Raw genomic sequence first — 110,791 nt, 5'->3', positions numbered from 1 at the left:
ACCTGCTGCTGACGCAGTGCCGCCACGGCCTCGGGCGCCATGCCCAGCAGCTCGTGCAGCACCTCGTGGGTGTGCTGCCCCAGATGGGGCGGCGGGCGGCGCACAGGCAGGCGCTGGCCGTCCATGGCGTAGGGCGGGGCCAGCACCGCTTGGGGGCCTGCCTCGCTGTCGTCAAAGTGGTGCAGCAGGCCGGCTTCGTGCGTGCGCTCGGACTGCAGCGCCTCCAGCAGGCCACACACTTCACCGCAGGGGATGTGCGCGGTGCGCAGCTTGTGCAGCAACTCGGCGCGGGTAAAGCGCTGCAGCGCGGCTTCAATCATCGGCATCAGCGTGGCGCGGTGCGCGGAGCGGGCCACGTTCGTGGCAAAGCGCTCGTCCGTGGCCCAATCGGGCTGGTCGATCACCTCGGTGCAAAAGCGCACAAACTGGCCGTTGTTGCCCACGGTGATCACCAGCGGGCCATCGGCCGCTTCAAACACGCCATAGGGCACGATGGAGGGGTGGGCGTTGCCGAACTTGGGTGGGTCGCCCGCCTGCAGCAGCGCTTCCATGCCGTAGTAGCTGGTAATCATCAGCCCGCAGTCGTACAGCGCCATCTGCACGTGGCGGCCCGTGCCGGTGCGCCCGCGCTCCAGCAGCGCAGCCAAAATGGCCTGGGCGGCATACATGCCGGTGAACATGTCCACGGCGGCCACGCCAAACTTGAGCGGGCCCTGGCCCGCCTCGCCGTTCATGGCCATGATGCCGCTTTCGCCTTGCACCACCAGGTCGTAGCCGGGGCGCTGGGCCTCGCTGCCGCTGCGGCTGTAGCCCGAGATGGAGCAGTAGACCAGGCGCGGGTTCAGGGCTGTGAGCTGTTCGTAGCCCAGGCCCAGCTTCTCGGCGCCGCCCACTTTGAAGTTCTGCACCACCACGTCGCACTGTGCGGCCAGCGCGCGCGCCACCTGCAGGCCCGCTTCGGACTGCAAATCCAGCGTGATCGAGCGCTTGTTGCGGTTGGCGCTGTTGAAGTAGGAGGTGTTGCGCGTGCCCACGCGCACGCCCCAGTCGCGGGTGTCGTCGCCGCGTGCCGGGTGCTCGACCTTGATCACATCGGCGCCAAAGTCAGCCAGTGCCATGGCGCACATCGGGCCCGCCAGCACGCGGGAAAGATCCAGCACGCGAATGCCGGCCAGGGGTTGGAGAGAGGAAGAAGATGTCATGCCTGTGGTTCTCATCACCTGCGGGGCAGGCGACTGGGGTAAGGCATGGATTCTGGATATGTTTAATTATTTTGACAATTGTGCTGATAATTGAAATATATGTTGATTGAAAGTTGACAATGGATGTGAATGCTTTGGGCCTGCTGGTGGAGATCATTGACGCGGGCAATCTGAGCCGCGCTGCGGCCCGCCTGGGCATGAGCCGTGCGAATGTGAGCCACCGGCTGGCGCAGTTTGAGCGTGATTTGGGCCAGCAGCTGCTGCGCCGCACCACGCGCCAGATTGAGCCCACCGAACTGGGGCGCCGTCTGTATGAGCATGGCCGCAGCATTCGCCATGAGCTGGCCGCCGCCGATGAATCGGTGGCCGCGCTTGGCCAGGCGCTGCAAGGCCGGGTGCGCCTGAGCGTGCCCAGCGGCTATGGCCAGCTCGCCATGGCGGGCTGGCTGACGGACTTCATGCGCAGCTACCCCGGCATTGCGCTGGAGGTGATTTTTGACAACGCCATCGAAGACCTGATGGATGGCCGCGTGGACTGCGCGGTGCGCGTGATGAACGACCCGCCGGAGCACCTGGTGGCACGCCATCTGGGGCCCGTGGCCTACGTGGCCTGCGCCACCCCGGCCTGCCTGGCCGAGTGGGGCCAGCCGCAAACCCTGCAAGAGTTGCTGCACCTGCCGCTGATTACCTCGGCCCTGACCGAGCGCACCTTGCGCATGGCTGGGCTGCAGACCTTGGGTCAGGGCGATGCAGCGCTGCGCATGCGACTGGTGTCGCCCAACTTTTACTTTTTGCGCGAAGCCTTGCTGCAAGGGCTGGGTGTGGGCATCGTACCCGACTACATGGTGCGCGAATCGGTGGCCCAAGGGGCGCTGCAGGTGCTGCCCCTGCCTGCGGGCAGCCTCGACTTTTTGCGCACGCACAAATACCTGCTGTACATGCCCACGCGCTTTCAGACCCGGGCCATCCAGACCCTGACCGAGTTTGTGCACGAACGTGCGCTGGCCGAGGCGGTGTGAGCGGTGCTGGCGGATCGGGACATGCCCGCAGGTGTCCGCTGCGGCACAGACAGCGCCCATGGCGCTGCCTAGAGTGGTGCGCACGACCACCAGGAGACATCCCATGAGCCAAGCCCTTCCCGCATCCCCGGACATTCCCAGCGTGCAGCACCTGGTCAGCCCCGAAGAGTGGCAGTTGCGCGTCGATCTGGCCGCCTGCTACCGGCTGGTGGCGCTGTATGGCTGGAGCGATCTGGTCTTCACCCACATCAGCGCGCGCCTGCCGGGACCGGAGCACCACTTTCTGATCAACCCCTACGGGCTGATGTTCGACGAGATCACGGCATCCTCGCTGGTGAAGGTGGACATGCAGTGCAACAAGCTGATGGATTCACCGTTCCCGGTGAACCCGGCCGGCTTTGTGATCCACAGCGCCGTGCATGCCGCGCGCGACGACGTGCAGTGCGTGCTGCACACCCACACACGGGCGGGCGTGGCGGTGAGTGCGCAGCAGCATGGCGTGCTGCCTATCAGCCAGCAAAGCACGTTTGTGCTGGCCTCGCTGGCCTACCACGACTACGAAGGTGTGGCCTTCCGTGACGATGAGAAGCCGCGGCTGCAGGCCGATATGGGGCGCGCCAATTTTCTGATGCTGCGCAACCATGGCCTGCTGACCTGTGGGCGCAGCATTGCCGATGCGTTTTTGTCGATGTACACCTTTGAAGCGGCGTGCAAGATCCAGGTCGATGCCCTGGCTGGCGGCACCGAGCTGACGCAGGTGAACCCCGCCATCGTGCAGGGTGTGGCCCACGCCTCCAGGGTGCAGACCGGAGGCATGGGCGGGGCGTTTGTCTGGCCATCGCTGCTGCGCAAGCTGGACCGTGAATCGCCGGGCTACTGCCACTGAAAAAACGCAAAAAAATTCGCCACCCCACCGGATGGCGAGTTCAAGCAAAAAGAGCTTGTCACGCGCTCTGCGAGCGCACGACAAGCTCTTGGTTTGAGAGCGAAACGCTGAGGCCAGCGGCTTTTACAGCGTGAAGATCTTGCCCGGGTTCAGGATGTTCTTGGGGTCCAGCGCCTGCTTGATGGCGCGCATCATCGCAATCGCGCCGTCGCCGCATTCCTCGCGCAGGAAGTCCTGCTTGTGGATGCCGATGCCGTGCTCGCCGGTGCAGGTGCCTTCCATGGCGATGGCGCGGCGCACCAGGCGGTGGTTCAGGTCTTCGGCGCGGGCGCGCTCGTCGGCGCTGTCGGGGTCGATCAGGTAGCCGAAGTGGAAGTTGCCGTCGCCCACGTGGCCGACCAGGAAATAGGGCAGGCCGCTGGCATTCACCTCGTCGATGGACTCCAGCAGACAGTCCGCCAGGCGGCTGATGGGCACGCAGGTGTCGGTGGTGATGGAGCGGCAGCCGGGGCGGCTCTGGATGCCGGCAAAGTAGGCGTTGTGGCGCGCGGTGAACAGGCGCGTGCGCTCCTCGGGGGTGTCGGCCCATTCAAAGCCCTGGGCGTTGAATTCGGACGCAATGTCCTGCACCAGCTCGGCCTGCTCCTTCACGCCGTTGGGCGAGCCGTGGAACTCCATCAGCAGCATCGGTTCCTCGCGCAGGGTGAGGTTGCTGTGCTTGTTGACCATGGCCACGGTGGCGGCGTCCACCAGCTCCACACGCGCGATCGGCACGCCCATCTGGATGGTCTGGATCACGGTGTGCACGGCGTCGGCCATCGTGGGGAAGGAGCACACGGCGGCGCTCACCGCCTCGGGCAGCGGGAACAGGCGCAGCGTGATCTCGGTGAAGATGCCCAGCGTCCCTTCGCTGCCCACCATCAGGCGCGTCAGGTCGTAGCCCGCCGCGCTTTTCTTGGCGCGGTTGCCGGTGCGGATGACCTCGCCGCTGGCGGTCACCACCTCTAGCGCCAGTACGTTCTCGCGCATGGTGCCGTAGCGCACGGCATTCGTGCCGCTGGCGCGCGTGGCGGTCATGCCGCCGATCGACGCATCAGCCCCGGGGTCGATGGGGAAAAACAGGCCCTGGTCCTTGATGGCATCGTTGAGCTGCTTGCGCAGGATGCCGGGCTGCACGGTGACTGTCATGTCCTCGGCGTTGACGCGCAGCACCCGGTTCATGCGGCTGACGTCGATGCTGATGCCGCCTTGCACGGCCAGCAAATGCCCTTCCAGCGAGGAGCCGGCGCCGTAGGCGATCACGGGCACGGTGTACTGGTCGGCCAGCTGCACGGCATCGGCCACGTCCTGTGTGCTTTCGGCATAGACCACGGCCACGGGCGGCGGGGCCTGAATGGAGCCTTCGTCACGGCCGTGCTGCTCGCACACGGCCTGGGCGGTGGAGCACTGCTGGCCAAAACGGGACTTCAGCGCCTGCAAAAAAGCGGGGGAAATAGCACGGGGCTGCAAGTGCAGGGAAGAGGTGGGGGCGTTCATCATGGACTCCAAAAACACCCAAAAAGAATACCACCGGCATTTGCGGCGCAGCGCCCGTAAAAGGGCGCTGCGGCATTCGTCAAGCGGGGATGCGGCTGCCAAGGCGTATGACCTTGGTGCGTTGAGTGGGCGCGCTCAGAGGCGTCCAAAAGATCCTGCTATGTATGCCTTTCATACGTGCTGCCTGCGGCTTCACGCCCCGTCTTGGGCGCCCAACCTGGATGGGCGGAGTGGAGTGTCCGGCGCTTATTCGTGGCGCTGGGCGTTGAGCAAGAACTCTTCCAGCGAAATCTGGCCGTTGCCATCGCGGTCCCACTGCTCAAACTGTTCCGACACACTGGGCAGGTTTTTGGCTTCCGCGCGGGAGAGCTGTCCATCGCGGTTCACATCGCTGCGCATGAACACTTCCGAAGGCGTCAGTGCCTTGGCGGTGAGGGTGGGCTGCGCGCTGGCGTCGGGGGTGGAGGGCGGTGCCGCTTGCGCGAAGACTGCGGTGGTGCCGCCCAAGGTCAGGCTGGTAAACAGCACCACGCTGCGCAGGTCAAAAGCATGGAGGTGGCGGTTATTGCTTGGCATCTGTGTGCTCCTTGGCAAGTTCAACATGCGGCCATTGCACCGAACCCGGCCCACTATGTCCATGATTTTTGCGGGCTGTTTCCTGCACCAACATTCGCCTGCACCATGTAACGCACAATGGCCGCTACGGCCCGCTGGCGGGCATTCAATGAGGAGTTTTTGATGGGCAATCGCCTTACACAAATTGCCACGCGCACCGGGGACGACGGCACCACGGGCCTGGGCGACAACACCCGTGTTTCCAAAAACAGCGGCCGCCCGCATGCCATGGGCGATGTGGACGAGCTGAACAGCCACATCGGTCTGCTGCTGTGCGAGCCCTTGCCTGCGGAGGTGCGCGAGGTGCTGGTGCAGGTGCAGCACCAGCTGTTCAACCTGGGCGGTGAGATTGCGATGCCCGGCTATGAGTTGCTCAAAGACGATGCGCTGCTGCAGCTGGATGAAGCCTTGGCGCACTACAACGCCCAGCTGCCGCGCTTGCTGGAATTCATCCTGCCTGCGGGCACCCGCGCTGCGTCGCAGGCCCATGTCTGCCGCACCGTGGCGCGCCGCGCCGAGCGCAGCGTGGTGGCGCTGCAAGAGCAGGAGGCGATGCGCCCCGCACCGCGCCAGTATTTGAATCGCTTGTCGGATTTGCTGTTTGTGCTGGCCCGCGTGCTCAACCGCATGGATGGCGGCGACGATGTGTACTGGAAGAGCGAGCGCCTGGCGCAGATGCAAAGCACTGACTGAGGCAGACACTCTGCGACATATGTAAAAAAAGGAGCTGCCTGCGCGCTTGCAAGCTGGTTTTTCAGGGCGTTTAATCCTTAAAACCAAGCCAGATGAGCGCGGGCAGCTGCAAGCGGCGGGTTTGTCAACTGGCCTTGGTGGCCGGCGATTGCTGTCTCCGCGTGCATCCCGTGGTGGTAGCGCGGCAGGCCGCGCGCTACGTATTTAAGCCTTGGGTGGCAGGATGGCCATGGTGATGCGGGAGACGCAGGTGGGCTTGCCGTCATCGCCCACCATGTCGATTTGCCAGACTTGCGTGGTCTTGCCAATGTGCACGGCTTTGGCGGTGCCGGTAACCCAGCCGCTGCGCGCGGAACGCAGGTGGTTGGCGTTGATATCCAGGCCCACGGCCAAGTGACCTTCGGGTGCCGCGTGGTAGGCGGCGATGGAGCCCAGGGTTTCAGCCAGCACCACGCTGACACCGCCATGCAGCAAGCCAAACGGCTGCTTGGTGCGGTGGTCCACCGGCACGCGGCCTACCAGGTAGTCATCGCCCACCTCGGTGATTTCAATGCCCAAATGCTCGACCGCTGTGTGGGCGTTGCGAGCGTTGATGTCGGCCAATTGCGTGGGTTTGAGCCAGATCGACATGTCGGTGTTCTCCAAAGCAATAAGGCCACATGATGTGGCCTTGTGCGGGGTCGGCGTGTGTACTTGGTGACAGCGTTTTAGAAAGCGTGTGCGTAGCGCAGCTGTACAAAATTGATGCCGGGGTTGGGGTTTTGGATGCCCGCGTTGGAGGCATGCTGCAGCCGCAGCGACAGCTCGTGCGCACGCTGGTGCCCAAAGTTCATACCGACCCCCACATGGCTGGCGAAGTTAAAGCGGGTGCCCATGCGCTGGCCGTCGTTATACAGCCGCTTGCCTGTGGCCATGATGCTGGTGCCAGCCTCCACAAACCAGGGCGATGTACCTTGTGCCCCACGCCAGCGCAGGCTGGGGCCGATCCCCAGCGCAGCGGTGGTGAAGCGGTGGTTGTTGAGGTCTTTGTTGGACCAGCCGCCAAGCCAGATGTCCCAGTGGCCGCGTACTTGGCCGCTGCCTAAAGACCATGCCCCGTTTTTCCAGGGCAGCGTCGTACCGAGGACGGCGGCATGGCTGCTTTCCTCGCCTTGGGCGATTTGCAGATACCACGTGGGGCGTGCGTCCAGATCCTGTGCGTACACCGTGTGGGATGTGATGCAGATGGCCAGTGCCAAGCCGGCATATATCTTGGGTTGCATAAAGTCTCCGAAAACCGACAGGGAGCACCCTCAGTGCCCAGTGGACTTGTGTGTTGTATGGCAAAAATTGTGCGCACCCCTGTAAAACAGAGTTGTCCGCAGGGGGCTTGTCGTGGTGTGAGCCAGCAGGCACTGGCGCAGCGCACAATACGCGGTTTCCCCGCGTCTGATAGAGGAATTTGCCTTGTCCCCCGCCCACACCGTTTTGCAAGATGTCTTTGGCTACGAAGCCTTTCGCGGCCCGCAGCAAGCCATCGTTGAGCATGTGGTGGCAGGGGGTGATGCGCTGGTGCTCATGCCCACGGGCGGCGGTAAAAGCCTGTGCTACCAAATCCCCGCCATCGTGCGCCAGCAGCAAGGGCAGGGCGTGGCGATTGTGGTATCGCCCCTGATTGCGCTGATGCACGACCAGGTCGGGGCGCTGCATGAAGCGGGCGTGAAGGCGGCATTTCTCAATTCTTCGCTGGACTGGCAGCAGGCGCAGGATGTGGAATGGCAGATGCAAAGCGGCCAGCTCACGCTGCTGTATGTGGCACCAGAGCGCCTGGTCACGCCGCGTTTTTTGGGGCTGCTGGATGACCTGTACGCCAACGGCCAGTTGGGCCTGTTTGCGATCGACGAAGCGCATTGCGTGAGCCAGTGGGGGCATGACTTTCGCCCTGAATACCGGGCGCTTTCCGTGCTGCATGAGCGCTATGCGGGTGTGCCGCGCATTGCGCTCACAGCCACGGCCGATGCACTGACCCGCGCCGATATCGTCGAGCGCCTGCACCTGGAGCAGGCGCAGCAGTTTGTCAGCAGCTTTGACCGCCCCAATATCCGCTACACGATTGTCGAGAAAAAAGACGTCACCAACCAGCTGGTACGCTGGATCAAGCACGAGCACGAGGGCGAAGCCGGCGTGGTGTACTGCCTCTCGCGCCGCCGCGTGGAAGAGCTGGCGCAAACGCTGCAGGACCACGGTATCAACGCCTTGCCCTACCACGCTGGGTTGCCCGGCGATATGCGCCAGCTGCACCAGAACCGCTTCTTGCGCGAAGACGGGATTGTGGTGGTGGCCACGATTGCGTTTGGCATGGGCATCGACAAGCCCGATGTGCGCTTTGTGGCGCACGTGGACATGCCGCGCAACATCGAAGGCTACTATCAGGAAACCGGCCGCGCGGGCCGCGATGGCCTGCCTGCGCAGGCGTGGATGGCCTATGGCATCTCCGATGTGGTGAACCAGCGCCGCATGATTGACGAGGGCAATGCCGAAGAGGTGTTCAAGGACGTGCTGCGCGGCAAGCTCGATGCCTTGCTGACGCTGGCCGAAGCCACCGACTGCCGCCGGGTGCGCCTGCTGCAGTACTTTGGCGAGCAGTCCGAGCCCTGCGGCAACTGCGACAACTGCCTGCACCCCCCCGCCATCTGGGACGGCACCGATGCCGCGCGCAAGTTGCTGTCCACCATTTACCGCGTGCACGAGATGAGCCAGCTGACGTTTGGCGCGGGCCACATCATGGACGTGGTGCGCGGCAAAACCACCGAGAAAGTCACGCAGTATCTGCACGACAAAGTCTCGGCCTTTGGCGTGGGCAAAGAGTATTCGGAGCAGCAGTTGCGCGGCGTGATGCGCCAGTTGCTGGCCACGGGCGCGCTGGGCCTGCACAAGGTCACCAGCGAGAACAGTGGCCATGTATTTGACACGCTCACGCTCACGCCGCAGTCGCGCGCCGTGCTGCGCGGCGAGGTGAAAGTTTTGCTGCGCGAATCGGTGGCAGCCCAGCGCACGCGCAGCAACAAGCGCACCACACCAACGAGTGCAGCGGCCATCAACCTGGGGCCTGATGCGCAGGTGCGCTTTATCAACCTCAAGGCCTGGCGGGCCGAGGTGGCCAAAGCGCACGATTTGCCGGCCTATGTCATCTTCAACGATGCCACCCTGGTGGGCATTGCCGAGCGCAATCCGCAGACCTTGGCAGACTTGCAAGGCATCAGCGGCATTGGTGCCAAAAAGCTCGAAGCCTATGGCGCCGAGGTGCTGCGCGTGGTGAGCATCAGCGGCTAGCGTTGACCCTGTAGCTGCGCCTCCCCCACGCTTTTAGACTGCGTGTTCCGTCTGGGAGGTGTGCCATGAACCCTTGGGAAACGCACGAAGTCCACAACCAGTTTGATGAGCTGAGGGACGTGAACTTGCTGGGCGCTGACCCAGCCTTGCAGGAGGCATTGGCCCGTGCGGGGGCGCAGGCCTGGGTGCCGCAGTTGCACCGGTATGCCCACGATCTCGGGTCTTCAGCCGTGTGGGAACTGGCGCATTGGGCCAATACTGCGGGCCCGCAATTGCAGCGCTTTGATGCACGCGGGCGCTTGCGCGAAACGGTGGAGTTTCATCCCGCATGGCATGCCCTGCTGGGCATGTACCGCGCGCAAGGCTTGGTCAGCCTGCCGTTTGACAACGCGCAGCCGGGCCGCTTCAGTGCCTGGGCCGCGGGCTTTTACCTGCACGGGCAGGTGGAGCAGGGCACGCTGTGCCCCGCCACCATGACCACGGCGGCGATTGGGCTGCTGCGCCAAGAGCCTGCGTTGTGGGCGCAGCTCAAGCCTGGTTTGTTCAGCCCCAGTTATGACAGCCGTGACCTGCCTTGCAGCCAGAAAACATCGCTGTGGATCGGGATGGGCATGACGGAAAAGCAAGGCGGCTCGGATGTGCGTGCCAACACCACCACGGCCACGCCTGTGGCAGCGGGTGGGCGCGGTGGTACATACCTGCTGCGCGGTCACAAATGGTTTTTCTCGGCCCCCACCAGCGATGCGCATCTGGTCGTGGCGCAGCTGGCCGATGGCAGCGGCCCTGCTTGTTTGTGGGTGCCGCGCTGGCGCCCGGATGGCACGCGCAACAGCATTCGCATTCAGCAGTTGAAAGACAAGCTGGGCAACCGCAGCAATGCCAGCAGCGAGGTGGAGTTTCAAGACGCCTGGGGCGTGCTGGTGGGTGAGGAAGGGCGTGGCATTCCCACCATCATCGAGATGGCGGCCATGACGCGCCTGAACTGCGTGCTCGGCAGTGCCGCCATCTTGCGCACGGCCACCGTGCAGGCGCTGGCCTATGCGCGCCAGCGTCAGGCCTTTGGCAAGGCGCTGGTGCAGCAACCGTTGATGCGCAATGTGCTGGTGGATCTGGCGCTGGAAAGCGAAGCCGCCATGACGCTGGGCATGCGCCTGGCACAGGCCTTTGAGCACGCGGCCTCCCCGCTGGAGCAGGCCTGGAAGCGCATTCTCACTCCCGCAGCGAAATTCTGGATCTGCAAGCGCGCAACGGCGCTGGTGGCCGAGGCCATGGAAGTCATGGGTGGCAACGGCTATGTGGAGTGCAGCGTCATGGCGCGCCTGCTGCGCGAGGCGCCGGTCAATTCCATCTGGGAAGGCTCGGGCAACATCATGTGCCTGGATGTGCTGCGCGCGCTGGCGCGTGACCCTGAAGGCGCTGCCTGCTTGTTGCACGATCTGCAGCAGCACTCCGAGGGTGTGCCGGTGCTGCACAACACTTTGCAGGCGCTGGCAGCGGCGCTGCGCCAGCCCGCCGCACAGCTCGAGGCCCAGGCGCGCCACTGGGTGCAGCAACTGGTGCTGGTGGCACAAGCGGGCTTGTTGCTGCGGCACGCGCCCCAGGCCGTGGCGCAGGCCTTTGTGCGCTCCAGGCTGGGCTCCAGCAGCTGTGGCTGGGTGGTGGGGGCTCTGGATGTGCAGGGCGGTGATGTCGAGGCCATTTTGCAGCGCGCATTGCCGCAATGAAAAGAACGTAGCAGCTTGCGCACATCTAAAGCCAGTTTGCGATTGCTTTCATGCTGAAAGTAAGGCGATGCATGCGCTGGCTGCTTCAATATTTGAAAAGAATTTTGCAACCACACGGGCTTCACCAGCGCACACATTGCGCCAGAATGTGCAGACCATGCTGAGTTATTCCGATATCCAAGCCGCTGCCGTTCGTTTGCGCGACCACATCTTGCGCACGCCCTGTGTGGAGTCAAAAACCCTCTCGCACATCGTCGGTGCGCAGGTGTTTTTGAAATTTGAAAACCTGCAGTTCACCGCCTCGTTCAAAGAGCGTGGCGCGTGCAACCGCCTGCAGCTGCTGAGCGCGGAAGAAAAAGCGCGCGGCGTGATCGCCATGAGTGCGGGCAACCACGCCCAGGGCCTGGCCTACCACGCCCAGCGCACGGGGGTGCATGCCGTCATCGTGATGCCGCGCTTTACACCCGGCGTGAAGGTGGAGCGCACGCGCGGCTTTGGCGCAGAAGTGGTGTTGCATGGCGACACGCTGGAAGCCGCACGCCAGCATGCCTACCAGCTGGCAGCGCAGCGCCAGCTGACCTTTGTGCACCCGTTCGATGACGAAGCGGTGGCCGCTGGCCAGGGCACGCTGGCGCTGGAGATGCTGGCCGATCAGCCTGACCTGGATACGCTGGTGGTGGCGATTGGCGGAGGCGGCCTGATTGCAGGCGTTGCCACCGCAGCCAAGGCCCTCAAGCCCGAGATACGGGTGGTGGGGGTGCAGACCGAGCGCTTTCCCTCCATGCTCAACGCGGTGCAAGGCAGCCACCTGCCCATGGGCACATCCACCATTGCCGAAGGCATTGCGGTGGCCACGGCCGGCACTATCACCCAGGCGGTAGTGCGTGAGCGCGTGGACGAGTTGCTGCTGGTGGACGAAGGCGATATTGAGCAGGCGGTACTCATGCTGCTGGAGATTGAGAAAACCCTGGTCGAAGGCGCAGGCGCAGCAGGGCTGGCAGCGCTGATTCGCCACCGTGAGAAGTTCCAGGGTCAGAAAGTGGGCTTGGTGTTGTCAGGGGGCAATATCGACCCGCTGCTGCTGGCGGCCATCATTGAGCGCGGTATGGCGCGCTCTGGGCGGCTGGCGCGCATCCGCGTGAGCGCACGCGATGTGCCCGGCGTGCTGGCCAAAATCACTGCCACGGTTGCCGAGGCTGGCGCCAACATCGAAGAGGTGCACCACCAGCGCGCCTTCACCTTGCTGGCGGCGCAAAACGTCGATATTGATCTGGTGCTGCAAACGCGCAATGTGCAGCACATTGAAGACGTGTTGCAGGCACTGCGCGCCGGCGGCATGGAGGCCACGCGGCTGTAAAGCCTTTTGCAGTCCGGGCCCCGGCCTCAGGGTTAGCCAGTGCGCGCGGGCCGGGCTGCCTGCCTAGAATGAACCGCAACTGGCCGTCGGCCCGGCGCCGGTTCTTGTTCAACGCTTTGCAGTGAGGAGGTTGCGCCCATGAATGATTCCCATGATCCTGCCACACCCCAGCCGCCCGAAGATGCGGTCGAAGCGGTCGTGCCCCTGATCCCCGTGGTCCTGCCCCTGGTGGGCGCGGCCATGATGTTTTTACTGGCCTTTATTGCGGTCACCATGGCCTAGGCTGAAAAGCGCTTTTCAGCGGTGCACATCCATAAAAAAACCAGCTGCAAGGCAGCTGGTTTTTTTGTGGGTGCAGCGTGGCTTAGATGCGCATGTCGCCGGTATCCATGAAGCGCTGGTGCCAGCTCAGCGCCTCGGTCAGGATGTGCGGCGTGTGCTGTGCGCCTTGGTGGCGGGCGCGGTCAAAGTAGTCCTGCAACTGGTCGCGGTAGTCCGGGTGTGCACACTTTTCAATGATGACTTTGGCGCGCTGCTTGGGCGACAGCCCGCGCAAATCGGCCAGACCTTGTTCGGTGACGATGATCTGCGTGTCGTGCTCGGTGTGATCCACGTGCGAGCACATGGGCACGATGCAGCTGATCTTGCCGTCCTTGGCCACCGAGGGCGTGACAAAGAACGACAGGTAGCCGTTGCGCGCAAAGTCGCCCGAGCCGCCGATGCCGTTCATCATGCCCGTGCCCATGACGTGGGTGGAGTTGATGTTGCCGTAGATGTCGGCCTCGATCATCGAGTTCATGGCGATGATGCCCAGACGGCGCACCAGCTCAGGGTGGTTCGAGATTTCCTGCGGGCGCAAGATGATGCGCTCGCGGTAGAAGTCGATGTTGTCCTCAAAGTCCTTGTAGGCCGCTGCAGACAGCGAGATGGACGTGGCCGAGGCCTTGGTCATCTTGCCTGCGCGCAGCAGGTCCAGCATGCCGTCTTGCAGCACTTCGGTGAAGCCCAGCAGGTTCTCGAACGGGCCGGTCAGCAAACCGGCCAGCACGGCATTGGCCACATTGCCCACGCCCGACTGGATGGGCAGCATTTCCTTGGGCAGGCGGCCCATCTTCATCTCGTGCGAGAGGAAATCGATGATGGAGGCCGCGATGGTGTTGGACTGCGCATCGGGCGCTGCAAACACGTTGTCACGGTCGCCCTTGTGGGTTTCCACCACGGCAATCACCTTGGCGGGGTCGACACGCAGGTACTGCTCACCAATGCGGTCATCGGCATGCGTCATGCTGATGGGCATGCGGCGCGGTGGAATGGCGGTGCCGTAGTAGATGTCGTGCATGCCTTCCATCTTCGAGGGTGGCTTGGTGTTCACTTCCAGGATCACCTTGTCCGCAATTTCCAGCCAGGTCTTGTTGTTGCCCACGGCGGTTGACGGAATCAGCAGACCATCGGCGGTCACGCCCAGCACTTCCACAACCGCAATGTGCATGTGGCCCAGGAAGCCAAACCAGGCGTGCTGGGCCACGTGCGACAGGTGCATGTCGATGAAGTCGATCTCGCCGCTGTTGATGGCCTTGCGCGCGATCGGGTCGGTGTTAAAGGGCAGGCGCTGGCCGAGGGCGTGTGCTTCGGCCATCACGCCATCGCATTCAGCAGCGGTGGAAGCGCCGGTCCATACATTGATCTTGTAGGGATTGCCTGCGGCATGCTCAGCCTTGGCGCGGGCTGCAATCGCCTGGGGCAGCGCCTTGGGGTAGCCCGCACCGGTAAAGCCGCTCATGCCCACGTTCACGCCGTGTGGAATCAGGGCTGCGGCCGCTTCGGCCGACATGAGAAGGTTATTAAATTGTGGGTAGCGCACGCGCTCTGCCAGGCTCATCGAGGTTTCTCCAACTTTGCAAAAACAAGCCGCCTGTGGCGGCGGCTTTGTAGGGGCTGTGCAACTGCAATAGCAAGGTTTTTTCTCATCGCGGGCACCACGCGGTGCGCTGCGCAGGGTCTTGCGTGCAGCAGTTCTACAGGCTCCAATCTCCGGGGGTGATGGTATCAGTGTTAACCCTCTGCTACAGAATAGCGGGTATGGCTGGGTGTGTATCTAACCTATTGTTATTACGTGCGATACCAGGCAGCGATCGCTTACTTTACAGCGCAATGGCTTGCTCTTGGGAATGCTGCGGTGCAGCATGAGTGGGCAAAAAAAACCGACCTGCATGCAGGTCGGTGGTGCGCATCAGCCGCAGGGCGCGGCATGCGGTGCGCTTAGTTCGTCTTGGCGCGGTTCAGTAGTGCGTACAGCAAGATGGCGCCAAACGTGGCGCAACCAATACCGCCCAGGGCGAAGTCGCCAAATTTCAGCGTGAACTCGCCAGTGCCCAAAATCAGGGTGATAGCCGCCACGATCAGGTTTTTGGTGTCCGAGAAGTCCACCTTGTTGTCCACCCAGATCTTGGCACCCGCAATCGCGATCAGACCGAACACCACGATGGACACACCGCCCATCACGGGCAGCGGAATCGCCTGAATCAGTGCGCCAAACTTGGGGCTAAAGCCCAGGAGCACCGCCAAGATGGCAGCCACCATGAACACGGCGGTCGAGTAGATGCGGGTAGCGGCCATGACGCCGATGTTCTCCGCATAGGTGGTCACGCCCGTGCCGCCGGCTGCGCCCGAGACCATGGTGGCCACGCCGTCACCGATGAAGGCCCGGCCCATGTACTGGTCCAGGTTCTTGCCGGTCATGGCGGTCACGGCCTTGATGTGGCCCAGGTTCTCGGCCACCAGGATAATGACCACGGGAACGATCAGCAGCATGGCGTTGGCTTCAAACACGGGCGAGTGGAAGGCGGGCAGGCCAAACCATGCCGCATTCGCCACACCGCTCAGGTCCACCGGCTTGCCCAAGCCCATGCCGTTGGTCAGCACGGCGTAGATGATGCTGGCCACAATCAGGCCAATCAAAATCAGCAGGCGCTGCAGCATGCCCTTGGTGAACACGGCCACCAGTGCCACGGACACAAAGGTCACCGCCTGCATCCAGGCTTCAAAGTTGTTGGCCGCCATGTTCTTGACGGGAATGGCCGCCAGATTCAGGCCAATCACCGCCACCACGGCACCGGTCACGACCGGGGGCATGAAGCGTTCAATCCAGCCCGTGCCCACCAGGTGCACTACGACACCAATCAAGGTGTAGACCAAGCCGCACATGATGATGCCGCCCAGTGCCACGCCAATGTTGCCGTTGGCGCCCTGGCCTGCAAAGCCGGTGGCGGCAATCACCACGCCGATGAAGGCAAACGACGAGCCCAGGTAGCTGGGCACTTTGCCGCCGGTGATGAGAAAGAAGATAAGCGTGCCAATACCGCTCATCAGCACGGCCACGTTGGGGTCAAAGCCCATGAGGATGGGGGCCAGCACGGTCGAGCCAAACATGGCGATCACGTGCTGAATGCCCATCAGGCCGGTTTGTGTCCAGGGCAGGCGCTCATCAGGCCCAATGACGCCGCCGCCTTGCAGCACGGCTGGGGACTTTTCAGTCCAGGAAAACATTCCCATTTGTATGGCTCCGTAAAAATTGCTGGCGCGATGTTAGAGGCTTTCGCGCGCGCGCGACACCGCCGGGCAGCGCACACGTGTTGCCATGTCAGATAAGTGGAAGCAGAGAGCGTGCCAGCGTGGTTTTTGCTTGGCTTTGTTTTTAGGAGCATGTGGCGCAAGTGTTTGCTCGCATTGAGGCGCCTAGGGCTTCAAAAGCAAGCAAACACCAGCGCTAGGCACTCCTATTTTTGCGTGCGCTGTGGTCAGCGGCTGTTGCGCGGAAAAAACGGTGGGCGCGGCAATTGGCGGCCTATCAGCGTCCAGGCGCTGCGACCGGTGAGCTGGGCCACGATGGCGGCCTTGAGGGGCGGAATGCGGCGCGAGGCCTCAATGATGGCTGTGCGCACCAGGCGGGGCACGGGGCGCGCATCGGTAAACAGCTTCACCACCGTGTTGGTGCCCTGGAAGATGGGCCATGCATGGCGGTGGTGGCCCTGTGCGTAGGGTGCCAGCACGGCGGCCTTGCCCCAGTCTTGACCGGCAGCGCGGGCAGAGACGATGCAGGCGGTCAGGCGTTCCACGCCGGACAGGCCCAGGTTGTAGCCATGGGCCGTGACCGGGTGCATGCCGACCGCGGCGTCGCCCAGCAAGGCAAAACGCTCACCACTGAAACGGTGGGCATAGGTGGCCACCAGGGGGTAAATGTGGCGCTCGCCCACCAGTTGCATATCGCCCAGACGGCTTTGGAAGTGGTTTTGCACATGGGCGGCAAAGTCTTCGGGCGACAGCTGCATCAGTTGCTGCGCATCGGCCGAATCGGTGGTGACCACGGCCGAGCACAGCAGCTCGCCGGTGTCCGGGTCGGGCTGCACGGGCAAGATGGCCAGGGTGCGGTCATAGCCAAAGCACTCATGGGCCTTGTCTTCGTGCGAGACGCTGGTGCGCATGCGGCAGACGATCACGCTGCGGCCAAAGTCGGTCATTTGCGTGCCCACACCCAGCATGCGCCGCACCGCAGAAAAACGGCTGTCTGCGGCCACGACCAGCGGCGCTTTGAGTGGGGCCGCATCCACGCGCACCCCCTTGTCGTCCTGCGTGTAATGCACTTCGGCGTGGCTGTCACTGGTGGTGACTTGCGTCACCCGTGCGCCGGTGATGATGTGCACGCCCTGGGTGGTGCTGGCCACTTCCCAGGCGGTGCGGCGCAGCGCAAAGTTGGGCACGATGCGGCCCAGATAGTCTGCACCGCTGCCCTCCGCGACGATGTCGAGCGTGGAGCGCACACCCACCGGGCCATCATGCACGATGGCGTCCCGGATCGTGCCAATCTCGTGATCCTGCAGGCGCGCCCAGGTGCCCAGGCGCTGCAAGGTCTGCACGCTGGGGTGGGTCAGCGCAATCTCGCGGCCATCGGGCGCGGGGCTGGCCAGTTGGGATTCGTCCTGCAGTTCCAGCACCGTGGCTTGCAAGCCCGCGTGGGCCAAAGAGATGGCGAGCGACAGGCCGGCAGGACCTGCGCCCACGATAAGGACATCGGTGTTCATGGACATGTGTGCAATCACTGTGAAAGTGGGCCCCTATTGTGGCCCGGTCTGTAGGCGGTCTTTGTCAGTGCTGAAGGCGCATTGTGCGTCGGTTTGCGCGCTGGATGGCTTGCACTGTATCAAGGGCACGGTGTGGGGGCGCCTTCTATCGCCGCCGACCAACGGTTGAAAACTTGCGGCTTGTCAATTCGGGACGCTGGCATGGCGGCGGGCGCCGGTCAGCGCTAGGGTGGTGCCCATGCCTGCAACTACCATGCCCCACACCCGCCGTACCCCTTTGATGCGCCGCTACCAAAACTGGCTGGCGCAAACCCGAGGGCTGCATTTTGAGAGCTACGACGCGCTGTGGCGCTGGTCTGTCACTGATCTGGATGGCTTTTGGCAAAGCATCTGGGATTATTTTGAGATGCAGTCCCCCACGCCGCACAGCGCAGCGCTGGGCCGCAACGTGATGCCCGGCGCCCAGTGGTTCCCGGGCGCACAGGTCAACTACGCCCAGCAGGTGCTGCGCCATGCGGATGCCGCCCACGCGGCGGGCATGCCTGCCGTGATTGCGGAGAACGAGCGCGGTGAGGTGACCGAGTTGAGCTGGCCCGAATTGCGCCGCCAAGTTGCCTCTCTGGCCCTGCATTTGCAGGCGCAGGGTGTGCAGCCCGGTGACCGCGTGGCGGCATACCTGCCCAACATTCCGCAGGCGATCGTGGCTTTTCTGGCCGTGGCCAGCGTGGGCGGTGTGTGGAGTGTGTGCTCGCCCGACATGGGAACGGCGGCGGTGCTCGACCGCTTCAAGCAGATCGAACCCAAAGTATTGATTGCCGTGGATGGCGTGTACTACGCCGGCAAGGCCATGGACCGGGGGCAGATCGCCAGCGAACTGCGTGCGCAACTGCCCAGCGTGCAGCACATGCTGGTGCTGCGCACCCCGTTTGCCACGCAGCAGGTGCCGGACAGCGCCAACTGGAGCGATGCCGTGGCGCGCGACGATGCGGCGGTGGCCGCGTTTGCGCCGCAGTGGCTGCCGTTTGACCACCCGCTGTGGATTGTGTATTCCAGTGGCACCACGGGCTTACCCAAGCCCATCGTGCACGGGCATGGCGGCATCGTGATTGTGGCGCTGGCCATGAAAGCCTTGCATAACGATGTGGGCTGCAGCTACGACCCCGAGAGCTGGGGCGAGCGCTTTCACTGGTACAGCTCTACCGGCTGGGTGATGTGGAACTCGCAGGTTGCGGGCCTGCTGGGCGGCACCACCTGCGTGATCTTCGACGGCAGCCCCGGTGGTAGCAAAGACCAGCCCGACTGGGGTGTGCTGTGGCGCTTTGCGGCGCGCCACCAGGTCTCCAGCTTTGGCGCGGGTGCGGCGTTTTATGCCAACTGCATGAAGGCCGGCTTGGATTTGGCGCAATGCGGGGATTTGTCACGCATCACTTCGCTGGGCAGCACCGGCTCTCCCCTGCCGCCCGATGTGCAAGCCTGGGGCACACAGCAATTTGCGCAGATGGGCACACCCCATATCTGGTGGAACAATTTGTCGGGCGGCACAGACTTTTGTGGCGCTTTTATTGGCGGCAATCGCGAGCTGCCCCAGCAACCGGGCGAAATGCAATGCCGCATGCTGGGCGCGGCCGTGGAAGCTTGGAGCGAGGCGGGCGAGCCCGTGACCGACGCCGTGGGAGAGCTGGTGTGCACCCAGCCCATCCCGTCCATGCCGCTGTATTTCTGGGGTGATGCAGGCAACCAGCGCTATCTTGGCAGCTACTTTGACATGTACCCCGCAGGCCATGGGCGCCAGCCTGGTGGCGGCGATGGGGCGGCAGCGATGGGCGGTGTGTGGCGCCACGGGGACTGGCTCAAGGTATCGCCGCACGGCGGCTGCACCATCTATGGCCGCAGCGATGCCACCATCAACCGCCATGGGCTGCGTATGGGCACCAGCGAAATCTACAGCGCAGTGGAAGCGTTGCCCGAGGTGCTGGACAGCATGGTGGTGGATTTGGAATACCTGGGCCGCGAGAGCTTTATGCCCATGTTTGTGGTGCTGCGCGATGGGCTGCAGTTGGATGCTGCACTGCAGGCCAAGCTGGCAGCCGCCATCCGTCAGGCCCTTTCCCCGCGCTTTGTGCCGGATGAAATCGTGCAGGTCGCAGAGATTCCCCGCACCCTGACGGGCAAAAAGCAGGAGCTGCCCATCAAAAAGCTGTTGCTGGGCCAGCCTTTGCAGAAAGTGGTCAACCCGGACACCATGGCCAACCCCGCCAGTTTGGACTGGTTTGTAGGCTATGCGCAGCGCAAGCAAGCGCTGGTTGCATAGGCGCTGTGATGCCTGCGCTGGATACAGGGTGTTGCGCCGAGCCCCCAGTGCTGCATGGGTGGCGCAGGCTTGCGGGGTACACTTAGCGCGTTTTGAGTTCGCGTCCCCTTCTTTTTTCGCACTCCACACCATGGCCGTTGACTCGCAGGGCCCCGCCCGATCCAGCTTTGACCTTAAAAGCGCCCAGTTGCCGGTGATGGCGGTGGCATTGCGCGACACCCAGGTCGCTGTCCTGGCCAAAGATTTGGCCCAGCGCCTGGCGGACGACCCCGATTTTTTTGATAACGACCCGGTGCTGGTGGACTTGCAGCATGTACGTGACAGCACCGAGGCGATTGACTTTCCCAAGCTCATCAAGCTGTTGAAAAAACACCGCACCTTGCCGGTGGCCGTGTGCAATGGCTCGGCGCAGCAGATGGCCGCGGCGCATGACGCGGGGCTGATGCCCGCCCCGGATGCACACCCCGTGCGCACCAAAGAAGTGGTGCGCGAGGTGGAAATCATCCGTGAAGTGCCCGTGGAGGTGGTGCGCGAAGTGCCTGTACCTGCTGCCAACGCCATGATCATTGACAAGCCCTTGCGCTCCGGCCAGCAGGTTTATGCCAAGGGTTGTGATCTGGTGGTGATGGCCGTGGTCAGTTATGGTGCGGAAGTGATCGCCGATGGCAACGTCCATGTCTACGCACCCTTGCGGGGTCGTGCCGTGGCCGGGGCGCGCGGCAATACCGAAGCGCGCATTTTCAGCACCTGCATGGAGCCGCAGCTGCTGTCGATTGCGGGCAACTACCGGGCGCTGGAAGCGGACCTGCCCCAAGACATCGCAGGCAAGCCTGCCCAAGCCCGTTTAGAGGGTGAAAAACTGGTGATTGAGCCCATGCGTTTAGCATGAGCACCTGCAACCGCACTCTCCACACACCCATTTTCTACAAGATTCTTCGCTAAGGAACCCAGCAAACATGGCCAAAATTGTCGTAGTGACCTCTGGTAAAGGTGGCGTGGGTAAGACCACCACCAGCGCAAGTTTTGCATCTGGCTTGGCCCTGCGCGGCCACAAAACCGCAGTGATCGACTTTGACGTCGGTCTGCGCAATCTGGATCTGATCATGGGCTGCGAGCGCCGTGTGGTGTATGACCTGATCAATGTGATCCAAGGTGAAGCCAACCTCAATCAGGCGCTGATCAAAGACAAGCAGTGCGACAACCTGTTTGTGCTGGCCGCCTCGCAAACCCGCGACAAGGAAGCATTGACGCAAGAAGGCGTCAAAAAGGTGCTGGACGACCTGTCTGCGATGGGGTTTGATTTCATCATCTGCGACTCCCCTGCGGGCATTGAAAGCGGCGCACTGATGGCCATGCACTTTGCCGATGAGGCGCTGGTGACCACCAACCCGGAAGTCTCTTCGGTGCGCGACTCGGACCGCATCTTGGGCATGCTGGGCTCCAAGACCGACAAGGCAGCCAAGGGCCAGAGCGTGAAAGAGCACTTGCTGATCACGCGCTACAACCCCAACCGCGTGGAAGACGGCCAGATGCTGTCCATTCAGGACATTGAAGACATTCTGCGCATTCCCCTGATTGGCGTGATCCCCGAGTCTGAGACCGTGCTGCAAGCCTCGAACCAGGGCGTGCCCGCGGTGCACATGGAAGGCTCGGACGTTTCCGAGGCTTACAAGGACGTGATTGCCCGTTTTCTGGGCGAAGAAAAGCCAATGCGTTTTACCGAGGCGAGCAAGCCCGGCTTCTTCAAGCGCATGTTTGGCGGGAGGTAAGCAGCCATGTCCATTATTTCTATGCTGTTGGGTGAGAAGAAAAAATCGGCTTCGGTGGCCAAAGAGCGTTTGCAAATCATCCTCGCGCGTGAACGCGTGGGGGGCGCTTCGGGCCAGCCCGACTACCTGCCCGCGCTACAGCGCGAGCTGATGGCGGTGATCTCCAAGTACGTGTCGATCAACCCCGAAGACATCAAGGTGCAACTGGAGCGCCAAGACAACCTGGAAGTGCTGGAAGTGAAGATCGAGCTGCCAGAGTCTTCGCGCTAAGCCTGGAGCCAGGCGCAAAAAAACCGCAGGCCCGATAGGGTGCTGCGGTTTTTTTATGGGTGCCGTGCGCTACGGCACGCCGCTCTAGCGCATCTGGCCTGCGTGGTAGAGCAAAGGTGCTGCGTTGGCGCTATGGCTGCAGGCCAGCACTTCGCCCACCATGATCAGGTGGTCGCCTTCCGGGTACTGGCTGCGGGCGCGGCACTCAAAGGTGGCCAGCGCATCGGCCAGCAGCGGCACGCCTTGCGCGTTGGCCGACCACTCCACGCCAGCAAAGCGGTCGATACCGCGCTGCGCAAACTGAAATGCCAGTGCCTTGTGGTGGCTGGCCAGCACATGGATGGCGTAGTGGCTGCTTTGCGCAAAAGCCGGGAAGCTGCCCGAGCTGCGCGCAATGCTCCACAGCACCAGTGCAGGATCGAGCGAGACGGAGTTGAACGAGCTCACCGTCATGCCCACGGGATTGCCTTGCGCATCGGCCGTGGTGACCACCGTCACACCGGTGGCGAATTGCCCCAGCGCATTGCGGAAGTCGCGTTCAGAAAAAGAAGCTTGGCACACAGGTGCAGCAACAGCAGAGGTATTCACAAGAGCGCAAGTCAAAGTAGATCGCAAATTATGCAAAGCGCCGTCTGGCCATGTGTGGGTGGGGCTAATACCGGCGCGCATGCGATGCGCGATCAAGGGGGAGGCGGCGGGCCTGCCGCTGCGTGCGTCATCGGGCGTGATCGTCGCCGCAGGCAGAGCGGTAGGGGTAGGAAGTTTTTTAAGAGCGCTTAGCGCTGGTAATTCTTAGCTTTCAGATAAAAAACTATTGGAAATTCAATGAAATCAAGCGTAAGCAGCTATTTAAAGCGAAGCGGTTGTCGCATTCGTGCCGAACGGCGTTTGATGCGAGTCAAAAAAATCATAGCGAAATAAAAACTTCTGCACCACGTAGCGGTGAAAAGCCGACCTTTTGTAGAGATTTGTTTCAGAATGTCTGCGGATTGCAGTGTTTTGGCGCTGCAGCTTGCTCTTTTAACCCGTGCAAAGGATGTTGACCGTGAAGAAGACCTGGATAACGCTGGCCGTGATGGCTGCAGGTGTGATGGCTGCCCCCGCGATGGCTGCAGATTGCACCATCACCATTGAAGGCAATGACCAGATGCAGTTCAACATCAAGCAGGTCGAAGTGCCCAAGTCTTGCACCAAATACACCATGACCTTGAAGCACACTGGCAAGATGCCCAAGTCGTCGATGGGCCACAACATCGTGCTGACCACCACGGCAGACGCCAACGCGGCCGCGGCCGATGGCATGAAAGCCGGCATGGCGGCGGACTACGTCAAGCCCGGCGATAGCCGCGTGATTGGCTATTCCAAGATGATTGGCGGCGGTGAAACCACCACCTTTGACTTTGAAGTGGCCAAGCTCAAGCCGGGCACCGAGTACACCTATCTGTGCTCCTTCCCCGGGCACTCCTTCATCATGCGCGGTGTGCTCAAGCTGGGCAGCTAAGTTCGCCAGCGGCACTGCTGCAAAGCCTTGTGTGCCGTGGGCCCACAAGGCTTTTTTCTTGTGCATGCCTTCGGCCACAATGCGCGCATTCCCCCACTCCTTTGCTTTCACCATCGCCCATGCTGCACTACCACACCATCCCCGTCACCGCCTTTCAACAAAACTGCTCTTTGGTGTGGTGCGACCAGACCAAAGAGGCCGCCGTTGTGGACCCCGGAGGGGATCTGGAGACGATTGAATGGGAGCTCGAGCGCCTGGGGCTGCAGCCCAAAGCCATTTGGTTGACGCACGCCCACATCGACCATGCAGGCGGTGTGGCCGAGCTGGCCGACAAGTTCAAGCTGGACATCGTGGGGCCGCACGAAGGCGACCGTTTCTGGATTGCCGGGCTGCCGCAGCAAGGGGCGATGTTTGGCTTTCCCCCGGCAGAGCCGTTTGAGCCCACGCGCTGGCTGCAAGATGGCGACACCGTGCGCATCGGGTTCGAGACGCTGAACGTGCGCCACACGCCGGGCCACACGCCGGGGCATGTGGTGTTTCATGCACCGCAAATTGACCGTTGTTTTGTGGGCGATGTGCTGTTTGCCGGCAGCATTGGCCGCACCGATTTTCCCCAGGGCAACCACCAGCAGCTGCTTGATTCCATCGTGCAGCGCCTGTGGCCCATGGGCGATCAGACGGTGTTTATTCCCGGCCACGGGCCAGAGAGCAGCTTTGGCCGCGAGCGCAAGACGAATCCCTATGTGGGCAATACCTGAAGCTGCATGCAGCAACTGAAAAGCGCTTTTCTCCTGCCCGCCCCGCCAACGCGCAGCGCTGCAGTACCCGGCCGCTACGGCGCGAAAAAGCGCAAAGTCCTTTTCAATATTGATGCGCGTCAATCAATCGGGAGCGGAATCTCTCGGGTAAACCCTTGATCTCCTAGCATGCGGGCATTGCCAGCAAACAAAGGACAGAGATGGGCGCGCGAATTGGAATTATTGGGGCCGGTCAGGTGGGCGCTGCAGCGGGGTATTTGCTCTCTGCGATGCCGGGCATCAGCGACATTGTGCTGGTGGACACCAACCCCGCACGTGCTGCGGGCGAGGCCGCAGACATTGCCCATGCCGCCGCATTTGGCACCTCAGCGCGTGTGGTGGAAGGCAGCTATGCCGATTTGGCGGGCGCGGCCGTGGTGGTGATTACGGCGGGGGCCAGCCTGCAGCCTGGCCAAACCCGGCTGCAGCTGCTGCACCAGAATCTGCACATCATGGACGGCATCTTGGCCCAGGTGCTCAAGGCCGCGCCCGACACTGTGCTGCTGTTTGCTACCAACCCGGTGGATGTCATGCCTGCTATAGCGGTGCAGCGCTTTGGCGTGGCGCCGGGCCGCGCGATTGGTACGGGCTGCACGCTCGACTCCATCCGTTTCCGTGATCGTCTGGCGCAGCACCTGGATGTGGCGCCCGCTTCCATCCACGCCTATGTGCTGGGTGAGCACGGCGACTCGTCCGTGGTGCATTGGTCCAACGCCTTGATCGCCGGCATGCCGGTGCTGGAGTTTGCCGTGCAGCGGGGCCGCCCCATTGATGCGGCCTTGCAGCAGCACATGGAGCACGATGTGCGCACGGCGGCTTACCGCATCAAGGCGGGCAAGGGGGTGTCGAACTTCGGGATTGGTGGCTGCATTGCGCGCCTGGTCAAAGCGATGGTCGAAGATGAAAGCAGCATCCACCCGGTCTCCACCTTCATGCCCCAGCTGCTGGGGGTGGCCAACACCTGCGTGTCGCTGCCGCATGTGATCAGCAGCCGGGGGGCTTCTGCGCCGTTGATGCCGCAGCTGGATGCTGCTGAAACGGTAGCGCTTCGCGCAAGTGCTGCAACGCTTGCAACCGCTATTGATGATGGATTGAAAGCGCTGGGCTAAGACCGGTGCACTGCGCGCTCGCCCGCGTGGCCTAGCGCGAACGGCGCGCCGCTTGGTACAAGCCCTGCACGCTGGGCACGTTGCGCTGCAGCTCACGAATGCGCTCAGGCCCGCTGGGGTGGGTGGAGAGGAAAGACAGCCCGTTGGCATTGTTGCCTGTGGCGTTGCCCATCTTCTCCCACAGCGCCACAGCCGCCTGGGGGTTGTAGCCTGCGCGTGCGGCAATCTCCAGCCCCACCAGATCGGCATCGCTTTCATCGTTGCGGCTAAAGCGCAGGCTCAGCAGCTGGCCGCCCAGCCGTGCGGCGTAGTTGCCCACATCGCCCAGGCCCAGCAACTGGGCACCCAGCGAGATGCCGAGGCTGGTGGCCGAGTTTTTGGCCAGTTGCTCGCGCGAATGCTCGCGCAGGGCGTGGGCCATTTCGTGGCCCATGACCATGGCGATCTCGTCGTCCGTGAGCTGCAGCTTTTGGATGATGCCGGTGAAAAACGCAATCTTGCCCCCGGGCATGCAAAACGCATTCACATCATCGCTGCGAATCAAGGCCACGGCCCACTGCCAGTTGCGGGCCCGCTCGTTCCACGCATAGGTGTGGGGAATCAAGGCCTTGGCAATCCGGTGCAGGCGCTGGGTTTGCGGGTCGTTGGGGGCCACCAGGGCACCTTTGGACTGGGCTTGCTGAATCAGCTGCGCATATTGCTGGTTGGCGGCTTGCTCCAAGTCTTCGGCGGGCACCAGATGGCGCAGGCGCGAGGCTTCGCCCACTTGCACCTGCGCCCAAGCGGGCACGGCTGCCGCAGCCACGGCGCTGCCCCCCAGCTGCAAAAAAGCGCGCCGCGCCTGCCACAGGCTGTGCCTTGCACCCGCATGCGCGCTGCCGCACCAGCAGGTGGTGGCGCAAGAGTCGGACATAGGTGGGGGCAGGAATTCAACAGGGGACATGCGTGGCTCCATCTTCAAACGCCTCCAGTGTAAAAGCGGGGGCACGGCTAGGTCTGTCGGTTTTGACGCATTTCGCTGTGCACCACCAGCCACAAGCCCAGCAATACCAGCGCCAAGCCACACCATGCCAGCCAGCCGGGGCGCTCGCCCACCACCACCATCGCCAAGACAAAGGCGGTGATGGGCTCAAACTTGCTCAAGGCCACGCTGGTGGCCGCAGAAATGCTGCGCAGGCCGATGGAAAACAGCAAATACGCCACACCCGTGGCCACCACCCCCAGATACACCACCACGGCCCAGCCTTGTGCGTTGGTGTGGGGCATGCCGCCCAGCAGCGCAGCGATGGGCACTGCAATCAGCGCGGCGCTGAAAAATACCCAGGCATTCACGCGAGTCACGCCTGACTGCACGATCAGCGGCTGGCTGATAACGGCATAGGCACCATAGGCCAAGCCCGCCAGCAGGCACAGCAGCAAGCCGGTGGCTGAAGCGCTCATGTCGCCCCCTTTGCCTTGGGTCATCACAAAGCCGCCGATCACGCCCACCGTGGTGCCCAACCACCACAGCCCGCCGGGCCAGCGGCGCAGCATGAGCGCTTGCAGCAGACCGGCCCATACGGGGCTGGAGCCAATCGCCACCGCGGTGCCCAGGCCAATACCGGTGGTTTGCAGGCCTGCAAAAAATGCCAGGTTGTAGGTGACCATGCACAGCGCACACAGCAGCATGCGCCCCCAGTGCAGCGGCGCTTGGCGGGTGGTGGCGCTGCCCTTGAGCACACTGCCCAGCAGCACAAAGAATGCACCAGCCATGACCAGTCGCAGCGCGCCCACCCAGAACGGCGGCATGCCCTCGGGGGCAAAACTGTTGGCAGTGCCCGTGGTGCCCCACAGCACCGCGGCCAAAAGTACGAGCACGACACCGTGCAGGGAGGAAGAAAATTGCGGCATGCAGCGATGCTGCCACCAAAGGCCGCCGCGAATGTCGAGCAACGCGCATAGTGCGCGGCCTGCCGTCAGTCGGCCGTGCGGGTTGTGCCTGGCACTTGGCTGCGCACGTGCCGCGCGCCGGTCTGGCGGTCGCGCCGCAGCGCATAGGCCAAAGCGCTGGCTGTGGCATAGCCGCAGCTGCGGGCACAGGCCTCTAGGCTGCGGCCACGCGCTAGCAGGCGCTCGGCCTCATCGAGCCGTATCTGGCGCAGCCATTGCTGCGGGGTCTGCCCCGTCAGCTCCTGCCAGCGTGCATGAAAGCGCTGGGGGCTGAGATGGGCCAAGGCCGCCAGGCGGGCCGTGGGCCAGTCGCTGTGCAAGCGGGCGCGCACCTGCGCTTCGATGGCAGCCACATCCACCGCACGTCGCGGCAGCAGCGCCGGGGATTGCAGCAGCAGTTGCAAGCGCTGTGCAGCGGGCATGAGCTGCGGTGCGCAGCGTGCAGCGGCGGGCACTTGAAACCGGCGCACCTTGTCCAGCGCGGTGTGGGCGATGCCCGCCACATCCAGCACCAGCATTTGTGCCCCCGGCGGGGCCAGATAGCCGTGGCGGCTGCCCGCAGGAATCAGCAGCCCGCAAGCGGTGTCGACAAAATTGCTGCGGCCATCGACTTCCAGCTCCATGCGCCCCGCCAGCGCATACAGCAGTTGGGCGTGACCCTCGTGCACATGCGCCGCATGCTCGCCGCAGTAATGGCGAATGCTGCAATCAACGGTAACAGGGGGTGCGGCGCAGGTCATGTGGGCTGTCATGGTAGCGGTGCTGGCGATAATGGGGCAACGCTTTTTGCACCGCACCATGTCCGACGCTTCCCAACCTACCCCCGCTACCACCAGCCCGCCTCGCCGCTCTTGGCGTGCCACGTTGAAGGTGTACGCAGAGCCGGCCAGCCTGCGTATGCTGGCGCTGGGCTTTTCTGCCGGTCTGCCCTTGCTGCTGGTGCTGGGGACGCTCTCATTTTGGTTGCGCGAAGCGGGCATCAACCGCACCACGATTGGCTATCTGAGCTGGGTGGCGCTGGCCTATGCCTTCAAATGGATGTGGTCGCCGTTGGTCGACCGCATGCCGATCCCGTGGCTTACGCGGGCACTGGGGCGGCGGCGCAGCTGGCTGCTGCTATCGCAGGCGATGATTGTGGCGGGCTTGGTGGGCATGGCGTTCAGCGACCCGATCCAGGCCCTGGACCCGATTGTCTGGTGCGCGCTGGCGGTGGCCTTTGGCTCGGCCACGCAAGACATTGCGCTGGATGCCTTCCGCATTGAGTCGGCCGACACCGACCACCAGGCCGCCTTGGCCGCCACCTACCAGACGGGCTATCGGCTGGCCATGATCTGGGCGGGCGCGGGCGCGCTGTGGTTGGCGGCGCGTGCGCAGGGCGATGTGACGGGCTATGTGCACGGCGCCTGGCAGGTTGCGTATCTGGTCATGGCGGCCAGCATGCTGGTGGGGGTGGTGACGGTGCTTTGCTCGAAAGAGCCCAACCCCCAGCCGCTGCCAGCGTCCAAAAATATCGCGCAATGGCTGCAAGGTGCGCTGGTGGCACCGTTTGCCGACTTTATCCAGCGCTACCGCTGGCAAGCGGCCCTGGTGCTGGCACTGATTGCGGTCTACCGCATCAGCGATGTGGTGATGGGCATCATGGCCAACCCGTTTTATGTGGACATGGGCTTTAGCAAGGATGAGGTGGCCGCCGTCACCAAGGTGTTTGGTGTGGTCATGACGCTGCTGGGCGCCTTCATTGGGGGCGTGATGTCCATGCGCTGGGGCGTGATGCGGGTGCTGATGCTGGGCGCCGTGTTATCAGCCGCCAGCAATTTGCTGTTTGCCTGGCTGTCCACGCGCGGCCATGACCTGACCGGGCTGACGCTGGTGGTCAGTGCCGACAATTTGGCCGGTGGCATTGCCTCGGCGGCTTTTATTGCCTATCTCTCCAGCCTGACGAATGTGCAGTACTCGGCCACGCAGTACGCGCTGTTCAGCTCCATGATGCTGCTGGCCCCCAAGTGGCTGGCGGGCTTTTCTGGCCAGTTTGTGGATGCGTATGGCTACGAGACCTTTTTTGTGGGCACGGCCTGTTTGGGTGTGCCGGTGCTGCTGCTGGTGGCGCTGGCGGCGCGGGTGCGGCTGCGCTAAGTGGTAAAAAAGGAGCTGCCAGCGCTTGTGAAATAAGGATTTCACATAGAAAAGCTGCTGAAACCCAGGTTTAACCAGCGCTGACAGCTCCGTTTTTATCTTTTTACCTGTGCTTTACGCAACAGACAAACAGCTTCTCTACACTGGGGCGTTATGAGCACCCATACCCTGTTGATGATTGAAGACGATGTGCGTTTGGCCGATATGGTCAGCGACTATCTCGGGCAAAACAGTTTGGCCGTTGTGCATTGCGCGGATGCAACCAGTGGGCTGGCCCATCTGCAGGGCAGCGGCAAATTGCCCGATTTGCTCATCCTGGACTTGATGCTGCCCGATATGGACGGGCTGGAAGTGTGCCGCCGCCTGCGCGCCATGCCCGGCCCGGTGGCCAAAGTGCCGGTGCTCATGCTCACCGCCAAGGGTGACCCCATGGACCGCGTGATTGGGCTGGAGCTGGGGGCCGACGACTATCTGCCCAAACCCTTTGAGCCGCGCGAGTTGCTGGCACGCATTCGTGCCATCTTGCGCCGCCGGGGCGACGATGGCCTGAGCACCGCGCCCCAGGCGGCTGCCCATGTGCTGCGTTTTGGCTCGCTGGAAATTGACCGCGATGCCCGCACCGTGCAGGTGGCCGGCCAAGCCGCTGAGCTGACCAGCTACCAGTTTGATTTGCTGGTGGCGCTGGCCGAACGTGCGGGCCGCGTGCTTACGCGCGACCAGATCATGGAAGCCGTGCGGGGTCGTGAGCTGGAGGCGTTTGACCGCTCCATCGACGTGCACATGGGCCGCATTCGCGCCGCGATTGAGGTCGATCCCAAAGCGCCCAAGCGCATCTTGACGGTGCGTGGCGTGGGCTATGTGTTTGCCAAGCAGCAAGACTAAGGCGGCGCATGTTCAAAGTTTTCTCTCAGCGGCTGTATCTGCGCATCTGGCTGGCTGTGGTGGGCGGTGTGGCGGTGCTCACCTTGGTGGTGGGCTGGGCCTGGCAGCAGGCCGAAGCGCACAACGCACGCAACAACGCATCCCCCACCTCGCTGGCGCGCGAGATGACCGTGACCGATGCTACGGGCCGCGTGCTGGTGCAAGGGCCGTTTGAGCGCATCCGCCGCGGCGAGGGCGATGCCCCGCGCTTTAGCATCGACGGCGCCGACGGCCAGACCTATTTTCTGGAAATGACGCCGCGCGTCGGGGGCGCAGGGGCCAGCAACGGCCGCCATGGGCCGCCCGGCCATGACTGGGCGTTTTGGCTGCGCCCGCCGTTTGGCTTTTTGTGGCTGCTGGGCTTGATTGGCCTGGTCGTGGTGGTGGGCGTGTTCCCCATCATTCGCCGCTTGCTCAAGCGCCTGGAGAACTTGCAGCGCGGGGTGCAACGCTTTGGCGAAGGTGATTTGACGGTGCGTGTGGCCACCGAAGGCACGGACGAAGTGGCCGATCTGGCGCGCCAGTTCAATGCCGCTGCCAGCCGCATTGAAGAGCTGGTGCAGTCGCACAAATCGCTGCTGGCCAATGCCTCGCACGAGTTGCGCTCGCCCCTGGCGCGCATTCGCATGGGGCTGGAGTTGATGGGCGGCGATGCCTCGGTGGCCAAAGCCAAGCGCGAGATTCAGCGCAACATCAACGAGCTGGACCAGCTGGTCGATGAAATCTTGCTGGCCAGCCGCCTGGAGCAGCCCGGCGTGGATGTGGGCACAGTGGAGAGCGTGGACTTGATTGGCCTGGCGGCCGAAGAGTGTGCCCGTGTGGACGCGGATCTGGAGGTGCAGGCCACCGAAGGCGTGGAGGTGCCCGCGATTGCCAAGCTGGTGCGCCGCGCCGTGCGCAATCTGCTGGAAAACGCGCGCCGCTACAGCCACGGAGAAGTCAGTTTGCTGCTGTCGCGCGAGGGCGATATGGCGGTGATCCGCGTGCAAGACATTGGCCCCGGCGTGCCACCCGATCAGCGCGAGCGTATTTTTGAAAAGTTCTACCGCCTGCCAGGGGCAAGCGAGCGCTCGGGCGGCGTGGGGTTGGGGCTGTCGCTGGTGCGCAGCATTGCACTGCACCATGGCGGCAGCGTGGCCTGCGAGGGCCGTCTGGACGGCCAGCCGGGCGCCAGCTTTGTGCTGCGTTTGCCGGTGCAACCGGGTGCCGCGCATTGAGCGGCGAGGGGGCGTAAAAAAAGGGCTGCAGATGCAGCCCTTTTTTGTGCGAGAAGCGCTGAATCAGCGAATCAGCATCACAGGCACGGAGCAGTTGGCCAGCACCTGGGTGGAGACCGAGCCCATCACCAGCTTGCCCAGCGAGCCGTGGCCGTGGGTGCCCATGATGATCAGGTCAAACTTGCCTTCTTCGGCCATCTTGGCGATGACTTCACCGGCGGGGCCAACTTCGGCGCGGGCATGCACGGTGATGCCGCTTTGTGCCAAGAACTTGGACACGGGCTCGAGCACCTTGGCGGATTCTTCGGCGTAGTACTCATCCACCATGTCTTTGCTCAGGGCTGCGCGTGCACGGGGAGGCAGGGCGGCTTGTACCGTCAGCGCGGTGTAGTCGTGGCGGCCTGCGGCCACCAGTTCTTCGTGCGCGGCCAAGTACGCCAGCATTTTTTTGGTGAAGGGGCTACCGTCGACAGCGAGCAAGATTTTCATGAGACATATCTCCAAATTGATAGAACCAAGGGTAATCACTGGGGCTCATGTTGTCTTGACGTAAGTCATGTTTCTGGGAGCGCAACCAAGTGAAAGCAAAGAAATCATAAGGTGATGCACGCCGCAGGCTGGAAGTGCAGCTGTTCTCCTTTACGGGCATAGCCTAAGGGATTGGCGACGACACGGCAATTCCACGCACTGCCATCAGGGTGTAGGCCTGAAGCGGTGTAGTCACTGGGGGCGTGCAGATGGCCGTGCAGCCAAAGGTGGGCATGGGGCAGCAAGTCGTCCAGGGCATTGCAAAAGCCAGCGCTGCCGGGCACCAGGCCGTAACGCGGGTCGCAGCTGTGCAAGCTGGGTGCAAAGTGGGTGACGGTCACGGTCTTGCCGGCGAAGGGCTGCGCCAGGGTCTCGCGCAACCAGGCTTGGCATACCAAGGCTTGCTCGCGCATGGGTTCGGCCAGAAACGGCTGCCCGTGGCGCGTGCCGCCCGTTTTGCGCAGGTAAAAGTTGGCGGCGCGGAACGATTTTTCGCGCAGCTTGAGCAGGCGGCCCATATCGCCCGCTTGCACCTTGTCATCCAGCAGCGCGATGGCGTCATAGTCGGTCCACAGCGTGGTGCCGACAAAGCGCACCGCATTCAGCACCACGCTTTCGCGCTCCAGCCAGATGATGCCCAGCGTGTCGCACACGCGGCGCAGGCGGGCGTGGGCGGCGTCCCAGTCCTGCAGGTCGTACTCATGGTTGCCCGGCACAAAGATGACCGGGCAGGGCCAGCCCGCAAATTGCGGCAGGGGGGAAAAACGCTCCAGCCCAAAGTATTCGCCCTGCAGCAAGCTGCCCTCTTGGTAGGAGCCGATATCTCCGGCCAGCACCAGCACCTCGGCATCCGCTGCGGGCGTGGCTTGGTAGTGGGGGTGAACTTCCAGGTGAAGGTCAGACAGCAGTTGAATTTTCATAGCAGCGCATGATTGGCACAAAACGAATTCTCTTGCATGCACGCATTTGGTGCAGGCTTTCTAGAATCGCTCCCCTTGGCGATTTTGCTTGCCCCTGACGGGGCAGGTCTTCAATGATGAGAACACATATACATGTACGAGCCAGCAGCTGGATTTTGCTGTTGGGCTTGTGTCTGGGTTATATCTTGGCTGCCGGGGTGCCGGCGTCCTGGGGCAAGCACGATGGGGTGCTGGAGGGCGTACAAGCGGTGACGCTGCTGGCGGGCGGGCTTGTGGCCGTGCTGGCCGCCTACCAGCAACGCGGCATGGCGGTGGGCAAGATCTGGTGGGTGGCTGCGATGGGCTGGCTGGGTCTGCTCAGCCATGAGCTGGCAGGGCACGCCGGGCTGGTGCTGCCGCAGGCCCAGGTCTGGCTGGATGCGGGGCCGCGCCTGCCCAGCGGCGGGTTGCCGTGGCCAGCGCTGGCTGCAGCGGGGGCGTATGCGGCCTTGCTGCTGGCTGGGGTGTACTGGGTGTTGCGCTACCGTTTGCTCAGCCGTGTGGTGGCGCGCTGGTGGCATGAAGCGGCCATGCCCTGGGGCTGTGTGCTGGTGGGCATGCTGGCGCTGTTGCTGGCCGCAGTGGCCCAAGGCCAGGTGGGCCTGCCCATGCCCCAGATGCCCGACGCCACCCGTTCTGTGATGGTGGCGATGACCGAGTTCTGGGTCTATGCCGCACTGTGGTGGGCGCAGTGGCTGCTGTTGCACCACATGCAGGACTGGCGCTTGTCCAGCTATTTGCAGACCATGCATTTCTCCCGCAGCTCACTGGGAGAACGCTTTGAGCGTCGCTCGATTTAAGGCCTGCAGCAGCCACTCATAGGCGGCCCGATTGGGGCCGCGCTTGTGCCACAGCGCATCGACGTGCACGGCTTGTACCTCCAGGGGCAGGGGGTGCACTTGCAACTGGTGCTGAATGCCGGTGATAGGCACAAAGTGGCGCGGCAGTACCGTCACCAGATCGGACTGGCTGACCACCCGGGCGGCGGTGGTGTACTGGTTGACGGTCAGCACAATGCGGCGCTCACGCCCCAGCGCCGCCAGCGCCTCATCAATAAATCCATAGGCACGGCCCGAAAAACTCACCAGTAAATGTTTAGCGGCGCAGTAGTGCTCCAGCGTCAGCGGCATCCAGGCCAGGGGGTGGTCTTTGCGCATGACGGCCACGTACTCCCCGTCGTAGAGGCGGCGGTGCTCATGGGGCACCAGGGTGCCTGCCTGGGCGCGGGCCGTCAGGTCGGCCAGCACGGCGGGAAAGTGGCCCACGGCCATGTCGGCGGCTTCGGCATCCAGCAGGCCGCGCGGGTCGCGGGTGGTCAGCGGCACGATGCGGATGGACAGGTGCGGCGCTTCGCGCTCCACTATCGGCACCAGATTGGGCACCAGCGTGCTGGCCGTGGCATCGGCCATTGCCAGCACCACCGTGAGGGTGGCGGTGGCGGGGTCAAACTTTTCAGGCGCCAGGCTTTGCTGCAGGTTGCCCAGGGCCTCGCGCACCACCGGCCACAGGGTGAGGGCGCGGGGCGTGGGCTGTACCCCATGCCCTTGGCGCACCAGCAACTCATCGCCCAGGGCGTCGCGCAGCCTGCGCATGGCGTTGCTGACCGCAGGTTGAGTGATGGCTAACTTATCTGCAGCGCGCGTCAAACTGCCCTCTGCCATCACAGTGTCAAACACGCGCAACAGGTTCAGGTCGAGGGAGCGAAAGTCGTGGGGCGTCATGCCTCAGGATTTAAACATCACCACTGTGAATGATCTAGATTCAAAATATAAATTTGAAAGGTTTTAGGGATAACCCTAATATTACGGTATTGCCTCCACGGACAGCCACAAGCCCGCTGCTGGATGGCTTGAAAGGCCTTACCCCCCATGACCACCTCGACCGCTACGTATTCTGCTGCGCGCCCCCAATCCAAAGCCCTGTTGCCTTGGCTGTTTGCGATGGCCGCCCAGCAATGGAAGGCATGGCAGGCAGCACGCCGCGCCGTGCGTGCCGATGAACTGACCTGGAACATGGCGCTGCAAGATGCACGCATGATGGCCGACCTCTCGCGCGCCATGTCGGCCGCTGCGGCCAAGCGCTAAAACCTGGGCGGGGCCTGCGTCGGCCCTAGGTTGACCCGTTGCCCCCAAGCCACTGCGCCTGCAGTGGCTTTTTTGTAGGCTGCACCCAGAGACACAATAAAAAAAGGAGCTTGCAGCGCAAGCTCCTTTTGCTTTTCAACGCACTTTGTATCTGAGGTCTTTCAAATACAAGCGCTGGCAGCTCTCCTTTTTATGCCGCCAAACGCGCTTCCAGCGCCTTCTTGGTGTCCAGCAGGGCCTGGGGCATGCCGTAGGCCAACTGGTCAAAGTGGGCGGTATGTAGCTGCATCTCTTCGGCCCAGGCGGTTTTGTCGATGTTGGTGACGGTGGCGAACTGCTCGGCGCTGAAGTTCAGGCCATTCCAGTTGATTTCGCTGTACGCAGGTGCTGTGCCCAAAGCCGTTTCTTGGCCTTGTGCTTGGCCTTCAATGCGGTCAATCATCCACTTGAGCACGCGCATGTTTTCGCCGTAGCCGGGCCAGACAAACTTGCCATCGGCATCCTTGCGGAACCAGTTGGTGGTGTAGATCTTGGGCAGGGCCGCGCCAGTGGCTTCGATCTTCTTGCCCAGATCCAGCCAGTGCTGGAAGTAGTGGCTCATGTTGTAGCCCGCGAATGGCAGCATGGCAAACGGATCGCGGCGCACCACGCCCTGTGCACCAAACGCAGCGGCGGTGGTTTCCGAGCCCATGGTGGCTGCCATGTACACGCCTTCGGTCCAGTTGCGCGCTTCGGTCACCAGTGGCACGGTGGTGGAGCGGCGGCCGCCGAAGATGAAGGCATCAATCTTCACGCCCTTGGGGTCATCCCAAGCGTCGTCCAGCGCGGGGTTGTTGGTGGCAGCAACCGTAAAGCGTGCGTTGGGGTGGGCGGCCTTAGCGCCGGTTTCCTTGGCAATCGCGGGTGTCCAGTCGTTGCCCTTCCAGTCGATCAGGTGGTCAGGGATGAAGCCGGTGTCTTTTTCCATGCCTTCCCACCACACATCGCCATCGTCGGTCAGCGCAACGTTGGTGAAGATCACGTCCTTGTCCAGGCTCTTCATGCAGTTGGGGTTGGTCAGCATATTGGTGCCGGGGGCTACGCCAAAGTAACCCGCTTCGGGGTTGATGGCGCGCAGGCTACCGTCGGCTTGGGGCTTGATCCAGGCGATGTCGTCACCAATCGTGGTGACCTTCCAGCCTTCAAACGCGGCAGGGGGCACCAGCATGGAGAAGTTGGTCTTGCCGCAGGCCGAGGGGAAGGCCGCTGCCACGTGGTACTTCTTACCTTGGGGGTTGGTCACGCCCAAGATCAGCATGTGCTCGGCCAACCAGCCCTGGTCGCGACCCATGGTGGAGGCAATGCGCAGCGCAAAGCACTTCTTGCCCAGCAGCGCATTGCCGCCGTAGCCCGAGCCGTAGGACCAGATTTCGCGCGTTTCGGGGTAGTGCACGATGTACTTGGTCGTGGGGTTGCACGGCCAGCTGGTGGTGTCCTTTTCGCCGTCTTTCAACGGTGCGCCCACGGTGTGTACGCAAGGCACAAAGTCGCCATCGGTGCCGATCACGTCATACACGGCCTGGCCCATGCGCGTCATGATCTTCATGTTCACAGCCACATAAGCGCTGTCCGACAGCTCAATGCCGATGTGCGCAATAGGTGAGCCCAGTGGCCCCATGCTGAAAGGCACCACGTACATGGTGCGGCCGGCCATGCAGCCGTCAAACAGTGGGTTCAGCGTGGCACGCATTTCGGCCGGTGCCATCCAGTTGTTGGTCGGGCCAGCGTCTTCTTGCTTTTCGGAGCAGATGTAGGTGCGGTCTTCCACGCGGGCCACGTCCGAAGGGTCCGAGCAGGCCAGGTAGCTGTTGGCACGCTTAGCAGGGTTCAGGCGCTTGAAGGTGCCGGCATCCACCAGTTGCTGGCACAGTGCGTCGTACTCAGCTTGCGAGCCGTCGCACCAATGCACCTTGGCGGGCTTGCACAGCGCCACCATTTCGCTGACCCAGGCGATCAGCTGGGGGTTCTTCACATAGTCAGGGGCCTGCACTTGCAGAGCCTGGGGCGCGGCTGCGTTCATCGAGATCTCCGAGATAGTTAAAAGCGGTCATGTCAGCCCACATCCCGGTTGTCGAAGAGGGCTGGCATTACCGTTTTCTGGTGTTGATGGCTCGCCTTGGCTGCCTGTTTTGCGGGCAGCAGGCGGCCATTCTAGGGAGCTGTCATAAAAAAGCCATCCGTGTTACATCGAAAACTATGTGTTTGAGGCATGACTTTATGCACATCAATAGCTGCACGCGCTGTACCTGTGGGGCACAGAGATGTGGCAAGTCCCAACCCAGCGCCTGCGCACCGGGATGACAATGGAGGCTGTGAAAGGTTGAGTCATGTCCCAAGAACAATTTGTCAAAGATTTGCAGCAAGCACTGGGTGCTGAAGTGGTGTTGGTGGGTGATGTGGTCGAGGCCCGCTACCACACTGACTGGAGCGGCACGCCCCCCGTGGCGCCTTGGGCCTTGGTGCGCCCGCGCAGCACCGAAGAAGTCAGCACTGCGTTGCGCCTGTGCCACGCGCACCGCGTGCCCGTGGTGCCCCAGGGCGGCCTGACCGGCTTGGCCGGTGGTGCCGTACCAGTGGAAGGCGGCGTAGCCATTTCGCTGGAGCGCATGAGCGCGATCGAAGACATCAACGCCCGCTCCGCCGTGATGCAGGTGCAAGCCGGGGCCACCCTGCAAGCTGTGCAGGAGGCCGCCGTCGAGGCAGGCTTGGTGTTTGGCGTGGACTTGGGCGCGCGCGGCAGCTGCCAGATTGGTGGTAATGTGGCCACCAACGCGGGTGGCAACGGCGTGCTGCAGCACGGCATGATGCGTGAGCAGGTGCTGGGGCTGGAAGTGGTGCTGGCCGACGGCACGGTGCTCCCCATGCTGCGCCCAATGATCAAGAACAACACGGGCTACGACCTCAAGCAATTCTTTATCGGTGCGGAAGGCACGCTGGGCGTGATCACGCGCGTGCTGCTGCGCCTGCGCCCCATGCCCCAGGCCAAGGCGACTGCTTTGGTGGCCATGCCCAGTTTTGACCAGGCCTTGGCGGTGCTGCAGCGCATGCAGCGCCGCTTTGGCAACAGCGTGGCCGCGTTTGAGCTGATGTGGGACAACTTTGTGCAAGCCTCTGTGCAATGGCAGCACCTGCAGGCGCCGTTTGCAGAGCGCCACCCTTTCCTGGCGCTGATCGATGTGGATGGCAAAGACGAAGCCAGTCTGCGCGAAGCCGTGGAAGAGGCCTTGGGGGAAGCCATGGAGGCGGGTGACGTGGTCGATGCAGTGATCGCGCAGTCGCAAACCCAGGCCAAAACGCTGTGGAAGCTGCGCGAAGCACCGGCCGAGCTGAACACCCAGATGCACCCGCCGATCAACTTTGACGTGAGCTTGCCCCAGTCCGAGATTGGCAAGTTTGCCGACGCCATTCAGGCAGCATTTGATGCGCGCTGGCCCGGTCACTTCACGCTGTTTTTCGGCCATGTGGGCGATGGCAATTTGCACGTCTCCACCGATGGCGCATCGGTTCGCGGGGAATGCGAGGCCGTAGAAGCCGAGCTGTACCGCGTGGTGGGGGCGTTCCAAGGCTCCGTGTCTGCGGAACACGGCATCGGGCTGCACAAAAAGCCCTTCTTGGCGATGAGCCGCACCCCTGCCGAGCTGGCTGCCATGCGCGCCATCAAGGCCGCGCTCGACCCCTTGGGCCTGATGAATCCCGGCAAGATGTTCTAACGTCGGCCCGCCCGCGCCGCCCAGCGCTGGCGGGCCGCGGGGGTGCAAGACCTGGGCGCACCTTTGCGCAGGGATGTATTTTTTGATAGCTGCTCGCGTATGACACAAGCCAACTCCCCGTTTGTTTTGCACCAAGGCACGGCGCCGCTGCTGATCTCCATGCCGCACGCGGGCACCGCATTGCCTGCAGAGATGGCCCAGGCCCTGACGGATGAGGCCCGCCAGGTGCCCGACACCGACTGGCACCTGCCGCGCTTGTATGAGGGGGCGCAGTCGCTGGGGGCTTCGGTGCTGGTGGCCACCTATTCCCGCTATGTGGTCGACTTGAACCGGCCCCCCAATGGCGAGAGCCTGTACCCCGGCCAGAGCGTGACCGGGCTGTGTCCGATGGACAGCTTTGCCGACACGCCGCTGTACCGCGACGGCCGCACGGCGGTCGAGCCTGCTGAGGTGGAGCGCCGCCGCACCGCCTACTGGCAGCCCTACCACGCACAGCTGCGCGCCGAGCTGGAGCGGCTGCTGGCCCTGCATGGCAAGGTGGTGCTGTGGGATGCACATTCCATCCGCTCGGTGCTGCCCCGCTTTTTTGCAGGCAAGCTGCCAGACCTGAACCTGGGTACGGCAGATGGTGCCAGCTGCGATCCCGTCTGGGCGCAGCAATTGCTGCAGCTTGCCCAGCAAGCGCCCGGCCACACGGCGGTGCTCAATGGTCGCTTCAAAGGCGGCTATATCACGCGCCACTACGGCGAGCCTGCACGCGGCATTCATGCCGTGCAGCTGGAGATGACGCAGTGCAGCTACATGCAAGAGGCCTTGCCGTTTGACTATCTGCCCGAGCGTGCGGCCCGCATTCAGCCCACCGTGCAGCAACTGTTGCAATCGGCCCTGGACCTTGCCCGCACATGAGCCTGCCGCTGTTCGCCACTGAAGCATTGCCACCGCAGGTGCTGGATGCGGGGGCGGTGCTGCTGCGCGGCTTTGCCGCAGCGCGAGAGCAGGAATGGCTGCAAGCGGTGGGCAGCGTGACGGCGCAGGCGCCATTTCGGGTCATGACGCGCCCGGGTGGGGCGCCGCTGTCGGTGGCCATGACCAATTGCGGTGACTGGGGCTGGGTGTCCGATGCGCAGCGCTATCGCTATAGCAGCACAGATCCCGCAACCGGCTTGCCCTGGCCTGCGATGCCTGCCTTCATGCAAGCGCAAGCCGTGGCGGCCGCGGCGGCGGCGGGCTACCCCGGCTATGCCCCGGATGCGTGTTTGATGAACCGCTACCAGCCCGGCGCCAAGATGACTTTGCACCGCGACGAAGATGAGATGGACTGGAGCGCGCCCATCGTCTCGGTCTCGCTGGGCCTGCCCTGCACGTTTTTGTGGGGAGGGCCCACGCGCCAAGACCCGGTGCGCCGCGTGCCGCTGACGCACGGCGATGTGCTGGTGTGGGGCGGCCCCACGCGCATGGCCTACCACGGGGTCAATCCGCTCAAGGCCGGGCAGCACCATCTGCTGGGGGCGCAGCGCTGGAACCTGACCTTCCGCATGGCCAAGCGCTACTACGCGGCATAGGGCCTTACGCGCAGCAAGCACTGCTCGCTGCTGGCGGGGATGGCATACGCCACACACGCAGGCGGACAACAGCATGTGCTGCCACAGGGCATGCACAGCTTCCTACAATCGGAGGCTATGAGTCTGCCCAATTACACCCGCGCCCAAGAACTGCCCGCCCTGCTGCAACAGCGTATTGCCATCCTGGATGGCGCGATGGGCACCATGATCCAACGCTTCAAGCTGGGCGAGGCCCAGTACCGGGGCGAAGGCTATACCGGCGCGGATGGCGCTGGCGACCGTTTCAAAGATTTCGCCCGTGATGTCAAAGGCAACAACGAGTTGCTGTCCATCACCCGGCCTGACGTGATCCGCGACATTCACGAGAAATACCTGGCCGCCGGGGCTGATCTGATCGAAACCAACACCTTCGGCGCCACCACCGTGGCGCAAGACGACTACCACATGGCCGATCTGGCCCGCGAGATGAACCTCAAGAGCGCCCAACTGGCCCGCGCAGCTTGCGACAAGTACAGCGTCAACGGCCGCAAGTGCTATGTGGCCGGCGCCCTGGGCCCTACGCCCAAGACGGCGTCCATCAGCCCCGACGTGAACGACCCCGGTGCGCGCAATGTGGACTTTGAAACCTTGCGCAAAGCCTATTTCGAGCAAACCGTGGCGCTGATCGAAGGCGGCGCCGACGTGATCCTGGTGGAAACCATTTTCGACACGCTCAACGCCAAGGCCGCGCTGTTTGCCGTGGAAGAAGCGTTTGAGGCCACGGGCGAGGTGCTGCCCATCATGATCAGCGGCACCGTGACCGATGCCTCGGGCCGCATTCTGTCGGGCCAGACCGTGACGGCGTTTTGGCACAGTGTGCGCCACAGCAATCCGCTGTCAGTCGGCCTGAACTGCGCCCTGGGCGCGACGCTGATGCGCCCCTACATCCAGGAGCTGGCCAAGGCCGCGCCGGACACCTTCATCAGCTGCTACCCGAATGCCGGTCTGCCCAACCCGATGAGCGACACCGGCTTTGACGAAACGCCGGACGTGACCAGCCGGCTGGTGCATGAGTTCGCCGCCGAAGGCCTGGTCAACATCGTCGGTGGCTGCTGCGGCACCACGCCCGACCACATTGGCGCCATTGCCAAGGCCGTGTCGGCCGACAAGGGCCGCAAGCTGTTTTACCCCGCAGAGGCTTGATCGCTCCATCAAAAGATAAAAAAGAGAGTTGCCAGCGCTATTGAATACTGGGTTTCAGACAGGAAAGCATCTGAAGCTCAATGTTCGCATGCGCTAGCAGCTCTCTTTTTGTTTATAAGGACTGCGCCAGCTTGCGCAAAAAGTCCTCGCAGCGCTGCAACTGCGCCAGCTCCACATATTCATTGGCCTTGTGCGCATCGGCAATCGCGCCGGGGCCGCAGACCACGGTGGGGATGCCCGCTTGCTGGAACAGGCCCGCTTCGGTGGCGTAAGCTACTTTGCGCTTGGTGCGGTCTCCCGTGAGGGCTTGCACCAGCTGGTTGATGGCCTCGGTTTCGGCGCTGTCAAAAGCGGGGGCGCCTGCCAGCGAATCAAACTCAATGCGTGCCTCGGCAAACTCTTGGCGCATGCGCGGCAGCAGCTCTTGCTGCACATAGGCCTCGACCTGCGCCTGAATGCCTGCCGGGTCCATGCCAGGGAGGTTGCGAAATTCATAGGCAAATTCGCAGCGCTCGGGAATCGTGTTCACCGCAATGCCACCGCTGATCTGGTTGGTGGTCATGGTGGTGTAGGGCACATCAAAGAACTGGTCGTAAGGCCCGTTGGCCCGGTAGCTGTCGGCCATATCGCGGATGCGGCAGATCAGGCGCGCTGCGTATTCAATCGCGTTGCTGCCGCGTGGCGTCAGTGAGGAGTGCGCCGCCTTGCCGTGCAAGGTGCAACGCCACACATTGATGCCCTTGTGCGCCACCACGGGCTGCATGCTGGTGGGCTCGCCCACGATGCAGCCATCCAGGCGCTGGCCTTGCAGCCGCAGCTGGTGGAGCATGACGGGGGCACCCAAACAGCCTACTTCTTCGTCATACGACAGGGCAAAGTGCAGCGGCTTGCTGCGCGGCATCGCCAAAAATTCCGGCACCAGGGCCAAGCCTGCGGCGATGAAGCCTTTCATGTCGCAGGTGCCACGGCCATACAGCTTGCCGTCGATTTCGGTCAGCGCAAACGGGTCGGTGTCCCACTGCTGGCCATCGACGGGCACCACATCGGTGTGGCCAGACAGCGCAATCCCGCCCTGGGTGCTGCCATCGCTGGCGGGCAGGGTGGCGAACAGATTGGATTTGGCGCCATCGGGCGAGCGAATCAACTGCACCGGCACGCCTTGCGCTGCCAGCGCGTCGCGCACGTGTTCGATCAAATGCAGGTTGGAGTGACGGCTGGTGGTGTCAAACCCCACCAGGGTTTGCAGCCAGCTGCGGGTATTGGGAGTAGACATGGGATGTGCTCTTGGGGCTTGAAGGGCGCTTGGTGAACAAAACCAAGGCTTGATCGCAGTGTACGGCGCAGGCAAGGGGCCAGGCCGTGCATATTCCCACAGCGCCAAAACCTTCGTGACGGTGACCGTATGGCCGCAATCCCGTGTTGCCGCCTGTGCTTTCGGCCAGAGACCTCTTTCACAGTTGTAGCGAGCCTGCTATTCTTTGGCCCGCTTGCTGCCCATGGAGTGATGGCGGCGAGCATCAGGCGGTGCAATTGCTTCGTGCCAAGCATTGCCCAGCAGCATGACTCCACATTTTTTACAGGCCCTAGATAACAAGCCAGCAGTCCGCGCACGTGGGCTCGGTTTGGAAAGTCACCCATGACCAACATTCACATGCTGCACTGCGTGGATGGGCCGCTGCTTCGGCTGCGCACCTAAGCCTGCGGGTCAGCGATTTCTCTCGCACACCCCTCTGAACACCCACTTTCATTGCACCCGTTCCTACACCGCCGTGCGGCGGTGTGTTGCGCTGTGGCAGCTTGCGGTTTGTCGCCTGCTGTTTGGTGCTGTCACCACCACCCTTGAATCCAAGGAGGCTCGCGTATGCGCGTCCTCAGCACCCCCGAATCTGATTGCACTGACAAAACGTTGAACTGCCAGCAAGCCCACGTCCTGCGTACCCGCCACTGGACAGGCAACAACCTGTGGAGCCCCCATCCTGTGCTGGAAGCGCAGCTGCTGGACATGGATGCGCGGCAGTGGCCGCAGCTGGAAGAGCTGCTGCATGCCTTGCTCAAGGCCGTGGCTTTGCCGGATCGCTTTTGCCAGTGTTTGCCCGGCATCAATGGCCGTGGCACGGTGGTGGTGGAAGCCAGTGAAGCCGCTTTGGGCCGCAGCCTGCTGCAGCATGCGCTGGAGCTGCTGGTGCTGGAGCCGATTGAGCGCGCCAAGCAATGGGCCGGTGCTTTGGGGCGCATTCGCCACGTGATCGACGAAGAATGCTTGGGCCCCAGTACCGCGTGCATTGCCAATGCGGCTTTGCAGCGCCATCTGCCCGCCTACCGCCTGTTTCCCAAGGGCAATCTGGTGCAGCTGGGCATGGGCGCTGCCCAGCAGCGTATCTGGACAGCGGAAAGCGATATGACGGGTGCGATTGCCCAAGACATTGCGTCCAACAAAGCCTTGACCAAGCGCTTGCTGGCCAATGCAGGCATTCCCACCCCGCAGGGGGATTTCGCAACCTCGCCGGCGCAGGCCTGGCATATCGCGCAAGGCCTGGGTCTGCCCGTGGTGGTCAAGCCGCTGGACGGCAACCGCGCCCGTGGCGTGAGTCTGGACTTGATGGACCAGGCTTCGGTAGAGACCGCCTGGCAGCTGGCCAAGCGCGAAGGCACCCAGGTGCTGGTGGAGCGCTGCATTCGCGGCTATGAACACCGGGTGCTGGTGGTGGGCGATTTTGTGGTGGCAGCCACCCGGGGCGAAACCCTGGGCGTGGTGGGCGATGGCCAATCCACCGTGGCACAACTGGTGGAAGCGCAGATCAACCAGCACCCCCGTTGCCTGATTGACAACACGCTGGAGCGGATTGAGCTGTCTACCGACGCCAAGGTGCAAGGCGAGTTGCTGCGCCAGCAGCTGGATGCGCAGTCCATTCCTGCCCAAGGGCAGCAAGTGGTGCTGCTGCGCACTGGCAACTTGACGGTCGATTGCACCGATGAAGTACACCCCGACATTGCGCGCAACGCGGTCATGGCGGCGCGCACCATTGGGCTGGATATCGCAGGCATCGACATGGTGGTGCAAGACATTCGCCGCCCCTTGCTGGAGCAGGGCGGGGCGATTGTGGAAGTCAATGCGGGCCCCAGCTTGCTGATGCACCTGTACCCCGTGCACGGCAAGCCCCGTGCGGTGGGTGAGGCGATTTGCTCCCACCTCTTTCCGCATCCGGACAATGGACAGATCCCCTTGGTGGGCGTGCTGGCCGGCCAAGCCTCCGGGCAGCGCATGGCGCAAACCTTGGGGCTGTGGCTGCAGTCGCAGGCTTTTTACACGGGGGTAGCCAGTGGCGCGGACATGTATTTGCAAGGCACCCACATGCCCCAGCCGGTGAGCCAAGCGCCTTCGGCGGGCCAGCGCGTGCTGATGCACCGTGCAGTCACCGCAGCGGTGATTGCCCAAAACATGGCCACGGCAGTGCAGGCAGGGTGGGCCTATGCGCACTGTGATGTGGCCATCATTTGCCCCGACGACACGGACTTGGACAGCTCCATGCAGCAGCGGGTGTTGGCCGCGCAGCTGCGTGCGGTGCGCCCCGGTGGCATGGCGGTGCTGGGCACTGGCTGCCACCAGCTGGAGAGCCTGGCGCTGACCTGTCTGGGCCAGATCACCTGGGTGGATGCCGATGAAAACCACCCCTTGCTGCAATCGCACCGGCGCGTGAATGGCCGCGTGGCTTTTGTGCGCGATGGCCGGGTGGTGTGCGCGCAAGGCGCGCAAGAAACCTATTTGCCCCTGCCCCAGCGCATGGGCGAGTGGGCGGTGCACGAGTGGTTGGCCGTGGCGGCGGCGGGCTGGGCCATGCAGTGGCCGCTGTCCGTGCTGGATGTCATGGCCCAGCAAATCGTGGCGCCCAACCGCAAAGACTGAAAAGCGCTTTTCAACTTTGTGAGCTGACAGCGCTTGCTGCACCTGCCTTAGAGGCCTAAAAAGCCTTGAAGGCAGGCGCGGCTCGCAAAGCCTTTTTCAGGCGGCGCTCTTGAGGCTTTGCATATCGATCACAAAGCGGTACTTCACATCGCTGCGCAGCATGCGCTCGTACGCGGTGTTGATGTCTTGCATGGCCAGCATTTCGACATCGGCGGTAATGCCGTGCTGGCCGCAAAAGTCCAGCATCTCTTGGGTCTCGGTAATGCCGCCGATGACTGAACCTGCCACCGACTTGCGCCCTAGTACCAAGGACGTGGTGTTGACTGCTGGCTCTTGCATGCCCAGAAACCCGACCAGCACCAGCGTGCCGCCGGTGGCCAAGGTGGCGGTGTAGGGGTTCAGATCATGGGCGTAGGGCACGGTGTCAATGATCAGGTCAAACTGGCCCCTCACCGCTTTCATCTGGGCCTTGTCGGTGCTGATGACCACACGGTCTGCCCCCAAGCGCTGGGCGTCCGCTTCTTTGCCCGCTGAGCGGCTAAACAAGGTCACTTGCGCGCCCAGCGCCTTGGCCAGTTTGAGTGCCATATGCCCCAGGCCCCCCAGCCCTACGACGGCCACTTTGCTGCCCGGGCCGACCTTCCAGTGGCGCAGCGGCGACCAGGTGGTAATGCCTGCGCACAGCAGCGGGGCTGCGGCCTTCAAATCGAGCGTCTGCGGAATTTTTAATACAAATTCCTGGCGCACCACAATGTGCTCGGAGTAGCCGCCTTGCGTGGCGCTGCCATCCACGCGGTCGGTGCTGTTGTAGGTGCCCGTCATACCTTTTTCGCAGTATTGCTCCCAGCCTTTGGCGCACGCTGCGCAGTGCTGGCAGCTGTCGACCATGCAGCCCACGCCCACGGTGTCGCCCACTTGAAAGCGCGTGACCGCACTGCCGACGGCCGTGACGCGGCCCACAATTTCATGGCCGGGGACGGTGGGGTAAACGGTGCCGCCCCAGTCGTTGCGCACGGTGTGCAAATCGGAGTGGCATACGCCGCTGTAGAGCACATCGATCACCACATCGTTGTCACGTGGATCGCGGCGCACAAAGTGAAACAAGCCCAGCGGGCTGGTGGGTGAAGTGGCGGCATAGCCGCGTGTTGCTTGAGGCATGGTCAAAAGTCTTTCAACACAGTTTGTAGGAGATGGCTTACATGCATTCGCTGCCCTGGGGGATTGGCAGGCAGTGCACACGCTCTAGCATCCATCGTGAATTGATTGACGCTATCCAGCCAGCTATTTATGCAAAAAACAGTCTACAACCATCGTTCTCTGGGGCCTTGCCTGCTTACCCTGTGTGCCAGTTTCTGGCTACTGGGCTGTGTCAGCAAACCCGTGACGGCGGATGCTCCTCCACCACGTATGCATGAGCAGGGCCAGCAAGCGCTGCAGGGCGATACCCCCGAGACCATGCTGGACTGGCATGGCACCTACCAGGCGCTGCTGCCCTGCGATGGCTGTGATGGCGGTGGAATCGCCATCAGCGTGCAATTGCGCGATGACAAAACCGCCGTGGTGCGCGAGCGCCGCGTGGGCGGTGACCTCAGTCGCACGGTGGTGCCCTCCTATACGGGCCCTTTCAGCTTTGACCCTGTCGGCGGCAGCTTGATCAGCCTGCGCCGCTCCGCCCAAGAGCCTGTGGCCTATAAATTTTTTGTTGCCGAAGGCTGGATCGAAATGCGCGAGCGCGCCACAGGCGCTGCCTTGAAGCCCAGCCACATGTATCGCCTGCGCAAAACCAGCGAGCCTGTGAACTAGGGGTTGTGCCCAGTCTGGCAAGAGGTGGCGACTTGCATCAAAGCAGAGGCGAAAAACTTTTTCGCACATTAAATATCAATTGGTAACAATTGATAAACTGTGGAGCTTCTGCGTGCGCTGTCACGCCCCATCGGGTACCCACCTGCCTTGCCGCAGGTGTACCCGGCTTGCCCAGAGAAGAAGCTCATGCGATTTCCCTACTTGGCGGCTTTGGCCGCTACAGTTGTTTTGACAGGCTGTTTTGATGAGTCTCCGCTGGACGACACGCTCATGTTCCCGCCAGGCATTGATATCAACTATCTGGGCAAGCCCGCCAAGCTCTATGGCACCTCGCAATGTGCACAAGGCCAGCTCTCGGGCCACACCTGCTTGATTTTTCCGCCGCACCAGCCCGAGGCCAGCGGCGTCATCATCAGTGGCAAGCGCATGTATGAAGTACAGCTCAAGGTGCGCAAAGACCCGCAAAACCCGGTGTACTACCTGATTGAAGACCAGCACGGCGACCATGTGCTGGCCAGCACCGGGCGCCACGATGAATACGGCAATATCGATATCCGCCCGGTCGAGCTGTCCAATTAAGAGTAAAAAATGGCCGTTAGCGCTTATGTATCAAGCGCTGGTAGCTCTTTTTTTTTAAGCGCACGCCTTCACCTTGTGGGCAGATGCGTGAAGACCGCGCAGGGGCGCTTGGGGTCGCCCCATGCACAGGCGCTGAAAACCTGGGCAACCGCGCATCCCATGGCAAGCTCCGGCGCCGTGTCCCGCTTGCTGCCGCACCCGTGGCTTGGAGTAGCTGCTAGGTGCTTTCCGCAGGTGAATGCAGGCGCTCAAGAACCAAGGTGCGCGAAGTCATTGCACGCCCACACCATCTGCCTCTAAGCTCCCACCAGTTCATAAGAAGCTGGGGGAGACAGATGCAGGCCATTCACGCCGAACTCAAAAAACGCCACCGTGCCACACGCGAAGGCATGCCTGATGCGCTGAACCTGCGCATTCACCGCGCACTCAGTTGGCTGCAGCGCGCCAGCGTGTGCGAGCCCGATCACGATCCGGACGCGCGCTTTATCTTTTTGTGGATTGCGTTCAACGCCGCCTATGCGCAAGAAATTCCCGCCACTCTGCGCCTGAGTGAACAAGAGAGCTTCACCGCGTTCTTGCGCAAGTTACACGGCTTAGACAGCGCCAAGCAACTGGATGATTTGGTGTGGAACACTTTTAGCGGCCCCATCCGTGTGCTGCTCGACAACCCCTACGTCTTTGAATCGTTCTGGAGCTTCCAGCGCGGCGAGATCGACGAAGCCACGTGGCAAACCCGCCAAGCCGCTGGCAAGCGCAAAGCCGCCATCTTGCTGGCACAAGGTCACACGCCCGAGCTGCTGGCGCTGGTGTTTCAGCGCATCTACACCTTGCGCAACCAACTGATGCACGGCGGCGCCACTTGGAACGGCAAGGTCAACCGTGCCCAAGTGCAGGACTGCGCCACGCTGATGGCGCACATCGTGCCCGTGGTGATTGCAATCATGATGGCCCATCCGGAAGCGGTATGGGGTGAGGCTTGTTATCCGGTGATATCTTAAAAAAGGAAATAATTAAATGGCAAATTACATTGAAAAGTCAGATCAAGAGAATAAATATGATTTGCTTTGTGAAGCATATTCCCATTTAGATATAGAGTTTATTAAAGGATCATCGTCAGAATTAGAAATAAAAGAGAAAATACGTTTATTTGTTGAACCAAGAGCCAAATTCTTATTTGGTGAAGATATAAAAATAGATATAGAATTAGATGAAGGTAGCTTTATATCGAAAATAAGTATTCTTGGATTTATTGGCGGAATAATAATGGGATACCCTCAATTTAAGGAGGGAATAAGAGAGTTACAAAATGATGCTGTTTTAATTACACAAGCAGCTAACATGGAAACTATATTTATCACAGAAACAAAATCATGTGATAGATTAAGGCTTGAAAAAGAAAAGGTATTCCAGGTAGAACGCAAGAGATAATAAATAAAATAGAAACAATCAGAATTGCCGCAGAAAATACAGGGCTCCCAGATACTAAAGAAAAGTCTGAATTAATTACTCAGCTCATTACAAAAATGAGTAATATTAGAAATGAAATTAATATTTTATCTGAGAAGGTTTCGGACAGTCAAACAATGATATGTATTGCAGAGGGACTTAAAGTTGAGTTCGGGAAAACTCCAAAAGAATTTCATTGGGATAAACTTTTAAAATCTAAAAATAAAAATCTACAATCTTTATTGATTGAGCAAGATTTCGAAAAATATATAGCTTATGTTAATCATTCTGAATCATATAAAAGTATCAGAAGACTGATTCTTGAAGACATTTCTGTTCTTATAGAATTAAATTCTTCACAAATTGCAGAAAAATAAAAAAGGCCGCTTACGCGGCCTTTTTGACATCTGAGCAAATCACCCCAAATTCGGCGCCAAGAAGCGGCGCAGTTCTTCCACATCCATGCCTCGGCGCTGGGCCATATCAGCCAATTGGTCTTCCCCAATCTGGCCCACGTTGAAGTACACGGCCTCTGGGTTGCCGATGTAGTAGCCGCTGACGCTGGACGCGGGGTTCATGGCCAAACTCTCGGTCAAGGTCATGCCGATTTCGTCGGCGGCCAGCGCCTTGAACAGATCGATCTTGGCGGTGTGGTCGGGGCAGGCAGGGTAGCCTGGGGCAGGGCGAATACCTTGGTACTTTTCTTTGATGAGTTCTTCATTGCTGAGGTTCTCATCGGCAGCGTAGCCCCACAGGTCTTTGCGTACGCGCTGGTGCAGGCATTCGGCAAAGGCTTCGGCCAGGCGGTCGGCCAGGGCCTTGAACATGATGCCGCTGTAGTCGTCCAGCGCGGCTTCAAATTCTTTGTCTTTCTTCTCGGCGCCAATACCGGCGGTCACGGCAAACAGACCGGCGTAGTCGTTGATGCCCGATTCCTTTTGGGCCACAAAGTCCGACAAGCAACGGCTGGGGCGCATCACGCCATCTACCGCCTGCTTTTCGGTTTGCTGGCGCATGCCGTACCAGGTGGTCAGCACTTCGGTGCGCGATTCGTCGGTGTAGAACACGATGTCGTCGCCCACGCGGTTGGCGGGGAAGATGCCCATCACGCCGTTGGCTTGCAGCCAGCGGCCTTCGATGATTTTCTTGAGCATGGCCTGCGCATCGGCCAGCACCTTGCGCGCTTCCACGCCCACGATTTCATCGTCGAGGATGGCGGGGTAAGGGCCGGCCAAGTCCCAGGTCTGGAAGAACGGGCCCCAGTCGATGTATTGGGCAATTTCGGCCAGGTCAAAGTTCTTGAACACACGGCGGCCCAGCACGCGCGGCGTGACGGGGGCATGGTGCACCACGGCTGCATTGGCGCGGGCCTGGCTGAGTGACCACAGTGGGGTTTTCTTCTTGTTGGCGTGCTGGGTGCGCACCTTGTCGTAGTCGGCGTTCAACTCGGTCACGTAGTGGTCTTTGCCTTCACCCAGCAAGCTTTGCGCCACGCTGACCGAGCGCGAGGCATCGGGCACGTAGACCACGGGGCCTTCGTATTTGGGCGCAATCTTCACGGCGGTGTGCACGCGCGAGCAGGTAGCGCCGCCAATCAGCAGCGGAATCTTTTTGACGCGGAAGTAGTCGTCCTTGTGCATTTCGCCAGCGACGTACTGCATCTCTTCCAGGCTGGGCGTAATCAGGCCCGACAGGCCGATGATGTCGGCCCCTTCGGCCTTGGCGCGCGCCAGAATTTCATGGCAGGGCACCATCACGCCCATGTTGATGACTTCAAAGTTGTTGCACTGCAAGACCACGGTGACGATGTTCTTGCCAATGTCGTGCACGTCGCCCTTGACGGTGGCGATGACGATCTTGCCCTTGCTGGTCACATCCAGACCGGCGGCTTCCTGCTGGCGCTTTTCTTCTTCAATGTAGGGCACCAGGTGGGCCACGGCCTGCTTCATCACGCGGGCGGATTTCACCACCTGGGGCAGGAACATCTTGCCCGCGCCAAACAGGTCGCCCACCACGTTCATGCCGTCCATCAACGGGCCTTCGATCACGTGCAGCGGGCGGCCGCCACCCTTGACCACGATGGCCTGGTAGGCCTCCTCCGTGTCTTCGGTGATGAAGTCGGTGATGCCGTGCACCAGCGCGTGCGACAGGCGCTCGTTGACGGTCTTGGGGTGCTCGGGCGTGCCGCGCCACTCCAGCTTTTTGCTGTCGTCCTTGGCGTTGCCCTTGGCCTGGTCGGCAATTTCCAGCAGGCGCTCAGCGGCGTCGGGGCGGCGGTTGAGCACCACGTCTTCCACGCGCTCGCGCAGCGTGGGCTCCAGGTCGTCGTACACGCCCACCATGCCCGCGTTGACGATGCCCATGTCCATGCCCGCGGCAATCGCGTGGTAGAGGAACACGGTGTGAATCGCTTCGCGCACGGGGTCGTTGCCACGGAAGGAGAAGCTCACGTTGGAGACGCCGCCCGAGACCTTGGCGCCGGGCAGGTTCTGCTTGATCCAGCGCACGGCGTTGATGAAATCGACGCCGTAGTTGTTGTGCTCTTCAATGCCGGTGGCCACGGCGAAGATGTTGGGGTCGAAGATGATGTCTTCAGGGGGGAAGCCCACTTCATCCACCAAGATGCGGTAGGCGCGCTCGCAGATCTCAATCTTGCGCTCAAACGTGTCGGCCTGGCCTTTTTCGTCAAACGCCATCACCACCGCAGCTGCGCCATAGCGCTTGACGAGTTTGGCGTGGGCCTTGAACTCTTCCACGCCTTCTTTCATGGAGATGGAGTTCACGATGCCCTTGCCTTGCAGGCAGCGCAGACCGGCTTCGATCACCTCCCACTTGGAGCTGTCCACCATCACCGGTACGCGGGCGATATCGGGCTCCGAAGCCATCAGGTTCAGGAACTTCACCATCGCGGCCTTGCTGTCCAGCATGGCCTCGTCCATGTTCACGTCAATGATCTGCGCGCCGTTTTCCACCTGCTGGCGCGCCACGGCCAGGGCTTCTTCGTATTGCTCGTTCAGGATCAGGCGCGCAAAGGCTTTGGAGCCGGTGACGTTGGTGCGCTCGCCCACGTTGACGAACAGCGTGTCTTTGCCAATGAACACGGGCTCCAGGCCCGACAGGCGCATGGGGGGAATCGAATGGGGGGCTGCAGCAACGGTCATCGCACTCACCTGTGTGAAAAAACTCAATCAATCGTGGGAACAGGTGAACGCCGTTGCAGGGGCGGCTGCTGCACAACAGCCGCTGGCCCCAAGCCTGACAGCGCGGTCCATGCGACGCGCGCGCTGCTGCAGCGCTCCTTGGGGCGAAACCCGCAATTCTAAAGCGCCTGCCCCCGCGTCGCAGCCTGCATGGGTGATGCCGGTACACGGCAGGGGCGCAGGCCGAGGAATTGTTGCCAAATTGGCCGCTAGCGCATAGCTGGCAAGCGCTGGCAGCTATGGTTTTAAGCTGCTGCAGTGGTGGGCAGGGCCTGCGCAGAGGCAGGCAGACCAAAGAAACGGTCAAAACACCAGTTGAAAACAAAGGTGTAGAGAAAGAAAAACACCAGCAAACCCGCCTCCATCACCGTGGCTTCCCACAGCGAAATGCCGAACCACCAGGCCATCAGCGGGATCAGCATGGCGGCAATACCGCCTTCAAAGCCGATGGCGTGCGCGATGCGGCGCAGCAGCGAGCGACCTTTTCGGGTCTGGCGCAGCTCCCACTTTTCAAACAGCCAGTTGAAAGTAATGTTCCAGCAAATCGCGATGGTGGAGGCCGCCACGGCCATCACCCCGGAGGAGCCCGCCTCTTGCCCCACCGCCATAAAAATCAGGCTGGAGACGACGATGGCGATGAATTCATACAGGCCGACAAAAACGACGCGGCGCAGGGGGCCTTGCAGGCCGACGGCTTGGGGTGTTGCTGCTGACATAAGTGGCCGCAGTTTATGTGTGAAAAATTGACGGTGAAAGTTAGGTTCTTTCAGTTTTTTTGATAGATTGAGCGCCATGCCCTTTCCTTTGGAACAAGTCCCGCTGTTTTTGGCCGTGCTCGATACCGGCTCTTTTTCTGCCGCTGCGCGCAAGCTGGGCAAGGTGCCTTCGGCCGTCAGCATGGCGATTGGGCAACTGGAGGCGGAGCTGGGCCTGCAGCTGTTTGACCGCACCGGGCGCGAGCCCACGCCGACGGCGGCGGCCCAGGCGCTGGAGCCGCAAGCCCGCCTGCTGGCGCAGCAGCTGCAGCTGCTCAACCAGCAGGCGCTGGCACTGCACGCCGGACTGGAGCAACGCCTGACGTTGGCGATTGCCCCTGAGCTGCTGGCCAGCGACTGGGCCGAAGCCTTGCGCCCCGTGGTGGCGCAATTTCCTGCCTTGGTGGTGGAGGTGCTGGCCGCCCCGCAAGACGATGCCCTGAAGTTGCTGCACGCGGGCCGTGCCCAGCTGGCGCTGGTGTTTGAGCGCCCCAGCATCGACGCCCGCGAAGATTTTCAGGAGCAGGGCCATGAAACGCTGGTGGCCGTGATGTCGCCGCGCCACCCGTTGTGCGCGCACTGGGAGGCGGGCGTGGCCCACACCATCGATATGGCCCAACTGGCCGCGGTGCGGCAGGTGCTGGTGGCCAGCCGTGACCCGGCCTTGACCGACACCCGCTTTGTCTTCTCGCACCACCTGTGGCGCGCAGACAGCCACGGCGCAGCGCGGGCTTTGATTGCCGCCGGGCTGTGCTGGGGCTGGTTGCCGCTCAGTCTGGTGGAACCCCACATCCTCAGCGGTGAGTTGCTGCGCATTCCGTTCAACAACCTCAGCAATGGCAGCAAACTGTTTGTGGACTGGGTCTGGTCCAAGGAGCGGCCGCTGGGGCTGGCGGCTGGGTTGTTTGTGCAGCAACTGCGGGCCCGCGCATAAAGCCGCAAGAAAATTTGCAATAAATAGCGCTGTAACGCTTGCGTGACAAGCGCAGGCAGCTATCAAAACACGTAAGCTTGGGCCGTGGTGAGGCTGGCGTGCGGCGCTGTTTTTGCTCTACAGTCGGCACGTGACTTCTGCCATCCCGCCTTCTTCTGCCCTGCCGATTACACCCGCCGTGCCCAGCGCCCCGGAGGGTGCAACTGTGCATGCAGGCAGCAACCCGCAGGCACAGAGCCCCAGCTTTGCGGCAGCGGCCCAGACGGCCAGCCAAGGCAACGGCACGCCGGCAGCATCCTCCGCCCCCACGCCGGTGCCCACGCCACCCAGCAGCAGTGCCCGTACCGCCAGCGAACCCAACCCGCCAAGCACCAGCAGTGCAGCTGCGCAGTCCGCTGCACCGGTGCCCGCGACTGCGCAAGTGGCGCCCACCAGCGGCACGACCAGCGCCGCGCAGGTGGCCCAGATTGTGGCGGCGGCGCAGGCGGCACTGTCCAGCAGCGTGAACCTGTCGCCGCAAGCCCAGCAGGTGGTGAAGATGGAGGCGTTCAACCAGCTGGTGGCCAATTTGGTCAACCACATCCAATCGGGCAATGCCACCTTGCCTGCCAACTGGCCCACGGCGGGTGTCAGCCCGCAGTTGCAAGCTTTTTTAAGCCATTTGCTGCAGCAGGCCACCGCGGCCCAGCCCCTGCCGCAGCAATTGGTCAGCGCCCAGGCGTGGCCCACGGCCTTGACGAATGCCGTCTTGCAGCTGGCAGGCCAAGCGGCCGCCGCCGGTGATTTGCCACCGGCCCTGGTGGCCAGCACCCCGCAAGCTGCCCTGGCCGCAGCGGCAGACAAGGCCAGCATCACCTTGCCCACGCTGCAAAACTGGCTGGTGCAGCAGGGCGTGGTGCAGGGCAGTGATGGTGAGCGCAGCTTTACCTTGACCTTGCGCGTGCCGGTGGCCTGGGCGCAGGCCCAATCGGCATTGGGTGCGGCGCTGCCTGCAGGGGCGGGCGCTGCGCAGGCCAGCCCGCTGGGTTTTGTCGCTACGCCAGGGCCGTTTGCCACGGGCTTTGCCAGCGGCAGCCCCGGTGGCATGCTGCAACTGCCGTTTGCAGGCAGCGTGCAGCAGCTGCAAAACGGCAGCATCGGGTTGGTGATGCAGCCCCAGGTGCTGCCGGGTTCGCTCGCTGCCGCCGCGGCCCAGGCCATGCGCACCAGCGCGGTGCTGGCGCTGGAGTTTCAGCCCCTGGCGCAGGCGGTGCAAAGCGCACAGGCCGCCTCGGTCTACCTGCCTGCCCACATGCTGCCGCAGGAGGTGCAAGCCATGCTGCACAACAAGGCCACCGATCCGTGGCTGATGATGGCGCAGGCGCAGGCCGACGCAAACGGCAAAAAACAGTCCAAGAATGCCAACGAGCACAACCAGAATTTCTGCAACCGCGCGGGCTGCCAGTACCAGGGCCGCGCCATTTGTGCCCAGCCGTTTTGTGCAGAGATGAACTACCTGTGGTCGGTAGACCGCGCCCAGCGCGCTGGCCGCTTGTGAGTCGGTGAGACTGCAACGCGGCGGCGCGCACCTCAGCGCTGGTGGTAGCGCTGCACGGCCTGCATCAAGGCCTGCACATGGCTGGCCAAGGGCGCCGCTTCGCGCACTAGCATGTAGCGCGGGCGCACGGCCCAGGCATCGCTGAGTGCAATCTGGCGCAGCTGCGCCAAGCTGCTGCTGCGCTGTGCCGCGCTTTCAGGCACCACGGCAATGCCCACGCCTGCGGCCACCATGCGGCACATGGCATCGTAGTTCGACACCTGAATACGCAGCTTCAGCGTGTGCCCCAGTTGCAGGGCAATCTGGCTCAGAAAAGTTTGCAAGGTGCTGTCGCGGTGCATGCCGACAAAGCGCTCGTGCAGCACGTGCGCAAAGTTCAGGGAAGCCACGGACTGCCAGCGCGCCTCATTGGGGGTGACCAGCACCAGGCGGTCGGTGCTGAAGTGCACGCTGGTGAGGCTGTGCGTATCCACCTCGCCCGCGATGATGCCCAGATCGGCCCGGCCTTCGCGGATGTCCGAAGCAATCACCGCGTTCGGGCGCTCTTGCAAATCCACGCTGATGTGCGGGTGCTCCATCAGGTAGGCCGCCAGAATGTCCGGCAAAAACTCGGTCACCGCCGTGGTGTTGGCAAACACGCGCACGTGGCCGCGCAGGCCTGCGCCGTACTCCTGCAAATCGGCCTCTAGCTGCTGCGCCTGTTGCAGCATGGCCCGGGCGTGGAACAGAAAAGCCTCGCCCGGTGGCGTCAGGCGCACGCCCCGAGCCTCTCGAATCAGCAAAGGCATGCCTGCTTCCTCTTCCATGGCCTTGATGCGGGCGCTGGTGGCTGCCAGCGACAGAAAGCATTGCTCTGCAGCCCGCGTCAAACTGCCGGTTTTGGCGACCTGGACAAAGAGCAAAAAGTCTTTCAATTCGAGTTTCATGGGGCGTTCGGGTTTCTACGGAGGTGGGTAAGCCTTTTGAAAAACCGAAGGCTTGCTTGCAAAAGCTGTGATTGTAGAAAGCTTTTTCGAGCGCCAAGATGCATTGCAACTGATCGCCAGAAGCCACGGGCGACACCTCAAGCAAAGCATGGATTGGTTATGACCGAGAGCACGATTCCCCAAATTGATGCCACCCAACTGGCACACCTGCAAACATGGCAAGGCCGCAGCGAGACCACGCCCGACACCATCACGGCGGCGCCCCTGCATGCACTGTCTGCCACCTTAGACCGCGATGACGCCCCCGTGGCGGCGGGCAGTACCGTGCCGCCGCTGTGGCACTGGCTGTACTTTTTGCCGCATGCCCGCCAAAGCGAGCTGGGCCCGGACGGCCACCCCCAGCGCGGCGGTTTTCTGCCGCCCGTGCCCCTGCCGCGCCGCATGTGGGCTGGTGGCCGCCTGCGCTGGGAATGGAACAACCCGCTGCAAGTCGGCCAGGATGTGGAGCGCGTCTCCACCATCCAGTCCGTCACGCACAAGGTGGGGCGCACGGGAGAGTTGCTGTTTGTGCAGGTGGAGCACCGCTTTGGCAATGCCGATGGCCTGTGCCTGACGGAAGAGCACGACATCGTCTACCGCGCTGCGGCCCAGCCCGGTGAGGCAGCGCCGGCCCCCCAAACCCCGCCGCTGGCCGGTCAGCAGCAATGGTCGCGGGTCATTACGCCGGACGATGTGCTGCTGTTTCGCTACTCAGCCCTCACGTTCAACGGCCACCGCATCCACTACGACCGCAAATACGTGACCGAGGTGGAAGGCTACCCGGGCCTGATCGTGCACGGCCCCTTGATTGCCACGCTGCTGGTGGATCTGGTGCGCCGCAACCTGCCCCATGCGCAGTTGCACAGCTTTGCCTTCAAGGCCGTGCGGCCCACTTTTGACCTGCACAGCTTCAGCGTGCATGGCAAGCCATCGGTCGATGGCAAAACCATTGAGCTGTGGGCGCAAGACCATGAAGGCTGGCTGACCATGCAGGCCACTGCCACGCTGGCGTAAACCACAAAAAACAAGAGCTGCTAGCGCTTGCTGCATGAGCACTAGAGGCTAAAAAAGCCATAAAGAGACACACCATGATCGAGTTGACCCAATCGAACAATCACCACGAAATCCGCGACGCGATCCGTGACCTGTGCGCGGCGTTTCCGGACGAGTACTTCCGCAAGGTGGACGAGGCGCGCGCCTACCCCGAACAGTTTGTTAATGCGCTGACCGAAGCGGGCTGGATGGCGGCGCTGATTCCGCAGGAATACGGTGGTTCGGGCCTGGGGCTGACCGAGGCCAGCGTGATCATGGAGGAGATCAACCGCTGCGGCGGCAACTCCGGCGCTTGCCACGGCCAGATGTACAACATGGGCACGCTGCTGCGCCACGGCTCCAAGGCGCAAAAGGAAAAATACCTGCCCAAAATTGCCTCGGGCGAATGGCGCCTGCAGTCCATGGGTGTGACCGAGCCCACTACGGGCACCGACACCACCAAGATCAAGACCAGCGCCGTCAAGAAGGGCGACAAGTACGTCATCAACGGCCAAAAAGTCTGGATCAGCCGCATCCAGCACAGCGACTTCATGATTCTCTTGGCGCGCACCACGCCGCTGGCCGAGGTGAGCAAGAAGAGCGAAGGCATGTCGATTTTCATGGTCGATTTGCGCGAAGCGGAGCAAAAGGGCATGACCGTGCGCCCCATCCCCAATATGGTCAACCATGAGACCAACGAGCTGTTCTTTGAAGACCTAGAAATCCCCGCCGAGAACCTGATTGGCGAAGAGGGTAAGGGATTCAAGTACATCCTGGACGGCCTGAATGCCGAGCGCACGCTGATTGCCGCCGAGTGCATTGGCGATGGCTACTGGTTCATCGACCGCGTGACCAAGTACGTCAAAGACCGCACGGTGTTTGGCCGCCCGATTGGGCAGAACCAGGGTGTGCAGTTCCCGATTGCCGAGACCTTTATCGAGCTGGAAGCCGCCAACCTGATGCGCTGGAAGGCGTGCGAGCTGTACGACAAGCACGAGCACATGGGCGCACAGGCCAACATGGCCAAGTATTTGGCCGCCAAGGCCAGCTGGGAGGCAGCGAATGCCTGCCTGCAATTCCACGGCGGTTTTGGCTTTGCCTGCGAGTACGACGTGGAGCGCAAATTCCGCGAAACCCGCCTGTACCAGGTGGCGCCGATTTCGACCAACCTGATCTATTCCTACGTGGCCGAGCACCTGCTGGGTCTGCCACGTTCGTTCTAAAGGACGGGGGAGTTTGACATGGCAGTCTCTGAACGCCCCCGTCCGCTAGATGGCATCACTGTCATCTCGCTGGAACACGCAGTCGCCGCACCGTTTTGCACGCGCCAGCTGGCCGATTTAGGGGCGCGCGTCATCAAGGTGGAGCGCCCCGGCAGCGGCGACTTTGCGCGCGGCTACGACCAGCGGGTGAAGGGCCAGTCCTCGCACTTCACCTGGATCAACCGCAGCAAAGAAAGCCTGGCGCTGGATGTGAAGCAGCCCCAGGCCAAGCAGGCGCTGCTGGAGCTGCTGAAGACCGCCGACGTGCTGGTGCAAAACCTGGCGCCCGGTGCTGCTGCGCGCATGGGGCTGTCGTACGAAGCCCTCAAGGACGTGAACCCCAAGCTCATCGTCTGTGACATCAGCGGCTATGGCGCCGATGGGCCGTACCGCGACAAGAAGGCGTATGACCTGCTGATTCAGAGCGAAGCCGGTTTTTTATCCGTCACCGGTACGCCCGACACGCCCAGCAAATCGGGCATCTCCGTGGCCGATATTGCGGCGGGCATGTACGCCTATACCAACATCCTCTCGGCCCTGCTGCTGCGCGGCAAGACGGGCAGCGGCAGCCACATTGACGTGTCCATGCTCGAAGCCATGGGCGAGTGGATGGGCTACCCGCTGTACTACGCCTACGACGGCGCGCCACCGCCGCCGCGCACCGGTGCCAGCCACGCCAGCATCTACCCCTATGGCCCCTTCGTCGCCGGGGACGGCAAGACCGTGATGCTGGGCCTACAAAACGAGCGCGAGTGGAAAGCGTTCTGCGACACCGTGCTGCAGCAGCCCGAAGTAGCCATCGATGCACGCTTTGACAGCAATGCCCAGCGCAATACCCACCGCGAAGCCCTGCAGGCACTGATTGTCAAAACCTTTGCCGCACTGACTGCCGCGCAGGTGGTGGAACGGCTAGAGGCCGCCGGCATTGCTAACGCCCGCGTCAATGAGATGGCCGATCTGTGGCTGCACCCACAGCTGCAAGCGCGCCAGCGCTGGCGCACCGTGGGCACGCCCGTGGGTGAGGTGCCTGCGCTGTTGCCGCCCGGCGTGAACAGCGCGTTTGACTACCGCATGGAGCCCGTGCCCGCCGTGGGCCAGCACAACGCCAGCATCCTGGCCGAACTGGGCTGGAGCGCTGAGCAGATCGCCGCTGTGAATGCATAAATAAATAGCAGCTAGCGCAAGTGCTACCTGCCTTGGAGGCAAAAATGAAGCAAGAAAACCAAGTCGCTGTGCACCCCTTGGCACAGTTCGCCGCCACCCTGAAGTGGGGCGATGTGCCCGAGGCCGTGCAGCGCAAAACCGAAGACCTGTGGGTGGATTGGTTTGGCTCCGTGTTGGCGGGCCAAAGTGCCCGCCCGGTGCAAAGCATCACGCGCTTTGCGCTGTCGCAAGGCCCAGCCAGCGGCCCTTGCGAAGTGATCGGCCAGCGCACCACCACATCGCCCATGATGGCGGCCCTGGCCAACGCGGCAGCTGCGCACGTGGCCGAGCAAGACGATGTGCACAACGGCTCGGTGTTCCACCCGGCGGCGGTGGTCTTCCCGCCGGCGGTGGCGGTGGCACAAAGCATTGGCGCCTCCGGCGAGCAACTCATGGCCGCCTGCGTGGCGGGCTATGAGGTTGGCATCCGCGTGGGCGAGTTTCTGGGCCGCAGCCACTACCGCATCTTCCATACCACCGGCACCGCAGGCACGCTGGCTGCCGCCGCAGCCGTGGGCAATTTGCTGGGCCTGACACCCGCGCAAATGCAGCATGCGCTGGGATCGGCAGGTACGCAGGCTGCAGGCCTGTGGGAGTTTCTGCGCACCGCCGCCGACAGCAAGCAACTGCACACCGCACACGCCGCAGCAGCAGGCTTGATGGCCGCGTACCTGGCTAAAGATGGTTTTACCGGTGCGCAAGACATCTTCACCGGCCCGCAGGGCCTGGCTGCGGGCATGAGTACCGATGCCAACCCCGCCAAACTCACCGAGGGCCTCGGTACGCGCTGGGCCACGGCCGAGACGAGTTTTAAGTGGCATGCGTCTTGCCGTCACACCCACCCTGCAGCCGATGCGCTGCTGCAAGTGATGCAGCAAAACCATTTGCAGCCCGCAGACATCGCCCAAGTAACCTGCCATGTGCACCATGGTGCCATCGACGTGCTGGGCCCCGTGGTGAACCCCAGCACCGTGCACCAGAGCAAGTTTTCCATGGGCACCGTGCTGGGGCTGGCCGCCCGCTTTGGGTTTGCGGGCCTCAATGAATTTGACGCGCACTTTCAGTCGCCCGAAACAGTGGCAGTGCGCGAGAAGGTGCAGATGGTGCTGGATGCCGAAGTCGATACGGCTTATCCCCAGCGCTGGATTGGCAAAGTCACCGTACAAACGAGCGATGGCCGCACGCTGCATGGCCGGGTGGATGAGCCCAAGGGCGACCCCGGCAACACCTTGAGCCGCCAGGAGATCACCGACAAGGCCTTGCGCCTGGCGGCCTATGGCAGCCAGGTGCCTGCTGAGCAAGCACGCCATGCTGTGGCCCGGCTGTGGCAGGTGGCCCTGTGGCCCCGCGTGACCGCATTGCTGGCCTGACAAGCTGTTCCCCCACCTTATGTGCATACCGATGGCGGGGGCCATCGGTATGTGTTCCCCCCGGGAGTAGAGGCGCCCTGAAAACGCCCGTCCCATGTCTACCTAGGAGACCACAATGACCTATTCATCCCATCGCTCTACGCGCCGCTGGGCATTGCAAGCTTGCGCAGCCGGTGCCGTCCTTGCCTGCGGCATGGGCAGTGCACTGGCCAGCAACTGGCCCGACAAGCCCATCACCTTGGTGGTGCCCTACAGCGCCGGTGGCCCCACCGATGTGGTGGCGCGCCTGCTGGCAGTGCCCATGGGCCAAAGCCTGGGCCAGAGCGTACTGGTGGAAAACACCGTGGGCGCAGGGGGCACGATTGCACCGACCCGCGTGGCCAAGTCCAAGAACGACGGCTACACCATCCTGATCCACCACATGGGCATGGCCACTGCGCCAGCGCTGTACAAAAAGCTGCCTTACGACCCGCTGAAAGATTTTGAGTACATCGGCCAGGTGCTGGATGTGCCCATGACGCTGCTGTCGCGCAAGGACTTTCCCGCGAACAATTTCCAGGAGCTGCAGGACTACGTCAAGAAGAACCAAGACAAGGTGTCGCTGGCCAACGCCGGTATTGGCGCGGTGTCGCAGCTGTGCGGCATGTTGCTGATGCACCAACTGGGCGTGAACCTGACCACCGTGCCGTACAAGGGCGCGGGCCCGGCCATGAATGACTTGATGGGCGGTCAGGTGGATTTGCTGTGCGACCAGACCACACAAACCGTGCCCGTGATCAAGGATGGCAAGCGTGCCAAGGTATTTGGCGTGACCACGCCAGAGCGCCTGTCCTCGCTGCCCAATATCCCGACGCTGAATGAGCAAGGCCTCAAAGGCTTTGACGTGAAGGTCTGGCACGGCATGTATGCGCCCAAGGGTACGCCCAAGGAAGTGATCGACAAAATCAACAAGGCACTGAATGTGGCGCTGAAAGATGACACCGTGAAGGCCCGCATTGCAGACCTGAGCTCGGACTTGGTCTCCCCAGAAAAAGCCACCCCAGAAGGTCTGCGCAAGCACCTTGAGGCTGAAGTGGCACGCTGGGGCAAGGTCATCAAAGAAACCGGCGTGACGGCAGAGTAATCGATCCACCCAAGGTGCTGAAGACCTGTTTTCAGCACCTTGCCAACACCACTTCCATGATTGATCACCTTGACCATCTGGTGCTGACCACCCGCCATGAAGCTGCCTGCGTGCGCTTTTATGTGGAGGTGCTGGGCATGCGCCTGGAAACCTTTGGGGAAGGCCGCAAGGCCTTCGTGTTTGGGGCGCAAAAAATCAACCTGCATCTGGCAGGGCGAGAGTTTGAACCCAAGGCCCAGCATCCCACACCCGGTGCACTGGATCTGTGCCTGATTGCCAGCTTGCCGCTGGAGCAGGTGCAGGCACATTTGGCACAGCATGGCGTTGAAATTGAATGTGGCCCTGTGCTGCGTACCGGCGCACACGGCGCGATTCGTTCCGTGTATGTGCGTGACCCGGATCTGAACTTGATCGAAATTTCTGAATACCTGCCGCAAGCCTGAGCTTGGGGTTGAATGCTTTTGCCATGTCTGATTTGTTGCGCAACGCCTGCACGTTTTTGTTTGTTCCTGCCACGCAGCCAGAGCGCCTGCACAAGGCCTTGGCCAGTCAGGCGGACATGGTGATTGCGGATTGGGAGGATGCGGTCGCCCCAGCCGATAAAGCCCAGGCCCGCGAGGCGCTGCTAGCAGCGGTACAGACGCTGTCTGCAGCCCAGCGCGCACGCTTGCTGGTTCGCATCAACGCGCCAGGCTCCGCATGGTTTGACGGCGATGTGCAGGCCTTGGCGCGCTTGGTAGCGCAAGGCGTGGCGGGCGCCGTCGTGCCCAAGTCGGAATCGCCTGCGCAGTTGGCGGTGATCGCGGAGCAAGCCGGTGCGGCATGTGCTTTGGTTGCATTGGTGGAGACCGTGGCCGGCATCGATGCCTTAGATGCCTTGGCGCGTGCGCCACAGGTGCAGCGCTTGGCGTTTGGCCATCTGGATTTTCAAGTGGATGCTGGCATGCAATGCGATGCCGATGAGGCCGAACTGCTGCCCATTCGCATGGCCCTGGTCATGGCTTCGCGTCGGGCTGGCATTGGCCAGCCGGTGGATGGCGTGACGGTGGAGACGAAAGATGCCACGCGTATGCAAGGTGATGCCCGACGTGCTCTGCGCATGGGCTTTGGCGGCAAGCTGTGCATTCACCCAGCCCAAGTGCCGCTGGCCAACGGTGTCTTTGCCCCCAGCGCAGCCGAGGTGGCCCATGCTCAGACCGTGGTGCAAGCCATTGAAACGGCACAAGGTGGGGTGTGCGTGGTGGGCGGCAAGATGGTGGACGCCCCTGTGTTGCAACTGGCACAGCGCACCTTGCGCCGACACGCCTGGGCCCAGCAACGCACCTAAAACAAAGCGGCCCAATGGCCGCTTTGTGGTGCAGGGGGCACGGGGTGCTGCGCGCAGAATTTAGGGGTACAGGCCGCGCATTTCACGGGCATGCAAGATGCGCTGGCACGCCACGATGAACGTTGCGGTGCGCAGACTGACTTTGTTCTCTTGCGCGACTTTCCAGACCCCTGCAAACGCCTCTTGCATGATGCGCACCAGGCGGGCATTGATTTCATCTTCGCTCCAAAAGAAGCTGGAGAAGTCCTGCACCCATTCGAAGTACGACACCGTCACGCCGCCTGCATTGGCGATCACGTCGGGCAGCACCAGCACGCCCTTGTCATGCAGGATGTCGTCGGCTTCGGGGGTGGTGGGGCCGTTGGCGCCTTCAATCACCATCTTGGCCTTGATGCGTTGGGCGTTGTCCTTGTTGATCTGGCCTTCCAGTGCAGCGGGAATCAGGATGTCGCAGTCGACGGCCCAGAAAGCCTCCGCTTCCATGCTTTCCGCATCGGGGAAGCCTTGCACGCCACCCTGGGTGCGCACATGTTCCTGCAAGGCGAGGGCATCCAGACCCTGGGCGTTGTAGATGCTGCCCGTATGGTCTTGCACCGCCACCACTTTGGCGCCTGCATCGGCAAACAGCTTGCCGGCGGTGCCGCCCACATTGCCAAAACCTTGTACGGCGATTCGCGCCCCTTCCAGCCGCAGGCCAATCAGCTTGGCCGCTTCTACGCCCACGGTGAATACACCACGGCCCGTGGCCTCAACCCGACCCAGTGAACCGCCCAGATCCACGGGCTTGCCGGTGACCACGCCGGTGGCGGTGGCGCCTGTGTTCATGGAGTAGGTGTCCATCATCCAGGCCATGATCTGGCCGTTGGTGTTCACGTCGGGTGCGGGGATGTCCTTGGTTGGGCCAATCAGCAGGCCAATCTCGCTGGTGTAGCGGCGGGTCAGGCGTTCCAGCTCACCCTTGGAGAGCTTGCGTGGATCTACGCGGATGCCGCCCTTGGCGCCGCCGTAGGGCACGTTGACAGCGGCATTCTTGATCGACATCCACGCTGACAGCGCCATCACTTCCGATAGCGTGACATCTTGGTGAAAGCGCACGCCGCCCTTGCCGGGGCCACGGCTGAGGTTGTGCTGCACGCGGTAGCCCTCAAAGTGGGCGATAGAGCCGTCATCCATCTCGATGGGCACATCCACGATCAGGATGCGCTTGGGGCGTTTTAGCGTCTCCACCCAGCGGGCCAGCGAACCCAGATAGGGCGTGACGCGATCCACCTGCTGCAGGTAGGTGCCCCAGGGGCCGACGTCGTCGGGGTTCAGATAAGACGGCAAAGCATGGGTTATCAGATGCGCGGAAGAGTCATGTGCAGGCATAAATACCTCGAAAAAGTAATGCAACCAAACCGTGGCAAACAGAAGGCTTGAGAAGGCTTGGCGTGCTTTTTTCAGCGTACGCAGGCTGTGGTGTGCTGTCCAAGGCCGCTTGCTTGCGTTGCTATAAATATTTTGCATAACCATGCAAAATGCGCGAAAAACACAGAAGTCGCATCCCATTGAACGCTAAATCTGCACATAAATCCACTGTAGAAAAATCAAGCCCGGTCTTTGCAGCGTGGAGGGCGTACCAAAGACCGTAAAGGGGTATCAGGAATCCAGCATCTGGGCGTGGGCGCCAATTCCCTGCGGCGCACAAAGCTGCACAGTTTTGCCATGATGGCGCCCATGTCGACTGAATCCGAAAAAGATTGCCCCACAGGCTTTTGTGCTCCCCAAGCAGGAGGGCCATCGCCTTTTGCCAATCAGCCCCCTCTGGGCCTGAGCCTGCTGGCCCAGGACGACCCCGAGGACGTGCTGCCCGACTGGCCCAAAATTGCGCCCGATTTGCCGCAAGACACCTATTCCATTGCCGATGCGCTGTGGTGGTGCCACAAGCTCGGCGAGCGCTCCGCGCGCGGCGAGGACGTGGTCTATATGCTGACCAGTGCTGCGGATGCGCGCGCAGTCCACAACGCCTTGGCGGTGGCCCGCAAATGGTGGCCGGCAGGCAGTGTGCCCCGGTACTGGAAATCAGGTGGCCCCGCACGCGATGCGGCAGCGCTGATTCATGCGCCGCTGCCGGAACCCGGGGTGCACACCGATGTAACCACGGCTGCAGCCCCAGCCCACGTCTTTAGCTTGCGGGGTGTAGAAGGTGAAATTGCGCTGCGAATTCGGCAGGCGGTGACGGCAGACCAAGCGGCAGCACTGACGCCAGAAACCGCCATCGACTTGATCGATGCCTATGCAGTCGCGATAGAGTTTGTAGACAGCCGCTGGCGCGAAGGCACCCAGGCCCCGGCGCTGACGTTGCTGGCAGATGGCCAATGCCACGGTGGTCTGGTGCTGGGCCCATGGCAAGACTTTGCGCCGCTGCGTACACACAACTGGTCAGCCCAACGCTGCTCGCTACAGGTCAATGACGAGGCGGTGCAAGGCTTTACTGGCACCCACAGCTTGCAAGACCCTACCTGGTTGTTGCCTGCGTGGCTGCAGCATGTGACGCAGCATTACGGAACGGTGCAGGCAGGCACGGTGGTCACGACTGGCACCTGGACGGGCTGCCCCCAGGTGCAAGCAGGCGATCTGGTGACTGTGCGCTTTGAAGGGCTGGGCGAGGTGCGCTGGCAGTTCTAAGCTGACATCTAGTAAGAGCGCTGCAACGCTCTTGCTGTCCTATTGCATTGCTTATGCGGCTTCTGCCCCTTATGCCGCGCGCAGCACAGGCCGGGCAGTTTGCATGCTGCCGGTCTTCAGGTAGCGCTGGTGCCAGGCGTAGGCCTCGTCCAGCAGGTGCGGCGTGTGCTTGCCAGGCGCATCGCGCAGCGCGCGCTCCAGGTAGTCGGTCATCGCGGCCTTGTAGTCGGGGTGCACGCATTTCTCGATGATCAAGCGTGCCCGCTGCACCGGCGCCAGGCCGCGCAGATCGGCCAGGCCTTGTTCGGTGACGATGACCTGCACATCGTGCTCGGTGTGGTCCACGTGGGACACCATGGGCACGATGCAGCTGATCTTGCCGCCCTTGGCCATGGACGGCGTCATGAAGATGGATAGGTAGGCGTTGCGCGCAAAGTCGCCGCTGCCGCCAATGCCGTTCATGATGGATGAACCCATGACGTGCGTGCTGTTGACGTTGCCGTACATGTCGGCCTCGATCAGTGCGTTCATGGAGATCAGGCCCATGCGGCGGATCAGCTCGGGGTGGTTCGAGATTTCCTGCGGGCGCAGGATGATGCGCTGGCGGTAGTACTCGATGTTGGCCAGAAAGCGCTCCATGGTCTCGGGGCTGAGCGCCAAAGAGGTGGTGGAGGCGGTGTCGAGCTTGCCCGATTCCAGCATGTCCAGCATGCCGTCCTGCAGTACCTCGGTGTAGGCGTTCAGGTGGTCGAAGGGGCCGTGGTTCAGGCCGGCCAGCACGGCGTTGGCGATATTGCCCACGCCCGACTGCAGGGGCAGCAGCTCGGGCGGCAGGCGGCCTACCTTCACTTCGTGCTGCAGAAAGTCGATGATGTGCTGGGCAATGCGGTTGGAGTCTTCATCAGGTGCCGTGAAAGCCGCTAGCTTGTCGCGCTGCTGTGTGGGCACCACGGCAATTACCTTGCTCAGATCGCAGTGCAGGTAGGGGTCGCCAATGCGGTCAAACGGGTGCTCCATGGGAATGGGCTTGCGCTTGGGCGGCACGGCGGCGCCGTAGTAGATGTCGTGCATGCCCTCCAGCTCGGCCGGCTGGGCGCTGTTAACTTCCAGAATGATCTTGTCGGCCTGCTCCAGCCAGGTCTTGTTGTTGCCCACTGAGGTGGAGGGGATCAGGCGCCCGTCAGGCAGGATGCCCGCCACCTCGATCACCGCCACGTCCAGGTGGCCCAGAAAGCCGAACCACACGTACTGCGCCACGTGCGAGAGGTGGATGTCGACGTACTGCATGCGGCCGTCGTTGATCTCCTTGCGCACCGTCGGATCGGACTGGTAGGGCAGGCGGCGTTCGATGCCGTGCACCTTGGCCAGGGCGCCGTCCAGCTCGGCCGAGGTGGAGGCCCCCGTCCACAGGCTGATGCGGAAGTTGCCGCCATGGGCGTTTTGCTCTTCAATGCGACGCGCCAGCGCCTGGGGCACGGCCTTGGGCGCCCCCGCCGGCGTGAAGCCGCTCATGCCCAGCGTCATGCCGGACTGGATCAGGCTGGCGGCCTGATCGGCCGTCATGATGCGCTCGCGCAAAGCGGGGCATAGCACGCGATCCGCAGGCGATGCAGCGGTGAAAGTGGTTTGCATGGATGTCGTCTCCCTGATTTGACTGTCGTTCAAACAGTGTTTATTGGTCTTTTTGCGGGTTTTGCCCTAAGTGGCAACCCGCAGTTGACCACAGCGAGTGCTGGCACGCCAGAGTTCTTGATCAGGGAAAACGCGGGTATCAGCAGGCAAAAAATCATGCGTCATCAGGACAGCAGGACAGCAGGACAGCAGGACAGCAGGACAGCAGGACAGCAGGACAGCAGGACAGCAGGACAGCAGGACAGCAGGACAGCAGGACAGCAGGACAGCAGGACAGCAGTCCGCATTGCAGGCGCACGGGGAGGGTTGATCGCGTGCAGCGGCGTGCGCTGACACCCGCAGGCTTGGGGTGCCCGCCACAATGGCGGTTATGGCTTTTGTACGCTCCAGCTGGAACCAGCACCTCGCGCGATGGTTGCGCCCATTTCAACCTTTTGTGGATGCCATCAAGCTGTGGCTGGATGCCGACGGCTTGCGCATGAGCGCAGCCATGACGTTTTACGGCCTGCTCAGTCTTTCACCGCTGGTGCTGCTGATCGTGGGCTTGCTAGGCTGGTGGATGGACCGCAGCGTGGTGGAAAGCACCTTGCTCGATCAGGTGCGGGGCGTGATGGGCGAGCGTGGTGCCAGCGTGGTGCAAGGGGCATTGGCCAGCGCCCAAGCGCCTGCACAAGGGCGTTTGGCATCCATCGCCGCATTTGTCTTGCTGCTTTCCGGTGCGACGGGGGTGTTTGTTGAACTGCAAAATTCGCTCAACAAACTATGGAGGTTTGGTGCGAACGAGCCACCCCCGCCGCAAAAAGCATGGTGGAAGCTGGCCACGCTGCGCCTGCGTGGATTGGCGTATGTGCTGGTGGTGGGTTTTTTGATGCTGGTGACCATGGTGCTGTCGACCGCCATCAAGATGTTCACCCAGTTGGCAGGCAATTGGCTCAATATGGAGCCACCCGGGCTGGTGGTGAGTCTGGTCAACGAAGGCGTGTCCCTGGTGGTGATGACGGTGCTGTTTGTGGGTCTCATGCGCATAGGCACAGGCCGCAAACCCCAGCTGCGTTATCTGGTGCTGGGCGCGGTGGTGTCGTCCACCTTGTTCATGCTGAGCAAACAGGCGCTTGCCTGGTATTTGTCCACAGCGGCGGTGGTGTCCGCGTACGGGGCTGCAGGCTCACTGGTGGTGGTGCTGATGTGGATTTATGTCACATCGGCCATTTTGCTGCTGGGGGCCAGCTGCGCCAAAGCGTGGGAGATGCAGCACCGCCGCAACGTGTTGCGAAGCGAAGCCCGCTTGGCGGGCTTACCCCCCGAGCGGTCGATGGTGCCACGCAGCGTAGGCTCTCAAGGCAGCCAGCGATGGCCTGAGATTTGAGGGGTACGCTGACATGGTAGGTGTGCTGCTTGGCGGTGAAAGCGGGGTTTAGGCCTTGGTCAGCGTGGCATCGATGTCTGCCAGCAGCTGGAGTGCGGCGCCATGGGTGCCGTGCGGCAGACGGTTGGTCCATTCATGCTCTGCCAGCGGGTGCACGCTGCAGCTATCAGGCAGTCCGGCATTGGCATCAAGCAGCGCATGCATGCGTGGCACGAACACCCACTGCAGCCATTCCTCGATTTGCAAGGTGTCGTACATGAAGGGCATGGCAGATGCCATCGCCTCTGCCGAAGGAGGCTGGGCACTCCACAGCGAAGCCGCGCGCAGTTCGGCTTCCAGTTGTTGCAGCTGTCGACGTAAAAGGGTAGATGTATCGCTCATGGCTGCAATTTTGCGCTTTCTGCCAAACCCTGGCAGCACACCGTTATTACCCTGATGAGGTTTCCCCGCAGCGCGCGTCAACTGCGTTACAGCGCGCGAGGAAAATTGCTCGGGGTTTGCCCGAAAAGTTCTGCACAGCGGAATTCTCGGCTGGTTATTTGGAAAAACTCCCCCTAGTCTGGTTGCGCCGCAGTGAAAAACTGCACCGTCAACAGACAAGGAGACCGGGATGCCAAACAACCACGGAGCGTGCTTTGCAGCCATGCACAGCCGCTCATACAGCGGGAGGGCGTGATGGACGTTTTTCTGCAGCAAGTGCTCAATGGCCTGACATTGGGCGGTATCTATGGATTGGTGGCGCTGGGTCTGACGCTGGTGTACGGCATTTTGCATGTGCCCAATTTTGCGCACGGTGCGTTCTACATGATTGGTGCGTTTGTGGCCTTCCACGCCATGAATGCCTGGGGCTTGAATTATTGGCTGGCCATGCTGGTGGCCGCCGGTGTGGTGGCGGTGATGGCGGTGATCAGCGAACGCTTGGTGTTTCACCCACTGCGCAATGCCTCGGGCATTCACCCCATGATCGCCGCGATTGGCGTGCTGCTGTTTCTGGAAGCTGCCGCCCAAGCCATCTGGGGTGCAGACTTTCAGCGCATGCAAACGCCTTACACCAGCATCATTGATCTGGGGGGCATCACCGCGCCTGCGCAGCGCTTGCTGATCATTGCCGCCGCGTTTGCGTTGATGGTGGCGCTGCACCTGTTCCTGACGCGCACGGTGATGGGCTCTACCATCATCGCCATGGCGCAAAACCGCGATGGTGCATCCATTGTGGGCATTGATGCCAACCGCGTCGCCATGCTGACGTTTGCCATCTCGGGGGTGCTGGCTGCCGTGGCGGCCACGCTGTACGCCCCGATCAATTTGGTCTATCCCGCCATGGGGCATCTGGTGATCACCAAGGCTTTTGTGATCATTATTTTGGGGGGCATGGGCAGCATTCCCGGCGCCATTGTGGGCGGACTAATCATCGGGTTTGCCGAGAGTTTTGGTGCTTATTACATCTCCACCGACTACAAGGACATCATCGCCTTTGTGCTGCTGGTGGTGATCTTGTCGATGCGCCCCGAGGGCCTGTTTGCAAAGAGGGGGCGCTGAGATGAAAGGCTTTATCGATAGCAAATTGGCGTGGGGGCTGCTGCTGGCTGCCAGTTTGGTGTTCCCGTGGGTGGCGGGCAATGACTACCACCTCACCGTGATGAGCACTGCGTTCATCTTTGCGATTGCCACGCTGGGCTTGAACCTGATTACGGGCTACACCGGTCAGCTCAATCTGGCGCACGCGGGCTTTATGGCGGTCGGCGCGTATACCGTCGGTATCTTGACGGTGGACCATGGCTGGAGTTTCTGGGCCGCCTTCCCCATGGCAGGCGTGGTCAGTGCCTTCATGGGTTATTTTGTCGGCATTGTGTCGTTGCGCCTCAAGGGTCATTTCTTCTCGATCTTCACGCTGTGCGTGGGCTACATCATGTTCCTGCTGATCGAGAAGTGGGAGAGCCTCACGCACGGCACGGTGGGCATCATGGGCATCCCCGCGCCTGAGCCGATTGGCTCTGTGGCGTTTGAATCGCCCGTGGCGCTGTACTACCTCACACTGTTTTTCTTGGTGATGGCGGTGTGGGCCATGCGCCGCATCGTCAAATCGCTGCTGGGCCGCACTTTCATTGCGATTCGCAACAGCGATGAGCTGGCGGAGGCGCTGGGCATCAACCTCATGCGCAACAAGACCCTGGCCTTCATGCTCAGCGTCTTCTACGCCGGTATGGCGGGCGGGCTGTACGCGGGTTTTGTGCGTTTTATCGGGCCAGATATTGCCGGTGCGCAGCACACCTTTGACATGATGATTTTCATGATCGTGGGTGGCTTGGGCACGGTATTGGGCCCCCTGCTGGGCGCCATTGGCATGCCATGGCTCACGCAGTCGCTGCAGTTCCTGCAGGAGTACCGCTTCATCGTGTTCGGCCCCATTTTGGTGGCGCTGGTCATCTTCTTGCCCCACGGCATTGTGGGCAGTTTTCTGGCGTGGCGCGCACGCCGTGATGCCAAGGAGGGCAAGCCCCATGCTCAAGATTGAGAAACTCACCAAGAAGTTTGGCGGCCTGGCGGCCGTGAACGACGTCAGCACGGTGATTGAAGAAGGCAAGATCAACGCCATCATTGGCCCCAATGGCGCTGGCAAGACCACGTTCTTTAACCTGATCAGCTCCATGCACAAGCCCACCAGCGGCACCATCACCTTCAACGGGCAAGACGTGACCTCGCTGCGCCCTGACCAGGTGGCCAAACTGGGCATTGCGCGCACCTTCCAATCCACCTCGCTGTTTGATAAAGCCACGGTGCTGGACAACCTCATCGTGGGCCACCGCCTGCGCACGCACTCGGGGCTCTGGGATGTGCTGCGCGGCTCCAGCCGCCTGCGTGAGGAAGAGCGTGTGTGCCGCGAAAAAGCGCGTGATGCGCTGGACTTTGTCGGCCTCTCGCCCATCGCCCACCGCTTGGCGGGCGACATCTCGCAGGAAGAGCGCAAGCGCGTGGCTTTCGCTTTGGCGCTGGCCACCGACCCCAAGTTGTTGCTGCTCGATGAGCCCGCAGGTGGCGTCAACCCCGAAGAAACCGAAGGGCTGGCACAACTGATCCGCAAGTTTGTGCAGCACGGCATGACGGTGGCGCTGATCGAGCACAAGATGGCCATGATCATGAGCCTGGCCGACAAAATTTTGGTGCTGAGCTATGGCGAAAAAATTGCCGAAGGCACACCCGATGCCATCCGCCGCAACCCGGCGGTGATCGATGCCTACCTGGGGAGCGAGCATGCTGAAGTTTGAGAACGTATCGCTGAAGTACGGCAGTTTTCTGGCGCTGGACAAGGTCAGCCTGCACGCCGACAAGGGCGAGCTGGTGGTGCTGCTGGGCGCCAATGGCGCGGGCAAGAGTTCGCTGTTCTTGACGGCCAGTGGCATTCACCAGGCCGCCGGTGGCTCCATCACCTGGGAGGGTAAGGAGCTGGTGGGCAGCAAGCCCAGCACCATCGTGCAATCGGGCGTTGTGCAGTGCCCCGAAGGGCGCAAGCTGTTTCCGCAAATGACGGTGCAAAAGAACCTGGAGCTCGGGGCGTACGTGCACCGCCGAGACGCCGGCCCCAGCCAGCAAATTCTGGAAGAGGTGTTTGCGCTGTTCCCCATCTTGCGCGACAAAAAAGACGACCCGGCGGGTTCGCTCTCGGGCGGCCAGCAGCAGATGGTGGCCATTGGCCGCGCCATGATGGGCCGGCCCAAAGTGCTGCTGCTGGATGAGCCTTCGCTGGGCCTGGCGCCCTTGGTCATCAAGCAGATGTTTGAAGTCATTCAGCGCATCAACCAAAGCGGCACCACGGTGCTGCTGGCCGAGCAAAACGCCTTTGCGGCGCTGAAGATCGCGCACCGCGCCTATGTGCTGGAAAACGGCCACATCGTGCGCGAAGGCAAGCCGGATGAACTCCTGGCGGATGACTCCATCCGCAAAGCCTATATCGGCGCTTGACCCCTGTTTTTCTCACGCGAATCCATACCTACACAAGGAGACAACCATGCGTGCATTTTCTCGACTCAATCGCCGCCAGCTGACCGGGCTGGCCTTGGCCTGTGCCGCCACTTTTGCAGCACCCGCGATGGCGCAAGAGGTGGTGAAGATTGGCTACTCCGGCCCGCTGTCGGGGGGGGCGGCCCAGTACGGCAAGAATGCCCTCGATGGCATGCTGCTGGCGGCCGATGAGCTCAACGCGGCCAACCTGGATGTGGGCGGCAAAAAGGTGAAGTTTGAGATCGTTCCACTGGACGACAAGTACAACCCTTCCGAGACTGCCATCAACGCCCAGCGCCTGGTACAGCAGTACAAAACACCGGCCGTGCTGGTGCCCCATTCGGGTGGCATTTTTGCGTTGCAGACCACCAACGAGCGCAACAACTTCATCGTGCTGGCCTACAGCTCGGTGCCGCAGATCACCGATCGCGGCAACAAGCTGACGCTGCGCATTCCGCCCGAGTTCACCACCTACATCGAGCCCTTTTCCAACTACCTGATGCAGCGTTACGGCAAGAAGGTGGCGATGATTGGCGCGGACCACGACTACGGCAAGGCCTGGGCGGCAGCCTTCAAGCCCGGCTGGGAAAAGCTGGGCGGTACCGTGGTGGCGGAAAACCCCATGAGCTACAACCGCGCCACCGACTTTTACAGCGGCGTGAGCAAGGCGCTGGCGGCCAAGCCCGATGTGCTGTTTGTCGGCGGTGCCTCCGAGCCCACCGCGCTGGTGGTCAAGCAGGCGCGGGAGCTGGGCTTTAAGGGCGGTTTCCTGGTGATGGACCAGGCCAAGCTCGATGAAATGGCGCGCGTGGTGGGCGGCATGGAGCCGCTGGAAGGCGCGATTGGCGTGCTGCCCGTGTCGGCCGACCCATCGCCGGATAACAAGGCTTTTATGGAGCGCTTTGGCAAGAAGTTTGAGGGCCGTGTGCCGGGCTCCGAAGCACTGTGGAACTACACTGCCGTGCATGCGACTGCCAAGGCCATGCAACTGGCGGGCACGGCCAGCGATGCCAAGGCCATCCATGCCAAGCTGGACGCGGGCTACAAAGCGCTGTCCTCGCAAGTCAACCCCGGCGGTGTGCTGGGCGTGAACGAGCGCGGTGGCACGCTGACCAAGGAACGGGGCGGCGCGGTCAAAGATGGCAAGATCATCGTGGTCAGCACCGAGAAAAAATAAGCCGACCGTTCGGTAGATGCCAACAAAAAAGCGCACTGCGGTGCGCTTTTTTTGTGGCCGGAAGGAAGCTGATTAATCCATAAAAGTAGCTGCTGGCGCTTGCAAATAAAGGGTTTCCATGCGTTTTGTAGCTGAAACCATTAGATGAAGAGCGCTGGCTGCTACTTATATTGCAATCAGATCAAGCTGGCTCCGCCATCGAGCACCAGGGCCTGGCCCGTCATGTGGCGTGAAGCGTCTGACGCCAAATACACCACGGCGCCTTTCAAATCTTCTTCACCGCCAATGCGGCGCAGCGGCGCGCGGGCGATGAGCTGGTCGCCCAGTTTGTCGATCAAACCGCTGGCCAGCTTGCTGGGGAAAAAGCCCGGGCAGATCGAGTTCACCCGGATGCCGTAGTGGCCCCATTCCGAAGCCAGCGTGCGCGCCAGGTGCACGGCGGCGGCTTTGGAGGTGTTGTAGGCCACGGTGTTCATGCCGGGTGGCGTGCCCTTGAACGCCGCTACCGAGGCGGTGATGATGATGTTGCCTTGGCCCTTGGGAATCATCACGCGCTTGGCCACTTCGCGCGTCAGAAAGAAGGGGGCCGAGACGTTCAGGTTCATCACCTTGTGCCACGCTGCATCGGGATAGTCTTCGGCCTTTTCGCCCCAGGTTGCCCCGGCGTTGTTGACCAGAATGTCGATGGTGCCCAGCTGGGCCAGAACGTCATCGACCAGGGCAGGAATCGCGTCAAAATTTTGCAGATCGTTGGCGAAAGTGTGCACTTCAATGCCCAAGCCTTCGAGGTGTGCCTTGGCCTCGGCCAGCTCGTCGGCCTTGCGGGCGGTAATGGCCAACTTGGCGCCCATTTCGCCCAAGGCCTCGGCCATTTGCAGGCCCAGTCCACGCGATCCGCCGGTAATCAAGGCGGTCTTGCCGCTCAGGTCAAACAGTTGTTTCACGCCCATGCTTGTGTCTCCTAGAAAGTGCTGCAACAGTCGATCCGCGTAGCGGAACGCGCTGATGAACATGCTAGGTTTGCAGGGTGAAAAACGCTGTCGTCTTGGCTACTGCAAAAGACCGGGATTACGCTTGGTAGATGGCTTGCTGCAAGCGGCGCACGATGCGCTCCAGCTCGGGCTTGGCGCGTTGCATCAGCATCTCGGCAGAGATCAGCCGCGCGGGGCCGCCGCAGCTGATGGCCATCAGCGGCAGCCCACGCCCGGGCGAAAACGCCAGCGCAATCGCATTCACATGCGGCAGCCAGTCGCCAAACGAGGTGGTCAGCCACGGGTGGGCGCGGTCTTGGTGCTGCGGCCACAAGTGCTGCTGCTGCATGGCGGCTTCCCACTGGTCTGGGGCATGGGCCTGCAGGTAATCCATGGCTTGCTGGCGCTCATCCAGCGGGCAGGCCGCCAGCCATGCGCGTCCCATGGCGGTGGTGCCCAGCGGCAGGCGGGTGCCAATGTTCAGGTCGGAATCCATGGGCAGCGGGCTGGGGCTGTGTTCGATGTAGACCATGTTGTGCCGGTCGCGCGTGGCCAGTGCCACTTCGGTTTGCGTGATGTCGCTGAGCTTGTGCATCAAGGGCCGTGCCAGCTTGCGCACATCCAGTCCCGACAACATGGCGCTGCCCAGCGCCAGCGTGGCCGTGCCCAGGCGGTATTTGCCCTCGCTGGGCACATGGATCAAATAGCCCAGCGTGGTCAGCGTATAGGTCAGCCGGGACACCGTGGACTTGGGCAGACCGCAACGTTTGGCGATGTCTTGGTTGCCCAGCAGTTTTTCGCCAGAGCGAAAACACGACAGCACATCCAGACCGCGCGCCAAGGCGGTGACGTAGTTGCGGTCGCTGGAATCGGAAGAGGGCGGCAAGCGGGCAGGCATGCCACCGATTATGGGAAGCCCGCCGTTGTCGCGCCAGAGGGCTTTCGCGGACAAAAAAGCCTGCCGATGCAGTGCATGGGCAGGCTGGGCTGTGGCCCGTGCAAGCCGCTTACTTTTCGACGAAAGCGCGCTCGATCACAAAGTCACCGGGGGTGGTGGTGTTGCCTTCCTTGAAGCCGCGCTGCTCCATCATTTCCTTGAGCTGCGCCAGCATGGCGGGGCTGCCGCAGAGCATGACGCGGTCGGTCTCGGGGTTCAGTGCAGGCAGGCCCAGGCACTGGGGGAACACGTTGTTGTTGATCAGGTCGGTGATGCGGCCTTGGTTGCGGAAAGGCTCGCGCGTGACGGTGGGGTAGTAGTGCAGCTTGCCCTTGACGATCTCGCCCAAGAATTCATGTTCGGGCAGTTGCTCGAACATTTCTTGGTAGGCCAGCTCTTTCACCTCACGCACGCCGTGCACCACGACCACGTTGTCAAACTTTTCGTAGGTTTCGGGGTCGCGTGCCACGGCCAGCCAAGGGGCCAGGCCGGTGCCGGTGCCAATCATGTACAGGTTCTTGCCAGGCAGCAGGTAGTCGATCAGCAGCGTGCCTGTGGGCTTTTTGCCGACGATGATGGTGTCCCCCACCTGGATGTGCTGCAGACGCGAAGTCAGCGGGCCATCTTCGACCTTGATCGACAGAAACTCCAGGTGCTCTTCGTAGTTGGGGCTGGCAATCGAGTACGCACGCAGCAGATTTTTGCCGTCTACCTTCAGGCCAATCATGGTGAAGTGGCCGTTGGAGAAACGCAGCGAGGTGTCACGGGTGGTCGTGAAGGAAAACAGGCGGTCGGTCCAGTGGTGCACGGACAGGACGCGTTCTTCGAGAAAAGCACTCATGATGAAAAGAGATGGATGGCGTAAAAACGGGCACAACCGGCCCGGGCTTAAAAAGCCAGTTGGCGAACCCGGAGGTACTGCGCATATGCGCAAGGGGTATAGCAGGCCGACTTTTTATATTTCAAACTCGTATTGTCCGAGAAATGCCAGGCCAGGGGGGCGGTTGCGGTCTTTGGTTTGAGATGGATTAGTAATAAGCTGCTGCGCCGCGCGCAAAAGTGACGGAAACCTTGACATTGATTAATGCTCGGATTTAGCATAATGCGCTCGTGCTGGGTGCCCAAGGCCTCGGCGCTTTTTTTACCACTACATATACTCAATTTGAGTATTAATCAAAATGGTGTGTGCCACACCGTGGAGGACGACCTATGCAATTGCGCTGGACTTTGCCTGTGCTGGCCATGGCTGCTTTGCCTGCGTGGGCAGCACTTGGGGTGCTGAAGATTGGCGAAATCAACAGCTACAAGGCTATGCCGGCTTTTTTGGAGCCCTACAAAAAAGGCATGGACCTGGCGGTAGAGCAAATCAACGCCCAGGGCGGTTTGCTGGGCAAGCAAGTGGTGCTGGTCACGCGCGATGACAACGGCAACCCCGGCGACGCCGTGCGTGCCGCCGAAGAGCTGTACACCCGCGAGAAGATCGATGTGCTCACCGGCTCGTTCCTGTCGCACGTGGGCATGGCACTGACCGACTACGCCGGGCAGAAAAAGCGTTTCTTCCTCGCCTCCGAAACGCTGACCGATAAGGTGGTCTGGCAAAACGGCAACCGCTACACCTACCGCCTGCGTGGCTCTACCTACATGCAGACGGCCATGCTGGTGCAAGAGGCCAAAAAGCTCAACAAAAAGCGCTGGGCCATCGTCTATCCTAACTACGAATACGGCCAGTCCGCCGTGGCCACCTTCAAGCAGCTGATGAAAGAGGCGCAGCCCGACATTGAGTTTGTCGCCGAGCAAGCGCCCGCCCTGGGCAAGATCGACGCCGGTTCTGTCGTGCAAGCGATTGCCGATGCCAAGCCCGACGCCATCTTCAACGTGCTGTTCTCGGTGGACCTGGGCAAGTTTGTGCGCGAGGGCAACACCCGCGGCCTGTTCAAAGACCGCACCGTGGTGGGCCTGCTCTCCGGCGAGCCGGAATACCTGGACGCCTTGCGCCAGGAAGCGCCCGAGGGCTGGATCGTCACCGGCTACCCTTGGTACAGCATCAAAACGCCTGCGCACGATGCGTTCTTGAAGGCCTACCAGGGCAAGTTCAAGGACTACCCGCGCCTGGGCACCATCGTGGGCTACAACGCTATCCAGTCGCTGGCGGCCGGCATCACCAAGGCGGGCAGCACCGACACCGAAGCGCTCATCAAGGCCTTCAAGGGCCTGAACGTGAACACGCCCTGGGGGCCCATCACCTACCGCGCCCAGGACAATCAGTCCACCATGGGCGCGTATGTGGGCACCACCACCTACAGCAAAGAGCTGCAGCGCGGCATCATGACCAACTTCTACTATGCCGATGGCAAAGACTTTCAGCCGACGGACGCTGCGGTGAAAAAGCTGCGCCCTGCCAGCGCGCAATAAAGCGCCACGGCGCATGGAAAAACTAGCTGCTTGCGCAGGGCGGTGAGTTTGAAGCGTTTTGGCGCTCTCAGGTAATACCAGCCAGCGCGAGCAGCTATCTTTTTACAGCAAACTGCTGGGAATATATGAGTGCATCTGGCCTGCTGGCCCAATTGCTCAACGGACTGGCCAGCGCCTCGTCGCTGTTTCTGGTGTCGGTGGGCCTGTCCTTGATTTTTGGGGTCACGCGCACCATCAACTTTGCGCACGGCTCGTTTTTTATGCTGGGCGCCTACCTGGCGTTTTCCAGCGTGGAGTCACTCGCGCCCCACATCGGTTTTTGGCCCGCGCTGTTGCTGGCGCCCCTGGCCTGCGGCCTGCTGGGCGCGCTGACGGAAATCGGCCTGCTGCGCCGCATCTACCAAGCGCCGGAGCTATTTCAGCTGTTGGCCACGTTTGCGCTGGTGCTGGTCATCAAAGATGCCGCGCTGTGGCTGTGGGGCCCCGAAGAATTGTTTGGCCCGCGCGCGGCGGGCCTGGAAGGCGCGGTCGAGATCTTGGGCCGACAGTTCCCCACCTATGACCTGCTGCTGATCGCCGTCGGCCCCCTGGTGCTGCTGGGGCTGCACCTGCTGCTCACGCGCACCCGCTTTGGCACGCTGGTGCGTGCGGCCACGCAAGACCGCGAAATGGTGGGCGCGCTGGGGGTGAACCAGGCGTGGCTGTTCACGGCGGTGTTTGCGCTGGGCACGCTGCTGGCGGGCCTGGCCGGTGCGCTGCAATTGCCGCGCGAACCAGCGAGTTTAGAGATGGACATGACCACCATTGGCGCGGCCTTTGTGGTGGTGGTGGTGGGCGGCATGGGCAGCATTCCGGGGGCGTTCATTGCCGCGCTGCTAATTGCGCAGATCAAGGCCGTGTGCATCTGGCTGGGCGTGCAAGAGATTGCGGGCGTAGCGGTGTCGTTCTCCAAGCTCACGCTGGTGGTGGAATTTGTGGTGATGGCCACGGTGCTGATCTGGCGGCCCTGGGGCTTGCTGGGCAAGCCCCAAGCACCTGCGCGCCACGGCGGGGCGCCGGAGATGCCCTTGCGCAGCGCCAGCCCGCAAGCGGTGTGGGCATGGTCTGCACTGATGCTGGGTCTGGCGGTGTTGCCCTTGCTGCTGGCGGCGGAAAACTACGCCACCGTGCTGCTCACCGACATGCTGATTGCCGCGCTGTTTGCGGCCAGCTTGCACTTCATCCTCGGACCCGGCGGCATGCATTCGTTTGGCCACGCGGCCTACTTTGGCTTGGGCGCTTATGGCGCTGCGCTGGCCGTGCGTGCCTTGGAGCTGCCGATGGAAGCGGCCCTGCTGTTCGGCCCACTGGCGGCGGCTGCGGGCGCGCTGCTGTACGGCTGGTTCTGCGTGCGCCTGTCGGGCGTGTACCTGACCATGCTGACCTTGGCGTTTGCACAAATTACCTGGGCCATCGTGTTCCAGTGGGATGACTTCACGGGCGGCAGCAACGGTCTTACGGGCGTGTGGCCTTCGGCATGGGCTGACCAGGGGGCGAACTTTTATTGGCTGGCGCTGGCCCTGTGTGCGGTGGGCATCTACCTGCTGCGCCGCATGCTGTTTTCCCCCCTGGGCTATGCCCTGCGGGCCGCGCGGGATTCCGCCGTGCGTGCCGATGCGATAGGGCTGGATGTGCGCCGCATCCAATGGACGGCCTTGGTGATTGCCGCCGCTTTGGCCGGGGTGGCCGGGGCGCTGTTTGTGTTCTCCAAAGGCAGTGTGGCACCCGACAGCCTGAGCGTGACCAAGAGCGTGGATGCGCTGGTCATGGTGCTGCTGGGCGGTATTCAAACCCTGGCAGGCCCGGTGGTGGGCTCTGCGGCGTTCACCTGGCTGCACGACACGGTGGCACGCAACACCGACTACTGGCGGGCCTTGATGGGCGGCATCATGCTGGTGCTGGTGCTGCTGTTTCCGCAAGGGATTGCGGGTTTTGCGCAGCAGGTGCAACCGTGGGTTGCTTCCAAAAAGAAAGTGCAGGTGGCTGCATGACTGCCTTGCTGCAAGTGCAGAACATCAGCAAATCGTTTGGCGGCGTGCAGGCCGTGCGCGATGTGTCACTGACGCTGCAAGCCGGTGAATTGCTGGCGCTGATTGGGCCGAACGGCGCGGGCAAATCCACCACCTTCAACATGGTGGGCGGGCAGCTCACGCCAGACCGTGGCAGTGTGCGGCTGCACGGCAACAATATTGCTGGCCTGGCACCGCGTGCTATCTGGCGCCAAGGCGTGGGGCGCACCTTTCAGATTGCGCAGACCTTTGCCTCACTCACCGTGGTGGAGAACGTGCAGATGGCCTTGCTTTCGCAAGACCGCCGCATTTTTCAGTGGTGGCCACGCGCTGCCGCGCACCGGCGCAGCCATGCGCTGGCGCTGCTCGATCAGGTGGGCATGGCCGCGCAGGCCGACAGGCCATGCAGTGAGCTGGCCTATGGCGACGTCAAGCGCGTAGAACTGGCCATGGCGCTGGCCCCCAACCCCCAGCTGCTGCTGATGGACGAACCCACCGCCGGCATGGCCCCCGGTGAGCGCGTGGCGCTGATGCAGCTGACGCGCCAGCTGGCACAGCAGCGCCACATGGGCGTGCTGTTTACCGAGCACAGCATGGATGTGGTGTTTGGCCAGGCCGACCGCGTGGCGGTGCTGGTGCGTGGCCAGTTGCTGGCCGAAGGCACGCCCCAGCAGGTGCGCGAGGACGCGCGCGTGCAGCAAGCGTATTTGGGGACGGGCCTGGTGCTGGAGAAGTCGCAATGAATGAAGTTGATAGCTATCAGCGCTTGTCAGATATGCCTCAAGTGCCAAAAACACCATCCACCCCTTTGCTGCAGGTAGAAGGCCTGAACGCTTGGTATGGCGCCGCACACATCTTGCACGGCGTGTCGCTGCACGTGGGGCGCGGCGAAGTGGTGGCGCTGATGGGGCGCAACGGTGCGGGCAAATCCACCACGCTCAAATCCATGGTCGGGCTGGTGGAGCGGCGCCAAGGAAAAGTTCTTTTCATGGGTGCTGACATTGGCCGCAAAGCCTCGCACCAGATTGCGCGGCTGGGCCTGGGCTATGTGCCCGAAGACCGGCGCATCTTTACCGAGCTAACGGTGCTGGAAAACCTGGAAGTGGGCCGCCAGGCAGCGCGCAGTTGGCCCGACGGCAGTGCGCTGCCGCACTGGACGCCTGAAAAGCTTTTTGCACTGTTTCCTAATCTGGGTGAAATGCCCCAGCGCCCCGGCGGCCAGATGAGCGGTGGCGAGCAGCAAATGCTCAGCGTAGCGCGCACGTTGATGGGCCAGCCCTATGTGGTGCTCCTGGATGAGCCCAGCGAAGGGGTGGCGCCGCTGATCGTGGAGCAAATGGCTAAAACCATTTTGCAGCTCAAAGCCCAGGGCATTGCCATTGTGCTGAGCGAGCAAAACCTGCCGTTTGCGCAGGTGGTGGCTGACCGCGCCTATGTGCTGGAAAAAGGCCAGATCGTGCACAGCGGCCCCATGGCCGAGCTGGCGGGCAATGCCCAGGTGCGCCAGCAGTATTTGGGCGTCTGAAAAGCGCTTTGCAGCCCGCTGCCGTGCACAGCTTGGTGCAGCAGTGCGCGGATGAGCGGATATGCGCGCTGTGCCGCTTAGCCCTCAAACCGCGTAGCGTGCAAATGGGGCTGCTGCAGCGCTTGTGCCAGCCACGCATGCAGCTGCGGGTAGCGTTGGGCTGGCAGCAGCTGCGGCAGGCGAAAACGCACATAGTCCAGTGCCACGGTGGTGCACAGCACATCCAGCGTCAGGTGTTCCTGCAGGGCGGGCGGCGCACGCTCCAGCAGTGCCAGTGCGCGGTCCAGGGCGGCCAGGCGGCGCTGGCCCAGCACGCTGGCATCGGCCACCGCTGCACCCTCGTATTTGCGCGCAATCACCACGTTGAACGCAGATTCCATCAACCCATAGGCCACGCTGGCGCGTGCCAGCACGGCGGCGCTGTGGTCAGCAGGCACTAAGGCGGGGCCGCTGCCGATGTGGTCCAGATACTGGGCGATGAGCAGCGATTCGCTGATGGCATGGCCCTCGGCGGTGACCAGCACTGGGATGCGCAACTGCGGGTGCGCCGCGAGCAAGGCGGGGTCTTGGTTCCACGGGGCACTCCAGGCCAGCGTGAGCTGATCGGCGAGCCCGTGGTGCAGGGCCGCCACGCGGGCCACACGGGCAAAGGGGGAGGTGGCGTTAAGAAAAAGTTGCATGGCAAAGGTGAAAAAGTAAAGAAATTAAAAAGTGAGCTGATAGCGCTTGCTAGACGGGCGTAGAAGCCGCTTTTTGCTTCGAAAATATAATCAGCACCATGCCCAGGCTCAGCGCCGCGCAGCCCCAGATAAACAGGCTGTGGTAGCTGCCCGTGCTGGCGTACAGATAGGCCATGAAATACCCTGCCGTGGCCTGCAGCAGGGCAAACGCAGCGGTGGCATAGCCCCACATTTTTTTGTGCTGTGCAGGGCCCAGCAGCTGCATCACATAGCCCGAGGTGATGGCGGCCATGCCGGGCGACAGCGCCCCCACCACAAAGCCCGATACCGCATGGCCGGCAAAGTCCGCCCACACCAGCGGCAGGCCGATGGCGGCAGCTTTGAGGGCGTAGGCCCCGGCGGTGGTGCGCCACCAGCCCCAGCGTGTGGCGCACAGCGAGGCGCACAGCGGCCCCGCGACGGCGCCCAGGCCAAAAATAGCCCACTGGGTGGAGGCGTAGCTGGCGCCCAGATGCAGCTCGCGCGCCAGGTAGTCCACCCAGAACACGGTGTGCGGCACAAAACCAAAACCGTCGGTGACATACGCCAGCAGCACCAGCACCACGGGCAGCGTCCAGAGGGCCGGCGCTGGCAAGGCCGGGGCTAGGGCCTGGGGGGTGATGGCGATGGGGGCCGGAGCGGGCAGCAAGCGTGCGCAGCGCCAGCCGCCCCATAACGCGGCCACGCACACCAGCGCCAGGCCCCACCACACGGCACCCAGGCTTTGCAGCGCCAGGCTGGGCACCAAGGTGGCCGACAGCAGGGCGCCCACGCCAATGCCGCAAAACATCAGCGGGCCCAGAGCTGCCCGCCGCGCCAGCGGGGTGGCCGCCATGGCGATGGAGGGGCCCAGCACCATCAGCGTGGCGCCTGCCATGCCGGAAATCAGCCGCCAGACAAAGAACACGGGCATGGGCTGGGCAAAGCTGCAGCCGATAAAGCTCAGCGCCACCGCAGCCCAGCACAGCACCAGCACGCGCACCGCGCCCAGCCGGTCCGCCAGCGGAGCTGCAGCCAGTGCACCGATCAGATAGCCCAGCAGGTTGGCGGCGCCCAGGTAGGCCACCTGCTCGCCCGTGAACCAGCCGGCCAGCACCATTTGCGGCATCAGCGCGGTGTAGGCAAAACGGGCCAATCCCACGCCGCTGAGCGTGGCCAGAAAGCCGGTGAAAAAGAGGGGAAGTTCAGAGCGTTGAATCACAGGAGGCCTTGCAGAGCAATGGGCAGCAGATTAAGGGGCTGGAATCATCATGTCCAATGATTCAAAATGAAGTCCATCATCGTTTTTCATGATGTTGTAGATCGAAAGCTCTTGTGCCATGCAAATCAAATCCCTGCGCATTTTTGACGCCGTGGCCAGTACCGGCAGTTTTGGGGCGGCGGCCCAGCGCCTGCACACCGTGCAGTCCAATGTGACGGCCCATATCCAAAAGCTCGAAGATGAGCTGCAGGTGCAGCTGATTGAGCGCAGCAGCAGTCCCGTACATCTCACGCCCGCAGGCCACACCTTGCTGCCCCACGCGCAGCGCCTGCTGCAAACGCATGACCAAGCCTGCGCGCTATTTGCTGGCAGCGCGCCACCCACAGGGTGCTTGCGCATCGGGGCGATGGAAAGCACCGCCGCCTTGCGCCTGCCGCCGGTGTTGGCGCAGCTGTACCAAACCCAGCCGCACATGGATTTGCAACTGCGTACCGGGCCAACGGGAAGTTTGCTGGAGGATTTGCAGCGCGGCTTGCTCGACTGTGCCTTTGTGGCCGGCCAACCTCCGCAGCCCCGCTGGTGGGGGCTGCAGGTGTTCCAAGAAGAACTGGTGCTGGTCAGCCCCACGCCGCTGCCCGGCTTGCCCAGCCCGGAGGTGTTGCTGCGCACACCGTTTTTGGCCTTTCGCCAAGGTTGCAGCTACCGCCAGCGTATTGAGCTGCTGCTGGCCAGCCAGGGCGTTACGTCGGCACGCATCATGGAGATGGGCACGCTCGATGCCATCTTGGGCTGTGTGGCCGCAGGTATGGGTTTTGCGCTCATGCCCCGTGCCTTGATGCACACGCAGCAAGCGCGTTTTGGCATTCACTGCACGCCGCTGCCGGAGCCCTTGCGCAGCCAGATTGGCGTGGTCGACACGTGGTTGGTGGCTCCGCAGCCGCAGGGCTGGTCGCCGCAGTTGCGCGCCCTGGTGCAGCAGCTGGCGATGGAGGGTGCTGCAGTGACGATGGTCGCGACCGCAGTCACACCGATGTAATCACGTTGCCGTGTGCAGCAGGGCTCGGCGGTATTGCATGGCCTCGGCCACATGGGCACTCGCCACGCTGGGGCTGCCTGCCAGATCGGCAATCGTGCGCGCCACGCGCAGCGCACGGTGTGTGGCGCGGCTGCTCCAGCCCAAGCGGTCGGCGGCTCTGCGCAGCAACTGGGCGGCGGCTTCGTCCAGCTGCAGGTGCTGATCCAGCGCATCACCTTGCAGCATCTGGTTGCTGCAGCCCTGGCGGGCCAAGGCCATGGCCCGCGCCTGGGTGACGCGGGCTTGGATGGCTGCGCTGGCCTCGCCCTGGCGTGTGGTCAGCAACTGCTCGGCGGGCAGGTGGGCCACTTCCACATGCAGATCAATACGGTCCAGCAGCGGCCCGCTGAGCTTGCCCTGGTAGCGCGCCACCTGATCGGGCGTGCAGCGGCAAGCGCGCTGTGCGCTGCCCCAAAACCCGCAGGGACACGGGTTCATGGCTGCCACCAACTGAAAGCGTGCCGGAAATTCGCTGCTGTGCGCCGCACGGGCAATGGTGATGCGGCCCGTCTCCAGGGGCTCGCGCAAAGCCTCTAGCGCCGAGCGTGAAAACTCCGGAAATTCATCCAAAAACAAGGTGCCAAAGTGGGCGTAGGAAATCTCCCCCGGCTTCGGGGGTGAGCCGCCGCCCACCAATGCCACGGCGCTGGCCGTATGGTGTGGACTGGCGGTGCGGCGCAGCCCCCATTCTTCAGCTTTGAAGCGCCCGCACAGGCTAGCAATCGCGGCACTTTCTACGGCTTCTTGCTCGGTCATCGGGGGCAGGATGCTGGCAAAGCGCTGGGCCAGCATGGATTTGCCCGAGCCCGGCGGCCCCACCAGCAGCACGCCGTGCTGACCTGCTGCGGCAATTTCCAGCGCCCGCTTGGCGGGAGTCTGGCCCTTGACTTCGCCCATGTCGGCGGCCCCCTGCAAGCGCGCGCGTGGCGGGGTGGGCAGCTTGTGCCAGCCTGGCGCGCTGCTGGCATCCGGCGATGCGGAGGGGGGCAATAGCTGGGCCACCACGTCCAGCAAATGCTGGGCGCCATAGACCTCAGCCTGGGGTGCGCAGGCCGCTTCCGCCGCGCTTTCCATGGGCAATACCAAGCGGGTCTGAATGTGCTGCAGCTGCAAGGCCAGGCTGGTGGCCAGCGCGCCGCGTACCGGGCGCAGCTCCCCCGAGAGCGATAGCTCTCCCGCAAATTCCCAGCCGGGCAGCCGCGCAGCATCGATTTGCCCGCTGGCCGCCAGGATGCCCAAAGCAATCGGCAGGTCAAAACGCCCACTGTCTTTGGGCAGGTCGGCCGGCGCGAGATTGACGGTGATGCGCTTGTTGGTGGGAAATTCCAGCCCGCTGTTGGCAATCGCACAGCGCACGCGCTCCCGCGCCTCTTTGACTTCAACCTCGGCCAGCCCCACCAAATTGAAGCTGGGCAGGCCATTGGCCAAATGCACTTCCACGGTGACAGAAGGCGCTTGCAGCCCCAAAAGCGCCCGGCTTTGCACGCAGGCCAAACTCATGGCGTGTTTCTCCCTAAAACAGTGCGTAAAAAAGCAGCAAACGTTCCATCTGGTTGCACCAATTTGGTGCTTCGAGGCGATTGCCACGGTTGTCACTGTAGGACGCCTGGCCGCGCTGCACCAAGCCCGCTGGTTGGCACGCTCCCTGCTTAAAGGGCTTGTCACAACACTTTTTACAACTTCCCGCTTCCCGGAGGAACGTCTCATGAAAATGGTGTCAGCCATCATCAAGCCCTTCAAGCTCGACGAGGTGCGAGAAGCCCTGTCGCAGCTTGGTGTGCAGGGTATTACCGTGACCGAGGTCAAGGGCTTTGGCCGCCAAAAAGGTCACACCGAGCTGTACCGCGGCGCCGAATATGTCGTGGACTTTCTGCCCAAAGTGAAGTTGGAAGCTGCCGTCGATGACGCGGTGCTCGAGCAAGTCATTGAAGCCATCGAAGGTGCCGCGCGCACCGGCAAGATTGGCGACGGCAAGATTTTTGTGTATGACTTGGAGCAGGTCGTGCGTATCCGTACCGGTGAAACCGGCAACGATGCCCTGTAACGCAACCCTTGAGGCAAGAGACTGACATGAAAAAATCACTCCCTGCAATTGCACTGGGTCTGGGCCTGATGGCCGCAGCAACCGGTGCCTGGGCCCAAGAGGCTGCACCCGCGGTGGCTGCCGTCGTGGAAACCGCGGCCGAAGCCGCTCCTGCACTGAGCGCGGGTGACACCGCGTGGATGCTGACCTCCACCATGCTGGTGATCCTGATGATCATCCCCGGTTTGGCGCTGTTTTACGGCGGTTTGGTGCGCTCCAAGAACATGCTGTCCGTGCTGGCGCAGGTGTTCACCATCTTCTCGCTGATTACCGTGCTGTGGGCCATTTACGGCTTCTCGCTGACCTTTGGTGGTGAGGGCAAGTTTTTTGGAGGCTTTGACAAGATTTTCTTGGCAGGCATTACCCCGGACACGCTCTCAGCGACGCTGGCCACCATTCCGGAGTATGTGTTCGTGGCCTTCCAGTCCACCTTTGCAGCCATTACCGTGGCGCTGATCGTGGGTGCATTTGCCGAGCGCATCAAGTTCTCGGCCGTGATGATCTTCTCTGTGCTGTGGTTCACCTTCAGCTACATCCCCATGGCACACATGGTGTGGGGCGGTGGCCTGCTGGCCAAAGACGGCGCGCTGGACTTCGCGGGCGGCACCGTGGTGCACATCAACGCCGCCGTGGCGGGCCTGGTGGGTGCTTACATGGTGGGCAAGCGCATCGGCTTTGGCAAAGAAGCCCTGCCCCCGCACAGCCTGACACTGACCATGGTGGGTGCATCGCTGCTGTGGGTGGGCTGGTTTGGTTTCAACGCGGGCTCGGCCGGCGCAGCCAACGGGATTGCGGGTCTGGCGTTCATCAACACCATCTTGGCGACCGGCGCAGCAGCCGTGGCGTGGATCGTGGCGGAAGGTCTGCACAAGGGGAAGCCTTCCATGCTGGGTGCGGCCTCGGGTGCGGTGGCGGGTCTGGTCACCATCACGCCTGCGGCAGGCTTTGTGGGCCCCATGGGCTCCATCGTGATGGGCTTGATTGCTGGCCCTCTGTGCCTGTGGGGGGTTTCGGGCCTGAAGCGTCTGCTGAAGGTGGACGATGTGTGCGACGTGTTTGGCGTACACGGTGTCGGCGGTATCTTGGGTGCCATCTTGACCGGTGTGTTCTGCGCTGCCGGCCTGGGCGGCGTGGAGCCCGAAGGCTTCAACATGGCGCACCAAGTGTGGGTGCAGTTCAAGAGCGTGATCGTCACCATCGTCTGGTGCGGTGTGGTCTCCTTCATTTGCTTCAAGATCGCAGATGTCCTGGTGGGTCTGCGGGTGGCTGAAGATGCGGAACGCGAAGGTCTGGATATCACCACCCACGGTGAGTCCGCCTACAACCGTTAAGCAGAGTGTGCAGGCAGGCGCCCTGCCTGCTGGAGGTACCAGAGCCGCCCTTCGGGGCGGCTTTTTTTGGCCCTCACAGTCTGATTCACGGTGGGCATTCAAAAAATTCACATGGCCAGCGCAGGCAAATCCGCGTGAGGCGGCTACGATTCAGCCCATGGATACCGCCCTTCACCAGACGCTTGAGCGCGTACGCGCTGCCGTTGCTGATTCTTCGCCACTGCGCATTCGCGGGGGCGGCAGCAAAGACTTTCATGCCTTGCAGTTGCAGGGCGCTATTTTGGACACCCGCAGTTTGCACGGCATCGTCAGCTACGAGCCCAGCGAACTGGTGGTGACGGTGCGCGCCGGCACGCCCTTGGCGGAGCTGGAAGCCGCCTTGGCAGAGCAAGGCCAGTGCTTGGCCTTTGAGCCCCCGCACTTTGCTGGTGTGGAGGGGGATGTTTCCACCGTAGGCGGCATGGTGGCTGCGGGCTGGAGTGGCCCGGCGCGCGCCAGCGTGGGTGCCGTGCGTGACTTTGTGCTGGGGATTGAAATCATCAACGGCCAAGCCGAGCTGCTGCGCTTTGGCGGCACGGTGATGAAAAACGTGGCCGGTTACGACGTGTCGCGCCTGATGGCGGGCAGCTGGGGCACGCTGGGCTTGATCACCGAAGTCAGCCTCAAAGTGCTGCCGGTAGCGCCGGGTGAAGCCACGCTGCGCTTTGAGGGCATCAGCCAGGCCGAAGCGCTGCAGCGCCTGAACCAGTGGGGCGGCCAGCCTTTGCCGCTGAACGCCAGCTGCTGGGTCGAAGACAACGGCGTGGGCACGCTGTACGTGCGGTTGCGCGGTGCGGTGGCAGCCGTCGAGGCGGCATGCCACAACATGGGCGGAACGCGCATGGATGCTGCGCAGGCTGCTCCAGATTGGATAGCGTGCCGCGAGCAAACACTGCCCTGGTTCAGCGCACGCGCTGCCACGGACTGCCTGTGGCGCCTGTCGGTGCCGCAAACGGCACCAGCCTTGGCGCTGCCTGCTGGGGTGGCCGCACCTTTGGTGGAATGGCACGGTGGCTTGCGCTGGGTGCAAGCCCCGCGCAGCATGGGCGCCACCCTCAAGGCGCTGGCGCAGCAAGTGGGCGGGAGCGCTTCACTCTTTAGAGCTGAAAGCGCAGGCCAGATAAGCGCAGAAGCCATTTTTGGCCCACAACTTGCAGCCATGCAGCGCATCCACGCACAACTCAAGCAGGCGTTTGACCCGGCCGGTATCTTCAATCCCGGGCGTGCCATGGCTCAAGGGTGAGCCATGCGCAGATTGCGCCATCTCACAAGCTCCCACCGCACTGGTGCCACCAACCGTGCACTGGGCTACTTGATGGCTTTCAATGCCGGTGCCATCAACGCAGGCGGCTTCATGGTGTTGCACCTGTACACCTCACACATGACGGGCTTCGTGTCCATGCTGGCCGACAACCTGGTACTGGGCAACACAGCGCTGGTGCTGTCGGCCATCGGAGCGCTGCTGGCGTTCACCACCGGCGCGGCGGTGACCGCCATTTTGGTGAATTGGGCGCGCCATATGCGGTTGCGCAGCGCTTATGCGCTGCCGCTGCTGCTGGTAGCCCTGCTGATGCTGCTGTTTGGCTTGGTGGGCGCCGTGACCACGCACTGGACCACCTGGTTTGCCGTGCCCCTGACGGTGCTGCTGCTGTCATTCACCATGGGGGTGCAAAACGCCACCTTGACCAAGATGTCGCACGCCACCATCCGCACCACGCACATGACAGGGGTGGTGACGGACTTGGGGATTGAGCTGGGCAAGATGCTGTTTTGGAACCGTGCAGGGCGTGAAGCCCCGCAACAAGTGCATGCCAACTGGTCGCGGGTGCGGCTGTTTAGCGGCCTGTTGGCCATGTTTTTAGCCGGTGGCATCGCAGGGGCTCTAGGCTTTCAGCGCTGGGGTTTTGTCTGCGTGGTGCCGCTGGCGCTGTTATTGATGGCGGTGTCTTTGCCACCGCTGTGGGCCGATGCAAAACATTGGCGCCAACGCTGGCAAGGGCCAGCTTCTGACCACTAAAAAAAGAGACACCCCATGCAAACCAATCTCGCCCCTGAATACCTCGGCACCTTGGCGGGCCAAGAGGCCGAAGCCATTTTGCGCAAATGCGTGCACTGCGGCTTTTGCACCGCCACCTGCCCCACCTACCAAACGCTGGGCGACGAGCTGGACGGCCCGCGTGGCCGCATCTACCTCATCAAGCAAGTGCTGGAAGGGCAGCAGCCCACCCGCGCCACGCAAGAGCACCTGGACCGCTGCCTGACCTGCCGCAACTGCGAAACCACCTGCCCCAGCGGTGTGCAATACGGCCACTTGGTGGACATTGGCCGCAAAGTGGTGGAAGAAAAGGTCAAGCGCCCCATGGGTGAGCGCCTGCAGCGCTGGGCGCTCAGAGAAGGGCTGACCTCACCGCTGTTTGCGCCGGCCATGAAGCTGGGGCAATCGGTGCGCAGTCTGCTGCCCGAAAGCATTCAGGCCAAGGTGCCGCCCAAGAGCGAACACGGCGTGTGGCCCAGCCGCAGCCATGCCCGCAAGGTGCTGCTGCACATGGGCTGCGTGCAGCCGGCCATGCTGCCCAACATCAACTACGCCACCGCACGCGTGCTGGACGCGGTGGGCATTGAAACCGTGGTGGTGCAGCAAAGCCAGTGCTGCGGCGCGGTGAAGTTCCACCTCAACGACCACGACGGCGGCAAGGCCCAAATGCGCGCCAATATCGATGCATGGTGGCCTGCGGTGCAAGCGGGCGAGGTCGAGGCGATTGTCAGCAATGCTTCGGGCTGCGGCGCCATGCTCAAAGACTGGGGCCATGTGCTGCGCCATGAACCAGCGTATGCCGAGAAAGCAGCGCGCATCAGCGCACTGACCAAGGATTTGAGCGAGCTGCTGCCCGCCTTGCTGCCGGAGCTGGCCGACAAGCTGCAAGGCCGGGTGCAAGTCAACCCCCAACCCATGGCCTACCACCCGCCATGCACGCTGCAGCACGCGCAAAAACTCAAGGGCGTGGTGGAAGGCAATCTGGCCAAGCTGGGCTTTCAGCTGACCACGGCGCGCACCGAGTCCCACCTGTGCTGCGGCTCTGCGGGCACCTACTCGGTGTTGCAGCCCGTGATCTCCAAAACCTTGCGCGATCGCAAATTGAAAGCACTGGACGAGGCAGTGGCGGCGCCTGCGGCCATTTTGTCGGCCAATATTGGCTGCATTGTGCATTTGCAAAGTGGCACCGATGTGCCCGTGCGCCACTGGGTGGAAGTGCTGGATGAAGCCTTGCAGGCCTGATGCCGTTGCTGCATTGACCCTGTCTTTGAACCTCTTGCCCGGCCTGGCTGCAGCAAGGTCTGCAGCGCAGTTTTGCACCCCGAAAGCAGGGAAATGGAATAAGTCCGATGCAGTCATAGGGGAGCAGGTTCACACGCAGCCCGCAATGCTGGCATCATCGCGGCTTTGATTTTTCTCGTATTGGCCCTTCGCCCATGACTGAATCTGTGACCACCACTGTTGACAACGCTGTGCCTGCGCCAGCACCTGCCAGCGCAGACCGCCGCCCCAACCAGCGTGGCGGTCGTGGCCGTGGCAATGCTGCGGCTGGCAAACCGGCGGCCCGCCCTGCGCGTGAGCTGCACCCCGTGCTGGTGCAACTGGCGCAACTGCACCCCGTGCTGTTTGGTGAGAATGTGCTGCCACTCAAGCGCGGCATCTTCCAAGACCTGCTGGCTTTGCACGGCGAAGCGCTGGACAAGGCCGGCTTGAAGCTGGCGCTGTCTATCCACACCCGTTCCACGCGCTACCTGAATGCCGTGGCTTCGGGCGCCGCCCGCCATGATCTGGATGGCAAGGAAGTGGAGGCCATGGCCCCTGAGCACGTGTTCCATGCGCTGGTGGAAGTGTTCAAGCGCAAAAAGCCCCGTGAAGGTCAGGATCTGCAAGCGACGTTGCGCCGCCGCATGGCGCAGGCCTTTGTGGCTTCAGGCTTGAGCCGTGAAGCCTACGCAGAACGCGTGCAAGTGCGCGATGAAGCCACCCAGGCGCTGCTGGATGCTGCGCTCAATGAAGTGGCCGAGCAAGACGCCAAGGCCGAGGCGGTGCAGCGTGCCTACGTGGCCAGCGGCTCCGGTGATATCCGTGCGTTTGCAGAGATGTACGGCATGGATGCCCGCGCGGTGATGCGCCAGCTGCACCGCGCCAGCCAGTTGCAGGCAGCGCAAGCCTGATTGGCAGTGATTGGCATATATCGCACCCAGTAAAAAGGAGCCCTGGGGCTCCTTTTTTCATGCCTCGGTGGGGCGGGCTTGCAAGGCCGCTTCAATCGCTGGGGTCAGGCTTTGCGGCGTGTCTCTGGGTGCGAAGCGCTGCAACACCTGGCCATCGCGGCCCAGCAGAAATTTGGTGAAGTTCCACTTGATCATCTCGGTGCCCAAAATGCCCGGTGCCTGGGCCTTGAGCCAGGTGAACAACGGGTGCGCGTGGGCGCCATTCACATCGACCTTGGACATCATGGGAAAGTCCACGCCATAGTTGCGCTGGCAAAAACTGGCAATCTCTGCATTGCTGCCCTTGTCTTGCTGGCCAAACTGGTTGCAGGGAAAACCGAGAATCACCAGCCCTTGGTCGGCATAGCGCTGGTACAGCTGCTGCAGGCCTTGCAGCTGCGGCGTAAAGCCGCACGCACTGGCGGTGTTGACCACCAGTACCACCTTGCCGCGGTAATCGGACAGGGCGTGGCTGTGGCCGTCGATACGGGTGGCGGAAAAATCGTAGAAGCTCGTCATGGTGGGCCTTGGGCAAGCAGGAAAGGCATGCATCTTGCCACCACCTGCCGCGCTGCCGTGGCCTGCACTGGCGGATGTGATTTGAGTTGTGGCGTGATCTGGAGTAAATTTTTAGCGCATATTGCAAGACACGATCAAGGAGGTGCACCATGCAACGCGGATTGCTGCCTTATATGCTGGAAGACGGCATTCCGGCATTGATTCTTTCTGCCATCGTGCTGTTGAGCGGCATGGGCTATGGTTTTTATGTGGCACACCAACGGCCAGCAACGCCAGTGGCTGAATTGCTGCCTGAAGCAGCTGCGCCCGCAGCGCCTGCATCTGCTCCGGCAGCCGCAGAAAAACCCTGAAGCCGGTAACCCATCAAAAAAACCGCCCGTGACTATGAAGGCCACGGGCGGTTTTTTTTGATGGCTGCCAGGCGGCCTAGCGCTTATTGCCCTGCAACACCCCAAGCAGTGCGGCACCGACGATCAGTACCCCACCCATGAGCATGCGCGGGGTCAGCTCCGTGGCGCCCAGCAGCCACGCCGAGCTGCTGGCAAACAGCACTTCGGACAGCATGATGAGTGAGGTGGTGCCGGTGGGCACGCGGGCCGCGCCGTACTGCAGCGCCCACGAGCCCACTCCTACCAGCACCCCCATGCCGAGGGCACAACTCACCCAAACGGGGTTGGGCGCCGGAATGGCCGGGAAGTAACCCGTGGCAAAACCCGTGCTGGCAGTGATGAGCCCCACGCTCATGCAGCCAATGAACATGGCCAGCACCCGCGACATGCTGGGTGTATGGAAGCTGCGGCGCAAGATCACGTTGGTGCAGGCAAAGCAAAAGCCGCCGAACAGGGCAAGGCACTCGGGCAGGCCGATGTCGGCCGTCAAACGGCTCAGTTCCGTGCCTTGCGGAAGGATGACCAGTGCCATGCCGCTGAAGGCCAGCACCAGTCGCAGCAGCCCGGCAGCGCTGGGGCGCTCGGCCAAAAAGCGCCAGGCCAGCAGCACCGTCCAGGCGGGCATGAGGTAGAACAGCAAGATGACGCGCACCACATCTCCGGTGGATGCCGCCATGTTGAAGGCCACATTCGTCAGCCCGGACGACAGGGCCAGCAGCCACAGCACGCGGTGCGAGAAAAAGCCCGGCAAGCTGCTGCGCACGCACAGTACGGTGCCCACGGCCAGCAGGCCGTAAATCATGCTGGTGGCCCAGGGCGCGACCAGGCCCTGGGCGTGCATGGTCTGGAAGGGCCACCAAGCCAGGCCCCACACCATGGCGTTGAACAGCAGGGACAGATACGGCAAAGCAGAATACATGGCTAAAAATGACTCCAGCGCAGGTAGTACCTGCGCCGGTAGCTATGAATAGGGGAGTTTTTAGTGGTGGTCGTGGCGGGCCACGTTCAGCAGGCGCCGTACTTCGCCGCCGTGGTTGCGGCAGTTGTACAGGTACCAGCGCCGGATCAGCCACATGGTGAAGGCCACCACCAAGCCAAACCCGGTGATTGCGCCATAGGCCGACAACCCCCACATGGTGCTCAGGCTATAGAACAGGCCCAGACCCAGGATGCAAGCCTGCTCGTTGAAGTTTTGTACCGCAATCGAGCGGCCCGCGCCCATCAGGTTGTGGCCACGGTGCTGCAGCAGCGCGTTCATTGGCACCACCAGATAGCCGCCCAAGCCGCCCAGCACGATCAGGAACGGCACGGCCACCCACAAGTTGCTGATGAAGTTCATGCAAATCACCAGCAAGCCCATGGCAATGCCCATGGGAATCACGCGGGTGGCGTGCTGCAGGCGCATGCGCATGGACGCCAGCACCGCGCCCGCTGCCGTGCCAATCGCCACCACGCCGACCAAGGCCGAGGCTTGTGTGGTGCCATAGCCCAGCGCCACGGCGGCCCAGGCCAGCACGATGTAGCGCAGATTGCCCGACACGCCCCAAAACAGCGTGGTGGTGGAAAGCGAAATTTGCCCCAGCTTGTCGCGCCACAGGCGGGAATTGCAATCCCAGAAATCGGGCAGCAAAGCCAAGGCATTGGTGAGCCGCCCCTTGCTGGGATCTTGGCGCAACGGCACCAAGGGGGCCGAAGTGCGCGGGATGCGCAGGTTAAAAATGGATGCCAGCGCGTAGATGAACACCAGCACGCCAATGGCGGCTTCGGCGGCGGTGGTGACGCCCGGCACGTTCAGCGCCAGCAGGTGACCGGAGATGACCGGGCCCACCAGTTGGCCACCCAGCAGCACGCCCAGGATGATGGAGGTGATGGTCAGCCCCTCAATCCAGCCATTGGCCTTGACCAGCTGCGAGGCGGGCAGCAATTCGGTCAAGATGCCGTATTTGGCCGGGGAGTAGGCCGCGGCGCCCAGCCCCACCACGGCATAGGCCAGCAGCGGGTGGTGGCCAAACAGCATCAGCAAGCAGCCAATCACTTTGATGGCGTTGCTGATGAACATGACGCGCCCCTTGGGCAGGGCATCGGCAAACGCCCCCACAAACGGTGCCAGCACGACATAGAACAGCGCGAACATGGGAACCAGGGCGGCACTTTGCCACTCGGGTGCTCCGCCTGTGCGCAGCAGCTCTACGGCTGCGACGAACAGGGCATTGTCGGCCAGCGAGCTGAAAAACTGCGCTGACATGATGGTGTAGAAACCGCGCTTCATGAAATGCTGGCGCACCCCTGCCCCCTGGGGCAAGCGCACGGAAATGTTTGTCCCAGTGGCGAACGACAGACGGTTATATCACGCAGGCCTTAGCCACAAGTGCCAGAATGCCTGTTGTTTGCTCTGAGAAAACCTTTCGTCATGCCGCGTCCCATTCTTGCCACCATCCATCCCCAAGCGATTCGCCATAACTTGGAACGTGTTCGCCAGGCGGCGCCGGATGCGAAATTGATGTGTGTCACCAAAGCCAACGCCTATGGCCACGGGGTGGAGCGCGCGTTTGAAGGCCTGCGCGCCGCCGATGGCTTTGCCGTACTGGAGCTTGCCGAGGCCCAGCGCCTGCGCCAGCTGGACTGGCGCGGCCCCATCTTGCTGCTGGAAGGCGTGTTTGAGGCACGCGATCTGGAGCTGTGCTCGCGCCTGGGGGTGTGGCACACCATCCATTGCGATGAACAGATCGACTGGCTGGCCGCCCATAAAACCCAGGTGCCGCACCGCGTATTTTTGAAGATGAACAGCGGCATGAACCGCCTAGGCTTTACGCCCGAGCGCTTTCGCAGCGCCTATGCGCGCCTGAATGCGCTGCCGCAGGTGGAAGAAATATCGTTCATCACCCACTTCAGTGATGCCGACGGTGCGCGTGGCATTGACCACCAGTTGCAAGTGTTCATGGCAGTGACGGCCGATTTGCCGGGCGAGCGCAGCGACTGCAACAGCGCGGCCACGCTGATTTTTGGGGGCGATGCCCAGGTGCGCAACGACTGGGTGCGCCCCGGCATCGTGCTGTACGGCTCTGCCCCCGACTACCCGGCCCGCACGGCCGATGACTGGGGGCTGCAGCCCGCCATGACGCTATCCACCAAGGTGATTGGCACGCAAACGCTGAAGGCCGGTGACACCGTGGGCTACGGCTCCACCTTCACCGCCGATGGCCCCATGCAGCTGGGCGTGATTGCCTGCGGCTATGCCGACGGCTACCCGCGCAGCTGTGGCACGGGCACGCCAGTGCTGGTCAACGGCGTGCGCACGCGCCTGCTGGGGCGTGTGAGCATGGACATGATTTGTGTCGATTTAACACCCGTGCCCGGCGCGGGCATGGGCAGCGAAGTGGTGCTGTGGGGCCAAAGCCCGACTACGGGCGCGGTGCTCAGCATTGACGAAGTGGCCGCTGCGGGCGGCACCGTCGGCTATGAGCTGATGTGCGCCGTGGCACCCCGCGTGCCAGTAGTGAGCGACGAAGCACCCCCGGCACGCAAATAACGCGGGGATTGAATTTAAAAAGAGAGCTGCTAGCGCTGAATTAGCAAGCATTTCAGGTGCATAAGCATCGAAAATGCTTGTTGAACAAGCGCTGATAGCTCTCTTTTTTATGGATTGGTGAGCGCCGCGCCTTGCTGCGCGAGGCACGCCGATATAGTGAGCGCCTATGGCCAAAGACAAAACCATCTACACCTGCAACGCCTGTGGCGGCAGCACGCCGCGTTGGCTGGGTAAATGCCCGAATTGCGGCGCCTGGAACAGCCTGATCGAAAGCGTGCCCGAGGCCGCATCGGGCGGCAAAAACCGCCTGAGCGCCCCGCAAGGCTACGCAGGTCTGGCCAATGCCCAACCCGTCACGCCCTTGTCTGCGATTGAGGCGCAAGACGTGGCACGCACCCCCAGCGGCATCGAGGAGCTAGACCGCGTGCTGGGCGGTGGTGTGGTTGAAGGCGGGGTGGTGCTGATTGGCGGCGATCCGGGCATTGGCAAATCCACCTTGCTGCTGCAGGCCATGGACGCGCTGCAGCGCGCGGGCCTGCCGACGCTGTATGTGACCGGTGAGGAAAGCGGCGCCCAGGTGGCGCTGCGCTCGCGCCGTCTGGGTATTGATGGCAGCCAGGTCAATTTGCTGGCCGAAATTCAGCTGGAAAAAATACTGGCTACGGTGGAGGCCAAGCAGCCGGCCGTGGTGGTCATCGACTCTATCCAGACCACGTACTCCGACCAACTCACCAGCGCCCCCGGTTCGGTCGCGCAGGTGCGCGAATGCGCCGCGCACCTCACGCGCATGGCCAAGAGCACGGGCGTGACGGTGATCTTGGTGGGCCACGTCACCAAGGAAGGCGCCCTGGCCGGGCCGCGCGTGCTGGAACACATGGTGGACACGGTGCTGTACTTTGAAGGCGACACCCACAGCCCCCACCGCTTGGTGCGCGCTATCAAAAACCGCTTTGGCGCGGTGAACGAGATTGGCGTGTTCGCCATGACCGAAAAAGGTCTCAAAGGCGTGAGCAACCCCAGCGCTATCTTCTTGAGCCAGCACACCGAGCCCGTGCCCGGCAGCTGTGTGATGGTGACGCTGGAAGGTACACGCCCACTGCTGGTGGAAATTCAGGCGCTGGTGGACAGCGCTGGCCCCGCGCCGCGCCGCCTGTCGGTAGGCCTGGACAAAGACCGCCTCGCCATGCTGCTGGCCGTGCTCAATCGCCATGCGGGCGTGGCCTGCGCAGATCAGGACGTGTTTGTGAACGCCGTGGGCGGAGTGCGCATCAACGAACCGGCGGCCGACTTGGCGGTGATGCTGTCCATCACCTCCAGCTCGCGGGGCAAGCCCTTACCCAAAGGCTTTTTTGCCTTTGGTGAAGTGGGTTTGGCGGGCGAAGTGCGGCCGGCCCCACGAGGGCAAGATCGGTTGAAAGAAGCCGCCAAACTGGGCTTTACCGTGGCCGTGGTGCCCAAAGCCAATGCGCCCAAAAAAGCGATTGCGGGGCTGACCATCCATGCCGTGGAGCGCGTGGACGAGGCCATGCAAGTCGTGCGCGGACTGGATTAGTCCATAAGGACATACGCACTGCCCGCAAAACGGAGCAGGTCACTCCATAAGACAATAAGCCCATGAATATGCGCAATTTTGTGATTCCTCTGGGCTTGGCGGTGTTGATTTATGTGGCCTACGATTCGCTGGGCTGGCAGGGTGTGGCCGCCGTGGGCGGCGGCATTTTGATGTGGTTGCTGCTGCACTTCACCCGTTTGATGACGGTGATGCGCCGCGCTGCAGAGCGCCCCATCGGGTATGTGGGCAGTGCCGTGATGCTCAATGCCAAACTCAAGCCCAAAGTGAATCTGATGCACGTGGTGGCCATGACACGCTCTTTGGGCGTGCGCATTTCCCAGGAGGGGCAAGAGCCCGAGGTATACCGCTGGACAGACGGTACGGATTCGCACGTGACGTGCGAATTTGTCCATGGCCGTTTGGCGAAATGGACGCTGGAGCGCCCTACGAAACCGGAACCCATCAGCTCTGACAGTGGCCCAAGCCCTGCGTGAGCCATTAAAATCTGCAGCTTGATCGGCTGGCGCTGGAAGCTGGCCCCAGATTTTCATTTATGCAGCTTGCATGTACAGGCTGCTTCCACCTGCGAGAGAGACACCCACCATGCCTACCACTGCCGTCGTCGAACTGGCTGCCAAAGACCTGAACCAGCAAGGCGGTGTTTACTGCCCCAGCCCTAAGGCAGATATGCAGCTTTGGAACAACCACCCCAAGGTGTATATCGATGTGGGCCACCACGGTGAAGGTAAGTGCCCGTACTGCGGCACGGTTTATAAGCTCAAGGCGGGAGAAGTGTTTGCGGGGGGACACTAATCACTGAAAGGCTTTGGTACAGAGACTGTGAGGTTTGGCGGGTTCATGGAGGGCTTGTATCTCCATGAAGTGCTGGCGCTCACCACCGCACAGTTTTACGATCGGGCTGATGGCGTTTGGACATGGTGCTAAACACAGTTGTGGGTAGAGCAAATACCATTTCCAGTGGAGTCGGTGATGGTAGAAGTAGGCGCTTCCTCAGCTTTGAATAGTGCCAAATGTTCCTGAAGCAGCAGATCGCGCAGAACTTTTTGTGCGGTGATGTGAATTAAGAGGTAATGCGGATCTCGAATACCTTGCTTTAATGCTGGCCAGTCAGGACGCATTTGCAAGTCAAGCAGGTAAGCCTCAGTGCCTTGCTCAATCAAGGTATGGTAAAAATTTTTTTGCCAAGCGTTCATAAAAGCCGATTGCGCAGTTGCCCCGAAAGCCCAGCTTTGAATGACAGGAAACTGCATGTCCTGTGTGAATTTCTCCAGATAACGCCCCCCCTAAGGGAGCATTACAGCCGGTGCTGGCAGACATCCAGCTTAAGGATTGTGTCAGCAAGGTACTGGCATCAAGTCACTAACAATCCTTGATTGGCAACTAAAAATAAGCGCAACCAGTCCGACTGCTTGGTCGGGTGCAGTTGTGCAAATTGCGGTGGCAATTGCGCAGCGGGCACATAGCTATCTAGATTGCCGGGATGTACCAGCAAGACTTCATAGTCTGGGCATCGATGGCGCCAATTCTGGATGCACTGCACACAAAGTTGTCAGGCTGAGCGTGGTTCCAAATAAGTCCAAATACGTTGAGGAATGCGTACTTGCTGCTCAGCAAAAGGCTGAGTGTGTCCTATGCTCTTAGCCGGAGGCGGTAAGAAGGAGGCTCCTTGCCGCAGGGCCACTGGTTGTACGAATTTGAGAGCGTATTGAAACAGGGGAACAGGTATCGGCAGCATATGTCCGGAGCCGTTGGTATTGCTAAGTGATAGGCGACCAGCCTGGTTGTCAGCACAAAAGGATGGAAATGTCTTTTGCTCAAAATTTAGGCCGTCCAGTGCGCATCATGCACTTTGTTACTGGCGGTTTTTCTGGGGCTACACAAGTTGCCGTGGATTTGGCGTTGGCTGCACAGCAAGATGGCGCATATGTGCTCTTGGTGCTGCGTAAAAAGCGCAATACCACGTCGCAGAAGGTGCAGGCGCTTCGCGCTCAAGGCTTGGATGTGCGTGTGGTATCCAATTGGCTGCATGCATGGACGGTGTGGGAGTTGCGCAGACTCATGCGTGCATGGCAGCCCGATGTTGTTTTTGCACACGGCTTTAGCGACCATATCTGGGGCCGAAGAGCTGCAGTGGCGGAGCATGTGCCGCATATTTTCCATGTGGAGCACAACTCCCGGGAGCGCTATACGGTGCGCCGTCTCAGGCAAGCATTGGCATTGACACCTTGGACACAGGCAAGCATAGGGGTGTCAGAAGGCGTCAAGCGCAGCCTGATCGATCGAGGTTTCCCCGAGGATCGTTGTATCGCCATACCCAATGGTATTGATTTAGCGCGCTTCCCTGAGAGCGAGCAGCCGACCGCTTGGGGGCAACGAATGGCCAAGATCGTGATGGCTTCGCGTTTTGCCAAGCAAAAAGACCAACCAACTTTGATCCACGCGTTGGCTGTGCTGAAAGCCAGAGGCATAACGCCTGTGCTGGAGCTGGCAGGTGGTGGAAGCCTCCGTTTGCGCAAAAAATCAGAGCAACTTGTGCAACGGTTGGGGTTGCAAGCCCAGGTGCGCTTTTTGGGCAATGTCAGCGATTTGCCGCTGCGCCTGGCACAAACACAGATTTTTGTGTTGGCCACCCATTGGGAGGGCATGCCTTTGGCCTTGGTGGAAGGAATGGCTGCAGGCTGTGCATGCGTTGGGTCACGCGTTGTGGGGGTGCAAGAAGTGATGGAGGACGGTGTTAACGGCATGTTGGTGCCAGAAAGTGACGCCCAAGCTTTGGCAAATGCACTAGAAAAATTGCTGACAAATCCAGCGCTGGCTGAAAAACTTGGTCTGCAAGCGCGCCATGACGCTTTTGCCATGTATGGCAGAGAGCATATGTGGGCAGGTTATCAACGTTTGCTAAAGACAGAGGCCGTGTGAAAGCTTACCTGAGCCTGAAACTCAGAGGGCTTTAAACTATGCCTCGGCCAAGAAAAGCGCTGTCAGAGCGTTCTGAGAGGCTGTTTTTTTGATGGGCAGTGGTTTATGTGTTTTCGCGTTGCCTCGTCCCAAGAGATCAAAGCAAATCTTTGACATGAGGGGGAGTGGCCCATGTGTTTCCCCAAGTCAGCTGCAGCTTCATTTTCAATTTGCGCAGTCGCTGGGACAGCGTCATACGGCCTTCTTTTTGTGCCCAGATACTGCTTGTAAAGCTGGTGTCATCGAGAGCAATTACCGAGGGATAAATGCCGAAAATACGCAGGTCATTCTCAAACCAAAAGCGCATATCCACATCGACAGGACGTCCAAAAGGGATGCGTGTGCGCAGTATTTTTTCAGCGCCAGCACGGCTGATGGCATAGCCCGCTGCAAAGCTAGGGACGCGGCGGTACGTGATCCATTCATGGCCTTCTATGCCTGACGGTTGCCGACTTGCAATTTTTTCGTTTTCTCTTCCATAGAGTTTGATCAGATCCCAGCTGTCTGTAGGGAGTTTTTGAATCGCTTCTAATGCAGCTGGCAATGAGGGCAGCAATTGCACATCATCTTCAAAGACAATCAAAGATGGTGCATCACTGTCTAGCAGCCTTTGGCAGGCTGCTAGGTGGCTGCAGTAGCAACCTTTTTCGCCATTGCCCAGCGGCTTGAAGTACTGAGCCTGGGTTAAATCACTTCTATGATGATGCGCTTGCTCTTCGGGGCTGAGATCGGGCCACCAAGTTGCAGAAAGTCTCTGTGCATTAAGACCAAGATTTAAAAAATTGCTTTCCATCCGCTGGTGACGCTCAGCATCTTTATCGAGATTGATATATAGGATTGGAAGGCTAGGCATAGTTCCAAGGGTGGGAAAAAGAAAACGCGTATGAATACTTTTGACAAGATTGTGGGCAGAGGCCTGGATGCCTGTGCCTTTTTACTCTTCGGATTGTCGCTGGCAATTCCTTCAGGCTACTCGTATGGAAGCGTTGGGCTGCTGCTGTTTGCAATTTTGGGCTGCAAAGTGCTGTGGCAGCAAAAAATCAAGTACCCCACATTGGCACTGGTGGGACTATTGCTATGGATGGGCTTGTTGTGGTGGCTGTCATTTGATGGCTGGTGGATGTGGACCAAAACTGACAACGGAATGAAATATGCCTTGGCTGCACTGACTCTGGCTGTCGTAGCTGTATGGGGGGTGTCAAGACAGGCTATTCAAGGGGGCTTGGCTTTTGGTGCACTGGCGGCGTTGGGAGTGGCGTTCTATCAATTCAAAGTTGTGGGTTGGTGGAATCCAGCGTTGGGATACACCAACTCCATTCAGTTTGGTGGTATTGCCGTTTTCATGGGCTTAGCCTGCTGGTGTTTTGCGCTATTTGGCAAGCAGCACAGCTTCATGCAAGCGTTGATGTGGCTAGCTGGTGCATGTGGTGTTTCGGCAGCACTACTGGCTGGAACCCGTGGCGCATGGGTGGTTGTGCCGTTGCTCTTGCTTGTCATGTTGTATCTCGCATTGCGCAATGGGTTGGGGCGCTGGGCCCTGGGTGCTGGCTTTGTGGCTGTGCTGCTTGGCGGTGGCGCGGTGCTGCTCAATAGTGAGAATTTTGAACATCGCATTGCGTTGGCAGTTGCAGAAGTTCAGCAATACATGCACTCGCCGCAGCAAGCAGCTGAGACCTCTGTGGGGCACCGCCTAGAGCATTGGCGCGTTGTTATCCGAATGATTGCAGAAAAACCTTGGAAAGGTTGGGGTACCGAAGGCGTGATGGAGGGTAAAAAAGACTTGGTGGCCCAAGGATTAGCCCATCCTTCGGTAGTAGAGCTGGGCCATGCGCACAATGAAATTTTAGACATGTGGTCTAAAAGGGGGATGTTGGGACTGCTCAGCTTACTTGTTTTTTACATGCTTCCACTGTGCCTGTTTTGGCCAACGAAAAAACGCCTGATGCAAGTTCATGATGCCTTCAGAGCGGATGCACTAAGTTTGCGCACGGCAGCATCTTTGCTACCGCTTGCATACTTCGGCTATGGCTGGACGCAGGTATTCTTCGCGCACAACAGCGGTAATATGTTCTATCTTTTCGGGCTAGTGGTGTTTTGGGCAGGCATCCAGCAGATAGAGCGCAAGAGCGACAAGTCCTAAAAAGCAAAAAGCCAAGTTCATGCACTTGGCTTCTTTGGTTTACAACCTCATCTCATATTCCAGCGTCACTGGCGCATGGTCTGAAAACTTCTCGCCTTTGTAGATGGATTCAGAACGGGCTAGCGCAGCGATGGCGGGTGTGGCCAAGTGATAGTCCAAGCGCCACCCTACGTTGTTGGCATACGCTTGTCCGCGGTTGCTCCACCACGTGTAGCAGGCGTCGGTGGTGTCGGGTTGCAAGCAACGATAGACGTCCTTGATGCCGCCGGTGTCGGTTTCGGCCAGCAGCATGTCCATCCATGCGCGCTCCTCAGGGGTAAAGCCGCTGTTTTTTTGGTTACCGCGCCAGTTTTTCAAATCTTCTTTGCGGTGAGCGATATTGATATCACCGCATAGCACAAATTCACGCTCAGCTTTCAGCTGCATTAAGTGCGTGTGCATCTTGGCCAAAAAGCGAAATTTCGCACTTTGACGTTCTTCGCCGGATGAGCCACTGGGAAAGTAGCTGCTGATGATGGAGAACTTGCGGGTCGGTGTATCAAAACGCGCTTCTACATAGCGGCCTTCCGCATCGAATTCTTCCGGGTCAAAGCCCACGATGACATCGCTGGGCTCATGGCGGCTGTAAATGCCTACACCGGAGTAGCCCTTCTTTTGCGCAAAATGGAAAACGCCGGGCATGCCCGCCAAGGTGTCAAACTTTCCTGCAATATCCGCAGCTTGCGCCTTGACCTCTTGCACACAAATACAATCCGGGCCGGTCGCCGCAATCCATTCCTCCACACCTTTGGATGCGGCAGAGCGGATGCCGTTGAGGTTGAGGCTGGTCAATTTAAAAAGGGAAGAATCCATGTCTATCAGTGGCGCGCAACAAAAACAGAACGATTTATTGGCGCAAGAGTTTGTGCAGTTTGCCGTAGACGCAGGGGTGCTGCGCTTCGGTGAATTCAAGACCAAGGCAGGGCGCATGAGCCCGTACTTCTTTAACGCTGGCTTGTTCGACGACGGTGCCAAGATGGCCCGGTTGGCCGAATTCTATGCAAAAGCTATTGTGGCCAGCGGTATGGAGTTTGATATGGTCTTCGGGCCCGCCTACAAAGGCATCCCGTTGGCGGCGACGGTCGCTGTGGAACTGGCGCGCATGGGCAAGAACGTTCCGTTTGCGTACAACCGCAAAGAGGCGAAAGACCATGGAGAAGGCGGCACCTTGGTGGGCGCACCCATCAAAGGGCGAGTGCTCATTATTGACGATGTGATGAGTGCAGGCACCGCTGCGCGTGAATCGATTGCGTTGATTCAAGCTGCGGGGGCTACGCCACATGCTGTGGCTATTGCACTAGACCGCCAAGAGAAAGCCACAGAGAATGGCAAAGATGTAGACCACAGCGCCGTGCAATACGTGCGCAATCAACTGGGTTTGCAGGTGTGTGCAATTTCCACGTTGTCCGACCTGCTGGCCTATTTGGGGTCACGGGGGGGCGATGGCGAAGCGGCACAGCACCATGAACGGGTGTTGGCCTACCGCCAGCGCTATGGAGTGAACGATTAAATAAAGATCACCGTATGCGGTTGGCATTCCATGTAGGGTTTGTTGTCCTGGGCAGCATTGCATTAACCGCATCGGTGATGGCGCAGCCATCGGGCAAGAGTGGCATTTACAGCTGTATCGATGCCTCCGGCCATCGCATTACGGCCGATCGTCCCATTCCCCAATGTGCGGATCGGGAGCAGCGTGTACTGAGTCCATCAGGGGTAGAGCGTGGCCGCCTGGGGCCAGCTCTTACTGAGGCGGAAATGGCACAGCGTTTAGAGCAGCGGCGTAATGAGCAGTTGCAACTACAGCGCCTGCAAGAGCAGCGGCGGCGCGATGCGGTGTTGCTCGCGCGTTACCCCGAGCGATCCTTGCACGATGCGGCCCGCCGTGATGCGGTATTGCAGATGGACGAGATGCAAGCTTTGGCCCGTAAACGTCTGCAAGAGCTGGACAAAGAGAGGCAACAGTTGGATCAAGAGTTGCAGTTCTATCAACAAGACCCCAGCAAGACGCCGGCGCGCTTGAAGAGCGCATTGCAGGATGTGGAGAAAGCCCAGCAAGAGCAGCGTGCATTGCTCGCTGCGCAGGCGGATGAGGTGCAGCGCATTCACAAGCGTTTTGATGCGGATCTGCAGCGGCTGTTACCTCTGTGGAAGTCGCAGCAACCCAGCGTTTCAGCGGCAGATTCGTCGTCTTGAAGTCTTAAAGATCGGGGCTAGAAAAAAAGCACGCTGATGAAGCGTGCTTTTTTGCTTTCAGGCTTGGCGGTGCGCTCAGAGCGCTTGCCACACGGTATCGCCTCCTGCGCTGGAGGGCTGGGCCGCAATCCCCAGCAACGCGGCGTGACGGTGCAGCAAGCTGTCAAATTGCAGCGCATCCTGATCGGTGATGGAGCTTTCGCCCTGATGGTAATCGGCGGCGATCTGAGAGGTCGTAAAACTCATCGCTCCGAACTTTTGCACGGCATTGCGCAGCTTGTCCAAATTGATCGGCATAGGTGTTGTCATGGCAGAACTCCTCAAAAGACGTAGACAAAGCGCTAGTCATGAATGTGGCATGGCTTGTGTAACGGCACAAGAGGTGTTGTGCACCTGTGCGGCGACGTACAGGGGGCAAGGGTTATGGTCTGGTTCTTGCACAGTGATCCAGCACGTACGCGTGAGCGCTTCCAAAATCTAGCTGCTATTAATGGGGCTCAGTCCAGAGTTTCTCTCTTCCCAAAGAGGTGTTGCGCTGATTGGCGGTAGACATGGTGTTGATATGTGCCATAGCGATCTTGATGCCACGCGCAAAGCGTACGACGCGCTCCGGGTTGTGGGCATAGATGTGGAGTAAAGGCCAAACCCTGTGGGATGGGCTACCGCCAGCGCATGTGCTGCATCACGTGTTTCGATGATCGGCAGCACAGGCCAAGGGCTTCTTTCCGGTCGCTAGATCCATGGATTGGTATCTGCATCTGTCAAGGCAGGATACATATTGCCTTGCGCTTCATCGCCCGCCCCCCAACGCGCGGCAAACAGTCGACGGGTACTGCAGGGCCATTACATGCAGACTAAATTGTGGCCTCGTACATGGTGCCTGAACAGCAGTCTCTGCCTGCATGCGGGTGCAAATGCTTCATGGCTCATACAGAGCCAGTTCCGCACGCCTTGCGTGTCATGTGTGCTTGAAGACCGCCCATCCGCAGTTTTTTGTGTGAGGTGGACGAATCAGGTGTTCAATTGTTAAAACCTGTTTGATGGGTGCAACTTGCGTGATTGTCTGTCGCACATATCGGCCTGTTTGTCATACCCTTGTGTAACAAAAATTTGAAATACAAGTTGTTGTATGCCTGACCCCTTGCGCTCTGGAATTTCTGCATGAAATTGCTACCAACCACTTTGGAATTGCTGAGCATGCCTTTGTTTGGCGGGGTGCTGGCGGCTGGCCTCCTGGTGGTCTGGTTGCAGCGACGTGCGTACCGCTATCTGCTCTGGCAGGCCCTGGGTATGCTGCTGCTCGCTTTGGCTTACGCGTTGGCACACCAAGCACCAGCGCCGTGGTCTTTGCAGGTGATTGTGGTGTGGATGCTGTGGGGCGCGGCATGGGCCCTCGCGCAGGCCATGCTGGCCCACTACGGGCAGTCGGTGAATGTCTACGTCGTCTTGATCAGTGCTGGCTGCGTGCTGGCGGCCACTTGGATGGGTGTTTCTAGCGTGTTGCCCGCACCCATACGCGGGGTGGCAGGCAGCATGGCCATGGGATTGGTGTTGGCCTATGCCTTGCCCTTGGCATGGCGCGGGGCCGTGCGCCATCAGCTGGATCAATGGTTGCGGTGCCTCTACAGTGGCTTCACCGCTTGGGTGCTACTGGGCCCGCTGCTGCTGTCACCCTCCGTTTTCACAGATGCAGCGCTCCTGCTCGCCGCCCTGTGCAGCGTCACCATGGCATGGTGTGCCTGGCAAGATGGCGCGTCCAAACCCCGGAACTCGGGCTACCGTGATGTAGTGACCAACTTGCTCAACCGTTCAGGCCTGGATGTGGTCTGCGGTGCATTGCCTGCAGCCAGCCGGATTACGGTGGTGGTTCTGTGTGAGCTCAAAGGCAAAAACCACCCGCGCTATGCAATGGGGGCGTGTTCTGCGCTCGCACTGCAATGCTTTGCACAGTTGCTGCTGCGCTCTGTGCGAGAGGGCGATTTCGTCGCCCGTATCGGGTCGCAGGAATTCGCCTTGGCCCTGCGCGATCTGGATATGACACAGGCGCAGGCCTTGGTACAACGTATCCAAGCAGGGCTGCCCCGCTTTGCATCGCTGGATAACTGTCGCGCCAGCTTTGGGCTGGCGCAGGTGCATGAAATGGACTCCCTCGATACGGCGCTGCACCGTGCCGATGTGGCGCTGTACCAGTCCAAAGAAGAAGCCGGGCACAGCGAGCCGCTGCCTAGCGTTGTATAGATTGGCACGCTCCCCCTTTTTCTTACATCCCGCATGACGAGTCCGCGCTCAGCGATGCTACGCAGCGTTCGCCTGCTGCCCCCGTGAATGGCCCCATCGCACAGTGAGGGGCACTGGAAGCAGAAAATCGTTGCAACACTTAGTTACCACTTGATGTGTGTCAATCTTTTCTGATGCCATATCGCTACGCTGCAGCCTGCTTCTTGGGGCCCCTGTCAGACAGGCAGGTAGAAGGCGCAGATCCATGCTGCCACGTGTTGTGATGACACCTGCCCGGGCGCACAGCCAGATAAAAAAATAGTGGCCCACAGGGGCCGTACAGGAGACTTTTCAATGCACATCGGCCAACGTTTTTGGCGGCGCCAAGGCCTGGGCGCCAAGCTGGCGATCACCAATTTTGTCTGGGTGGCTTCTATTTTTGGGGTGTTGGTGCTGGCGATCGCGTGGGGTGTGAGCCAATCCCTGCAAACCAAAATGCATGGTGAGATGCAGCAAGGCGTTCAAATGCTGCTGCGCTTCATTGAGTCGAGCGACAAAGATCTGCGCCAGCGCACCCAGTTCCTGGCGGATAGCTTGGCCCACCACCTGCAGGGCACATTCAGCCTGGAGCAAGCAGGTGCCGAGCCACTGCTGAGCCTCAACGGAGAGCCGCTCAATCGCGATGCCACGCGCCTGCCCGCGTTTACGCGCAGCACCGGGGCGGTGGCCACCATTTTTGCCGCCCAAAGCAACGCAGACTTTGTGCGCATTGCCACCACCTTGAAAAATGACAAGGGCGAAGCGGCGGTGGGCACCGTGCTGGAGCGCAGCCACCCCGCGTATGCTGCCGTGCAGGCAGGCAGAGCTATATGGGCCTAGCCCAGCTATTTGGGCGCCAGTACATGACGCATTACCGCCCGCTGAAAGATGCTGCAGGCAAAACAGTGGGCATTGCCTTTGTGGGGCAGGACTTTTCGGAGCTGCTCAACCACCTCAAAGCGTCGGTGCGGGCGCTGAAAGTGGGCGACACCGGCTACTACTACGTGCTGCGGGCGGAAGATGGCCCCCAGCGTGGCGAACTGGTGGTGCACCCTGCGCAAGAAGGCAGCAACATCAGTGATTCCAAAGACAGCAACGGCACCTTGTTTATCCGTGACATGCTGGAGCGAAAGCAAGGCGCCATCACCTACCCGTGGATGAATCCCGGCGAAACCAAGGCGCCATCACCTACCCGTGGATGAATCCCGGCGAAACCAAGGCGCGCGAAAAGCTGGCCGTGTTTGGCCACTACGCCCCCTGGAACTGGGTGGTGTCTTCCAGCGCGTATACCGATGAATTCATTGCCGAGACCCGTAGCCTCATCATCAAGTTTGCGGTGATGGGCTTGATGGCGGTGCTGGTGCTGGCAGCGGTCTGGTTCTGGCTGATTCGCCGCATGATCGTGCGCCCCCTGAATGAAGCCAGCCGCATGGCGGACGCCATAGCCGAAGGCGACCTCACCGTGCGCATCCCCAGCACACGCAGCGATGAAATCGGGCACCTGCTCGATGCCATGAACAACACCAACACCGGGCTGACGCGCGTGGTGCGTGCCGTGAATGAACAGGCGCACAGCGTGGCCATGGCCAGTGCGGAAATTGCCCAGTCCAATATGGATCTGGCCACCCGCACCGAAAGCGAAGCCAGCGCGCTGGAGGAAACGGCCGCCGCCATGGAAGAGCTGGGCTCTACGGTGGCCCACAACGCCGAGCATGCGCAATCGGCCGACAAGCTCACCCGTGAAGCGCAGCGCGTGGTCACCGAAGGTGGGGAAGCCGTGCGCAAAGTGGTGCAAACCATGCAGGGCATCGACACCAGCAGCAAAAAGATTGCCGACATCATCGGTGTGATTGATGGCATTGCCTTCCAGACCAACATCCTG

The 110,791-nt window shown here is 61.6% G+C and carries 104 protein-coding genes, 1 pseudogene and 1 riboswitch (1 of these 106 only partly in view); of the genes and pseudogenes, 68 read left to right on the top strand and 37 right to left on the bottom strand.

Features of this window, described 5'->3' with window-relative positions; all coding sequences use genetic code 11:
* A protein-coding gene (locus B3R00_RS01095; RefSeq protein ID WP_286996919.1) for a CaiB/BaiF CoA transferase family protein crosses the window boundary here: on the bottom strand, positions 1 to 1,202 show its 5' portion. Its footprint begins 7 nt before the window's first position; 1,202 of the gene's 1,209 nt are visible here — the first part of the coding sequence; its start codon is at positions 1,200 to 1,202; its stop codon lies beyond the left edge, outside the window.
* Positions 1,203 to 1,321: 119 nt separating this feature from the next.
* Between B3R00_RS01095 and B3R00_RS01090 the strand changes: the two genes are divergently transcribed.
* A complete protein-coding gene (locus B3R00_RS01090) occupies positions 1,322 to 2,221 on the top strand; it encodes a LysR family transcriptional regulator (RefSeq protein WP_286996917.1) in 900 nt (299 codons plus the stop codon).
* Positions 2,222 to 2,324: 103 nt separating this feature from the next.
* Entirely contained in the window at positions 2,325 to 3,107 is a 783-nt protein-coding gene (locus B3R00_RS01085) for a class II aldolase/adducin family protein (RefSeq protein ID WP_286996916.1), read from the top strand.
* Positions 3,108 to 3,230: 123 nt separating this feature from the next.
* Here B3R00_RS01085 and B3R00_RS01080 read toward each other — a convergent pair whose 3' ends face one another.
* Positions 3,231 to 4,643, bottom strand: coding sequence for an FAD-binding oxidoreductase (locus B3R00_RS01080; RefSeq protein WP_286996915.1), 1,413 nt, complete (start codon positions 4,641 to 4,643; stop codon positions 3,231 to 3,233).
* 246 nt (positions 4,644 to 4,889) lie between these two features.
* A complete protein-coding gene (locus tag B3R00_RS01075; protein WP_286996914.1) occupies positions 4,890 to 5,219 on the bottom strand; it encodes an EF-hand domain-containing protein in 330 nt (109 codons plus the stop codon).
* A gap of 162 nt (positions 5,220 to 5,381) precedes the next feature.
* Between B3R00_RS01075 and B3R00_RS01070 the strand changes: the two genes are divergently transcribed.
* On the top strand, positions 5,382 to 5,951 hold the full coding sequence (locus tag B3R00_RS01070) for a cob(I)yrinic acid a,c-diamide adenosyltransferase (protein WP_286996912.1): 570 nt from the start codon (positions 5,382 to 5,384) through the stop codon (positions 5,949 to 5,951).
* A 204-nt stretch (positions 5,952 to 6,155) separates the two neighbouring features.
* Here the strand turns inward: B3R00_RS01070 and B3R00_RS01065 are convergent, their stop codons facing one another.
* On the bottom strand, positions 6,156 to 6,581 hold the full coding sequence (locus B3R00_RS01065) for a hotdog fold thioesterase (RefSeq protein ID WP_286996911.1): 426 nt from the start codon (positions 6,579 to 6,581) through the stop codon (positions 6,156 to 6,158).
* 77 nt (positions 6,582 to 6,658) lie between these two features.
* Positions 6,659 to 7,213, bottom strand: a complete 555-nt coding sequence (locus B3R00_RS01060; protein ID WP_286996909.1) for an acyloxyacyl hydrolase — start codon at positions 7,211 to 7,213, stop codon at positions 6,659 to 6,661.
* A gap of 184 nt (positions 7,214 to 7,397) precedes the next feature.
* Here B3R00_RS01060 and recQ point away from each other — a divergent pair, with 184 nt between their 5' ends.
* The 4 genes from recQ (at position 7,398) to B3R00_RS01040 (ending at position 12,626) form a co-directional block, all read left to right on the top strand.
* Positions 7,398 to 9,263: a DNA helicase RecQ gene (recQ, locus tag B3R00_RS01055; protein ID WP_286996908.1), complete on the top strand. Its 1,866-nt coding sequence runs from the start codon at positions 7,398 to 7,400 to the stop codon at positions 9,261 to 9,263.
* Between the two features lie 65 nt (positions 9,264 to 9,328).
* Positions 9,329 to 10,987 (top strand): isovaleryl-CoA dehydrogenase, encoded by a 1,659-nt coding sequence (locus tag B3R00_RS01050; protein WP_286996907.1) that lies wholly within the window; start codon positions 9,329 to 9,331, stop codon positions 10,985 to 10,987.
* On the top strand, positions 10,935 to 12,344 hold the full coding sequence (locus B3R00_RS01045; protein WP_349682255.1) for a threonine ammonia-lyase: 1,410 nt from the start codon (positions 10,935 to 10,937) through the stop codon (positions 12,342 to 12,344). The genes B3R00_RS01050 and B3R00_RS01045 overlap by 53 nt, the downstream gene beginning before the upstream one ends.
* Positions 12,345 to 12,482: 138 nt before the next feature.
* A complete protein-coding gene (locus B3R00_RS01040) occupies positions 12,483 to 12,626 on the top strand; it encodes a hypothetical protein (protein WP_174863209.1) in 144 nt (47 codons plus the stop codon).
* An 82-nt stretch (positions 12,627 to 12,708) separates the two neighbouring features.
* Here the strand turns inward: B3R00_RS01040 and B3R00_RS01035 are convergent, their stop codons facing one another.
* The 3 genes from B3R00_RS01035 to ubiM form a co-directional block, all read right to left on the bottom strand.
* On the bottom strand, positions 12,709 to 14,223 hold the full coding sequence (locus tag B3R00_RS01035; protein ID WP_286996904.1) for an acetyl-CoA hydrolase/transferase family protein: 1,515 nt from the start codon (positions 14,221 to 14,223) through the stop codon (positions 12,709 to 12,711).
* A gap of 380 nt (positions 14,224 to 14,603) precedes the next feature.
* Positions 14,604 to 15,896 (bottom strand): solute carrier family 23 protein, encoded by a 1,293-nt coding sequence (locus tag B3R00_RS01030; protein ID WP_286996903.1) that lies wholly within the window; start codon positions 15,894 to 15,896, stop codon positions 14,604 to 14,606.
* A gap of 245 nt (positions 15,897 to 16,141) precedes the next feature.
* A complete protein-coding gene (gene ubiM, locus B3R00_RS01025) occupies positions 16,142 to 17,428 on the bottom strand; it encodes a 5-demethoxyubiquinol-8 5-hydroxylase UbiM (protein ID WP_376747655.1) in 1,287 nt (428 codons plus the stop codon).
* Positions 17,429 to 17,660: 232 nt separating this feature from the next.
* Here ubiM and B3R00_RS01020 point away from each other — a divergent pair, with 232 nt between their 5' ends.
* The 4 genes from B3R00_RS01020 to minE all read left to right on the top strand — a co-directional run bounded on the left by B3R00_RS01020 (position 17,661) and on the right by minE (position 21,772).
* Positions 17,661 to 19,733, top strand: a complete 2,073-nt coding sequence (locus B3R00_RS01020) for an acetoacetate--CoA ligase (RefSeq protein ID WP_286996902.1) — start codon at positions 17,661 to 17,663, stop codon at positions 19,731 to 19,733.
* A 130-nt stretch (positions 19,734 to 19,863) separates the two neighbouring features.
* A complete protein-coding gene (minC, locus tag B3R00_RS01015; protein ID WP_286996900.1) occupies positions 19,864 to 20,622 on the top strand; it encodes a septum site-determining protein MinC in 759 nt (252 codons plus the stop codon).
* Positions 20,623 to 20,689: 67 nt separating this feature from the next.
* On the top strand, positions 20,690 to 21,502 hold the full coding sequence (gene minD / locus B3R00_RS01010) for a septum site-determining protein MinD (RefSeq protein ID WP_174863205.1): 813 nt from the start codon (positions 20,690 to 20,692) through the stop codon (positions 21,500 to 21,502).
* 6 nt (positions 21,503 to 21,508) lie between these two features.
* A complete protein-coding gene (gene minE / locus B3R00_RS01005; RefSeq protein WP_174863204.1) occupies positions 21,509 to 21,772 on the top strand; it encodes a cell division topological specificity factor MinE in 264 nt (87 codons plus the stop codon).
* Positions 21,773 to 21,856: 84 nt separating this feature from the next.
* On the opposite strand, the gene B3R00_RS01000 is transcribed toward minE, so the two are convergent.
* Positions 21,857 to 22,360, bottom strand: coding sequence for a flavin reductase family protein (locus B3R00_RS01000; RefSeq protein ID WP_286996899.1), 504 nt, complete (start codon positions 22,358 to 22,360; stop codon positions 21,857 to 21,859).
* Between the two features lie 457 nt (positions 22,361 to 22,817).
* Between B3R00_RS01000 and azu the strand changes: the two genes are divergently transcribed.
* The 3 genes from azu (at position 22,818) to B3R00_RS00985 (ending at position 25,179) form a co-directional block, all read left to right on the top strand.
* Complete coding sequence (azu, locus tag B3R00_RS00995) at positions 22,818 to 23,273, top strand: azurin (RefSeq protein ID WP_286996898.1); 456 nt, start codon at positions 22,818 to 22,820, stop codon at positions 23,271 to 23,273.
* A 119-nt stretch (positions 23,274 to 23,392) separates the two neighbouring features.
* Entirely contained in the window at positions 23,393 to 24,031 is a 639-nt protein-coding gene (locus B3R00_RS00990; RefSeq protein ID WP_219163406.1) for an MBL fold metallo-hydrolase, read from the top strand.
* A gap of 200 nt (positions 24,032 to 24,231) precedes the next feature.
* Positions 24,232 to 25,179 (top strand): lactate/malate family dehydrogenase, encoded by a 948-nt coding sequence (locus B3R00_RS00985; RefSeq protein WP_286996896.1) that lies wholly within the window; start codon positions 24,232 to 24,234, stop codon positions 25,177 to 25,179.
* A gap of 31 nt (positions 25,180 to 25,210) precedes the next feature.
* Here B3R00_RS00985 and B3R00_RS00980 read toward each other — a convergent pair whose 3' ends face one another.
* The 3 genes from B3R00_RS00980 to B3R00_RS00970 all read right to left on the bottom strand — a co-directional run bounded on the left by B3R00_RS00980 (position 25,211) and on the right by B3R00_RS00970 (position 27,860).
* Positions 25,211 to 26,122, bottom strand: coding sequence for a M48 family metallopeptidase (locus B3R00_RS00980; RefSeq protein WP_376747656.1), 912 nt, complete (start codon positions 26,120 to 26,122; stop codon positions 25,211 to 25,213).
* Positions 26,123 to 26,169: 47 nt separating this feature from the next.
* On the bottom strand, positions 26,170 to 27,069 hold the full coding sequence (locus B3R00_RS00975; RefSeq protein ID WP_286996894.1) for a DMT family transporter: 900 nt from the start codon (positions 27,067 to 27,069) through the stop codon (positions 26,170 to 26,172).
* 65 nt (positions 27,070 to 27,134) lie between these two features.
* A complete protein-coding gene (locus tag B3R00_RS00970) occupies positions 27,135 to 27,860 on the bottom strand; it encodes a helix-turn-helix domain-containing protein (protein ID WP_286996893.1) in 726 nt (241 codons plus the stop codon).
* 46 nt (positions 27,861 to 27,906) lie between these two features.
* Between B3R00_RS00970 and B3R00_RS00965 the strand changes: the two genes are divergently transcribed.
* The 3 genes from B3R00_RS00965 (at position 27,907) to B3R00_RS00955 (ending at position 31,379) form a co-directional block, all read left to right on the top strand.
* Positions 27,907 to 29,241 carry an AmpG family muropeptide MFS transporter gene (locus B3R00_RS00965; protein WP_286996891.1) on the top strand — a complete coding sequence of 445 codons (1,335 nt, stop codon included), beginning with the start codon at positions 27,907 to 27,909 and terminating at the stop codon, positions 29,239 to 29,241.
* A 153-nt stretch (positions 29,242 to 29,394) separates the two neighbouring features.
* On the top strand, positions 29,395 to 30,123 hold the full coding sequence (locus B3R00_RS00960) for a response regulator (protein WP_286996890.1): 729 nt from the start codon (positions 29,395 to 29,397) through the stop codon (positions 30,121 to 30,123).
* 8 nt (positions 30,124 to 30,131) lie between these two features.
* Positions 30,132 to 31,379: an ATP-binding protein gene (locus B3R00_RS00955; protein ID WP_286996889.1), complete on the top strand. Its 1,248-nt coding sequence runs from the start codon at positions 30,132 to 30,134 to the stop codon at positions 31,377 to 31,379.
* Between the two features lie 63 nt (positions 31,380 to 31,442).
* Here the strand turns inward: B3R00_RS00955 and B3R00_RS00950 are convergent, their stop codons facing one another.
* Together B3R00_RS00950 and B3R00_RS00945 are read right to left on the bottom strand one after the other, a co-directional pair.
* Positions 31,443 to 31,868, bottom strand: a complete 426-nt coding sequence (locus B3R00_RS00950; protein ID WP_219163412.1) for a universal stress protein — start codon at positions 31,866 to 31,868, stop codon at positions 31,443 to 31,445.
* Between the two features lie 104 nt (positions 31,869 to 31,972).
* Positions 31,973 to 32,827: a metallophosphoesterase gene (locus tag B3R00_RS00945; protein WP_286996887.1), complete on the bottom strand. Its 855-nt coding sequence runs from the start codon at positions 32,825 to 32,827 to the stop codon at positions 31,973 to 31,975.
* Positions 32,828 to 32,943: 116 nt separating this feature from the next.
* Between B3R00_RS00945 and B3R00_RS00940 the strand changes: the two genes are divergently transcribed.
* A complete protein-coding gene (locus tag B3R00_RS00940) occupies positions 32,944 to 33,666 on the top strand; it encodes a hypothetical protein (protein WP_286996886.1) in 723 nt (240 codons plus the stop codon).
* Here the strand turns inward: B3R00_RS00940 and B3R00_RS00935 are convergent.
* Positions 33,631 to 34,587 (bottom strand): LysR family transcriptional regulator, encoded by a 957-nt coding sequence (locus B3R00_RS00935; RefSeq protein WP_286996883.1) that lies wholly within the window; start codon positions 34,585 to 34,587, stop codon positions 33,631 to 33,633. The genes B3R00_RS00940 and B3R00_RS00935 overlap by 36 nt on opposite strands.
* A 147-nt stretch (positions 34,588 to 34,734) precedes the next feature.
* Here B3R00_RS00935 and B3R00_RS00930 point away from each other — a divergent pair, with 147 nt between their 5' ends.
* Positions 34,735 to 34,950: a hypothetical protein gene (locus B3R00_RS00930; protein ID WP_286996978.1), complete on the top strand. Its 216-nt coding sequence runs from the start codon at positions 34,735 to 34,737 to the stop codon at positions 34,948 to 34,950.
* A gap of 190 nt (positions 34,951 to 35,140) precedes the next feature.
* Here the strand turns inward: B3R00_RS00930 and B3R00_RS00925 are convergent, their stop codons facing one another.
* Positions 35,141 to 37,009: a phosphoenolpyruvate carboxykinase (GTP) gene (locus B3R00_RS00925; RefSeq protein WP_286996881.1), complete on the bottom strand. Its 1,869-nt coding sequence runs from the start codon at positions 37,007 to 37,009 to the stop codon at positions 35,141 to 35,143.
* Positions 37,010 to 37,316: 307 nt separating this feature from the next.
* Between B3R00_RS00925 and B3R00_RS00920 the strand changes: the two genes are divergently transcribed.
* The 4 genes from B3R00_RS00920 to B3R00_RS00905 all read left to right on the top strand — a co-directional run bounded on the left by B3R00_RS00920 (position 37,317) and on the right by B3R00_RS00905 (position 41,443).
* A complete protein-coding gene (locus B3R00_RS00920; protein WP_286996880.1) occupies positions 37,317 to 38,699 on the top strand; it encodes an FAD-binding oxidoreductase in 1,383 nt (460 codons plus the stop codon).
* Positions 38,700 to 38,798: 99 nt separating this feature from the next.
* Entirely contained in the window at positions 38,799 to 39,605 is an 807-nt protein-coding gene (gene hutG / locus B3R00_RS00915) for an N-formylglutamate deformylase (RefSeq protein WP_286996879.1), read from the top strand.
* Positions 39,602 to 40,261, top strand: coding sequence for a DNA oxidative demethylase AlkB (gene alkB, locus B3R00_RS00910; RefSeq protein ID WP_286996877.1), 660 nt, complete (start codon positions 39,602 to 39,604; stop codon positions 40,259 to 40,261). Before hutG ends, alkB begins: the two co-directional genes overlap by 4 nt.
* Before the next feature lie 117 nt (positions 40,262 to 40,378).
* The gene (locus tag B3R00_RS00905; RefSeq protein WP_286996875.1) at positions 40,379 to 41,443 is read left to right on the top strand and encodes a homocysteine S-methyltransferase family protein; all 1,065 of its coding nucleotides are present in this window, start codon (positions 40,379 to 40,381) and stop codon (positions 41,441 to 41,443) included.
* A gap of 112 nt (positions 41,444 to 41,555) precedes the next feature.
* On the opposite strand, the gene argE is transcribed toward B3R00_RS00905, so the two are convergent.
* Complete coding sequence (argE, locus tag B3R00_RS00900) at positions 41,556 to 42,716, bottom strand: acetylornithine deacetylase (protein ID WP_286996873.1); 1,161 nt, start codon at positions 42,714 to 42,716, stop codon at positions 41,556 to 41,558.
* Between the two features lie 588 nt (positions 42,717 to 43,304).
* On the opposite strand from argE, the gene B3R00_RS00895 reads away from it, so the two are divergent.
* Entirely contained in the window at positions 43,305 to 45,347 is a 2,043-nt protein-coding gene (locus tag B3R00_RS00895; protein WP_286996871.1) for an acetate--CoA ligase family protein, read from the top strand.
* A 96-nt stretch (positions 45,348 to 45,443) separates the two neighbouring features.
* On the opposite strand, the gene B3R00_RS00890 is transcribed toward B3R00_RS00895, so the two are convergent.
* Complete coding sequence (locus B3R00_RS00890) at positions 45,444 to 46,505, bottom strand: NAD(P)-dependent alcohol dehydrogenase (RefSeq protein ID WP_286996869.1); 1,062 nt, start codon at positions 46,503 to 46,505, stop codon at positions 45,444 to 45,446.
* Between the two features lie 129 nt (positions 46,506 to 46,634).
* Between B3R00_RS00890 and B3R00_RS00885 the strand changes: the two genes are divergently transcribed.
* From B3R00_RS00885 to B3R00_RS00865, 5 genes are all read left to right on the top strand, one after another.
* Complete coding sequence (locus B3R00_RS00885; protein ID WP_286996867.1) at positions 46,635 to 47,150, top strand: copper resistance protein NlpE N-terminal domain-containing protein; 516 nt, start codon at positions 46,635 to 46,637, stop codon at positions 47,148 to 47,150.
* A gap of 186 nt (positions 47,151 to 47,336) precedes the next feature.
* The gene (locus tag B3R00_RS00880) at positions 47,337 to 47,729 is read left to right on the top strand and encodes a hypothetical protein (protein ID WP_286996865.1); all 393 of its coding nucleotides are present in this window, start codon (positions 47,337 to 47,339) and stop codon (positions 47,727 to 47,729) included.
* A 335-nt stretch (positions 47,730 to 48,064) separates the two neighbouring features.
* A complete protein-coding gene (locus B3R00_RS00875; RefSeq protein ID WP_286996863.1) occupies positions 48,065 to 48,727 on the top strand; it encodes a HEPN domain-containing protein in 663 nt (220 codons plus the stop codon).
* 16 nt (positions 48,728 to 48,743) lie between these two features.
* Entirely contained in the window at positions 48,744 to 49,157 is a 414-nt protein-coding gene (locus B3R00_RS00870; protein ID WP_286996862.1) for a hypothetical protein, read from the top strand.
* Positions 49,158 to 49,252: 95 nt separating this feature from the next.
* Positions 49,253 to 49,552 carry a hypothetical protein gene (locus B3R00_RS00865; protein ID WP_286996861.1) on the top strand — a complete coding sequence of 100 codons (300 nt, stop codon included), beginning with the start codon at positions 49,253 to 49,255 and terminating at the stop codon, positions 49,550 to 49,552.
* A gap of 39 nt (positions 49,553 to 49,591) precedes the next feature.
* On the opposite strand, the gene metH is transcribed toward B3R00_RS00865, so the two are convergent.
* Entirely contained in the window at positions 49,592 to 52,336 is a 2,745-nt protein-coding gene (metH, locus tag B3R00_RS00860; RefSeq protein ID WP_286996859.1) for a methionine synthase, read from the bottom strand.
* 38 nt (positions 52,337 to 52,374) lie between these two features.
* Positions 52,375 to 52,482: riboswitch (S-adenosyl-L-homocysteine riboswitch) on the bottom strand.
* Between the two features lie 138 nt (positions 52,483 to 52,620).
* The gene (locus tag B3R00_RS00855) at positions 52,621 to 53,091 is read right to left on the bottom strand and encodes a PACE efflux transporter (protein WP_286996857.1); all 471 of its coding nucleotides are present in this window, start codon (positions 53,089 to 53,091) and stop codon (positions 52,621 to 52,623) included.
* 76 nt (positions 53,092 to 53,167) lie between these two features.
* On the opposite strand from B3R00_RS00855, the gene B3R00_RS00850 reads away from it, so the two are divergent.
* Together B3R00_RS00850 and B3R00_RS00845 are read left to right on the top strand one after the other, a co-directional pair.
* On the top strand, positions 53,168 to 54,064 hold the full coding sequence (locus B3R00_RS00850; RefSeq protein WP_286996856.1) for a LysR family transcriptional regulator: 897 nt from the start codon (positions 53,168 to 53,170) through the stop codon (positions 54,062 to 54,064).
* A 130-nt stretch (positions 54,065 to 54,194) separates the two neighbouring features.
* Positions 54,195 to 55,601: a hypothetical protein gene (locus B3R00_RS00845; protein WP_286996855.1), complete on the top strand. Its 1,407-nt coding sequence runs from the start codon at positions 54,195 to 54,197 to the stop codon at positions 55,599 to 55,601.
* A gap of 32 nt (positions 55,602 to 55,633) precedes the next feature.
* Here B3R00_RS00845 and B3R00_RS00840 read toward each other — a convergent pair whose 3' ends face one another.
* On the bottom strand, positions 55,634 to 56,527 hold the full coding sequence (locus tag B3R00_RS00840) for a LysR family transcriptional regulator (RefSeq protein ID WP_286996853.1): 894 nt from the start codon (positions 56,525 to 56,527) through the stop codon (positions 55,634 to 55,636).
* Positions 56,528 to 56,686: 159 nt separating this feature from the next.
* Here B3R00_RS00840 and B3R00_RS00835 point away from each other — a divergent pair, with 159 nt between their 5' ends.
* The 7 genes from B3R00_RS00835 (at position 56,687) to B3R00_RS00805 (ending at position 63,883) form a co-directional block, all read left to right on the top strand.
* Positions 56,687 to 57,580 carry an FAS1-like dehydratase domain-containing protein gene (locus B3R00_RS00835; RefSeq protein ID WP_286996852.1) on the top strand — a complete coding sequence of 298 codons (894 nt, stop codon included), beginning with the start codon at positions 56,687 to 56,689 and terminating at the stop codon, positions 57,578 to 57,580.
* Between the two features lie 74 nt (positions 57,581 to 57,654).
* On the top strand, positions 57,655 to 58,821 hold the full coding sequence (locus B3R00_RS00830; protein WP_286996851.1) for an acyl-CoA dehydrogenase family protein: 1,167 nt from the start codon (positions 57,655 to 57,657) through the stop codon (positions 58,819 to 58,821).
* An 18-nt stretch (positions 58,822 to 58,839) separates the two neighbouring features.
* Complete coding sequence (locus B3R00_RS00825; protein WP_286996850.1) at positions 58,840 to 60,024, top strand: CaiB/BaiF CoA transferase family protein; 1,185 nt, start codon at positions 58,840 to 58,842, stop codon at positions 60,022 to 60,024.
* A 44-nt stretch (positions 60,025 to 60,068) separates the two neighbouring features.
* A complete protein-coding gene (locus B3R00_RS00820) occupies positions 60,069 to 61,433 on the top strand; it encodes an MmgE/PrpD family protein (protein ID WP_286996849.1) in 1,365 nt (454 codons plus the stop codon).
* A 193-nt stretch (positions 61,434 to 61,626) separates the two neighbouring features.
* Positions 61,627 to 62,556: a tripartite tricarboxylate transporter substrate binding protein BugD gene (locus tag B3R00_RS00815; protein ID WP_257469266.1), complete on the top strand. Its 930-nt coding sequence runs from the start codon at positions 61,627 to 61,629 to the stop codon at positions 62,554 to 62,556.
* 56 nt (positions 62,557 to 62,612) lie between these two features.
* Positions 62,613 to 62,999 carry a VOC family protein gene (locus B3R00_RS00810; protein ID WP_286996847.1) on the top strand — a complete coding sequence of 129 codons (387 nt, stop codon included), beginning with the start codon at positions 62,613 to 62,615 and terminating at the stop codon, positions 62,997 to 62,999.
* Between the two features lie 23 nt (positions 63,000 to 63,022).
* The gene (locus B3R00_RS00805; RefSeq protein WP_286996846.1) at positions 63,023 to 63,883 is read left to right on the top strand and encodes an HpcH/HpaI aldolase/citrate lyase family protein; all 861 of its coding nucleotides are present in this window, start codon (positions 63,023 to 63,025) and stop codon (positions 63,881 to 63,883) included.
* Positions 63,884 to 63,943: 60 nt separating this feature from the next.
* Here the strand turns inward: B3R00_RS00805 and B3R00_RS00800 are convergent, their stop codons facing one another.
* The gene (locus tag B3R00_RS00800) at positions 63,944 to 65,251 is read right to left on the bottom strand and encodes a Glu/Leu/Phe/Val family dehydrogenase (RefSeq protein ID WP_286996844.1); all 1,308 of its coding nucleotides are present in this window, start codon (positions 65,249 to 65,251) and stop codon (positions 63,944 to 63,946) included.
* A gap of 348 nt (positions 65,252 to 65,599) precedes the next feature.
* Between B3R00_RS00800 and B3R00_RS00795 the strand changes: the two genes are divergently transcribed.
* Positions 65,600 to 66,550 carry a fumarylacetoacetate hydrolase family protein gene (locus B3R00_RS00795; protein ID WP_286996843.1) on the top strand — a complete coding sequence of 317 codons (951 nt, stop codon included), beginning with the start codon at positions 65,600 to 65,602 and terminating at the stop codon, positions 66,548 to 66,550.
* Between the two features lie 69 nt (positions 66,551 to 66,619).
* On the opposite strand, the gene B3R00_RS00790 is transcribed toward B3R00_RS00795, so the two are convergent.
* On the bottom strand, positions 66,620 to 68,182 hold the full coding sequence (locus tag B3R00_RS00790) for an acetyl-CoA hydrolase/transferase family protein (protein WP_286996842.1): 1,563 nt from the start codon (positions 68,180 to 68,182) through the stop codon (positions 66,620 to 66,622).
* 370 nt (positions 68,183 to 68,552) lie between these two features.
* On the opposite strand from B3R00_RS00790, the gene B3R00_RS00785 reads away from it, so the two are divergent.
* A complete protein-coding gene (locus B3R00_RS00785) occupies positions 68,553 to 69,548 on the top strand; it encodes a YihY/virulence factor BrkB family protein (RefSeq protein WP_286996840.1) in 996 nt (331 codons plus the stop codon).
* A gap of 48 nt (positions 69,549 to 69,596) precedes the next feature.
* Here the strand turns inward: B3R00_RS00785 and B3R00_RS00780 are convergent, their stop codons facing one another.
* Positions 69,597 to 69,929 carry a YqcC family protein gene (locus B3R00_RS00780; protein ID WP_286996839.1) on the bottom strand — a complete coding sequence of 111 codons (333 nt, stop codon included), beginning with the start codon at positions 69,927 to 69,929 and terminating at the stop codon, positions 69,597 to 69,599.
* Positions 69,930 to 70,223: 294 nt separating this feature from the next.
* Between B3R00_RS00780 and B3R00_RS00775 the strand changes: the two genes are divergently transcribed.
* Genes B3R00_RS00775 through B3R00_RS00755 form a run of 5 tightly spaced genes read left to right on the top strand, consistent with a single transcriptional unit; the run spans position 70,224 to position 74,724 of the window.
* Positions 70,224 to 71,087, top strand: coding sequence for a branched-chain amino acid ABC transporter permease (locus B3R00_RS00775; protein ID WP_219163449.1), 864 nt, complete (start codon positions 70,224 to 70,226; stop codon positions 71,085 to 71,087).
* A gap of 1 nt (position 71,088) precedes the next feature.
* Complete coding sequence (locus tag B3R00_RS00770) at positions 71,089 to 72,063, top strand: branched-chain amino acid ABC transporter permease (RefSeq protein ID WP_286996837.1); 975 nt, start codon at positions 71,089 to 71,091, stop codon at positions 72,061 to 72,063.
* Positions 72,050 to 72,814 carry an ABC transporter ATP-binding protein gene (locus tag B3R00_RS00765; RefSeq protein WP_284213526.1) on the top strand — a complete coding sequence of 255 codons (765 nt, stop codon included), beginning with the start codon at positions 72,050 to 72,052 and terminating at the stop codon, positions 72,812 to 72,814. The genes B3R00_RS00770 and B3R00_RS00765 overlap by 14 nt, the downstream gene beginning before the upstream one ends.
* Positions 72,801 to 73,508, top strand: coding sequence for an ABC transporter ATP-binding protein (locus B3R00_RS00760; protein ID WP_286996835.1), 708 nt, complete (start codon positions 72,801 to 72,803; stop codon positions 73,506 to 73,508). The genes B3R00_RS00765 and B3R00_RS00760 overlap by 14 nt, the downstream gene beginning before the upstream one ends.
* A gap of 46 nt (positions 73,509 to 73,554) precedes the next feature.
* Positions 73,555 to 74,724: an ABC transporter substrate-binding protein gene (locus B3R00_RS00755; protein ID WP_286996834.1), complete on the top strand. Its 1,170-nt coding sequence runs from the start codon at positions 73,555 to 73,557 to the stop codon at positions 74,722 to 74,724.
* Positions 74,725 to 74,900: 176 nt separating this feature from the next.
* Here the strand turns inward: B3R00_RS00755 and B3R00_RS00750 are convergent, their stop codons facing one another.
* The 3 genes from B3R00_RS00750 to B3R00_RS00740 form a co-directional block, all read right to left on the bottom strand.
* Positions 74,901 to 75,674 carry an SDR family oxidoreductase gene (locus tag B3R00_RS00750; protein WP_286996833.1) on the bottom strand — a complete coding sequence of 258 codons (774 nt, stop codon included), beginning with the start codon at positions 75,672 to 75,674 and terminating at the stop codon, positions 74,901 to 74,903.
* A 118-nt stretch (positions 75,675 to 75,792) separates the two neighbouring features.
* Positions 75,793 to 76,593: an IclR family transcriptional regulator gene (locus B3R00_RS00745; protein WP_284213530.1), complete on the bottom strand. Its 801-nt coding sequence runs from the start codon at positions 76,591 to 76,593 to the stop codon at positions 75,793 to 75,795.
* A 109-nt stretch (positions 76,594 to 76,702) separates the two neighbouring features.
* Complete coding sequence (locus B3R00_RS00740) at positions 76,703 to 77,473, bottom strand: ferredoxin--NADP reductase (RefSeq protein ID WP_284213531.1); 771 nt, start codon at positions 77,471 to 77,473, stop codon at positions 76,703 to 76,705.
* A 368-nt stretch (positions 77,474 to 77,841) separates the two neighbouring features.
* Between B3R00_RS00740 and B3R00_RS00735 the strand changes: the two genes are divergently transcribed.
* The 4 genes from B3R00_RS00735 (at position 77,842) to B3R00_RS00720 (ending at position 82,617) form a co-directional block, all read left to right on the top strand.
* Positions 77,842 to 79,044: an ABC transporter substrate-binding protein gene (locus B3R00_RS00735; RefSeq protein ID WP_286996832.1), complete on the top strand. Its 1,203-nt coding sequence runs from the start codon at positions 77,842 to 77,844 to the stop codon at positions 79,042 to 79,044.
* Positions 79,045 to 79,169: 125 nt separating this feature from the next.
* A complete protein-coding gene (locus B3R00_RS00730) occupies positions 79,170 to 81,074 on the top strand; it encodes an ABC transporter permease (RefSeq protein WP_286996831.1) in 1,905 nt (634 codons plus the stop codon).
* Positions 81,071 to 81,835, top strand: a complete 765-nt coding sequence (locus tag B3R00_RS00725) for an ABC transporter ATP-binding protein (protein WP_286996830.1) — start codon at positions 81,071 to 81,073, stop codon at positions 81,833 to 81,835. The genes B3R00_RS00730 and B3R00_RS00725 overlap by 4 nt, the downstream gene beginning before the upstream one ends.
* Entirely contained in the window at positions 81,832 to 82,617 is a 786-nt protein-coding gene (locus B3R00_RS00720) for an ABC transporter ATP-binding protein (protein ID WP_286996828.1), read from the top strand. Before B3R00_RS00725 ends, B3R00_RS00720 begins: the two co-directional genes overlap by 4 nt.
* 77 nt (positions 82,618 to 82,694) lie before the next feature.
* Here B3R00_RS00720 and B3R00_RS00715 read toward each other — a convergent pair whose 3' ends face one another.
* The gene (locus tag B3R00_RS00715; protein WP_286996826.1) at positions 82,695 to 83,297 is read right to left on the bottom strand and encodes a glutathione S-transferase family protein; all 603 of its coding nucleotides are present in this window, start codon (positions 83,295 to 83,297) and stop codon (positions 82,695 to 82,697) included.
* Between the two features lie 49 nt (positions 83,298 to 83,346).
* Complete coding sequence (locus B3R00_RS00710; protein WP_286996824.1) at positions 83,347 to 84,537, bottom strand: YbfB/YjiJ family MFS transporter; 1,191 nt, start codon at positions 84,535 to 84,537, stop codon at positions 83,347 to 83,349.
* A 118-nt stretch (positions 84,538 to 84,655) separates the two neighbouring features.
* Between B3R00_RS00710 and B3R00_RS00705 the strand changes: the two genes are divergently transcribed.
* A complete protein-coding gene (locus B3R00_RS00705) occupies positions 84,656 to 85,573 on the top strand; it encodes a LysR family transcriptional regulator (RefSeq protein WP_286996823.1) in 918 nt (305 codons plus the stop codon).
* Here the strand turns inward: B3R00_RS00705 and B3R00_RS00700 are convergent, their stop codons facing one another.
* Positions 85,574 to 87,112, bottom strand: a complete 1,539-nt coding sequence (locus tag B3R00_RS00700; protein ID WP_286996822.1) for a YifB family Mg chelatase-like AAA ATPase — start codon at positions 87,110 to 87,112, stop codon at positions 85,574 to 85,576.
* Between the two features lie 205 nt (positions 87,113 to 87,317).
* On the opposite strand from B3R00_RS00700, the gene B3R00_RS00695 reads away from it, so the two are divergent.
* The 6 genes from B3R00_RS00695 (at position 87,318) to B3R00_RS00670 (ending at position 93,274) form a co-directional block, all read left to right on the top strand.
* Positions 87,318 to 87,656, top strand: a complete 339-nt coding sequence (locus B3R00_RS00695; protein WP_219163464.1) for a P-II family nitrogen regulator — start codon at positions 87,318 to 87,320, stop codon at positions 87,654 to 87,656.
* Positions 87,657 to 87,682: 26 nt separating this feature from the next.
* Positions 87,683 to 89,026: an ammonium transporter gene (amt, locus tag B3R00_RS00690; RefSeq protein ID WP_286996819.1), complete on the top strand. Its 1,344-nt coding sequence runs from the start codon at positions 87,683 to 87,685 to the stop codon at positions 89,024 to 89,026.
* A gap of 148 nt (positions 89,027 to 89,174) precedes the next feature.
* A complete protein-coding gene (gene glcE, locus B3R00_RS00685; protein WP_286996971.1) occupies positions 89,175 to 90,308 on the top strand; it encodes a glycolate oxidase subunit GlcE in 1,134 nt (377 codons plus the stop codon).
* Between the two features lie 3 nt (positions 90,309 to 90,311).
* Positions 90,312 to 91,082 carry a YoaK family protein gene (locus tag B3R00_RS00680; RefSeq protein WP_286996818.1) on the top strand — a complete coding sequence of 257 codons (771 nt, stop codon included), beginning with the start codon at positions 90,312 to 90,314 and terminating at the stop codon, positions 91,080 to 91,082.
* 15 nt (positions 91,083 to 91,097) lie between these two features.
* Positions 91,098 to 92,342, top strand: coding sequence for a glycolate oxidase subunit GlcF (glcF, locus tag B3R00_RS00675; protein WP_286996816.1), 1,245 nt, complete (start codon positions 91,098 to 91,100; stop codon positions 92,340 to 92,342).
* A 194-nt stretch (positions 92,343 to 92,536) separates the two neighbouring features.
* On the top strand, positions 92,537 to 93,274 hold the full coding sequence (locus B3R00_RS00670; RefSeq protein ID WP_286996814.1) for a ProQ/FinO family protein: 738 nt from the start codon (positions 92,537 to 92,539) through the stop codon (positions 93,272 to 93,274).
* Positions 93,275 to 93,331: 57 nt separating this feature from the next.
* Here the strand turns inward: B3R00_RS00670 and B3R00_RS00665 are convergent, their stop codons facing one another.
* Positions 93,332 to 93,832 (bottom strand): glutathione peroxidase, encoded by a 501-nt coding sequence (locus B3R00_RS00665; RefSeq protein WP_286996812.1) that lies wholly within the window; start codon positions 93,830 to 93,832, stop codon positions 93,332 to 93,334.
* Positions 93,833 to 93,981: 149 nt separating this feature from the next.
* Here B3R00_RS00665 and B3R00_RS00660 point away from each other — a divergent pair, with 149 nt between their 5' ends.
* Positions 93,982 to 94,182 (top strand): hypothetical protein, encoded by a 201-nt coding sequence (locus tag B3R00_RS00660; protein WP_286996810.1) that lies wholly within the window; start codon positions 93,982 to 93,984, stop codon positions 94,180 to 94,182.
* A 76-nt stretch (positions 94,183 to 94,258) separates the two neighbouring features.
* Here B3R00_RS00660 and B3R00_RS00655 read toward each other — a convergent pair whose 3' ends face one another.
* Both B3R00_RS00655 and lplT read right to left on the bottom strand, forming a co-directional pair.
* Positions 94,259 to 95,140: a DMT family transporter gene (locus tag B3R00_RS00655; RefSeq protein ID WP_286996808.1), complete on the bottom strand. Its 882-nt coding sequence runs from the start codon at positions 95,138 to 95,140 to the stop codon at positions 94,259 to 94,261.
* Between the two features lie 60 nt (positions 95,141 to 95,200).
* Positions 95,201 to 96,490: a lysophospholipid transporter LplT gene (gene lplT / locus B3R00_RS00650; RefSeq protein ID WP_286996969.1), complete on the bottom strand. Its 1,290-nt coding sequence runs from the start codon at positions 96,488 to 96,490 to the stop codon at positions 95,201 to 95,203.
* A gap of 141 nt (positions 96,491 to 96,631) precedes the next feature.
* Between lplT and alr the strand changes: the two genes are divergently transcribed.
* The 4 genes from alr (at position 96,632) to B3R00_RS00630 (ending at position 100,115) form a co-directional block, all read left to right on the top strand.
* Positions 96,632 to 97,750, top strand: a complete 1,119-nt coding sequence (gene alr / locus B3R00_RS00645; RefSeq protein ID WP_286996807.1) for an alanine racemase — start codon at positions 96,632 to 96,634, stop codon at positions 97,748 to 97,750.
* Positions 97,751 to 97,916: 166 nt separating this feature from the next.
* Complete coding sequence (gene radA, locus B3R00_RS00640; protein WP_286996805.1) at positions 97,917 to 99,302, top strand: DNA repair protein RadA; 1,386 nt, start codon at positions 97,917 to 97,919, stop codon at positions 99,300 to 99,302.
* 62 nt (positions 99,303 to 99,364) lie between these two features.
* Entirely contained in the window at positions 99,365 to 99,796 is a 432-nt protein-coding gene (locus B3R00_RS00635) for a glycerate kinase (RefSeq protein ID WP_286996803.1), read from the top strand.
* A gap of 109 nt (positions 99,797 to 99,905) precedes the next feature.
* Positions 99,906 to 100,115: a zinc-finger domain-containing protein gene (locus B3R00_RS00630; protein WP_286996802.1), complete on the top strand. Its 210-nt coding sequence runs from the start codon at positions 99,906 to 99,908 to the stop codon at positions 100,113 to 100,115.
* A 128-nt stretch (positions 100,116 to 100,243) separates the two neighbouring features.
* On the opposite strand, the gene B3R00_RS00625 is transcribed toward B3R00_RS00630, so the two are convergent.
* A complete protein-coding gene (locus B3R00_RS00625) occupies positions 100,244 to 100,573 on the bottom strand; it encodes a hypothetical protein (RefSeq protein WP_286996800.1) in 330 nt (109 codons plus the stop codon).
* Between the two features lie 553 nt (positions 100,574 to 101,126).
* Here B3R00_RS00625 and B3R00_RS00620 point away from each other — a divergent pair.
* Positions 101,127 to 102,242, top strand: a complete 1,116-nt coding sequence (locus B3R00_RS00620) for a glycosyltransferase (protein ID WP_286996799.1) — start codon at positions 101,127 to 101,129, stop codon at positions 102,240 to 102,242.
* Between the two features lie 136 nt (positions 102,243 to 102,378).
* On the opposite strand, the gene B3R00_RS00615 is transcribed toward B3R00_RS00620, so the two are convergent.
* Entirely contained in the window at positions 102,379 to 103,134 is a 756-nt protein-coding gene (locus B3R00_RS00615) for a glycosyltransferase family 25 protein (RefSeq protein WP_286996798.1), read from the bottom strand.
* A gap of 30 nt (positions 103,135 to 103,164) precedes the next feature.
* Between B3R00_RS00615 and B3R00_RS00610 the strand changes: the two genes are divergently transcribed.
* Positions 103,165 to 104,421: an O-antigen ligase family protein gene (locus B3R00_RS00610; RefSeq protein WP_286996796.1), complete on the top strand. Its 1,257-nt coding sequence runs from the start codon at positions 103,165 to 103,167 to the stop codon at positions 104,419 to 104,421.
* A 39-nt stretch (positions 104,422 to 104,460) separates the two neighbouring features.
* Here the strand turns inward: B3R00_RS00610 and B3R00_RS00605 are convergent, their stop codons facing one another.
* Positions 104,461 to 105,273, bottom strand: coding sequence for an exodeoxyribonuclease III (locus B3R00_RS00605; protein ID WP_286996795.1), 813 nt, complete (start codon positions 105,271 to 105,273; stop codon positions 104,461 to 104,463).
* On the opposite strand from B3R00_RS00605, the gene pyrE reads away from it, so the two are divergent.
* Together pyrE and B3R00_RS00595 are read left to right on the top strand one after the other, a co-directional pair.
* The gene (gene pyrE, locus B3R00_RS00600; RefSeq protein ID WP_284213548.1) at positions 105,272 to 105,970 is read left to right on the top strand and encodes an orotate phosphoribosyltransferase; all 699 of its coding nucleotides are present in this window, start codon (positions 105,272 to 105,274) and stop codon (positions 105,968 to 105,970) included. The two genes, B3R00_RS00605 and pyrE, sit on opposite strands and share 2 nt — an antisense overlap.
* 14 nt (positions 105,971 to 105,984) lie before the next feature.
* Complete coding sequence (locus B3R00_RS00595) at positions 105,985 to 106,653, top strand: DUF4124 domain-containing protein (RefSeq protein ID WP_286996794.1); 669 nt, start codon at positions 105,985 to 105,987, stop codon at positions 106,651 to 106,653.
* A gap of 75 nt (positions 106,654 to 106,728) precedes the next feature.
* Here B3R00_RS00595 and B3R00_RS00590 read toward each other — a convergent pair whose 3' ends face one another.
* On the bottom strand, positions 106,729 to 106,962 hold the full coding sequence (locus B3R00_RS00590) for a hypothetical protein (RefSeq protein WP_174862167.1): 234 nt from the start codon (positions 106,960 to 106,962) through the stop codon (positions 106,729 to 106,731).
* A gap of 852 nt (positions 106,963 to 107,814) precedes the next feature.
* Between B3R00_RS00590 and B3R00_RS00585 the strand changes: the two genes are divergently transcribed.
* The 3 genes and pseudogenes from B3R00_RS00585 to B3R00_RS00570 all read left to right on the top strand — a co-directional run.
* On the top strand, positions 107,815 to 108,891 hold the full coding sequence (locus tag B3R00_RS00585; RefSeq protein ID WP_286996793.1) for a GGDEF domain-containing protein: 1,077 nt from the start codon (positions 107,815 to 107,817) through the stop codon (positions 108,889 to 108,891).
* 333 nt (positions 108,892 to 109,224) lie between these two features.
* A pseudogene (locus B3R00_RS16330) lies at positions 109,225 to 110,111 on the top strand (Cache 3/Cache 2 fusion domain-containing protein).
* Positions 110,063 to 110,791, top strand: a 729-nt coding sequence (locus tag B3R00_RS00570; RefSeq protein ID WP_286996790.1) for a methyl-accepting chemotaxis protein, incomplete at its 3' end; no start/stop codon positions are given. The pseudogene B3R00_RS16330 and the gene B3R00_RS00570, both read left to right, overlap by 49 nt.

Source organism: Comamonas sp. UBA7840 (assembly GCF_002501455.1).
Taxonomy (GTDB): Bacteria; Pseudomonadota; Gammaproteobacteria; order Burkholderiales; family Burkholderiaceae_C; genus Comamonas; species Comamonas jiangduensis.
The sequence above is the reverse complement of the archived record's forward strand: the minus strand, read 5'-3'. Positions and strand labels throughout refer to the sequence as shown.

Excerpts from the sequence above, each read along its gene's own strand:
- B3R00_RS01090 (WP_286996917.1), top strand. The coding sequence starts at position 1,322 with ATGGATGTGAATGCTTTGGGCCTGCTGGTGGAGATCATTGACGCGGGC.
- B3R00_RS01085 (WP_286996916.1), top strand. The coding sequence starts at position 2,325 with ATGAGCCAAGCCCTTCCCGCATCCCCGGACATTCCCAGCGTGCAGCAC.
- B3R00_RS01080 (WP_286996915.1), bottom strand. The coding sequence starts at position 4,643 with ATGAACGCCCCCACCTCTTCCCTGCACTTGCAGCCCCGTGCTATTTCC.
- B3R00_RS01075 (WP_286996914.1), bottom strand. The coding sequence starts at position 5,219 with ATGCCAAGCAATAACCGCCACCTCCATGCTTTTGACCTGCGCAGCGTG.
- B3R00_RS01070 (WP_286996912.1), top strand. The coding sequence starts at position 5,382 with ATGGGCAATCGCCTTACACAAATTGCCACGCGCACCGGGGACGACGGC.
- B3R00_RS01065 (WP_286996911.1), bottom strand. The coding sequence starts at position 6,581 with ATGTCGATCTGGCTCAAACCCACGCAATTGGCCGACATCAACGCTCGC.
- B3R00_RS01060 (WP_286996909.1), bottom strand. The coding sequence starts at position 7,213 with ATGCAACCCAAGATATATGCCGGCTTGGCACTGGCCATCTGCATCACA.
- B3R00_RS01050 (WP_286996907.1), top strand. The coding sequence starts at position 9,329 with ATGAACCCTTGGGAAACGCACGAAGTCCACAACCAGTTTGATGAGCTG.
- B3R00_RS01045 (WP_349682255.1), top strand. The coding sequence starts at position 10,935 with ATGTGCAGGGCGGTGATGTCGAGGCCATTTTGCAGCGCGCATTGCCGC.
- B3R00_RS01040 (WP_174863209.1), top strand. The coding sequence starts at position 12,483 with ATGAATGATTCCCATGATCCTGCCACACCCCAGCCGCCCGAAGATGCG.
- B3R00_RS01035 (WP_286996904.1), bottom strand. The coding sequence starts at position 14,223 with ATGAGCCTGGCAGAGCGCGTGCGCTACCCACAATTTAATAACCTTCTC.
- B3R00_RS01030 (WP_286996903.1), bottom strand. The coding sequence starts at position 15,896 with ATGGGAATGTTTTCCTGGACTGAAAAGTCCCCAGCCGTGCTGCAAGGC.
- ubiM (WP_376747655.1), bottom strand. The coding sequence starts at position 17,428 with ATGTCCATGAACACCGATGTCCTTATCGTGGGCGCAGGTCCTGCCGGC.
- B3R00_RS01020 (WP_286996902.1), top strand. The coding sequence starts at position 17,661 with ATGCCTGCAACTACCATGCCCCACACCCGCCGTACCCCTTTGATGCGC.
- minC (WP_286996900.1), top strand. The coding sequence starts at position 19,864 with ATGGCCGTTGACTCGCAGGGCCCCGCCCGATCCAGCTTTGACCTTAAA.
- minD (WP_174863205.1), top strand. The coding sequence starts at position 20,690 with ATGGCCAAAATTGTCGTAGTGACCTCTGGTAAAGGTGGCGTGGGTAAG.
- minE (WP_174863204.1), top strand. The coding sequence starts at position 21,509 with ATGTCCATTATTTCTATGCTGTTGGGTGAGAAGAAAAAATCGGCTTCG.
- B3R00_RS00990 (WP_219163406.1), top strand. The coding sequence starts at position 23,393 with ATGCTGCACTACCACACCATCCCCGTCACCGCCTTTCAACAAAACTGC.
- B3R00_RS00985 (WP_286996896.1), top strand. The coding sequence starts at position 24,232 with ATGGGCGCGCGAATTGGAATTATTGGGGCCGGTCAGGTGGGCGCTGCA.
- B3R00_RS00980 (WP_376747656.1), bottom strand. The coding sequence starts at position 26,122 with ATGTCCCCTGTTGAATTCCTGCCCCCACCTATGTCCGACTCTTGCGCC.
- B3R00_RS00975 (WP_286996894.1), bottom strand. The coding sequence starts at position 27,069 with ATGCCGCAATTTTCTTCCTCCCTGCACGGTGTCGTGCTCGTACTTTTG.
- B3R00_RS00970 (WP_286996893.1), bottom strand. The coding sequence starts at position 27,860 with ATGACAGCCCACATGACCTGCGCCGCACCCCCTGTTACCGTTGATTGC.
- B3R00_RS00965 (WP_286996891.1), top strand. The coding sequence starts at position 27,907 with ATGTCCGACGCTTCCCAACCTACCCCCGCTACCACCAGCCCGCCTCGC.
- B3R00_RS00960 (WP_286996890.1), top strand. The coding sequence starts at position 29,395 with ATGAGCACCCATACCCTGTTGATGATTGAAGACGATGTGCGTTTGGCC.
- B3R00_RS00955 (WP_286996889.1), top strand. The coding sequence starts at position 30,132 with ATGTTCAAAGTTTTCTCTCAGCGGCTGTATCTGCGCATCTGGCTGGCT.
- B3R00_RS00950 (WP_219163412.1), bottom strand. The coding sequence starts at position 31,868 with ATGAAAATCTTGCTCGCTGTCGACGGTAGCCCCTTCACCAAAAAAATG.
- B3R00_RS00945 (WP_286996887.1), bottom strand. The coding sequence starts at position 32,827 with ATGAAAATTCAACTGCTGTCTGACCTTCACCTGGAAGTTCACCCCCAC.
- B3R00_RS00940 (WP_286996886.1), top strand. The coding sequence starts at position 32,944 with ATGAGAACACATATACATGTACGAGCCAGCAGCTGGATTTTGCTGTTG.
- B3R00_RS00935 (WP_286996883.1), bottom strand. The coding sequence starts at position 34,587 with ATGACGCCCCACGACTTTCGCTCCCTCGACCTGAACCTGTTGCGCGTG.
- B3R00_RS00930 (WP_286996978.1), top strand. The coding sequence starts at position 34,735 with ATGACCACCTCGACCGCTACGTATTCTGCTGCGCGCCCCCAATCCAAA.
- B3R00_RS00925 (WP_286996881.1), bottom strand. The coding sequence starts at position 37,009 with ATGAACGCAGCCGCGCCCCAGGCTCTGCAAGTGCAGGCCCCTGACTAT.
- B3R00_RS00920 (WP_286996880.1), top strand. The coding sequence starts at position 37,317 with ATGTCCCAAGAACAATTTGTCAAAGATTTGCAGCAAGCACTGGGTGCT.
- hutG (WP_286996879.1), top strand. The coding sequence starts at position 38,799 with ATGACACAAGCCAACTCCCCGTTTGTTTTGCACCAAGGCACGGCGCCG.
- alkB (WP_286996877.1), top strand. The coding sequence starts at position 39,602 with ATGAGCCTGCCGCTGTTCGCCACTGAAGCATTGCCACCGCAGGTGCTG.
- B3R00_RS00905 (WP_286996875.1), top strand. The coding sequence starts at position 40,379 with ATGAGTCTGCCCAATTACACCCGCGCCCAAGAACTGCCCGCCCTGCTG.
- argE (WP_286996873.1), bottom strand. The coding sequence starts at position 42,716 with ATGTCTACTCCCAATACCCGCAGCTGGCTGCAAACCCTGGTGGGGTTT.
- B3R00_RS00895 (WP_286996871.1), top strand. The coding sequence starts at position 43,305 with ATGCGCGTCCTCAGCACCCCCGAATCTGATTGCACTGACAAAACGTTG.
- B3R00_RS00890 (WP_286996869.1), bottom strand. The coding sequence starts at position 46,505 with ATGCCTCAAGCAACACGCGGCTATGCCGCCACTTCACCCACCAGCCCG.
- B3R00_RS00885 (WP_286996867.1), top strand. The coding sequence starts at position 46,635 with ATGCAAAAAACAGTCTACAACCATCGTTCTCTGGGGCCTTGCCTGCTT.
- B3R00_RS00880 (WP_286996865.1), top strand. The coding sequence starts at position 47,337 with ATGCGATTTCCCTACTTGGCGGCTTTGGCCGCTACAGTTGTTTTGACA.
- B3R00_RS00875 (WP_286996863.1), top strand. The coding sequence starts at position 48,065 with ATGCAGGCCATTCACGCCGAACTCAAAAAACGCCACCGTGCCACACGC.
- B3R00_RS00870 (WP_286996862.1), top strand. The coding sequence starts at position 48,744 with ATGGCAAATTACATTGAAAAGTCAGATCAAGAGAATAAATATGATTTG.
- B3R00_RS00865 (WP_286996861.1), top strand. The coding sequence starts at position 49,253 with ATGAGTAATATTAGAAATGAAATTAATATTTTATCTGAGAAGGTTTCG.
- metH (WP_286996859.1), bottom strand. The coding sequence starts at position 52,336 with ATGACCGTTGCTGCAGCCCCCCATTCGATTCCCCCCATGCGCCTGTCG.
- B3R00_RS00855 (WP_286996857.1), bottom strand. The coding sequence starts at position 53,091 with ATGTCAGCAGCAACACCCCAAGCCGTCGGCCTGCAAGGCCCCCTGCGC.
- B3R00_RS00850 (WP_286996856.1), top strand. The coding sequence starts at position 53,168 with ATGCCCTTTCCTTTGGAACAAGTCCCGCTGTTTTTGGCCGTGCTCGAT.
- B3R00_RS00840 (WP_286996853.1), bottom strand. The coding sequence starts at position 56,527 with ATGAAACTCGAATTGAAAGACTTTTTGCTCTTTGTCCAGGTCGCCAAA.
- B3R00_RS00835 (WP_286996852.1), top strand. The coding sequence starts at position 56,687 with ATGACCGAGAGCACGATTCCCCAAATTGATGCCACCCAACTGGCACAC.
- B3R00_RS00830 (WP_286996851.1), top strand. The coding sequence starts at position 57,655 with ATGATCGAGTTGACCCAATCGAACAATCACCACGAAATCCGCGACGCG.
- B3R00_RS00825 (WP_286996850.1), top strand. The coding sequence starts at position 58,840 with ATGGCAGTCTCTGAACGCCCCCGTCCGCTAGATGGCATCACTGTCATC.
- B3R00_RS00820 (WP_286996849.1), top strand. The coding sequence starts at position 60,069 with ATGAAGCAAGAAAACCAAGTCGCTGTGCACCCCTTGGCACAGTTCGCC.
- B3R00_RS00815 (WP_257469266.1), top strand. The coding sequence starts at position 61,627 with ATGGGCAGTGCACTGGCCAGCAACTGGCCCGACAAGCCCATCACCTTG.
- B3R00_RS00810 (WP_286996847.1), top strand. The coding sequence starts at position 62,613 with ATGATTGATCACCTTGACCATCTGGTGCTGACCACCCGCCATGAAGCT.
- B3R00_RS00805 (WP_286996846.1), top strand. The coding sequence starts at position 63,023 with ATGTCTGATTTGTTGCGCAACGCCTGCACGTTTTTGTTTGTTCCTGCC.
- B3R00_RS00800 (WP_286996844.1), bottom strand. The coding sequence starts at position 65,251 with ATGCCTGCACATGACTCTTCCGCGCATCTGATAACCCATGCTTTGCCG.
- B3R00_RS00795 (WP_286996843.1), top strand. The coding sequence starts at position 65,600 with ATGTCGACTGAATCCGAAAAAGATTGCCCCACAGGCTTTTGTGCTCCC.
- B3R00_RS00790 (WP_286996842.1), bottom strand. The coding sequence starts at position 68,182 with ATGCAAACCACTTTCACCGCTGCATCGCCTGCGGATCGCGTGCTATGC.
- B3R00_RS00785 (WP_286996840.1), top strand. The coding sequence starts at position 68,553 with ATGGCTTTTGTACGCTCCAGCTGGAACCAGCACCTCGCGCGATGGTTG.
- B3R00_RS00780 (WP_286996839.1), bottom strand. The coding sequence starts at position 69,929 with ATGAGCGATACATCTACCCTTTTACGTCGACAGCTGCAACAACTGGAA.
- B3R00_RS00775 (WP_219163449.1), top strand. The coding sequence starts at position 70,224 with ATGGACGTTTTTCTGCAGCAAGTGCTCAATGGCCTGACATTGGGCGGT.
- B3R00_RS00770 (WP_286996837.1), top strand. The coding sequence starts at position 71,089 with ATGAAAGGCTTTATCGATAGCAAATTGGCGTGGGGGCTGCTGCTGGCT.
- B3R00_RS00765 (WP_284213526.1), top strand. The coding sequence starts at position 72,050 with ATGCTCAAGATTGAGAAACTCACCAAGAAGTTTGGCGGCCTGGCGGCC.
- B3R00_RS00760 (WP_286996835.1), top strand. The coding sequence starts at position 72,801 with ATGCTGAAGTTTGAGAACGTATCGCTGAAGTACGGCAGTTTTCTGGCG.
- B3R00_RS00755 (WP_286996834.1), top strand. The coding sequence starts at position 73,555 with ATGCGTGCATTTTCTCGACTCAATCGCCGCCAGCTGACCGGGCTGGCC.
- B3R00_RS00750 (WP_286996833.1), bottom strand. The coding sequence starts at position 75,674 with ATGGGCGTGAAACAACTGTTTGACCTGAGCGGCAAGACCGCCTTGATT.
- B3R00_RS00745 (WP_284213530.1), bottom strand. The coding sequence starts at position 76,593 with ATGCCTGCCCGCTTGCCGCCCTCTTCCGATTCCAGCGACCGCAACTAC.
- B3R00_RS00740 (WP_284213531.1), bottom strand. The coding sequence starts at position 77,473 with ATGAGTGCTTTTCTCGAAGAACGCGTCCTGTCCGTGCACCACTGGACC.
- B3R00_RS00735 (WP_286996832.1), top strand. The coding sequence starts at position 77,842 with ATGCAATTGCGCTGGACTTTGCCTGTGCTGGCCATGGCTGCTTTGCCT.
- B3R00_RS00730 (WP_286996831.1), top strand. The coding sequence starts at position 79,170 with ATGAGTGCATCTGGCCTGCTGGCCCAATTGCTCAACGGACTGGCCAGC.
- B3R00_RS00725 (WP_286996830.1), top strand. The coding sequence starts at position 81,071 with ATGACTGCCTTGCTGCAAGTGCAGAACATCAGCAAATCGTTTGGCGGC.
- B3R00_RS00720 (WP_286996828.1), top strand. The coding sequence starts at position 81,832 with ATGAATGAAGTTGATAGCTATCAGCGCTTGTCAGATATGCCTCAAGTG.
- B3R00_RS00715 (WP_286996826.1), bottom strand. The coding sequence starts at position 83,297 with ATGCAACTTTTTCTTAACGCCACCTCCCCCTTTGCCCGTGTGGCCCGC.
- B3R00_RS00705 (WP_286996823.1), top strand. The coding sequence starts at position 84,656 with ATGCAAATCAAATCCCTGCGCATTTTTGACGCCGTGGCCAGTACCGGC.
- B3R00_RS00700 (WP_286996822.1), bottom strand. The coding sequence starts at position 87,112 with ATGAGTTTGGCCTGCGTGCAAAGCCGGGCGCTTTTGGGGCTGCAAGCG.
- B3R00_RS00695 (WP_219163464.1), top strand. The coding sequence starts at position 87,318 with ATGAAAATGGTGTCAGCCATCATCAAGCCCTTCAAGCTCGACGAGGTG.
- amt (WP_286996819.1), top strand. The coding sequence starts at position 87,683 with ATGAAAAAATCACTCCCTGCAATTGCACTGGGTCTGGGCCTGATGGCC.
- B3R00_RS00680 (WP_286996818.1), top strand. The coding sequence starts at position 90,312 with ATGCGCAGATTGCGCCATCTCACAAGCTCCCACCGCACTGGTGCCACC.
- glcF (WP_286996816.1), top strand. The coding sequence starts at position 91,098 with ATGCAAACCAATCTCGCCCCTGAATACCTCGGCACCTTGGCGGGCCAA.
- B3R00_RS00670 (WP_286996814.1), top strand. The coding sequence starts at position 92,537 with ATGACTGAATCTGTGACCACCACTGTTGACAACGCTGTGCCTGCGCCA.
- B3R00_RS00665 (WP_286996812.1), bottom strand. The coding sequence starts at position 93,832 with ATGACGAGCTTCTACGATTTTTCCGCCACCCGTATCGACGGCCACAGC.
- B3R00_RS00660 (WP_286996810.1), top strand. The coding sequence starts at position 93,982 with ATGCAACGCGGATTGCTGCCTTATATGCTGGAAGACGGCATTCCGGCA.
- B3R00_RS00655 (WP_286996808.1), bottom strand. The coding sequence starts at position 95,140 with ATGTATTCTGCTTTGCCGTATCTGTCCCTGCTGTTCAACGCCATGGTG.
- lplT (WP_286996969.1), bottom strand. The coding sequence starts at position 96,490 with ATGAAGCGCGGTTTCTACACCATCATGTCAGCGCAGTTTTTCAGCTCG.
- alr (WP_286996807.1), top strand. The coding sequence starts at position 96,632 with ATGCCGCGTCCCATTCTTGCCACCATCCATCCCCAAGCGATTCGCCAT.
- radA (WP_286996805.1), top strand. The coding sequence starts at position 97,917 with ATGGCCAAAGACAAAACCATCTACACCTGCAACGCCTGTGGCGGCAGC.
- B3R00_RS00635 (WP_286996803.1), top strand. The coding sequence starts at position 99,365 with ATGAATATGCGCAATTTTGTGATTCCTCTGGGCTTGGCGGTGTTGATT.
- B3R00_RS00630 (WP_286996802.1), top strand. The coding sequence starts at position 99,906 with ATGCCTACCACTGCCGTCGTCGAACTGGCTGCCAAAGACCTGAACCAG.
- B3R00_RS00625 (WP_286996800.1), bottom strand. The coding sequence starts at position 100,573 with ATGCAGTTTCCTGTCATTCAAAGCTGGGCTTTCGGGGCAACTGCGCAA.
- B3R00_RS00620 (WP_286996799.1), top strand. The coding sequence starts at position 101,127 with ATGTCTTTTGCTCAAAATTTAGGCCGTCCAGTGCGCATCATGCACTTT.
- B3R00_RS00615 (WP_286996798.1), bottom strand. The coding sequence starts at position 103,134 with ATGCCTAGCCTTCCAATCCTATATATCAATCTCGATAAAGATGCTGAG.
- B3R00_RS00610 (WP_286996796.1), top strand. The coding sequence starts at position 103,165 with ATGAATACTTTTGACAAGATTGTGGGCAGAGGCCTGGATGCCTGTGCC.
- pyrE (WP_284213548.1), top strand. The coding sequence starts at position 105,272 with ATGTCTATCAGTGGCGCGCAACAAAAACAGAACGATTTATTGGCGCAA.
- B3R00_RS00605 (WP_286996795.1), bottom strand. The coding sequence starts at position 105,273 with ATGGATTCTTCCCTTTTTAAATTGACCAGCCTCAACCTCAACGGCATC.
- B3R00_RS00595 (WP_286996794.1), top strand. The coding sequence starts at position 105,985 with ATGCGGTTGGCATTCCATGTAGGGTTTGTTGTCCTGGGCAGCATTGCA.
- B3R00_RS00590 (WP_174862167.1), bottom strand. The coding sequence starts at position 106,962 with ATGACAACACCTATGCCGATCAATTTGGACAAGCTGCGCAATGCCGTG.
- B3R00_RS00585 (WP_286996793.1), top strand. The coding sequence starts at position 107,815 with ATGAAATTGCTACCAACCACTTTGGAATTGCTGAGCATGCCTTTGTTT.